The following is a 107946-nucleotide window of genomic DNA, read 5'->3' as shown; positions in this document are numbered from 1 at the left end:
GTCGAACAGGTGTCGCGGCCACAGGATCGTGGTGTGGGTGATGGTGCGCGGACCATTGGGATCGAGGAACTGGATCAGCGTGTCGGTGTCGGAGCGATCCGCCGCCGTCCACACCGGGGCGCCGAGAACCACTTCGTCGCCGACGACCGCGAAGTCGCGCGAGCGGCCGGCGACCAGCGAGTTCGGTGGTGCCGCAAGCGTCGCGGCAAGCAGATCGGCGAGGTGTGACGGGTGCATCAGGTCGTCGTCGTCGTGGAAGAAGATCCAGTCCCCGGTCGCGGCGGCAACGCCGGAATTGCGCGCGGCGCTCGCTCCCCGCGAGAACCTGTGGTGCACCACCTTCACATGCGGAAATTCGTTCGCGAGCATGGCAATCGTTCCGTCAGTCGAGGCGTCATCGACGACGACGATTTCCTTGTCCCAAACCGTCTGGGCCTGCACCCCCGCGAGCGCACGCCGCAGCAGCGACACGCGATTGCGCGTCGGCATAACGATGCTGATTCTGTTTCCCACGACAGTCCCAACCCCAGCACGACACTACCATGACGGTTTGGAGTTGTAGGGATGAATGTGGCTACCAGATGCCCGTCAGCAGCGTTGTCGGTGCATATTCCCTGAAAAGCGTGAGGTAGGGGAAAGCGGAACGGGTGCTCCACGCCCGCTCGACCCGGACGCGCCACAGGCGCTCGGTCCCGGCCGGCCCGACCTCGCCGGGATGCCAGTCGATGGTCACCGTGCCCTGGAGCTGCAGCGCGTCCCCGGTGCCGAAGTTCACGAACAGCAGGCCGGCCCGTGGGTCACCCAGCAGGTTGCCCAGCGTGTTGAAGAAGCGATTGCCGCGGAAGTCGGGAATGACGAGCGTATCGCCGTGCACGCCGACGAAGCCCGGCCTGCCCCCGCGATGGGACATATCGAACCCTCCCTCGGCGCCCAGCTCTGCCCGGCCCCGGCTGGCAACGAAGAACGTGTCGGCTGATTCGATGAGATCGCGCGCCGATTCGTCCAGCCCCGCCAACGTCTCGACCGGACCGGCCTTCCTGTCGCGTCCGACTACGTTGCGCGTCTGGATGTATTGCGGGCAGTTGCCGAAGCTCTGTGTAACGTGAATTGTGAGCCCCGCGTCGCGCGTCAAGATGCGGCCATTGGCGCGGTTACGCCGCCGCGTCGAGAGCTCGATCCCCAGCAGGCCGACTTCGCTGCCGGCTGCGAATCCCGGCGCGGCGGGATCATCGTCACGCGGCAGCGCGTCGACGCGCAGCGTCGCCGGATCGGGCGAGGTGACGAACCCCGGGGAGCCTGTCAGCACCGAAGCCATGGGCCAGCCCCGTGCATCCGGCGTGGCGGCGAACAGATAGGGCAGCAGGGGGAAGAAGGCGCGATGCTGTTCCGGTAGCAAGGGGCGGATCGGCGCTCGTCCCATCCGGTAGCCAGCCAGCCTCTGCGCCGCCTGCTCGTCGGCATTGAACGGCAGGAAGGCCGGCGTGTCTGCGGTCATCGCAGGCCCTCCTGCTTCTCGGGGAACTGGATCTTGGGATCGTACCAGGGCGCGGCGTCCGATCGCCAGATATGGACCTGGGGCCGGTTACCGACTTCGGTGTCGAGACAGCCCAGCCGCAGCAGAACGACCGGTTGCGCGACGCGCTCGGCCATCACGTGCGAGCCGCACGTGCCGCAGAAGCGGCGGAATTTGCCCGGCGACGATTCGATGGCGCCGAGGACATCCTCGCCGCGCGTCCAGCGGAACTTTTCGCGGGGTACTGCCGTGACGGACGCGAAGGCGGTTCCGTGCGTCTTGCGGCAGGTGTGGCAATGGCAGTGCACGATCCGCTCGACAGGCGCATCGGCCTCGTAGGCGACGGCGCCGCAGAGGCAGCTTCCGTTCAACATCTCCGCATCCTCCTGGTTGCCACCAAGATAGGTCCAGTCGATTGCCGCGATAATTGGATGAGTGATAAAGTTAGAATTGCATAAGCTGGAAGAATAATATGGATCGGCTGGACGAGTTCGATGTCTTCGTGCGCATCGTGGAGGAGGGAAGCCTGGTGCGAGCGGCGCAGCGTCTGCGCCGCTCGGCCCCGGCGGTGACGCGCGCCTTGGCGGCGCTCGAGGATCGTATCGGCGTGCGCCTCATCGATCGCACGACACGGCGCCTCGCACCGACGGAAGCGGGCCGCGCGCTCTACGAGCGGGCCCGGGCTGTCGTTGCGGAATACGAGGCGGCGGCGGCGGGGGCTCGTGAGGCGCCGGTGCGCGGGCTGCTGCGCATCGCCGCGCCGGTGCAGTTCGGCCGGCGCCATGTCGCGGCGCTTGCGACCCGTTTCCTCGACAGTCACGCCGGCGTCGAGATCGAACTCATGCTGAACGATCGCAACGTCGACCTCATCGAGGAAGGCATCGACGTGGCGGTCCGCATCGGCGCCCTTCGCGATTCAAGTCTCGTCGCCCGGCCGGTGGGGCATGTTCGGCGGCGGTGGGTGGCGAGTCCCGCCTATCTCGCGAAGCATGGCACGCCGAAGGAACCGGCGGATCTCGCGCGGCACGAGGCGGTGCTGGGCACGTCCCGCGGGGCAATGGAATGGACCTTCCGCGGCCGCCGTCGCGGCGCCCCCACCCATCTCGCGGGCCGGCTGCGCGTCGACGATATCGAGACCCGCCTGCGCCTCGCGCGCGAGGGCCGCGGCGTCGCCCAGTTCCTCTCCTATCAGGTCGCCGAGGATCTCGCCGCCGGACGTCTCGTGCGCCTGTTGCGCAGCTTCGAGCCGCCGCCGCTGCCGGTGCAGCTCCTCACCAAGGGCCGCGCCCATCGTGCACCGAAGATCGATGCGTTCCTCGAATTCGCGGCACGGAAACTGTCAGCGCTTCCCGTTCTTAAGCTCGATTGATGCAGCGCCGCCGGACCAGGCGCTGCGAGTCCCGCCCCGGTCCCGCTTCGCCTCAGTCGGGCGTGATGCCGAAGCGGCGCTGCCAGAAATCGCGCGACCGGCGTTCGCCAACGTCGCAGCCCAGTTCGTACTCCGGCCGCACGAAGCGGGTGTAGTCATCGTCCGCCTTGACCGCACGGCGGCCGGCGCCGCCGCTTCCCAATTGCGCGAGCTGCAGCCCGTCGCGCGTTGTGCCGAGTTCACCGACGTCGAAGTCGTTCAGTGGGCCGATATCGGCCACTTCCTGCAGGAGCTTCTTGCGCACGGCGCGGGGGAAATCCTCGAAGCTGCGCGCGACCTCGACGAAGGAGCGCGGCCCGCCGGTGACGCAGTGCAGGTAGTATTTGTCGAGATCGTCCTCGGCCGGAAAGCCGAACGGGTTGGGGCGGCCGTTCATGATCGGCAGGCCGTTGATGACGATGCGCTCCTTCAGCGCGTCGTGGCGGATCTCGGTGACCAAGCCGCCATCGTTGTTCGATCCATCGCCCGATATGTCGAGCACCTTGCGCTCGGGTTCGTAGGGGCTGCGGCTGTACATGGGGATGGCGTAGCGGATCGCGCCGCTGATCGAGGTGCGGCGCGAGATCGAGATCGGGGCGTCGGCCAGTCGCTGGCGGAAGTCCGCGATGGCGGCCTCCGAATCGAGCAGGGTCCAGTCGATCAGCAGCTTCTGGATCCACGAGTCGGACCATTCGAAGTAGGCAACGGCGATGCGGCCGTGATTGCCGCCCAGGATGGCCCGGATGATCACGGGGTCGTTGAAGGCCTCGACATAGCCCTGGCGCTGCAGCCTGGCTTCGTCTGGGTCGATGCTGCCGGAAATATCGATCGCCAGCACCAGCGCAAGATCGACTTCCTTGCGCTCCTGCGCCGCCGCCGGCAGCGCCAGGAAGAGAAGGGCGATCAGACCAACCAGTCGGGCCACGGCGACCTCCGCGTTCGTTACGCTTCAGAGGCAAGAACCATACCGCCCGCCGGGAGCCCATGTCATCGCGCACTGGACGGAGAGTGGCGGCGGTCGCTAGCCTCTCCGGAACACGAATCGGAGGAAACCATGGATCTGGCGCTCAGCAGGGAAGACGAGGACTTCCGCCACGAGGTTCGGCGTTTCCTCGAGGAGAACCTGACCGAGGATCTTCGAGAAGCCGGGCGCAAGACCGCCGGCGTGTTTGCCGATTTTGCGGCCGGGATGCGATGGCACAAGATCCTGGCCAGCCGGGGCTGGTCGGCGCCGAGCTGGCCGAAGGAGCATGGCGGCACCGGGTGGAGCGCGACCCAGCGCTACATCTTCAGCCGCGAGTGCATCGCCGCCGACGCGCCCCGCATCTTCTCCATGGGCCTGCGCATGGTCGGGCCGGTGATCATGAAGTTCGGCACGCCGGAGCAGAAGGCCAAATACCTGCCGCGCATCGTGGCCGGCGACATCACCTTCTGCCAGGGCTATTCCGAGCCGGGCTCGGGCTCCGACCTCGCCAGCCTCAAGACCCGCGCCGAGCGGGACGGCGACGACTATGTCATCAACGGCACCAAGATCTGGACCACCGGCGCCCATGTCGCCGATCACATGTTTTGCCTGGTGCGGACCTCGACCGAGGGCAAACCGCAGGATGGCATCTCCTTCGTGCTGATCGATTCGATGGCGACGACGGGCCTGAGCGTCACCCCTATCCTGACCCTGGCCGGGGACCATGAGGTCAATCAGGTGTTCTTCGACAATGTCCGCACGCCGGTCGCCAACCGCATCGGGCCTGAGAATGCCGGCTGGACGGTCGCCAAGTACCTGCTCGAATTCGAGCGCGGCGGCGATGCCTACACGCCCAATCTCTACGCCCGCCTCGACGACGTGAAGCGCATTGCCCGAGAGGAGGCGGCCGACGGGTCGGGCCGGCTGATCGCGGAGCGCGGCTTCGTCGAGCGGCTGGCAGAGGCCGAGATGGACATCCAGGCGCTGGAGATGATCGAGATGCAGGTCCTGTCCGACCTCAGCCGCGGCCGCAATCCCGGTGCCGTCTCCTCCTCGATGAAGATCAGGGGCAGCGAGACCCTGCAGAAACTCGATCATCTCGGCGTCGAGGCGCTGGCTTGGTATGCCGCGCCTTTCGAACTGGAGGCCCGCGAACTCGGGCACAACGAACCCACGGTGACGCCCGACTGGGGCACCACCGCCATGCCGCTCTACCTCAACAACCGGGCCTCGACGATCTATGCGGGCTCCAACGAGATCCAACGCAACATCATCGCCAAAGCGGTGCTTGGCCTGTGAGCGACTGTCACAAAGCTCTTGTAAGCTCCCAATACACGTCACATCTGTAGGGCTATGACAGATCCTTATTCCGTTCTGGGCGTGCCGAGGACTGCCTCCGAGGACGATATCCGGAAGGCGTTCCGCAAGCTCGCCAAGAAGCACCACCCCGACCTCAATCCCGGCGACAAGGCAGCCGAAGCCAAATTCAAGGAGATCGGCCAGGCCAACGACATTCTCTCCGACCCGGAGAAGCGCCGGCGTTTCGACGCGGGCGAGATCGACGGGACCGGCCAGGAAATGCCGCCGCGCGGCTTCTATCGCGACCAGGCAGGCGGCCGCGGCGGCAAGTACGAACATGCCGGCGGCCACGAATCGTTCGTCGACATGGGCGGTATCTTCTCCGAGATGTTCGGCCAGCGCCGGGGCGGCGGTCCCGGCTTTGCCGGCGACGGCTTCGACATGGGCGGGATGCCCGTCACCTACAGTCTGCGCGTGCCGTTCCTGGTGGCGGCGCGCGGCGGCAAGCAGCGGGTCACGCTGCCCGATGGCAAGACGCTCGACATCGACGTGCCGGAGGGCACGACCGATGGCCAGACCCTGCGCCTGAAGGGGCAGGGCATGCCGGGATCGCAGGGCCGTCCGCCGGGCGACGCCTATGTCGAGATCCACGTCGATCCCCACGCCTTCTTCCAGCCGCGCGACAACGACATCCATGTCGAGCTGCCGGTGACCGTCACCGAAGCGACGCTTGGCGGCAAGGTGAAGGTACCGACGGTGGGAGGTGCGGTCATGCTGAACGTCCCGGCCGGCTCCAATACCGGCACTTCGCTGCGGCTCAAGGGCCGGGGCCTGCTCGACCGCAAGTCGGGCCAGCGCGGCGACCAGTACGTGAAGCTGAAGGTCGTGCTGCCCGAGGTGCCGGACGCCAAGCTCAAGGAATTTCTCGAGGGCTGGGAAGCCGGTCGCGCCTACGATCCACGCAAGGAGATGGAGTCGTTCACATGACGACGTTGGACGAACTTCTGCGCCAGCACGGTCAGCTGACGGAAGTGCATGTAGAGCGATGGGTCTCCCGTGGCCTGCTGCGGCCGGCCGGCAGCGGCGACACGTGGCGCTTCGAGCAGATCGACGTGGCGCGCGCGCGGCTGCTGGGCGAACTGGTCGACGAGCTGGGCTTCGACGACGAATCGGTGGAGACGGTCGTCGACCTGGTGGACCAGGTCCACACGTTGCGTCGCCAGCTCGACCTGCTTGGCCGTGCGATCGCCGAACAGCCTGCCGCGACGCGCGAAGCGATTGCGGTGGCGCTCGACCGCCTGTCGCGACGCTAGCTCAGCGCGCGGCCCGGCCGAGGGCGCGCATGGTCTCGAAGTGGCGGGCCATGGCGGCGGGCTTGGCCGTGGCGATGCCACCCACGATCGTGTCGCGTACCGGCCCGTAGCCCACGAAGCCCAGGATGTTGCGCTTCAGATTCTTCACCGCGTGCGCGCGGAAGTACCAGCGGTACAGGATTTCCGGCATGCCCATCGTGACGACGATCCGGGCACTGCGTCCGACGAGATGCTTCTCCGGAAAGCCGCTGGGACGATAGGCGAAAGCGAAGCCCGGCCGCAGGGCCTGCTCGAAGAAGCCCTTGAGCAGGGCGGGCATGTCACCCAGCCACAGCGGGAAGACGACCACCAGGTGTTCGGCGCGGCGGATCGCCTCCTGCGCCGCCACGATGTCGGGCGGCGCCGTGCCGTTCTCGAATTCGCTCTGGGAGCGCAACAGGTCGAACTGCAGCGCCGCGATGTCGAGTCTTTCGACCGTATGGCCGCCTGGGGCGGCACCTTCAGCATAGGCGTCGGCCAAGGCGCCGCACAGGCCCTTGCGGGTGGCGTCGGGATGGCCGTTCAGGATCAGGATGCGCTTTCCCATGCGTGCAAGGCTCGCACGGGGAGGCCTCCCGGTCCTTGATGTGGATCAGGCCCGTTCGTTCATTCAGGCTCGACGCCGGCACGCTTCACGGCGTCGCCCCAGGCGGCGCAACCGGTCTTCATGATCTCGGTCATCTCCGCCGGCGTCGTGCCGGTGGCGATCAGGCCCATGTCGAGCAGCTTCTCCTTGCCTTCCGGCGTCTGCACCAGCTTGCGGATTTCGGCGCTCAGCCGCTCGACGATCTCCTTGGGCGTGCCGGCCGGGGCCATGACGCCGTTCCAGCCCGTCAGGTTGATCTTGTAGCCGGCCTCCTCGAAGGTTGGCACGTTGGGCAGGCGCGGCCAGCGCTGGGCGGAGGTGACCGCGAGCGGCGTCAGCTTGCCGCCGTTGATCGCGCCGCCGGTGGCGGCGAGGTCCTGGATGGTCATCGGGATGTGGCCGGCGATGACGTCCTGCACGGCCGGCCCGGCGCCCTTGTAGGGCACGTGTGTCATGTCGAGCTTCTCGGCCTGGTTCAGCATCTCGCCCCAGATGTGCGAGGACGAGCCGTTGCCGAACGAGGCGAAGTTCACCTTGCCCTTGCGCTCGTTGGCCCAGGCGACGAATTCCTTCACCGACTTGACGCCCAGCGAGGGCGGCACGACCATCGCGAGGGGTGCCAGCCCGTGCTGCGTCACCGGCATGAAGTCCTTGAACCCGTCATAGGGGATCTTCTTGTAGACGTACGGGTTGATGCACATCATCGACGAGTTCACGTAGACGAACGTGTAGCCGTCGCCCGGCAGGTTCTTGACGATCTCCATGCCGACCATGCCGTTCGCGCCCGGCTTGTTGTCGACGATCACCTGCTGGCCCAGCACGCCCGACAGCTTCTCGGCGAAGTACCGCGATACGACATCTGTCTGGCCGCCCGGCGGATAGGGTGCGACCAGCTTGATGGGCTTGTTCGGCCATGCCGCCTGGGCAAAGGCCGACGAGGCAAGCAGGATCAGCGCGCCCGCGAGCGCGAAGACGTATTTCTTGGACATGCGTTTCTTCTCCCTTGGGCGCGAAGCCTAGCGGGAGGGAAACGCTCTGCCAATCGTCACGCTTCGACGAGTTTCACGGGGATCTTGAGGTAGCTCTGGCCGTTGTCATCCGGTGGCGGCAGACGACCGGCCCGGATGTTCACCTGCACCGATGGCAGCAACAGTACGGGCGCCGCCAGCGTGGCGTCGCGCTTCATGCGCATCGCGACGAACTCGGCCTCGGCCACGCCGTCATGAACATGGATGTTGCGGGCCCGCTCCTCGGCGACGGTCGTCTCCCACGCATAGCGATCGCGGCCGGGCGCCTTGTAGTCGTGGCACATGAACAGGCGTGTCTCCGGCGGCAGAGAGAGCAAGCGCCGGATCGAGCGGTAGAGCGTCGGGGCGTCTCCCCCCGGGAAGTCGGTGCGGGCCGTGCCGTAGTCGGGCATGAAGATCGTGTCGCCGACGAACACGGCATCGGCGATCCGGTAGGCGACGTCGGCCGGCGTGTGGCCGGGCAGGTGCATCACCTCGATGCTGAGGTTGCCGAGCGCAAGGACTTCGCCGTCCTTGACCAGCCGGTCGAACTCACGTCCGTCCTCGCTCACGTCCGCCGCGTTGAAGACCTTCTTGAAGATCCTCTGCACTTCGCGGATGTGCTCGCCGATGGCGACCTCCGCGCCCGTCCGCGCCTTCAACAGCGGCGCCGCCGTCAGATGATCGGCATGGGCATGTGTCTCCAGGATCCAGTCGACCGAGGCCTGCCGTTCCTTGGCCTTGGCGAGGACGCGGTCGGCTGATCTGGTCGAGGCTTTCCCGGACTTGGGGTCGTAGTCGAGCACCGGGTCGACGATCGCGGCGCGGTGGGTTTCGGGGTCGGTCACCAGATAGGTCACCGTGTAAGTCGCCTCGTCGAAAAAGGCGTCGATGGCGGGGGCATGTACCATGGTTTTCTCCGTTACCTGATTGACGGATATATTAGGAATGTCTAAATTAGCAACACTGAAATGAAGACAGCAAAGCAAACCATCGATCTGGAGACTCTCCGGGCGAAAGCCGGCGAAGTCGCGGACACCCTCTCGGCGCTCGCAAATGACCGTCGCCTTCTCATTCTCTGCAAGCTGGTGGAGGTGGGGGAAGCGACCGTCGGCACGCTCGCGGCCGAAGTGGGCCTGTCGCAGTCGGCGCTGTCCCAGCATCTCGCCCGCATGCGCGAGGAGGGGATCGTCGCCTTCCGGCGAGAGGCCCAGACCATCTGGTACCGGATCGGGGACGCCCGGATCGAGACGCTGCTCTCGACGCTTCACCGACTCTATTGCGCGGACTGAAGAGCCGCCTCGAAAGGATTTCATCATGTCTCTTCCCGTCATCGATGTCGCCAGGGCGTGGCAACTAATCGCCGAAGGCGCCGTCCTGGTCGACGTGCGCGAGGCCGACGAAAGGGCGCGCGAGCACATCCCCGGCGCGCAGCACGCGCCCCTTTCGACGCTGCAGAGCGTGCAAGCGCCCGGCGCCAAGGCCGTCATCTTCCATTGCCGCTCCGGTGCCCGCACCGGCGCCAACGCCGCGCCCCTGGGCGAGGCGGCGGGATGTGAGGCCTATCTGCTGGAGGGCGGGCTCGAAGCCTGGAAGCGTGCGGGGCTGCCCGTGGCGACCGACAGGAAGCAGCCCATCGAGATCATGCGTCAGGTCCAGATCGTGGCGGGCAGCTTGGTCGTGCTGGGGGTCGTCCTCGGCCTCTGGGTCGCGCCTCCGTTCTTCGCCATCTCGGCGTTCGTCGGCGCCGGGCTGGTCTTCGCCGGCAGCACCGGCTGGTGCGGCATGGCCAAGCTGCTGGCCCTGATGCCGTGGAACCGGGCCGTGCGGAAGGCGCTGGCCTGATGTTCGCCCCGGTCGCCGCGCTCGCCTCGGGCGGTGTGGTCGGCCTCGTCCTCGGACTCATCGGGGGCGGTGGCTCGATCCTTGCCGTGCCGCTGCTCCTCTACGCCGTCGGTATGCCATCGGCCCATGTCGCGATCGGCACCGCTGCCTTCGCCGTCGCCGTCAATGCCGCGGCTGGACTGGCGATGCATGCGCGCAAGGCGCCGATCCGCTGGCCCTGCGCCATCGTGTTCAGCCTCGCGGGCGTCGGCGGCGCCTTCGCCGGTGCCGCGCTCGGCAAGGCGATGGACGGGCAGAAGCTCGTCGCGCTGTTCGGCGTCCTGATGATCGTCGTCGGCCTGCTGATGCTGCGTCCCAAGGACAAGGGCGGCAGCCAGTCGGCCTGGCTGACTCGCGAGAACGCAAGGCAGCTCCTGCCGCGTCTCATTGTGCTGGGCGCGGGCGTCGGTCTCCTGTCGGGCTTCTTCGGCATCGGCGGCGGGTTCCTGATCGTGCCGGGCCTGATCCTCGCCGCCGACATGAAGCTGGAGGAGGCGGCCAGTGCGTCGCTCGTCGCGGTGACCGCTTTCGGTATCACGTCGGCCGGCAGCTACGCCTGGTCCGGGTTGGTGGACTGGCAGGTGGCCGCCCTTCTGATCGCGGGCGGCGTCGCCGGTGCGCTGGCCGGCACGAAGGGCAATGCCGTGCTGGCGCAGCGCAAGGGCGCTCTGACGAAGTTGTTCGCGCTCTTCGTGATCGTGGCCGGCCTCTATGTCGGCGGCCGCGGCCTGTTCGACCTGCTGCAGGCCTGATCAGCCCGTCTGCAGCGCCGCCCAGACCTTGGCGGCAGTCAACGGCATGTCGATGTGACGGACGCCGAGCGGCCGCAGCGCGTCGAGGACGGCGTTGGCCAGCGCCGCCGGCGCGCCGTTGGTCGGCAGTTCGCCGACACCCTTGAAACCCAGCATGTTGTTGGGCGAGGGCGTCGCGATCGTCTCGATCCCGAACGAGGGCACGTCGTCGGCGCGCGGCAGGGCATAGTCCATCAGGGTTCCGGTCAGCAGCTGCCCGCTTTCCTCGTCGTAGAGAGCCTCTTCCATCAGCGCATTGCCGATGCCGTGGACGATGCCGCCATGCATCTGGCCGGCGAGCAGACGCGGGTTCACGACGGGGCCGCAATCGGCAACGGCGAGGAGACGGTCGATCCGCGTCTCGCCGGTCTCAGGATCGACCTCGACCTCGCAGACCATGACCCCGGTCGGGAAGGACTCGACCTTGTCGGCGAACACCGCATCGCCGTCGAACGGCTTCCAGGCCGCCAGATCGAACAGGCCGACCCGGCGGTCGGTACCCACCACCTCGAAGGCGCCGTCGCGATAGGCGATGTCGGCGGGCGAGGTCTCCAGCCGTTCGGCGGCGAGATCGCGGCCGCGCTCCACCAGCACGTCGGCCGCGCGCTTCAGCGTCGTGCCGCTGATGATCGTGGAGGAGGAGCCGCCGGTGCCGCCGCCGCGCGGGATGCTGCGCGTGTCTCCCTGCCGGATCTCGATGCGCTCGACCGGAACGCCGAGTGCGGCCGCCAGGATCTGCGCGAACACCGTTTCGTGGCCCTGTCCCTGGCTCTGCGTGCCGACCCGCGCGACCAGCCTGCCGGCCTCGGCATTCACCACGACATGCTCGTCGGCGATGCCGCCGGTGCCGTGCAGGTGGCAGGACAGACCGAGACCACGGAGCTTGCCCACGGCCTCGCTCGACGCGCGCCTCTTGTCGAAGCCCGCTTCGTCGGCGGCCGAGAGCGCTGTCTCGAACAGCCGTATGCAATCGGCGGCATCGTAAGTGTAGCCGCTCGCCGCCGCGTACGGCATCTCGTCGGCGCGCAGCAGGTTGAGCCGCCGCAGCTCGACCGGCGTGCGGCCGGTTTCGTGCGCGGCGAGGTCGACCAGGCGCTCGAGCAGGAACAGCGCCTCGGGCTTGCCGGCGCCGCGAATGGCATCGACCGGCACGGTGTTGGTGAAGACGCAGTCGAAGTCGATGCGGAGCGCGGGAATGCGGTAGAGGCCCGAGATCACCTTGGCTAGACCCGTGGTCGGGATGGTCGGGGCGAACATCGAGACATAGGCGCCGTAATTGGCTTCCGCCTTCACGCGCAGGCCGAGGAAGCCGCCCTCGGCGTCGAGCGCGAGATCCGCGGTCGCGACGAGGTCGCGGGCGTGGCTGTCGGCCAGCGCGAGCTCGCCGCGCTCGCAGGTCCAGCGCAGGCCGCGGCCGAGCTTGCGCGTGGCCCAGGCGATCAGCGTCGATTCGGCGTAGATCGGATATTTCGGCCCGAATCCGCCACCGACATCCTCGGTGACGAGACGCAGTTTGTCTTTCGGCACGTGGAGCACGCGCTCGCACATCAGCCGGTGCGGGATCTGCACGCCCTGCGAGGAGAAGGTGACGGTGACGAGATCATCGCCGGCCTCGTAGGTCGACCAGGCTGCACGGGTCTCCATGTAGTGCACGATCTGGCGCGGCGAGCGGATCGAGAGCGTCGTCACATGCGCGGCACGCGCGAAGGCGGCGTCGGTCGCCGCGCGGTCGCCCTTGCCCCAGCGGCACATCAGGTTGCCGGGCACGTCATCGTGCACCAAGGGCGCATCGGGTGCCAGCGCCTGCGCCGCCGTCACCACGGTGGGTAGCTCCTCGTAGTCGACCTGCAGCAACTCGGCGGCATCACGCGCCTGGTCAACCGTGCCGGCCACGATCATCGCCACGATGTCGCCGACATGGCGCACCTTGCCGGCCGGCATCGGCAAATGCTCCGGCTCGCGATGGCGATTCCCGGCCTCGTCCTTGATCTCGCTGATCGCCGGGAGGTGACCGACCTTGTCGGCCACGAGATCCTGCGCCGTATAGATTGCGGCGACGCCGGGCGAGGCGAGGGCGGCTTCCATGTCGATGCTCACGATCCGTGCATGCGCATGCGGCGAGCGCACGAACAGCACGGAGAGTGCATCGGCCGGCGCGGTATTGTCGGCATAGCGGCCGCGGCCGGTCAGGAAGCGCTGGTCTTCACGCCGCGTGATCGAACGACCGAGCTGGAGGGGGGCGTTCATCGGGGCCCGTCGATCCGGGAAGGAGTGGGGCGCCGAGAGGGCCAGTCTGCTGTAATCTTTGCCACCAAATGCACTCAGTCGTTCGTTACCAGACATCATACACCGGTTCCGGCGACCAGCAGCGACGATGAAAATTCGGGTTTGGATCAAGTCTGCCTTGGCTGCGGCCGTGGGAGTGCACTGCTTCGCTTCCCTCGGCCAGGCGCAATCCCCTGTCGAGCGCACGACGCTCCCGCGCGCGACCGAACTGGTCGAGGCGCATCTCGCCAGGGCGCAGGCCGAGACCAATGCGGACCTGAAGCGGCGGATGCAGATCGAAGCCTATCTGGCGCTGCTGTCCCTGCCGTCGACCCATCGCCCGTACGAGGCTGCCGACCGGCTGAGGGTGATCGACGAGGCGCTGGCGCAGAAACCCGTGTCGAGCGATCGCGAACTCATCGAGGTCGGCCTGGCCGCCGCCAGGACCCTGGCCGAGAAGCGTGAAGACCTGCAGCGTATCTTCCTGCTCGACCGGCAATATTCCGGCCTGTCGTCGGGCGAGGGGGTGAACCAGCAATATTTCTGGCAGCTCGCGCGCGCAAACGACGCCGAAGCCATGAGCTGGTTCTTCCAGTCGATGCAGCCCGGCGTCGGCGAGGTGGCGGGAATCGTCAATCGCAGTGTGGCGGTGGACTGGCTGTGCCAGCGCGGCCACCGGTCGCTGGCGCGGCAGGTGGCGACGCGCCTGACGGCGCCCGAGCTCGACGCCGCGATGGGGCTGCGGCTGGCCGATCTCGGCGCCTCGGCGGAGGCCGAGCAGCGCGCGGCCGGCAGCATGACGCAGACCACGCGCCGCGCCCCGGCGGGGCCGGAGATCCTGGCGCGCCTCGCCGTCATGGCCAGCCGCCGCGGCGACAGTGCCGAAGTCGAGCGCCTCGTGCGCAAGGTCGTCGAGGCCGTCGAACCGCGGCAACTGTCACCGGACCGCCGCGTGTCGGTCGACTATGGCGACTGCGACTGGACGCTGGATCGCGGCTTCGCGCGGCGCTGGCAGGCGCGCAGCATCTACTGGCAGTCGGCCTTCAAGCTGACCGCGCAACCCGGTGGCACGCCGCTCGGGCAGCCCTATCTCGTCGCGCTGGCGGACTCGGTGGCCGGGGCGACCGCGGGGCCTGTTTCCGTTGGCCTGATCGAACAGCTGATTGCCGTCTTCGACAGGAGCGCGCGCGAGAACGGCATCGATCTCACCAATGCCGCGATCCTGGCGGCCGATGCCCAGACCGATCTCGCGCGTCGCAACAATGCACCGGCACTCGCCTGGTACGGCGCCCGCCAGTCGCTGATTCTCGCGCGCGTAGCGGCGGGTGCTCCGATCGACGACGCGGCAGCCAAGGCGCTGGGCGTGGACTGGGCCACCTCCTTCCTGGCGATCTATCCGCGCTCACCACTGGCGCGGCGATTGGCCGGGCTCACCGAGGCGGACCGGGAGACCCTGGACCGGATCAATCCCAGGCTGCGCGCACAACTCCAGTTGATCGGCCTCGTGCTCGAAGGCAATGCGGTCGATGCCCGGGCCCTCATGGAAGCGGAACCGGCCGCGGTCGATCTCGACGCCGGTCCCGTCCTCCACGTCATCGAGGCACAGCAGAATGCAGGCCTGACCGAGCGTGCCGCGGCCGCGCTCGATGCCTACCTGTACGCTTTTCCGGGCAAGGACCTTCCGGCGCTGCGGCTCCTGCTGCTGCAGGGGCGGAACGACCGGGCGAAGGTGGTGCTGCGCGAATTCGTGGCCGGCAGCGCCGGCGCCTTCGGAGTCTCCGACATCTTCGTGGGCGTCATGCTGCTACGCGAGCTGGGTGACCGGACCGATGTCGAGACGCTCGTAGGCCTGCGCACGGGCGCCGACGTCCCGGAAGCCAGCCGCCGTCTGGTCGAGGTGGCGGATGCGCTGGCCTGGGACGGCGCCGCGGACGAGATCGAAGCGGCCAGCCGCCAGCTTCCGCGCGAATTGGCGCAACTGCCCGCCAAGGACGCCGCCTGCCTGCGCGACACGTTGCAGGGCCTGCAGGCCGTCGCCCTGGCCCGGCGCGGCGACCTCGAGGCCGGCCTTCGCCTGGTCGAGGGTCGCAGCCTCGACCAGCGCCAGTTCTGCTGGGTCGGCAAAGGCTATGACAGCAAGCCGATCTTCGACATCCGTTTCCTGGTCCAGGAGTGGGTCCGCCGCGGCCACGCCGCGCGGTAACTTGTGATGATACTCATGGGAGCGCGCAACTCCAGTTGCGCTCTTGTCTTCCTGCTCGAAGATGCATGAGCGCCACTGGAGTGGCGCGCTCCGATGAGAGACTCATTTCACTCTACGCCGCCAGCGCGTCGCTGATCACCTTGAGGGCGCTGTCGATGTCGGCGCGGTTGACGTCGAGATGGGTGACGGCGCGGATGCGGTTGCCGGCGGCGGTGCCCATGCCGACGCCGCGCTCCTTGCAGGCCTCGACCAGCCGGGCCGGCGTCCAGCCGGGCTTCGTCACCTCGAAGAAGACCAGGTTGGTTTCCATCCGCGGCGCGTCGATCTTCAGCCCCTTGATGTTGGCGATGCCCTCGGAGAGGTGACGGGCATTGTCGTGGTCCTCGGCGAGGCGGTCCCAATTGTGTTCGAGGGCGTAGAGAGCGGCGGCGGCGATGATGCCGGACTGGCGCATCGAGCCGCCCAGCATCTGCTTCTGGCGCCAGGCCTCGTGGATGAATTCCTTGGAGCCAGCGAGGCTGGCGCCAACCGGCGCGCCCAGGCCCTTGGTGTAGTCGAGCCACAGCGAGTCGACGCAGGCGGCATAGTCGCTGGCCTTCGTGCCTGACTTCACGACCGCATTGCAGAGCCGGGCGCCGTCCATGTGCAGGCTGAGGCCGGCCTCGCGCGCGACCTTGGTCACGCCCTGCATGGTGGCGAGCGGCCACACGGTGCCGCAGCCGCCGTTCGAGGTGTTCTCGATCGACACGAGGCGCGAGCGTGGCGCGTTGCGGCTGTTCGGATCGCGGATGGCTTCCTTGACCTGCTCGCCAGTGAACACGCCGTAGGGACCGTCGAGCATGCGGATCATCACGCCGGCATTGGCAGCGGTGCCGCCCGATTCGGCATTGATGATGTGGGCCGTACGGTCCGCGATCACCTCGTCGCCCAGCCGGCAATGCACCCGGATGGCGATCTGGTTGCCCATGGTGCCGCTCGGCAGGAACACCGCATCTTCCTTACCGAGAAGCTCGCACACCTTGTCGCGCAGGCGGTTGACGGTGGGATCTTCCATCTTCTGCTCGTCGCCGACCTCGGCATCGGCCATCGCCTTCCGCATGCCGGGGGAGGGCTTGGTCTTGGTGTCGCTGTAAAGGTCGATGAAACGGTTTTGCATGGCGTGTCCTGATCTCCTGCGCCACCATACCGGCAATCGCCAGGAGGAGGAAACATGAGCCAGTTTGCGGCCGGACCCACAGCTTCGGCAATGCCGGAGGAGTTGCTCTACGCCGTCGATGGCGCGATCGCGACGGTGACGCTCAACGCGCCGCAGCGCATGAACACGATCTCCGGTCCCATGCTGAAGCAGCTCACCGATGCGCTGGTGAAGGCGAACGAGGATCGCGCCGTGCGCGTGGTGATCCTGACCGGTACGGGCCGCGCCTTCTGCGCCGGCCTTAACCTTGAGGCGCAGAACAAGGGCACCGACAATCTGAGCGTCGGCTCGGGCGCGACGCCGACCAATATCGACCTGCGCAACACGCCGCCGCCCGTCCTGCACGCGATGGACAAGCCGGTGATCTGCGCCCTCAACGGCTCTGCGGCGGGGTATGGCCTCGACCTCGCGCTCGGCGCCGACATCAGGGTGATGGCGCAATCGGCCAAGCTCGCGGCCTCCTATGCCAAGCGCGGCGTTCTGCCGGAGTCGGGCGGCACCTGGTACCTGCCGCGCATGCTGGGCTGGGCGAAGGCCGCCGAACTGATCTTCACCGGCCGGACGCTGAACGCGGCCCAGTCGCTTGAGATCGGCCTGGTGAACAAGGTCGTGGCGGATGCCGACGTCATGGGCGCCGCCCGCGAACTCGCGCTCGAGATCGCCGCGAACGCGCCGCTCGCCATCCAGGCAGCCAAGCGCATGATGCGCATGGCCTGGAACGAGCCGTTCAACGAGCACGTCCATCACGTCTTCCTGCAGCTCCTGCCGCTGATGCAGACGGAGGACATGAAGGAGGGCATCAAGGCCTTCCTGGAAAAGCGAGAGCCGCAATTCAAGGGCAGGTAGCCGATTCCACGGCACTGGCGAAGCATGCCCGTGCCGGGCGACGGCGTGGACATCTCTGCTACTTTTCAGTGATTGACAGCAAGCAGGTCGATGGTCTCCATTGGTTGAATAATGGGGGGAGAGACTATCGATGGTGGTTGCGCGTGTTTTCGCGGTTGCGAGTCTTGTCTGCGTTTTCGTTTCGGCCTGTGCCCAGCCCCCTGTAACCCCGATACCGGACAGCACGCGACGGACCATCACGTCGATTTCCGGTGACGTCTCGGGGATCAAGAACTCCGACACCTCGCAGATCGGCGCCCGGGGCAGCACCGAAGGCGGTCAGCGCGGCGCCGCTCAGGGCGTCGCCACGATGACGAGCAGCGGCAACCTGCTTGGCCTGCTCCTGGCGCCGGTGGGCGCCGCCGTCGGTGGCGCGAAGGGTGCCGCCGAGGCGCAGTCGGAGGATGTGGTCGACGCGACGCGCGCCGACCTGCGGCTCGCCATGCAGGACACCGACTTCGCGGAGGATCTGCGGGCGCGTCTGGCGGCCTCCACGATCGCCGGCGACATCGTGGTCTCCAGCATGACGTCGGGCGCCTCGACGGCGGCCCAGCAAAGCGTGACCAACGTGTCGGCGGGCAGCGCGCCGTCGCACATCATCGCTCTCGAATACAGGCTCGCGATCTTCCATCAGGCGCACGTCAACCCGAAGATCGCGCTGATCGCCCAGGTCACGGCCCAGGTTCAGTCGCCCGACCGCAAGCAGATGCTGCACAAGGCGACCTGGACCTATTGCGGCCAGCCCTACGATTTCGTGCAGATGGGCGCCAACAACGCCGCCCTCCTGCGCGGGCAGATCAACACCGCGGCTGCGGTGCTGGCGGAGGCCATTCCCTACGACCTGTTCGTCAGTAGGGTACCGCGGCCCCTGAAGGGCTATTGCATGGACTTCAGCGACCTGCCGAGCGGCACCGGAACCAAGGCGCCGGGCCTGATCTAGCCAGCCGGACCGTCCATCACGATGGCCACGCGGCCGGTGACGCTGCGCTCGAGCAGCGCGCGCATCGCCTGCGGGGCCTCGGGAAGGGCGAAGGTCCGGTCCACGTGCGGGCGGCACAGCCCCTGTTCGCACCAGCCACGGATGCGCTCCATCAGGGCGAAGGTGCGCTTCGCTTCCTCGAAGCGCGCATCGTGCGGACTCCAGCCGACATAGTAGCCGTAGTTGAAGCCCATGACGGCCAGGGTCTTCACCAGCAGGATGTTGGCCGGGATCTGGGGAATGGTGCCGCTGGCGAAGCCGATGGGACAGATGCGCCCGCCCACCGCCATGCAGCGCAGCGACTGGGTGAACACGTCGCCGCCGACCGGATCGTAGACCCGGTCGACGCCGCGGCCGCCGGTGAGCTTCAGCACTTCCTCGCGGAAATCCGTCGCGTTGTAGTCGATCACGTGATCGGCGCCGTGCGCCTTGGCGAACGCGGTCTTGCGCGCGCCGCCCGCGGTGGCGATCACGGTCGCGCCGAGGATCTTGCCGATCTCGACGGCCGCCATGCCCACGCCACCGGCCGCGGCATGGACCAGCAGCGTGTGTCCGGCCTGCACGTCGAGCGCTTCGGGCCAGGTGAGCGCGCCGGCCGAGGTCGGATAGGAGATGGCGAGCTGGATCGCCTCGACAAACCCAACGTTGCGCGGCTTGGGGAAGACATTGACCTCGTGGGCCACGACCTCCTCGGCCAGCCCGCCCCAGTCGAGCACGGCCACGACCTCGTCGCCGACCCTGACGCGCGTGCAGGCCGGATCGACTTCGGTGACGATGCCGGACGCTTCGGTGCCGGGCGCGAAGGGGAAGGGCGGGCGACGCTGGTACTTGCCCGCGATGACCAGGGTCGTGGCGAAGCTGACACCGGCCGCGCGGATGCGGATGCGCACCTGGCCGGCCTTGAGCGGCGACGACGCGACCTCCTCCAGTCGCAGGTCTTCGGGGCCGCCCCACTGGCGGCAGATCATCGCGCGCATGTCTCTCCTCGGCTCCATTCGACCGGCGGGACCATACGATCTGCAGTCGTCATTCGCAAAAGAGGCGCCCCGCCCAGCCTCTTGAAATGCCACGCCGACCGGTCATATCGAATCCCATGGCCCAGAAGACCAACGTCCGCGAACGGCTGCTCACGGCCGCCTTCGAGACCCTGCACAAGAACGGCTTCAACGCGACCGGCGTCCAGGACATCACCGATGCCGCCAAGGTCCCCAAGGGTTCCTTCTACAATCACTTCGCGAGCAAGGACGCGCTCGGTGTCGAGGTGGTCGAGCGCTATGCCGTCATGGGTGCGGAACGCCGGCGGGCGCTCGTCGACGGGTCGGGCGCGCCGCTCGCCCGGCTGAAGGCCTACTTCCGGTCGCTCAACCAGTTGGGGCCGGCCAGCGGTTTCAGCCGGGGCTGCCTGCTGGGCAATTTCAGCGCCGAGCTCGCGAGCCAGAGCCCCGATATCCGGCAGGCGCTGGCCGGTGCGCTGGCCGATTGGACGAAGGACATCGCGCGCGTGCTGGCCGAGGCACAGGCGGCAGGCGATGTCGCTCGCGACGTGCCGGCCGCGACGCTGGCGGCCTTCCTGCTCAACGCCTGGGAAGGCGCCGTCCTTCGCTCCCGGGTCGACCGGAGCGCGGCGCCTCTCGACGCCTTCATGAAGGTCGCCTTCAACAAAATTCTGACCTGACGCAGGAAAACTCGCTCGAAGAGTCGATCCGGCACACCCATTTTGAGACGACCGGTCATCTTGACCAATCGGAGACGTGTCGTGAAAATCCAGAACTCAGTTGCCCTCGTGACCGGCGCCAATCGCGGCCTCGGCCTTGCCTTCACCCAGGCGCTGCTCGCCGGCGGTGCCCGCAAGGTCTATGCGGCTGCCCGCGACCCGGCCTCCGTGAAGCAGGCGGGCGTGGTGCCGGTGCGCCTCGACGTGACCAATGCCGAACAGGTCGCGGCGACCGCGGCCGAACTGGGCGACGTCACGCTCGTGATCAACAATGCCGGCATCATCCGCGGATCGGGCTTTCTCGGCGAGAAGGGCGTCGAGGCGGTGCGGGCGGAACTCGAAACCAACTTCTTCGGGCCGGTGAACGTCAGCCGTGCCTTCGCGCCCATCCTGGCCCGCAATGGCGGCGGCGCGATCGTGAACGTGCTGTCGGCGCTGAGCTGGGTCGCGTTCCCGTCCTCCTCGACCTATTCCGCCTCGAAGGCGGCGGCCTGGGCGTTCAGCAACGGGCTTCGCAACGAGCTGCGCGGCCAGGGCACGCAGGTCCTCGCCCTACATGTAGGCTACATGGATACCGATATGGTGAGGGGCATCGCGGCGCCGAAGTCGAAGCCGGAGGATGTGGCGCGGCAGGTGCTCGAGGCCCTGGAGGCTGGCCAGTCGGAGATCCTCGCCGACGAGGTCAGCCGCCGCATCAAGCAGAACCTCTCGGCCGAACCCGGCGTCTACCTGCTGCCGCCGGCGGGCTGAGCCCAGGGGCCGAAGGGCGGCATGTCCCTGGAGGGCCTCAGGGGGAAGACGGGAGACCGCTTCTCGAAGAACGACTTGATGCCCTCCTGCGCAACGGCGCCGGCCGCGAGATGGCCGACGCATTGCAGGTCGAGCGTCACGGCGTCGAGCGGATCTTGCGCGCCCCACATGCTCCACATCAGCCGCCGGTTGACCGCCGCCGCGACAGCGGACGAAGTCGAGGCGGCGAACCTGGCGGCCAGCGCCTGCGCCGCCGGCAGCAGTTCGTTGGGCGCGTGGACGGACCGGACGAGCCCGCCCTTCAGCGCTTCGTCCGCGCCGAACAGCTCGGCGGTCATGACCCATTCCTGCGCCTGCTGCATGCCGACCAGGCGGGGCAGGAACCAGCAGCTTCCGGCCTCCATCGCCATGCCGCGCTTGTTGAAGACGAAGCCGATGCGGGCCGTGCTCGATATCATGCGGATGTCCATGGGCAGACACATGGTGATGCCGACGCCGACGGCGGCGCCGTTGATCGCCGCCACGATCGGCTTCAGGCAGTTGAAAATCGCCAGCGTGATCGAATCGCTGGCCTCGCGCTTCTCGGGCTTGTTGCCGTCGTTCCAGACCTGGAAGGCAGCCGTTCCGCCGGAAATGTCGGCGCCGGCGCAGAAGGCGCGGCCGGCCCCGGTGACCACGATGGCGCGCACCTCGTCCATCGTGTTGACGCGCTGGAAGAAGTCGATCAGCTCGCGGCTCATCGTGGTCGAGAAGGCGTTGAGCTTGTCGGGCCGGTTGAGCGTGACGGTCATCACGCCACCGGCCAGGTCCGTCAGCAAAGTCTCGTACTTCATGGTCCGAATGCCCTCCCGGCATGTTCCGCCCAGCAAGACGGAATGTCGTTGCGCGACTCATTGGTTTGGGAAACATTCGCCGCAACACCCGCCAACCGCAATCCCGGAGGAAGCCGATGTCCCACCTGATCAAGACCGTCGAAGACGGCGTCATGAAGATCGTCCTGAATCGTCCCGACGCCATGAACGCGCTGAGCCGCGACATGATGCAGGCGCTTTCCGATTCGCTCGAGGAAGCGGCGGGCAGCCGCGCGATCGGCTGCGTCGTGGTGCGCGGCGCCGGCGACAAGGCGTTCTGCGCCGGCGGCGACGTGAAGTCGATGGCGGCGGGCCGCGACCAGGACAAGACCTACGAAGACAAGGTCCATGACATCCGCGAGCGCATGAAGGTCTCCGAGCTGCTGCACGAAATGGGCAAGCCCACCATCGCCATGGTGAACGGCGTCGCCGCCGGCGCCGGCCTGTCGCTGGCCCTCGCCGCCGACATGCGCTTCGCCGGCAAGAGCGCGCGCATGACGACCGCCTTCGCAAAGGTGGGCTTCTCGGGCGACTTCGGCTCGCACTTCTTCCTGCACAAGCTGGTGGGCACGGCCAAGGCGCGTGAGCTCTACTTCACCGCCGAGATCCTGAACGCCGAGCAGATCGAGAAGCTCGGCCTCGCCAACCGGGTGGTCGACGACGCCAACCTCGACGCCGAGACGATGGCCTTCGCCAAGAAGTTGGCCGCCGGCCCGCGCGTCGCCTGGTGGCACGTGAAGAAGAACATGAAGATCGCGGAAGAGGGCACGCTGTCCGAGGCGCTCGACAGCGAGGCCGCGCGCATGATCCGCACCGGCGAGACCGAGGACCACAAGGAAGCGGCCCGCGCCTTCGTCGAGAAGCGCGCTCCGAACTTCAAGGGCCTCTGAGCTTCAGCCAGGCGGCGAGGCGGGGCAGCGCGCCCGCCACGCCGTTCGGCATGGCGACCATCGCGGCGATCAGCAGCACGCCGTAGAGCAGGGCAGAGAAGCCCCTGCCCAGCCCCGCCGTCACGTCGGGGAAGAATTGCAGGAACAGGCCGCCCAGGATCGCACCGGCCAGCGAATGCATGCCGCCGATCACCAGGCCGAACAGCATCTGGACCGACAGCGCGAAATTGTAGCTGCCCGGTCCCACGAACCCGAACTGCCAGGCCGAGAGGCAGCCGGCGACGGCGAGATAGGCGCCGGCGATACCCGACGCTGCTGCACGCGCCTGCGGCACGCGAATGCCCTGCGCGGCCGCGGCGAAATCCTGGTCGCGTGCGGCCTTCAGCGCGCGGCCGGACCGACTGTCGATCAGGTTGCGCGCCAGCCAGATGCCGGCGGCCAGCAGCGATAGCGCCAGCAGGAAAGCCCAGCGATCGTTGCTCAGCAGGTGAGTCGGCGGCGTCGGGAAGTCGAGATAGAGCCCCTGGACACCGCCGGTCCAATGTTCGATCGGCCGCCAGCGCAACAGTTGCGGAAAGGCGATGACGACGGCGTAGGTGACGAGCGCCTGCGTCCAGAGCGTATGCGAACCCGCCACCCGGCCGATGCCATAGCCTGCAGCGAAGCCCAGCAGCGGCGCCAGGGCGAGGCCGGCATAGGCGGAAAGCGGCGTGTGGGTCGCCAGCAGCGCCGCGCCGTAGCCGCCGAGGCCGAACAGGGCGGCCTGGGCGAGCGAGAACTGGCCGCTCACGCCGCACAGGATCACGAGGCCCGTCAGTGCGATCGACCAGATCGCCGCCTGCGTGAAGCGAAAGACGACGAAATCCGGGAAGCAGAACGAGAGGGCGGCCGCCGCCACGAAGCCCATGGTCCATACGGTCCGCATGGCGTTACGATAGACCATACGATCAAGGAACGGGAGCGAAGCGATGAGACTGAGGCAATGCGTCTTCGTCTGTAAAGACCTGGAAAGCTCCGCCGAGGAGCTGTGCGACATTCTCGGCATCGAGGTCGCCTATCGCGATCCCGGCGTCGCCAAATGGGGGCTGGCCAACGTCGTCTGCCCGACCGGCAACGACTTCCTCGAGATCGTCTCTCCGTTCAAGGAGGGCACGTCGGCCGGCCGCTACATCGACCGTCGCCACGGCGACGGCGGCTACATGGTGATCCTGCAGGTGCCCGATGCGGTGGCGGAACGCCAGAGGGTCACGGCGCTCGGCGTCCGGGCCGTCGCCGAGAAGGACCTGCCCGAGTACCAATACACCCACTTCCATCCCTCGGACACGAACGGCGTGCTGCTGTCGCTCGACACGACCTTCGCGCCGCCGGGCGTCGATCCCGCTCTGTGGTGGCCGCCGGCCGAGAAGGATTGGACGAAGCATGCGCGCTCCGACGTGACCAATGGCCTGGCTGGCGTCGAGATCCAGCACGACGATCCCGACGGCGCCGCGGCCGCCTGGTCGCGGATCCTGAACCGGCCCGCCGTCGACAACATCATCCGGCTCGACGGCTCGCAGATCCGCTTCGTGCCGATCGTCGACGGGCGTGGCCCGGGCGTCTCGGCCTACGACGTGAATGTCGTCGATCGCGAGCGCGTGCTGGCCGCCGCCGAGAAGCGCGGCCGCCGGCATGGGGTCGGTCAGGTCGAGGTCTGCGGCTGCCGCATCAACCTCGTGTAGCTTCCGGCGTTTGAAAACAGGCAATGGGCTCATGCTGCGCATCACCCCCTTCGTCATGGGCCACCTCGTCGCCGCCGTTCTCGTCGGCGCCGGGGCGGGCGCCTTCATCGACATGCGGGCGTCGCTCTATTTCGCGCTGGCCCTGCTGGCGGGCGCGGTCGTGAGTTCGTTCGTCTGCCAGTGGACGCCCGGGGTCGAGGCGCCGGCCTGGCGGCTCTATCTGGTGGCGCTGCTCGCCAATCCGATCCTGCTGATCTCGCTGGTGGTCATGGCCCTCGACTGGGACTGCGTCGTGGGCCTGCGCCGGGGCTGGAACTGCATCGCGGCAGCGATGGCGATCGCTGCCGCGGGTCTCTGTCTCCTGCCGCCGATCGGCGGCGTGGCGTGGCGCGGATGGAAGCGTCATCGTGCCCGCCCGCGCTAGGGCAATACAGGAACCACCAAGGTCGTCACATTGGAGCGCGCCACTCCTGTGGCGCTCAGGCTTGCCTTGAGCCAGCAAGGAAAGAGCGCCACTGGAGTGGCGCGCTCCCTTGATTGCGGTGCCGACCCTAGGCCGCGAGTGCCTTGGCGAGGCGGCCGCGGATCATCTCCTCGGCTTCGCGGACGATGCGCTCCACCAGCTCCTTGCAGGACGGGATGTCGTTGATCAGGCCCATGCAGGTGCCCGCCGACCAGATGCCGTGTTCCATGTCGCCGGTTTCGTAGACGACCTTGCCCTTGGCGCCGGCGACGATCGGGCCGATCTCCTGGATGGTCTTGCCCTCGCCTTCCATCTCGATCGTCTTCTTGGCGATGCTGTTGCCGTAGACGCGGCTGGTGTTGCGCATGGTGCGCAGGATCAGCGCGGTGCTGCGCTCGTCGGAGGAGACGATCTTCTCCTTCACGTTCTGGTGGATCGGCGCTTCCTTGGTGGCCATGAACCGCGTGCCCATGTTGACGCCCTCGCAGCCCAGCGCCAGCGCGGCCACCAGGCCGCGCGCATCGGCGAAGCCGCCCGAGGCGATCATCGGGATCTTGATGACGTTGGCGGCGGCCGGCAGCAGCACCAGGTTCGGCACGTCGTCTTCGCCCGGATGGCCCGCGCACTCGAAACCGTCCATCGAGATCGCATCGACGCCGGCCTTCTCGGCCGAGAGACCGTGGCGGACCGCGGTGCATTTGTGGATGACCTTCACGCCGGCTTCCTTGAGCTTGGGCAGGAAGGGCTTGGGATTGTTGCCCGCCGTCTCGACGATCTTCACGCCGGAATCGATGATGGCGTCGATGTACTCGCCATAGGGGCGCGGCACGAGCGTCGGCAGGATGGTGAGGTTCACGCCGAACGGCTGGTCCGTCATCTCGCGGCAGCGCTTGATCTCCTTGCGCAGATCCTCGGGCGTCGGCTGCGTGAGGCCGGTGAGGATGCCCAGCGCGCCGGCGTTGGAGACGGCCGAGGCGAGTTCGGCGCGGCCGACCCACTGCATGCCACCCTGCACGATCGGGTGCTTGATGCCGAACATCTCGGTGAAGCGCGTCTTGATCATATGGACTTTTCCCCCTGGGTAAGTTCCCCAAGCATTAGCGAACCGGAACGCCGGGGGCCAGCCCACGGATCGCACCGTGGATATCCTGTCCGCGATGCGGATCAGCTGCGGTCGATGAAGGAAATCGTGTCGTCGAGGGTCGGTGCGCGTTTGCGCAGCAGCGCCGAGAAGGAGCCGACGATGTCGACATGGTCGACCTCGGGATAGAGCTTCAGCTCGGCTCGTCCGCCGGCCTTGCGCCAGGCGGCGGCCAGGCGTTCGCTGTTGAAGGGCTTCACCGTCGTATCCGCGGTGCCGTGCAGCAGAAGGAGCGGCGGCAGCGGTGCGCGGGCATATTCGATCGGCTGCGTCTCGCGACGGTTCGGCCCGCCGAAGATCTCCTGCAGACGCCTGGAGGTGAGGGGCAGGAAATCGTAGGGGCCGGCGATTCCGATGCCACCCGGTAGCTTCATGCGGTCGACGCCCGCGGCCGCGAGATAGGGTGTGTTGGCGACCATCATGATCGCGATGTAGGCGCCCGCCGAGTGCCCCGCGACGAACAGCTTCTCGACGCCGACCTTGCCCGCCGCCCAGGCGGTCGCGGCGGCACCGTCGTCTAGGAACGCCGGATAGCGCACCTCGGGATAGACGCGATAATCGGGGATGATCGTGGTGATGCCCAGGGCCGCCAGCGCCTGGCCCACGAAGAGATAGTCACCCTTGGCGCCTGAATCCCACGAGCCACCGTAGAAGAAGATCACCGACTTCCCGTCGGCGCGTGGTTGCTCGGGCGTGTAGACGTCGAGCTTCTGGCGCGAAAGGCTGCCGTAGGGAATGTCGGCGTCGAGCCTGTAGCCCGAGCGCGCGACGGTCGTGTTGAGGAGCGCTGCGGGAGAGCAGCCGCCAAGCAGGCCGAGGACGCTGGCGACGAGGCCTCGGCGCGCCAGCGTCATGCCGTCGAGGCGAGGTCGCGCACCTGCTCGGCCAGCGCCAGCGAGGCGGTGAGGCCAGGCGATTCGATGCCGAACAGATGGATGAGACCGGGCACGCCGTGATCGGCCGGCCCCGTGATGGTGAAGTCCTGCGCAGGTGCGCCCTGCGGCACGATCTTCGGACGGATGCCGGCGTAGCCGGGCTGGAGCGAGCCGTCCCTGATGCCCGGCCAGTACTTGCGCACGGCGGCATAGAACTTGTCGGCGCGATGCGGATCGACCGTGTATTCGATGCCGTCGATCCATTCGACGTCGGGCCCGAACTTCGCCTGGCCGCCCATGTCGACGGTGATGTGCACGCCGAGGCCGCCCGGCACGGGAACCGGGTAGATCAGGCGGGAGAAGGGGGAGCGGCCGGTCAAGGTGAAGTAGTTTCCTTTGGCGTAGTACGCGGTCGGAATGTGCCCGGATGGCATGCCGACGATCTTTTTCGCGAGCGTCGGCGCATGCAGGCCCGCCGCGTTGATCAGCAGCCGGCAACGCAGGTTCATCGGCTCGGTTCCGCCGACCTCGATCTCGACGCCGCCCTCGACGACGCGGCCGCCCGTCACCGGACTGTTGAAGGCGAACATCGCGCCCTGACCCTCGGCGTCGCCCTGCAAGGCCAGCATGTAGGAATGGCTGTCGACGATGCCGGTGCTGGGCGAGAACAGCGCCGCTGTGCATTGCAGGTTCGGCTCCATCGCCATCGCCTCGGCGGCGCTCAGGAAGCGCATGCCCTCAACGCCGTTCGCTTCCGCACGGCCCTTGATCTCGGCGAGCTTCTCGGCCTCGGCTGCGTTGGTCGCCACGATCAGCTTGCCGCAATTGAGGTGCGGCACGCCGTGGTCCTTGCAATAGGCATAGAGCATGCGCCGGCCAGCGACGCAGGAGCGCGCCATCAGGCTGCCCTTGGGGTAGTAGATGCCAGCGTGGATGACCTCGGAGTTGCGCGAGCTGGTCTCGGTGCCGATCGCGTCGGCAGCCTCCACGACGATGACCTCACGGCCTGCAAGGGCAAGCGCACGGGCGACGGCCAAGCCTACGACACCTGCGCCAATGACAACGCAGTCGACGGTTTCGAACGGGGACGAATTCATGGTCGCATGCTAGAACCGCCGCCTCTTTCAGTCACCAAGGGCGGGTGTCGCAGCATGAAAGGCGCGTTGGTCACGGGGGCGGGATTGCGGATCGGCCGTGCCCTGGCGCTCGCGCTGGCGGCCGACGGTTTCTTCGTCTTCGTGCACTACAAGGACTCGGCGGCGGGCGCGCGGGAGACCGTAGCGACGATCAAGGATGCTGGCGGCAAGGCCATGGCGGTGCGCGCCGATCTGGCCTCGGCGCGGCAGGCCGAGGCACTGGTGGGCAAGTGCCGGGCGCGCGGCGTGCGGCTCACCTGCCTGGTGAACAGCGCGTCCCTGTTCAAGCTCGACCGGGCACCGACCGCGACGGCCGCCGACTTCGACCTGCACATGGCCATCAACCTCAGGGCGCCGCTGCTGCTCGCCCAGGCGCTGGCGCGGCAACTGCCGGCGGGCGAGACGGGCCTCGTCGTGAACGTGCTCGACCAGAAGCTCTACAACCTCAATCCCGATTTTCTGACCTACACGCTCTCGAAGATCGGGCTGCAGGGGCTGACGACCCTGCTCGCGCAATCCTTCGCGCCGCGCCTGCGGGTGGCGGGCATCGCGCCGGGCCTGACCCTGCGCAGCGGCAGCCAGACGGACGCGCGCTTCGCCGAGCAGCACGCCGCCAATCCGCTCGGAGTGGGCGTGACGGTCGACGACCTCGTCCGCGCGCTCCGCTTCATCGTCGCGACGCCGAGCTATACCGGCGACACGATCATCGTCGACAGCGGCGAGCACCTGACCGGCCGGCCGCGCGACATCGCCTTCGACAAGAAGAAGAAATGACCATGGTCACGTCCCAGCGCCGCATCTTCATCCGCGACATGCGGCTCCCGGTGTCGATCGGCATCTACGACTTCGAACTGGCCAAGCCGCAGGCCGTGGTGATCAACGTCGAGCTGCTCCTCGCGGATCCCGACCGCGCGCACGACGACAGCATCGCCAACGTGCTGAATTACGACCTGATCCACGATGGCATCACCGGGCTTGCGGCGAGCCGTCACTTCAACCTGCAGGAGACGCTGGTCGAGGGCATCCTCGATCTCTGCCTGGCACAGCCCCAGGTCGTCGAGGCGCGCGTCTCGACCGAGAAACCCGATGTCTACGGGGATTGCCGCGTCGGCTACGAGGCGGTCCGCCGTCGCGTCACGGGCTGAGCGGCACGCCCGATGTCGCCCTCCGTCGGCGCGCTGCGGCGCGCCAGCCTGGTCCTGCTGGCCGCCGCCCTGATCTGGGGATCGATGATCCCGGTGCTCGCGGCGCTGGCCGAGCACTACGACAACTGGCTGCTGTCCTGGTCGCGCTACATCCTGGGCTTGCCGGTCCTGTGGCTGGCCGTGCTGCTGAGCACGAAGCCGGCGGCGCGGCCGAGGCCGCTGAACTGGGAGCGTCTGCTGCGCCTCGGTGCGGCGATGACGGCGTTCTCGGTGCTCTACACGTTCGGTGTGGCCCACGCCCATCCCGCGACCTCGGCAATCGTGCTGATGTGCGGCCCGCTCTGGGCGACCTTGTTGTCGCGCGTGATGCTGGGATCGACCACGCCACCCGGCTTCTTCTTCACGCTGGTGCTCGTGGTGGCGGGCGGTATCGTCGTGGTGCTCGGAACGCCGGGCCGCGCGCCGGGGTCCTTCGGTCTCGAGGGCGGCGAGGGGTTGCTGGTGATCGCCCAGCTCTGCTGGTCCTGGTATTCGATCCGCGCCCAGCAATGGCTGTCGGATCGCGGCCAGATCGCCCTGTCGGCGCTCACCTCGACGGTGGCCAGCGTGCTGCTGGGACTGGTCTGCGCGGTCGTCTGGGCGATGGGTGGCCTCACCTGGCCGACGCGGGCACCGACGGCGGGCGAATGGGGCATGGTCGCCTGGATCGGCGTGCTGGGCGTCGCGGTGGCGGTGCTCCTGTGGAATACCGGCGTGTCGCTGGTCGGCGTGCCCGTCGCCTCGCTGTTCGCCAACTCCGCGCCGGTCTTCGCCATCGGTCTTGCCGCCCTGATGGGGCGCGAGCCGAGCTGGCTCCAGGTCGCCGGCGGCTTCATCGTGCTGGCGGGCATCGCCCAGCTCCAGATCCGCCAGATGCGGGCGGCGCGGCGATGACGCCCGCGTCCGGCCGCGGCCGCCATCACATGCTCGGAGCCTTCGCGGCGATGCTGTTCGTGGGCGTGAGCTGGGGCGCCAACGTGCCCGTTTCCAAGGTGATGCTCCAGCACTTCGACATCGTGCCGATGCTGGCCGTCCGCACCCTCGCGGCCGTGGGGACGCTGGGCGTGCTGCTGCTCCTGGTCGAAGGGATCGGCAACCTGCGGATCGAAATCGGGCTGAAGCGGTTCCTGCTGATCGGCCTGATGATGAGCGGGTTCTTCATCATCTTCACCCTGGGGATCCGGTTCAGCAATCCGATCTCGGCGGCCGCGGTGCAGGTGGCGGGCCCGCTGGTGGCCGCGGTGACGGTGCGGCTGGCGACCGGGATGCGCTTCGACCCGGGCTTCGGCGTCGCCCTGGCGCTCACCCTGGCGGGCGGGGCCATCCTGGCGGCCGGCAGCCTGTTCGGCAGGGGCGCGCTGACCCTGGGAGGCGGCGAGATCGTCGTGCTGCTCTCCAACGCGCTCTGGACGGTCTACAGCCTGAAGGCGCAGGCCTGGTTCGACAAAGCGAGCCAGCTCCACCGCGCCTACGTTGCGTCGTTGTCGGCCTTCGGCTGGATGGCGTTCCTCAGTGCCGGGCTGGTCGCCCTCGGCTGGTCGCACTCGCCGTTTGCGGTGACCGACGCCTGGATATGGAGCCAGCTCCTGCTCGTCGCCGTCTTCGCGAGCGGCATGGGCGCCTTTCTCTGGAACGTCGGCGCGAGCCGGCTCGGGGTTGCAATTGCGTCGCTCTGGGTCAATCTCGTTCCGTTTTTCGCCGTATTATGGTCAATGACCTATGGCTTCATGCCCAACGCCTACCAGATCGCCGGTGGGCTCGTCGCCCTGAGTGGCGTCGTCTACATGCAATGGCGAAAGCTACAAACGACAAAGCGATAAGACAGGCTCTGCCATGCCCGACATGTCTCTTCCTCAGCTCAAAGTCTCCAATTGCCGCTGGCTCTCTGTCCCCGGACGGGGCGATATCCGCGGCAAGATCAACTTCCTGGAGTTCGATCACCAGCTGGGCTTCACGGTGAGGCGCCTGTTCTGGTTGCACGACATCGCGCCCGACCAGTGGCGCGGCCGGCACGGGCACCGCGAGTCGCACCTGGTGACCCTGGTGATGAACGGGTCGTGCCAGGTGCATCTGGACGACGGCAAGGCAAAGGAGACGGTCGTCCTGAACGATCCGGGGCGCGCGCTGCACATCGGGCCGATGGTCTGGCACGAGCTGGACCACTTCGCGCCGCAGACGGTCATCCTGGTCATCGCCTCGACCCTGTACGACGAGAGCGAGTACCTGCGCGACTACGAGGCTTTCAAGCGCGAAGCCGCAGCGGCGAGGGGCGCATGATCCCCTTCCTCGACATGAAGTCGGTCTACACCGAGCTGAAGCCCGAGCTCGATGCCGCCTACCTGCGCGTCATGGAGTCCGGCTGGTTCGTGCTCGGCAAGGAAGTCGAGGCCTTCGAGAACGAGTACGCCGCCTTCTGCGGCACGAAGCACTGCGTCGGTCTCGGCAACGGTCTCGAGGCGCTCGAGCTTGCCTTGCGCGCCTGGGACATCGGCGCCGGCGACGAAGTGATCGTGCCGTCCAACACCTATATCGCGACCTGGCTGGCGGTGACGGCGGTCGGGGCCAAGGTGGTGCCGGTCGAGCCGACGCCCGGCGGGCCGAACATCGATCCCGATCGTATTGCCGCCGCGCTCACGCCGCGCACCCGGGCGATCATGCCGGTCCATCTTTACGGCCAGCCGGCCGACATGGACGCCATCATGGCGCTTGCCGCCAAGCACGGGCTGAAGGTGGTCGAGGACGTGGCGCAGGCGCAGGGCGCCAGGGTTCGCGGCCGCAGGACCGGCTCGCTCGGCGATGCCGGCGCCCACAGCTTCTTCCCGAGCAAGAACATTGGCGCCTTTGGCGACGGCGGTGCCGTCACGACCGACGATCCGAAGCTCGCCGAACGGCTTCGCGTGCTGCGCAACTACGGCAGCCGGGTCAAGTACGTGAACCTGGAGAAGGGCCTGAACTCACGCCTCGATGAATTGCAGGCGGCCTTCCTGCGGGTGAAGCTCGCGAAGCTCGACGAATGGAACGATCGCCGCAGGGCCGTTGCGGCACGTTATGATGACAGGCTGGCCGACGTCGCCAACCTCGCCCTGCCCAACGTGCCGCAATGGGCCGACCCGGTCTGGCACCTGTATGTGGTCCGGACGAACCGCCGTACCGACGTGATCAAGGCGCTGGAGGCGGCCGGAATCGGCTCGCTCATCCACTATCCCATTCCGCCGCACCTCCAGGAGGCCTATGCCGAACTCGGCCAGGCCAAGGGCACCTATCCGCTCGCCGAAAAGCTGGCCGAAACCGTGCTCAGCCTGCCGATGGGGCCACACATCCCGCTCGAGTCGGTCGATCAGGTCTGTGCCGCGATCCGGGACACGTTCGAGGCCAAGTGAAGCTCCGGGGCGCCTGTAGGGCGGCCCTGGATCGTTTGGAATCTTTCCGCTTCAGGTCAACCCCCATGACCTCATCCTGAGGAGCGGCCGCAGGCCGCGTCTCGAAGGATCGGCAACAGACGGGGTGCTCGTGCGCATGCTTCGAGACGCGCTCCAGAGGAGCGCTCCTCAGCATGAGGTTGGTGTTGCTGCTCCGATCGTACTCCGCAAGATCCTAATGATTGTGCAGGATCTGGCCGAGGAAGAGTTTGGTGCGCTCGTTCCGGGGATTGGCGAAGAAGGCCTCCGGCTCGTTCTGTTCGACGATCTCGCCGCGATCCATGAAGATCACGCGGTCGGCAACGGCGCGGGCAAAACCCATCTCGTGGGTGACACAGATCATGGTCATGCCCTCGCGCGCCAGCTCGATCATGACGTCGAGAACTTCCTTCACCATCTCAGGGTCGAGCGCCGAGGTCGGCTCGTCGAACAGCATGATCTTGGGGCGCATGCACAGCGCCCGGGCGATCGCCACGCGCTGCTGCTGGCCGCCCGAGAGCTGGCCGGGATACTTCAGCGCCTGCTCGGGGATGCGCACCCGGGTCAGCAGGCTCATGGCGATCTCCTCGGCCTCCTTCTTCGGCATCTTCTTCACCCAGATCGGCGCCAGGGTGAGGTTGTCGAGGATGGTGAGGTGCGGGAAGAGGTTGAACGACTGGAACACCATGCCGACTTCGCGGCGGATCGCCTCGATGTTCTTGACGTCGTTGGAGAGCGTGACGCCGTGCACCACGATGTCGCCGCGCTGATGCTCCTCGAGGCGGTTGATGCAGCGGATCAAGGTCGACTTGCCCGAACCCGACGGTCCGCAGATGACGATCTTCTCGCCTTCCTTCACGTCGAGATTGATGTCGGACAGCACGTGGAACTGTCCGTACCACTTGTTGACGCCCTTGAGCTGGATCACCGATTCGACCTTCGAGAGATCGCGGGCGGTTGCGGCCATGTGTTGCTCCCTGACGGCGCCTAGCGGCGCGTACCCTTGTTGAGTTCGAACTCGAGGTACTTGCTGTACCGCGACATCGAGAAACAGAAGATGAAGTAGACGAAGGCGGCAAACAGGTAGACCTCGCCGGGGAAGCCGGCCCAGTTGGGATCGACCAGCGCCTGGTTGGCGGTATTGAGGAAGTCGAAGATGCCGATGATCAGCACCAGCGACGTGTCCTTGAAGAAGCCGATGAAGGTGTTGATGAGCGGCGGGATCACGACCCTCAGGGCCTGCGGCAGGATGATCAGCAGCGTCTTCTGCGGGTAGTTGAGGCCCATCGCGTCGGCGGCCTCGAACTGGCCCTTGGGCAGAGACTGCAGGCCGCCGCGAATGACCTCGGCGATGTAGGCACCGGCGAACAGGATGACGGCGACCTGGGCGCGCAGGAACTTGTCGATCGTCGTGCCGGACGGCAGGAACAGCGGCAGCATCACCGAGGCCATGATCAGCAAGCTGATCAGCGGCACGCCGCGGATCAGCTCGATGAAGCCGACGCACAGGCCCTTGATCAGCGGCAGGTTGGACCGCCGCCCCAGAGCCAGCAGGATGCCGTAGGGGAATGCAAAGGCGAGGCCGTAGGTCGCCAGGATCAGCGTCACCGGCAGGCCGCCCCACAGGCTGGTCTCGACGTAGCTGAGCGGGGCGATGGCGATGCTCCACGCCGGCAGAGCGCCCACCATGCGCAGGACGAGGCCGACGGCGCCGATGCCCACCAGCGCGTAGTAGGCCATCCGCTCCGACGGCGCCGCGAGGGCACTGCGTAGTGTCAGGCCGATGCCGCCGCAGACCAGCGCCACGAACAGGATAAGGCTCAGCGGAATGTGGATTTGGCCGAACATCAGCAGGAATGTGATGAAAGAGCCGACGCCCCAGATCACGAGCAGGCGCCAGTTCCACATGCGGCGGTCGGCGCTCAGCACCAGCATCGCCAGCATGGTGATGACGGCGAAGAGCGGCCGCCAGTGCTGCTCGTAGGGGAAGGAGCCGAAGAAGATGTAGCGGAACTTCTCGCGGATCAGCGCCCAGCAGGCGCCGCCGCCGCGGCATTCGGCGCCGGTCGCGGCCGTGAAGTTGGCGGTGAACAGCGCCCATTCGAGGAACCAGGAGGCGACCCAGAGGACGGCTGCGATCAGCACGACCGTGGTGATGCCGTTGCCCCAGCTCGAGAACAGATTCTTGCGGACCCAGCCGAGGGCGCCGGTTTCGTCGACGGGAGGGGCGAGCGGCTTGCGGTCGCCGACGGGCATTGCGTCGGTCATGCTCAGCGCTCCCTCAGGGCGATACGTTTGTTATACCAGTTCATGAACGCCGAGATCGACAGGCTGACCGACAGGTAGGCAGCCATGATGATCAGGATGTTCTCGATCGCCTGGCCGGTCTGGTTGATGGTCACGTTGACCGAGGCGACAAGGTCCGGATAGCCGATCGCGATGGCCAGCGAGCTGTTCTTGGTGATGTTGAGATACTGGCTGGTCATCGGCGGGACGATGACCCGCAGCGCCTGGGGCAGCAGCACCAGACGCATCGACTGGCCGCGCGACAGGCCGAGCGCCGCCGCGGCCTCGCTCTGGCCCTTGTGCAGCGCCAGGATGCCCGAGCGCACGATCTCGGCCACGAAGGCCGAGGTGTAGAGAACGAGGCCGACGAGCAGGGCGGTGAATTCCGGCTGGATGACGGTACCGCCCGCGAAGTTGAAGCCCTTGAGCTCGGGCCAGCTCATATGATGCGGCGCGCCGCCGGCCAGCCAGACGAGGGCGGGGAGACCGATGATGATGCCAAGGCCCGCGGAGATGGCGGGGAAGGGCTGACCGGTGGCTTCCTGGCGCTTCTTGCCCCAGCGGTTCACGAACCAGGCGCCGGCGATGCCGACGAGGAAGGCCACGCCCATCCATTTATGGATCGGGTCGGCCATCGGCACCGGGAAATAGACGCCGCGATTGCTGAGGAACACGCTGTTCCAGAACAGCGAGATCGCCTGCCGCGGACCAGGAAAGGCCTCGCTGATCAGCTTGTAGAAGAGGAAGAGCCACAGCAGGAGCGGCACGTTGCGGAAGGCCTCGACGTACCAGGCGCAGATCCGGCTCAGCAGCCAGTTGGGTGAGAGCCGGCCGACGCCGACCAGGGTGCCGAGGAGGGTGCTCAGCAGGATGCCGAGGACCGCGACGCGCAGCGTGTTGAGGATGCCGACCCAGATCGCGCGGGCGTAGGTGCTCGCCGGCGAGTATTCGATCATCGTGTCGCCGATCTCGAAGCCCGCTTCCCGTTCGAGGTAGTGGAAGCCGCTGGCGATCTTCTGGCGCTGCAGATTGTCGATCGTGTTGCTGACGAGATACCAGGCAAGGAAGCCGACGAGACCGACCACGACGATCTGGAACACCCAGCCGCGGATGACCGGGTCGTTCCATGGAGCCACCTTCACACGTGGCGCAGAGCCGAGAGTCTCGACTGCCATACGCTATTCCCCCTGCCCGTTGCGGACTGTCCGCGCGGGCCTTGTTTGCCCGATATTGCCCTCAGTGTAGGTGGGAATTACCCGGGTGCAACCGGCCAAATCCCACCCCCTCTGTCTCCAACCGTACCCACTAACGGATCGGTGGGGAGTATTGCAGGCCGCCCTTCGTCCACAGCGCATTCTGGCCGCGCTCGATCTTGAGCGGCGAGCCCATGCCGACGTTGCGGTCGAAGCTCTCGCCGTAGTTACCGACCTGCTTGACGATGTTGTAGACCCACTTCTCGTCGACCCCGAGCGCCTTGCCCATGCCCGGCGTGACGCCGAGGATGCGCTTGATCGAGGGATTGTCGCTCTTCAGCATCTCGTCGACGTTCTTCGAGGAGATGCCGTGCTCCTCGGCCTCGACCATCGCGTAGAAGGCCCAGCGCACGATGTCGGCGAACTGGTTGTCGCCGTGGCGCACCACCGGCCCCAGCGGCTCCTTCGAGATGATCTCCGGCAGGATGACATAGTCGTCGATGGTCTGCGGCGGCGGCACGTTGGCGGCGCGCGTGGCGGCCAGGCTCGACGCATCGGTCGTATAGACGTCGCAGCGGCCGGAGAAGAAGGCCGAGCGGATCTCGTCGACCTTCTCGATGACGACCGGCTTGAAGGTCATCTTGTTGGCGCGGAAGTAGTCGGCGAGGTTGAGTTCGGTCGTGGTGCCGGGGGCCACGCAAACGGTGGCGCCGTTCAGCTCCTTGGCGCTCTTCACGCCGAGCTTCTTCGGCACCAGGAAGCCCTGGCCGTCATAGTAGAAGATGCTCGTGAAATCGAGGCCGAGCGCGGTGTCGCGGGTCAGCGTGTAGGTCGCATTGCCCATCACGATGTCGACTTCGCTCGACTGGACGGCGGTGAAGCGCTGCTGGGAGGTGAGGGGGACGTACCGGACCTTCTCCGAATCGCCGAAGATCGCAGCCGCGACGGCGCGGCAGACGTCGACGGAGAGACCCTTCCACTTGCCCTGGCTGTCGGCCAGCATGAAACCCGCGGTTCCGATGCCGACCCCGCAATTCACCATGCCCCGCGCCCTGACGGCATCGAGGTCCTTGCCCGCCTGGGCGGTCCCGGCGAAGCCGAGGACGGCTGCGGCCAAGCCGGCGGCTGCCGCCACGATCCTGTTTGTCATTACACCTCCCATTATAGTTGCCCCGAGAATGCCGCCTTCTTGCGGAGGCTTGCAAGCCGCAGGCCAAAATGCGGCAGGATCACCGGATCGGCGGGGCGTACAGCATGCCGCCGTCGCGCCACGGACCGTTCAGGCCGCGCGGGATCTTGAGCACCGTGCTGGGCCCGAGATTGCGGTCGAACACCTCACCATAGTTTCCGACCTGCTTGACGATGTTGTAGGCCCATTTCTCGTCGACCCCGAGCGCCTTGCCCATGCCAGGCGTCACACCCAGGATGCGTTTCAGGGTGGGATTCTCGCTTTTCAGGGCGTCGTCGACGTTGCGCGACGTGATGCCGTATTCCTCGGCCTCGATCATGGCGTAGAGCGACCAGCGCACGATGTCGGCGAATTGATTGTCGCCGTGGCGGACCGCGAGGCCCAGCGGCTCCTTGGTGATGGTGCGGGGCAGGATCGAGTAATCGCTGGGATTGGGCGCGTAGGCGGCGCGGGTCGCATAGAGGTTCGACAGGTCCGCCGTGAGCACATCGCAGCGGCCGGCAAAAAAAGCGGCGCGCAGATCGTCGAGCGTGTCCAACAGGACCGCCTTGAAGGTCATTTTGTTCAGGCGAAAGTAGTCGGCGACGTTGGCCTCGGTCGTGGTGCCGGGCTGGACACAGACCGTGGCCCCGTTGAGATCGCTCACGACGCGCTTCCCGAGCTTGCGCGGTACCATGAAGCCCTGGCCATCGTAGTAGTAGATGCCGGCAAAATCGACGCCGCCGTCCCGGCCCAGCGTGACGGTGGAGTTGGAGGCGAGGAGATCGACCTCGCCGGATTCGAGGGCCGGGAAGCGCTTCAGCGGCTCGAGCGGGATGTACTTCACCTTGTTCGCGTCCCCGAACAGGGCGGCCGCCGTGGCGCGGCACATGTCGATCGAAAGCCCGCGCCAGACTCCCTGACTGTCGGCGTGCATGAAGCCCACGAGGCCAGCGTTCACGCCGCACAGGAGTTGTCCCCGTGCCTTGACCGCGTCGAGAACCGGCCCCGCCATGACCTGCGTTGCTGCGAAAGCCCAAACGCCGACAATCACCGATAGTATGAATTTTAGCATTGTGTCCCCCGACACTTCCCCCATCCCAGACTGCCCGCATCGCAGGGACGTTTGCAACGGCCAAACGAAAACCGCCGCCCTTTCGGGCGGCGGTTCGCAATGTTGTCGTATCCGGAAGGCCTAGCGGATCGGTGGGGAATACTGCAGGCCGCCCTTCGTCCACAGCGCGTTCAGGCCGCGCTCGATCTTGAGCGGCGAGCCCATGCCGACGTTGCGGTCGAAGCTCTCGCCGTAGTTACCGACCTGCTTGACGATGTTGTAGACCCACTTCTCGTCGACCCCGAGCGCCTTGCCCATGCCCGGCGTGACGCCGAGGATGCGCTTGATCGAGGGATTGTCGCTCTTCAGCATCTCGTCGACGTTCTTCGAGGTGATGCCGGCCTCCTCGGCCTCGACCATGGCGTAGAAGGCCCAGCGCACGATGTCGGCGAACTGATTGTCGCCCTGGCGCACCGCCGGTCCCAGCGGCTCCTTCGAGATGATCTCCGGCAGGATGATGAAGTCGTCCGGCTTGGCCGGGGCGGGGGTGTTCGCGGCGCGCGTCGAATAGAGGCCCGAGGCGTCGGTCGTGTAGACGTCGCAGCGGCCGGCATAGAAGGCGGCGCGGATTTCCTCGACCTTCTCGATGACGACTGGCTTGAAGGTCATCTTGTTGGCGCGGAAATAGTCGGCGAGGTTGAGTTCGGTCGTCGTGCCCGGCTGGACGCAAACGGTCGCGCCGTTCAGTTCCTTGGCGCTCTTCACGCCGAGCTTCTTCGGCACCATGAAGCCCTGACCGTCATAGTAGTTGATGCCGGTGAACTCGAGGCCGAGGGCGGTGTCGCGGGTCAGCGTGTAGGTGGTGTTGCGCGAGAGCACGTCGACCTCGCCCGACTGCAGGGCCGTGAAGCGCTGCTGGGCCGTGGTCGGTACATATTTCACCTTCTCGGAGTCGCCGAAGAGGGCGGCCGAGACCGCGCGGCAGACATCGACGTCCAGGCCGGTCCACTTGCCCTTGTCGTCCTGCTGGGCGAAGCCCGCGACGCCCGTATTGATGCCGCAGATCAGCTGGCCGCGCGCCTTCACCGCATCGAGATCCTTGCCGGCATGCGCCGTACCGGCGACACCGACCAGACCGACGGCGACGACGCCGGCCATCATTTTCTTGAGCATTTTGTTATCCCTCGTGGTTGCCTCTGACGTTCCCGTCGGCCGCCTGCTGCGTCCGTTCAGGATCGATGACTCAATTCCTAGGCGAACGAGTAGGCGCGCGCAACGGCACCGCACATCAGGCCGTGGCCGCTCAGAGGCGGTCGGCCGCGCGTGAGGAGAAGGGGCTGGAAGACCACGGCTCGGCGCCCTGCAGGCCCTGGAAACGATTGTCGCTGCTGCCGCGGGAGCGGTCCGAGGCGCGCTTGATCTCCTGCTGCCACTGCCGATAGGAGACGAGCTGCTCGCCCACGAGCGTGCTGTTGCCGCCATGCTCGGAGATGTACGGCTGGGGGTCGACGAACTGGCCGTTCACGATCACCGAGAAGTGAAGGTGAGCGCCGGTCGACCGGCCGGTCGACCCGACATAGCCGATCAGGTCGCCCTTTCGGACGCGCGTGCCGGGGCCCATGCCGTCGGCGAAGCGCGACATGTGGGCGTACAGCGTCTCGAAATTGTCGGCGTGGCTGATCTTCACCGTGCGGCCGTAGTTGAAGTACCAGCCCTGGTGATTGATGAAGCCGTCGGCCGCCGCATAGATCGGCTCGCCGGTCTTGCCTTCGAAATCGATGCCGTTGTGGAAGCCCCCGCCGCTCTTGCGGCCGTAGTAGCGGCGCGTGCCGAACGGCGAGGACTGGCGTGCCTCCGGCCGCGGATTGGAGAGCGCCGTGCCGCCGAGCCGGCGGCCCTGGTCGTCGAACCAGCCTTCGGGCTGGTTCTGGGGAGCGAACCACCAGAAGGACTGCTTCGCCGCGCCGTCGCCGAGGCTCGCGACGAGGATCCGCGGCGTGCCGTCCATGGTACGTCCCTGGACGACGTCGATCCGGGCGGCGGCCGGTGCGAAGCCGGAGAGCGCCTGGGTCAGTTCCTTGAGCGCGGCCGGATTGGCACCGGTCGGGGCGAGGCTGGTCGCCAGGGTGGCGCTGCTCGCCTTCACGGTCTTGACCGAATCGGCCACCACGGTGCGGGCGCCCGGGCCGGCATTCGGCGGCGCCGAGCCGGGCAGGCTCGAGACGCGCTCATCGTCGTCCTCGGTCGCGCCGGGCGCGAGCCTGAAGCCGAACGAACCGTCGGCGCCGCGGGAGAGATCGACGGCCAGCGACTTGTTCGAATAGAGCTGGAGGGAAACCAGCCGCTTGGGCTGGCCGGCGCCCTGCGGCGCGAGCACCGCGCGGCCGGAACTGGCGGCCTTGACCTCGGGCTGGCTCAGCGCCTTGCCGACGGCGTCGGCAGCTGCCTGGGCGTCGGTGGGATCGACGCGGAGGCTGACGAGCTGCTGGGCAACCGAGCTGTCGGCCCCGATGGAAAAGGACTGGACGTCTTCGCTGGGAACCGGGGCGGGGGCGGACCTGGCTGCGGGCTTCTTGAGCTGGTTCTTGGGCGGGGCCTTCACCTGGGCCATCGCGCCGACGGCGCAAAACATCGAGGATACTGCAAGGGTCGCTGCCATGAGGCTGCGGACGGTTCGCCAGCTATGGGCGCGTTGGAAACGCGTCATGTTGGACGTCATCGATCGGCCGCTCCCGTTCCATTGAACGCTACGAATTGACAGTTGGGGCGACTAGCGATCCATCGACCTCCCCCGGTCGATGCCCCCCGCGTGCCCCGCTCGGCGGCACTTTGGCCACGGAGTATCCACAAGTCCAACAAAAAGTTGCAAAAATGCAACACCCGTGAAAGACACCCAACATGTTGAAATTGCTAGGATTTCAGCCTCAAGGCGTCTTGCGGTCTTTAAAAGTCACAGGGGGCAACCTTTCCGATTTTGCTGCAGTGCGAAGAATCGGATAGCGCGCAAGCAGGCCGGCGGCCTCGGCCATTTCCTCGACGTCGTTGAACATCGGCACGCCGGCTCGCTCCATGGTGGCGAACCATTCCGCCCGGCCCGGGAGGGTTCCCATCATGCTGTGCATCACGGGAACAGGCGCCGTCGTCGCCAGTTCCGCCAGCCGGGCGATCACGGGTTGGGCGTCGACCATGAACGGCACGACATGGATCATCAGGAGCATGTCGTAGGTTTGCGCCGCGTGGGTCATCGCGGCCTCGAAGGCGAGCCCGAAACGGTCCTCCCGTGCGTCCGCCAGCAGATCGATCGGGTTGGCCACCGACGCCTCGGCCGGCAGTTGCTGGCGCAGCACATCGGCCATCGCGTGCGGCAGGGCGGCCAGGTCGAGCCCCTCCAGCGCGGCCTGGTCGGCGCAGAGCACGCCGGGGCCGCCGGAGTTCGACAGGATCAGCGCCCGCGACCCGAGGCCCTGCGGGAAGCGCCCGAATGCCTTGGCGGCGACCAGCAGCCGGCGCAGGGTCTTCACCCGGACGATGCCGCAGGAGGTGCAGAAGGCGTCGATCGCGGCATCGTCGTTGGCGACCGCCCCGGTATGGGCATTGGCCGCCTGGCCGCCGATTTCGGTGCGACCGCCGAACAGGGCGATCACCGGCTTGCGGGCCACGACCTTCCGCGCGACCTCGCGGAAGCGCTCGTGGTCGTCGATCGACTCGACGTAGAGCAGCGCCGCCCCGATCTCCGGCCGTTCGCCCAGCCAGCCCAGGTAGTCCTCCACGCCGAGATGGACGGCGTTGCCGACCGACACGACCGAGGTAAGCGGCAGCTCCCGCGCGTTGGCCTTGTCGATGAACTCCTCCGCCAGCGCGCCGGATTGCGAGATGAAGGCGAGGCCGTTTGTTGCTCCGGCCGTCGTGCCGGGCGGCAGGTCGCGCAGGAAAGTGGCGGCGAAGCGCCGGGCCGGATCGAGATGGACGATGCCGGCGCAGTTCGGTCCGGCGATGGTCAGTCCGCGCTCGGCCGCGAGTTTCAGCAGCGCGTCGTTGCGCGCCATGCCGGCGGGGCCCGCTTCGGCAAAGCCGCCGGGCAGGATCAGCAGGTTGCGGATGCCGCGGTCGGCCGCCTGCCCGACTGCCTCGAGGATGGCATCGGGGCGGATCACGATCACCGCGAGGTCGACCGCGGGGTCGATGCCGGCGATCGAGGTCACCGATTCGTAACCGAAGATCGTTCCGCCCTTGGGATTGACCGGCACGACCCTTCCGCCATAACCGGCCTGACGAAGCATCTGCATGACCGCGCCACCGGAGGAGGTGGCCCGTTCACCGGCCCCCACGATGGCGATGCTGTCGGGGGCGAAGAACGGCGTGAGGTCGCGGGCGGGTGCTGGCATGTCGCGTTGGTTGCAGCACAGGCGTGAAGGGAGAACAAGATGGCCGATCCGATCGAGATCCTTGTCCAGGGCCGGGCCCACGATCTGGGCGGCGGCTTCGCGGTCCGCCGCGTCCTCCCCAGCGTGAAGCGGCGCATGGTGGGCCCGTTCATCTTCCTCGACCATTTCGGGCCGATGGACGTGCCGCCGGGCGGCGGCATGGAAGTGCGACCGCATCCGCATATCGGTCTGGCCACGGTCACGTACCTGTTCGATGGCGGCATCTACCATCGCGACAGCCTGGGCTATTCGCAGGCGATCCGGCCGGGCGACGTCAACTGGATGACGGCCGGCAGCGGCATCGTCCACAGCGAGCGGACCGAACCCGAGATGCGGGCGACCGGCTTCCGCATGCACGGCGTCCAGACCTGGGTGGCGCTGCCCAGGACGCACGAGGAGACCGCACCCGCCTTCGAGCATGTCGAGAAGGCCCGGCTGCCGGCCTGGACGGAAGGGGGCGCCTCGCTGCGTCTCATCGTCGGCACCTATGCCGGCCGCACGGCGCCCACCACCCACTTCTCGCCGATCTTCTATGTCGGCGTGGAGATGACCGCCGGCGCCGCGTTGGCCATCACCCCCGACCACGAGGAGCGCGCGATCTACGTCGCCGAAGGCATGATCGTCGTCGGCGAGAGCCAGTTCGGCGTGGGTGACCTCGCGGTCCTGGCGCCCGGCCAGACAGTCGAGATGCTGGCCGGCCCGGACGGCGCCAAGGTGATGCTGCTGGGCGGTGCCACGATCGATGGCCCGCGCCACATCTGGTGGAACTTCGTCTCGTCGAGCAAGGAGCGCATCGAGAAGGCCAAGGAAGACTGGCGCGAGAAGCGCTTCGCCATGGTGGCAGGAGACCCCGAGTTCATCCCGCTGCCGGACCGGTAAGTCACTCCGTCGTCTCGACCGAAGCGCCGAAGGCGCGAAGCGGAGAGACCTTCGCCCCACCAAAAGCTGACAGATCGTGGAGAGAAGATCTCTCCACTCCGCGCTGCGCGCTCCGGTCGAGATGTCGGAGCTTGTGAAGCTACTTCTTCTCGACGTTCCAGAACACCGTGACGGGCGACTCGATGTTGCCCGTCACGCTCTTGCGCCGGGCCATGGGCTGCAGGAACTGGCCGAGCGGCACCGTGACGCCGCCTTCCAGGATGCGCTTCTGCACCTGCTCGGCGATCTCGAACTGCTTCTTTGGATCTCCCTCGCCGACGAAGGCCAGGCGCAGCCTCTCGATCTCCTCGTCGAGCGGCCAGCCGAACTGGGCGCGGTCGCCGCTCGCCTCGGCATAGTGGTTGTTGACCGGGTCGATCAGCAGCACCGCGGCCGCGGCCGTCATGGCGATGTTCCAGCCGCCATCGGCCACCGGCACCTTCTTGGCCCGCCGGGCGACCAGGGTCTGCCAGTCCATCGACTGCATGTCGACCTTGAAGCCGCCGCGCTCCAGCAGCGTCTTGGCGACCGGCGCGAGGTTGGTCAGGACGGCGAGGTCGGTCGACTGCAGCAGCACGATCGGCGTGCCGTCATAGCCGGCCTCCTTCAGGATCTTCTTCGACTCCTCGAAGCGCGATTCGAGAATCCCGTCGGTGCCGGCCGCGTTCTCGAGCGGCGTGCCGCAGCCGAACATGGCCTTGCAGACCTTGTAGTACCGCGGATCGCCGATGACGGCCTGCAGGAAGTCCTTCTGGTTCAGCGCGACCATCGCGGCGCGACGGTAGCGCACGTCGTTGAAGGGCGGCTGCTTCCAGTTGAAGCGCAGGATGTAGGTCGAACCCAGCTGGTCGGGAATGACGATCTCGACGTTCTTGTCCTTCTCGATGACCGGCAGCAGGTCGTGCGAGGGCTGTTCGATCATGTCGATCTCGCCCTGCTGCAATGCGTTGATCGCGGTCTGCGTATCGGGGATCGAGACCCATTCGACCCGGTCGACCTTGGCCACCTTGCCGCCGGCGAGGCCCGAGGGCGGCTCGGCGCGCGGCTTGTAGTCGGGATTGCGCAGATACACGACCTTCTCGCCGGGCTTCCATTCGTCCTTCTTGAAGATGAAGGGGCCCGAGCCCGTCGTGTCGGAGATCTGCTGGGTGACCGGCGTCTCGGCGACCCGCCTGGGCATGATGAAGGGCGGAATGGAAGAGGTCTTGGCCAGCGTCTTCAGCATCATGCCATAGGGCTTGTTCAGCACGATCTGGAAGGTCCGGTCGTCGAGCGCCTTCATTTCCCGGGTCTGCTTGGCCAGCAGGCCACCCAGCGTGTCCTTGTCGGTGAAGCGCTTGATCGATGGCAGCACGTCCGCCGTCGTCACCGGCTGCCCGTCATGCCACTTCAGCCCGTCGCGCAGCTTGAACGTCCAGGTGAGCTGGTCGTCGCTCACCGTCCAGCTCTCGACCATCTGCGGCCGCGCTTCGAGCTTGGCGTCGAGCGCGAACAGCGTGTCGTAGATCAGATAGCCGTGATTGCGGACGATGTAGGCCGTCGTCCAGACCGGATCGATGATCTTGAGATCCGACTGCATGACGACTTTCAGCGTCTTGCTCGGTTGAGCCTGGGTTTGGGCATTGGCGGGCGCTGCAGCGAGCAGCGCGACGGCGGCGAACAAGGCACGACGCAGCATGAAGGACTCCCTCAATTGGATGCCGGGGGACTCCAGCTCGCTTCCTCGTCGAGCGGATAGACGGGCCTCGGCAGCTTGGTCCAGGTGAAGTTCGCCAGCACCGGCGACGTCAGGCCCGGACAATCGACTTCGTAGATCTGCTCCGGCTTGAAGAACTCGTCGAAGCCGCCGCGGAAGTGGCCGCGGCTCTTCACGACCACCGTGCGGGCCTGTGCAATGTCCAGGCCGAACATCTCGAACTGGCGCGGATCCATGCACTGGCAGCGGATGCTGATGACGACGATGAGGATGCCGCCAAGGTCGAGCAGCGCCGACGGCCCCATGTCGGCGGAGACGTTCCGAAGGACGCCGCGTCGGCCGACGAACTGGCCGTCCGACAGCTTCACCACCTTCGCTTCGCAATCGAAGGGCAGGGAAAATTCCTGGTGCTCCGCGGTGTTGAAGGAGGCGTTGAAGATCGCCCCTTCGCCCAGCTCGTGCGCCCGGGCCGCGAGCGCCGCGTCGTTGAACACGCCGAAATAGACGCCCTGGGCTCTTGCCGCCTTGAGTGCGCGCAACAGGTAGGTGGTGTTGCCGCGCCCGCCGCCGCCGGGGTTGTCGGCGACGTCGGCCAGGATGATCGGCTTGCGGCGCTTGTCGCGGCCGATGGCGGTGGCGAGCTGCACCGCATCGGCGAGCGTCATCATCTCCCGCTTGAAGCGCTCCCGCGTCTTCCAGGCGCGCTGGGCGATGTCGAGCGCCAGGTCGGCCGCCGCCTGTCGATTGCCGTTGCGCGCCGTGACGACGGCGGTGAGGCCGTTCTTGGGACTGTCGCTGTAGGCGAAGCCCGCCATCACCGAGACGTTGAGGATGTCGCCACCGACCTTCGTCTGGCCGTACTTGATCAGGTCGGCATAGGGGCCCTTTGCGGTCAGCAGCGCGATCTGCGGCGGCACCAGCGGGATCTTGACCATCTCGACCGCGGTGCGCGTGCCGGCCAGCAGTTCGCGCATGTGCTTCGCGGCCTCGACGCCGCGTTCGTAGATGTCGATGTGCGGGTTCTCGAGATAGCCGACGAAGACGCTGAGATTGTCGGTCATGCGGCGCGAGACGTTGGCGTGCAGGTCGAACACCGAGACGATCGGCACGTCGGGCCCCGCGACGCGGCGCAGCACCTCGAACAGGTCGCCGTCGGGATCGTCCGTGCCCTCGGCCAGCGCCGCCCCGTGGCAGGAGACGAAGATCGCATCGACCGGCAGGACGGATTTCAGGCCGGCCTCGATCTCCGCGAGAAAGGCCTTGAAGAACTGCTCCTCAACCGGTCCGCCGGGCTGCGCCAGCGACACGCGCAGCGGCACCGGAGTCCAGTTGCCGGTACGATCCATCTCGTCGAAGAAGCCCGGCAGGTCGGGCATGGTGATCGACTTGCCCGAGCGCGCCTCGCTCACGATGCGATTGCCGCGGATGTCGACATCGTGCTCGAAGTCCTCCGCCGTCGTCACCGGCGCGAACCGGTTGCACTCGATGGCGAAGCCGAGCACGGCGATACGCGGATTGTCCTGGGACACAAAAACCTCCTACCGCTGTCGCGCGAGGAACGCGCCGACCAGCGCGTTGAACCTAGCGGCCTGCTCGAAATAGGGCGAGTGCCCGGCATCGGCAATCGTCTGCGATTCGCCGCAAGGCAGGCTTGTCGCGATGGCGCTTGCCAGGAAGGGCGGGAAGACCACGTCCTCAGCCCCGGCGATCAACAAGGTCGGCACGCGGAACGCCTTCAATCCGGCGAGCGTGCGCGTCGCGGTGCGGCGCAGGCCGGCGCGCAGCTTCTCCTTGTCGAGCGTACCCGCCATCTCGTCGATGCTGCGATAGAGGAGATGCAGCGCGGGGAAGCGTTCGGCGGCGCGTTCGCCCATCGCGGGATGAATGCCGCGCGCCAGGCCGGTCGCGATCGCGGCCTCGGCCGCCGCGAGCCAGGCGTCGTACGCCGTTCCGCCGGATGGATCGCAGCCGCGCCGGTCGAGCGTGCCCGAGGTTGAACTCAGCACCAGCGCCTTCACGCGGTCCGGGTGGGCCAGCGCGTATTCCAGCATCGTCCAGCCGCCCATCGACTGGGCGACGAGGCGCACGTCGGCGAGCCCGAGATGATCGATCAGGGCGGCGAGGTCATCGGGATAATCCGCAGGATCGACTCCGTTTGCGACCGGATCGGAAGGCGCGAAGCCGCGATGGGCGAAGGTCACGCAGGTATAGCGGGGCGCGAAGTGCGCCACCTGCTGCCACCAGCTCAGGTGATTGCCGCCCAGCCCGTGTGCGAACACCAGCGCAGGTCCGCTGCCGCAGACTTCGTAGTAGAGATTGCCGAACGGGCGCTTCAACCGACCGACGGTGCGGGACGGCGCGGCGTAGGAACTCATGCGAAGCCTCTCCTCTCAGAAGAGGATCAACCTAGAGCCCACGATGCCGAGCGGCCAGCGTCCCGCCGCGAACAGACGAAACTTGCTTTCGAAGAGCGAGCCTTCCTCGCCGGCGAGCCGCGCGACGGCGAGCTGATAGACCGCCTGCGACGCCGCACCGGCCGCGACATGGATCGACGCCCGGGCCGCGTCGCCCATGCGCCCGGCCGCGGTGGCCGCCTTGCCATGGACCAGCTCGCCGGCCTCGGTGGTGAGTTCGGTGAGCGCCGTCCATAGTGCGTGCTTCGGATAGCGCGCTTCCGCGCGACCGAGCAGCTCCCGCCGCACCGCCTCCTCGCGATCCCACCAGACCGGCGACCAGTCCGGCGCCTTCAGCAACGTCTCGGCTTCCGGCCAGTCGTGCGCGACATCGGTGCCGGGATCGGCCAGCCCAAGTGCCGTGGCATAGGACGCGGCATCGGCACGATCGCCGTCGGTCAACGGTTCGCCGAGTGCCGCGAACCACGAGGCCGCACGGACCTCCGCCTTCACCCGATCCAGAACCGTCCGGGGCAGGGCGACGATCTCTGTCACTAGAGTTTTCCCAGTTTGAGTTGAACGATCCACCTCATCCTGAGGAGGCGCGAAGGGCCGTCTCGAAGGATGGGCCCCAGACGTGGTGCGCGTGCCCACCCTTCGAGACGCGCTCCTTGCGGAGCGCTCCTCAGGGTGAGGTCGTTGTTTGGATGTTCGGCTTGATTCAAGCTCGCCCGGAAAGACCGCAACCCCGCATGTCGTCCGTCAACCGAAGGGTGAGAGCGCTCACTGCGCATTCTCCTTTAGCTATCGACGACCTCGCGATCACGCCGCCTGCCGCACCTCCGGCAAGGTGAGGCCGTACTTGGCGGTGACCTCGGAGGCGCGCTTCATGAAATCGGCGCGCATCTCGTCGTTGGTCCGCTGCTTGATGTTCCACTTGCGGAAGATCTCGTTGTTGCGCGACTTCGAGCCGCCGAAGAAGGAAGGTAGGTAAGGGAAGTACTCGTCGATGGCAGCCTGCAGCGAGGCCTTGCCCTCGGGCGTCCTGATCAGCTCGGCGGTGAAGTCCTCGCCGAACTGCGCGTGGAAGCGTTCCTCCGGCATGGTCGCGCGGGCGAGGTTGCGCAGCGGATGGAAGGTGCAGTGGAGCAGGTCCTCGACCTGCAGGATCTCGGCCAGGTCGGCCAGCAGCTTGATGGCGACGAACTCCTGCCAGTTCTTCAGCGGGAACTCGAAGATCGAGAGCGGACGCTTGCCGGTGCCGGGGATCATGCGCTCCTCCGGGATGCCCATCTGCACGCCGAGCTGCTTGAAGCGGACATGATGGCCATACTCCTCCATGGCGACCCGGCAGGTCAGCCACTTGGCGTAGGGCGTCGGCGCATAGGCGATGGCGGGTTCGTCGAACACCTGGGCGCCATAGAGTTCGTTGATGGCATGGCTGATGACGAGCTTAGCCACGGCCTCGCGATATTCCTCCGGCGCGTCCTTCAGTTCGTCGACGGTCTTGACGATGATGCTCTCGGTCATGGTCGCTCTCCTCAGACCAGGGGTTCGGTATTGAACGCTTCGAGATCGGTCGTGAGATCGGTGAACTGGCCGCCGAGCTTGCCGACGATGTCCTGTGCGAGCGTGCCCGGCGCACCGGCTTCGAGGCGCGCGACCGGCCGCGGTTGGCCGAACAGGAAGACCTCGCGGCCGCGGACGCCCAGCAGCTGGCCGGTGATGGGCTTGCCGGCCGGCGAGCAGAGCGCCGTCACAAGATCGGCGACGTGGTGCGCGCCGATCTTCAGCGCGCGCTCCTTGTAGGTCTTCTGCGCCTCGTTGGCGGGCTGGATGATGTCGGTGACGCGCGTGCGCGCGAACGGCGCCACCGCATTGGCCGTGATCTGCGCCCGCGCGAGATCCATCGCCGTGACCCTCGTCAGGCCGAACAGGCCCGCCTTGGCGCTGGCATAGGCCGCCTGGCCGAGATTGCCGTAGAGCCCGGCCGAGGAGACGATGTTGACGATGCGGCCCCAGTCGTAGCCGTCTTTTCCGCCGCGGCCCGACTTGCCCTGGTCGCGCATGACGCCCGAGGCGGCGTTGATCAGGTAGAAGGCCGAGGAGAGGTTGGTACGGATCACCGCGTCCCAGTCGGCGGGATCGGCGCGGAACACGAAGGCGTCGCGCAGGATGGCGGCATTGTTCACCACGATGTCGATGCCGCCGAAGGTCTTCACCGCCAGGTCGACGAGCTGCTTCGCCACGCCGGGCGAGGCGACGCTTTCGGTGAAGGCCAGCGCGTTCTTCGCACCTGCCTTGCCGTTCAGCTCCTCGACCGCCGTGCGCGCCACCTCGGGATCTCCGCCATCGCCCGAGATCGAGGCACCGTTGTCGGCCACGATGACCTTGGCGCCCTCGGCCACCAGCTGCTCGGCGATGGCGCGGCCGATGCCGCGGCCGGCGCCGGTGACGATGGCCACCCGTCCCTGCAGAAGACCGCTCATTGTTCCGCTCCCGTTTTCTTTCCTGCGTTTGCCATTTCCGCCGCCGTGTAGAAGGCGTCGGCATGGATATCGACGCGCCGCATGCCGCGTTGTTCCAGCAGCAGGGTCGCGGCTTCGACCATGACGGGCGGGCCGGCGAGATAGGCCTTGCAGCCATCGACCTCGTCGAAGTCCTGCGCGACGGCCTCGTGCACCAGACCCTGCCGCCGGCTCGAATCGCCGCCTTCGCTCAGCACCGGAATGAAGTGCAGGTTCTTGTGCTTTTCGGCCAGCGCCGCGAAGTGGTCGTGCAGGTAGAGATCGCGTTCGCTGCGGACGCCGAAATAGAAGTAGATGTGCTGCGGCAGTGCCTTCTGCAGCGCGCGCTCGACGACGGACTTGATCGGCGCCATGCCGGAGCCGCCGGCCACGGCGATGATCGGACCGCGATGACTCTCGCGCAGGTAGGAGGGGCCGAACGGTCCCTCGACCCTCACGCTGTCGCCGACCTTGAGTTTCTCGGCGACATGGGCCGAGGTCGCGCCGCCCGCGGTGCGGCGGATATGGAATTCGAGGATCGGGTCGCCGGGCACGTTGGCCATCGAATAGTCGCGCGGCGGGCAGCCCTCGAAGGTCACCGAGGCGAACTGGCCGGCCGAGAAGTCGAAGGGCCCGCCGGAGACGATCTCCAGTCGCACGCGCTTGATGTCGTGCGTGGCGTCATCGAGGGAAACGACTCTGCAGGAGAGGAGGCGGCGCGGATGGACGATCAGGTCGTCCTCCTCCAGCCAGGCGACCTCGCTTTCGTCCCACGGCACGGCGCGGCAGGCGAGGATAAGCCCGCGTTCCTTCTCCTCGTCGGAGAGCGCGAACTCGGAATAGCCTTCCATCGTCACCTCGCCCTTCTCGAGATGCGACTTGCAGGCGCCGCAGTTCCCCGACTGGCAGCCGAACGGATAGGAGATGCCGGCATCGAGCGCGGCTTCCAGGATGGTGGCACCGGTCGGCACGTCGATGGTGCGGTCGGCGGAGGCGATGCGAACCTTGAAGCTCATCTGCTGCTGCGGCAAATTTGTTTGCTCCCCAAACAATCTGCGTCTACCACTCCGGCGATGGGCCGTCCACCTGCCAAGCCCCCGTCCACGGCGCGATCCCCTTCGCTCGACCGCGGCCTGCTGCCGTCGCTGATGGGCTATGCGCTGCGCCGCGCCCAGTCCGCCGTCTTCGCCGATTTTGCCGCGACCTTCGCCAAGGCGGGCGAGGCGCTGACGCCGGGTGAGTTCGGCCTGCTGGTGCTGGTCGACCGCAACGAGGGGCTGAGCCAGATGGCACTGGCGCGCGCGCTGGGCATTGATCGCTCGACCCTGGTGCCGATCCTCGACCGGCTGCAGGCGCGCGATCTTCTGGTGCGCCGGCCCTCGCCGACAGACGGGCGCACCCACGCGTTGGCGCTGACGTCCGCCGGCGCGAAGGCGCTGGCCCGGTTCGGCAGACTGGTGCGCGCCCATGAGAAGCGGATTGCCTCGGGCCTTTCGGCCTCCGAAACGCGGACTCTGATCGAGCTCCTGGGAAAGGTGCGGGCGTCGGCGCGTTCGCTATAGTCCGCCACCATGAGCTCAGCCCATCCAGACTTCCAGAACGCCGCCAAGGATTTCGTCCACGATTCGGAGATGCTCGAGATCCTGCGCGCCAATCCGCCCGAGGCGTTGAAGACGCTGAACGGCGAACTGCTCGATATCGACTCGACGCGCGGCTATGCGCGGTTCCGTTTCGAGGTCGTGCCGGCCTTCTGCCATTCGCAGGGTCGCATCTGCCAGGGCGGGTTCCTGACCGGCATGGTCGATACCGCGATGGCCAATGCCGCCATCGTGAAGGGCAAGTTGGGCGTCGCCGTGCCGACGCTCGAACTCAAGATCAGCTTCTTCGAGGCGATGGGGCCGGGCATCGTCTATGCCGAGGGCCGCGTGATGCGCTGGGGCGGCTCGGTCGGGTTCCTCGACGGCGACCTAAAGGACGAGAAGGGCCGCCTGATCGTCCACTCGACCTCGACGATCAAGATCGTGCGCCCGAAGGCGAAGGCTTAATTTAGGACCCGTCGTCTCGACCGTAGCGCGCAGCGCGGAGTGGAGAGACCTTCTCTCCGCAATTTGCCGGCCTATTGTAGAAAGAAGGTCTCTCCGCTCCGCACCTTCGGTGCTCCGGTCGAGACGACGGCTCTTTTGAACTACCCGAACCGCTCGTTCCAGTGCTCGGCGATCTGGCGGCGGGTGGCGAACCAGGCGCCGCCCTTCTGCTTCATGTGGCTGACGATGCGATCCAGAGCAGCGATGCGGCCGGGGCGGCCGATCATGCGCAGGTGCAGGCCGATCGACATCATCTTCGGGAAGCGCTCACCCTCGGCCCACAGCGTGTCGAAGGCGTCGGTCGTGTAGTCGGCAAAGTCGCGCGCCGAGACGAAGCGATGGAAGCCCTGGTGATAGTGCATGTCGTTGGTGTCGAAGCTGTAGGGCAGCACCAGGTGCCGCTTGCCCGCGACCTCGACGTGGAAGGGCAGGTCGTCGGAATAGTCGTCGCTGTCGTAGAGGAAGCCGCCTTCCTCGACGAGCAGACGCCGCGTGTTGGGCGAGGGCGTGGAGCGGGTGTGCCAGCCGACGGGGCGCGTGCCGGCGATCTCGGTCAGCGCCTTGACGGTGCGGGCGATGATCTCGCGCTCCTTCGCCTCCTCCATGTGGGCGTGCTTCTCCCAGCGCCAGCCATGGCAGGAGATCTCGTGGCCGCGCGCCACCGCGTCGTGGATCAGCCAGGGCGACAGTTCGGCCGCGAGGCCACAGGTGCTGACGGTGGCCGGAACGCCCAGCCGCTCAAGCGAATCGGCGATGCGCCACCAGGCGGCCTTGGTGCCGTACTCGAAGTGCGATTCCATGCACCGGTCGGGAACGCCCACGACCTCGTCGGTGACCTCGTAGACCTTCTCGTTGTGGGCGTCGCCCGCCGACAACGACATCTCCGCGCCTTCCTCGAAGTTGATGACGAAGGAGACGGCGACCCGTGCCCCGCCGGGCCATTGCGGATCGGGCGGCGTGCGGCCGTAGCCCTTGAGGTCGCGCATCGCGGTCACGAGTCCCGGTGGCCGATCACGTCGGCGAGGGGACCTGCGAGGCCCTTGGAATCCTTGGCGGCGGGACGGCGGTAGGTTCCCTGCGTCGCCTTGCGCGGATTGAGGCGCACCAGCCCCTCGGCCATCGTCACCGCGGCCTGGATGCCGTCGACCAGGGGCACCGGCACCCTGTCGCGGATCGTGTTGGCGAGGCCCGCCAGCGGCGCGCCGGCCAAGATGACGACGTCGGCGCCGTCGTTCTTCACCGTGGCCAGCGCGAGGTCGATCAGGACCTGTTCCTTCTCGTGCTGGACGTCGTCGATCGAGCGGAAGCCTTCGTCGGGCGTGCGGATGGCGGCGCAGCGGCCGGACATGCCGTGCCACTCCACGATCTCGGCGAACCACGGTTCGAGCGCCTTGGCAAAGCTCACGATCGCGAATTTGCGCCCGAGCGTGCAGGCGACCAGCATCGCCGCTTCCGCCATGCCGACGACCGGAAAGTCGAACAGCTCGCGCGCGCCGCCGAGGCCCGGGTCGCCGAAGGCCGCGACGATGGCGGCATCGAAGGTGCCGCGCCGCTCGGCCAGCATCTCCAGCATCATGGCGCTGCCGATGGCCGCCTCGGCGCGCGTGGCGATGTAGGGCACGCCGCGGGGCGCGGTCATGGGCAGCAGCTCGGTGCCGGGACTGGCGACGAGTTTGCCGGAAGCCACGAGACGGTCGGTCACGCCGGTCGAGGTGTTGGGATTGGCGACGAGGATCTTCATTGGGGCTTTCTCAGAAGTCGGCGAGCTTGCGCAGGCCCACGAGACGGTCGCCGATCACCAGCGCCACGATGGCCAGCAGCACGAGGCCGGCGGAGATGGCGGCGATGGTCGGATCGGGCCGCTCCTCGACATACTGCAACATCTGGATGGGCAGCGTCTTGGTCCAGGCATCGGTGAAGAACATCGAGATCGGATAGTTGTCCATCGAGGCCAGGAACGCGAACATGCCCGAGGTCAGGAAGGCCGGTGCGAGCGTCGGCACCAGCACCCGCATGAGCGCCGCCGGGTACGAGCATCCCAGGGTGCGGGCGGCGTCGATCAGCGAGAAGTCGAACAGCGAGAGGGCGCCAACGACCGTGCGCACGATGTAGGGGAGCGTGATGACGACATGCGCGACCAGCAGGCTGGCATAGACGTCGCGCAGCCCCATCGCCTTGAAGCCCTGCAGCATGGCGATGCCGATCACGAGGCCCGGCAGCATCAGCGGCGAGACGAGGAAGGTCGAGATCGTCTCCCGGCCGGGAAAGCGCCCGCGCACGAGGGCGATGGCGCACAGGGTGCCCAGCACCATGGCGACGGCGGTGGAGACGGCGGCGATCTGCAGCGAGACCACAAGCGCGGGCAGCAGGCCGCGCATGCCGGCCAGGCGTTCGTACCAGCGCAGCGACCAGTCCGGCGGCGGCAGGGTGAAGACCGTCGAGGAGCCGAACGAAACGGCGATGGTGACCACGAGCGGGGTCATCAGGAAGACGACGGTGAAGCCCGCGATGGCCCAGACGAAATACTGCGTGGCGCGCTCGATCGCGGTCATGCCTGGCTGCCTCCGATGCGGCGCGCCAGCCAGGTCGAGCCCACGACGATCGACACGGCCAGCACCAGCAGGATGACGGCGGTGGTCGAGCCGAGCTGTTCGTTGCGCATCAGCAGGAAGGAGCGGCCCGTCAGGGTGGCGAGCGTCTGGAAGCGGTCGCCGATCAGCAACGAGGGGATGACGAACATCGACACGCTCATCGAGAAGACGAAGGCCACGCCCGAGACGATGCCCGGCAGGGTGAGCGGCAGGGTGACGTGGGTGAAGCGGTAGAGCGGCGTGGCGCCCAGCGTCGCGCCGGCCTCGCTGAGGCGCGGATCGATCAGCTTCACCACCGAGTAGATCGGCAGGATCATGAAGGGCAGGAAGATGTTGGCGGCGCCCAGCACCAGCCCGGTCTCGGTGAAGAGTAGCCGCTGCGGCTCGTCCCAGAGGCCGAGCCCGACGAGAGTCTGAGAGACGATGCCGTCGCGGCGCAGCACGATCTGCCAAGCGAAGGCCTTGACGACGGCGCCGACCGAGAGCGGCAGGATGATCGAGACCAGCATCACGATCTGCAGGACCGCGCCGGCCCGCGCCAGGGCGAAAGCGGCGGGATAGCCGATCGCGAAGCAGACGACCGTCACCCAGGCGGCGACCCGCAAGGTGTTGCCGACGACCCGCCAGTTGAAGGGATCGCCCAGGAAGGAAACGTAGGGCTGGAGCGTGAGTCCGCCTGGTCCCGTCAGGCTCTTCATGAAGAGCCAGAGGAGAGGGAAAGCGTAGACGACGAGCAGATAAAGGACCGCCGGCGCCGCGAGCAGGGCGACGGGATCCCGCCAGGGCGAGGGTGCGCTCTTGGTCGTCATGGCGCCGGGTAGATCAGCGTGTCGGCGACGGCCCAGCCCAACCGCATCTCGGTGCCGGGGGGCGGCAATCCATCGGAGAGATCCGCCGTCTCGACCATGAGGTGATCGCCGTCCTTTGCCTCGAAATGAAGCTGGATCTTCGAGCCCTGGAAGACCGCGTCGCGCAGGCGGGCGACCAGCGCGTAGTCACCGGGCGCGTTCACCTTGATGCGTTCGGGCCGCACCGCGAGCACGACGGAGGCGCCGACCACGAAGCTGCCGGGCGCGCGCAGCGGGCCGAAGGCGGTATCGACGGTGACGTGGCCGTACTCCTGGCTCACGACCGTGCCGGTGAGGCGCGAGGAGAGGCCCACGAACTCGAGCACGAAGGCGGTCGCGGGCGAGCGGTAGATCGCGGCCGGCACGGCAAGCTGCTCGATCGCGCCCTTGTTCATCACCGCGATGCGGTCGGACATGGTGAGCGCCTCGTCCTGGTCGTGCGTCACGAAGACGGCGGTGATGCCGAGCTCGCGCAGCAGGCGCCGCAGCTCGATCTGCATGTTTTCGCGCAGCTTGCGGTCGAGGGCGGAGAAGGGCTCGTCGAGCAGCAGCAGCTTGGGCTTCACCGCGAGCGCACGCGCCACCGCGACCCGCTGCTGCTGGCCGCCCGACAAAGCGCGCACGGAGCGGTCCGCGAAGTCGGTCAGATGGACCAGCGACAGGAAGCGCCGCACCGTCGGGCCAATCTCGCCCGCGGGGTGCTTCCGCGCCTTCAGGCCGAAGGCGATGTTCTCGGCGACGGTCAGGTGGGGGAAGAGCGCGTAGTTCTGGAAGACGACACCGACGTCGCGCCGGTGCGGCGGCCGCGATCCGATCTCCTCGCCGTCGAGCCGGATGGCGCCGCGGTCGGCCGCCAGCAGGCCGGCGACGATGCGCAGCAGGGTGGTCTTGCCGCAGCCCGAGGGGCCCAGCAGAGAGATGAACTCGCCGGCGGCGACTTTTAGGTCGACGCCGCCCAGCACGGTGACGCCGCCGAAGGCCTTTGCGGCACCGGCGACGTCCAGGAAGGAATCGGAGGTCACGGGCGGCTGCGCGACTACATCGCCATGTCGCGGTCCCAGCGCTTCACCCAGTCGGCGCGATTGTCGGCCACGAACTTCCAGTCGATACCGAACATGGTCGCATTGGTCGGCGCACCGGCCGGCACGGGTGTGTCCTTGTTGGTCGGCAGCGAATAGGTGGCGGCCGAGAGCTTGGCCTGGACCTCCGGCCCGATCATCTCGTTGATGTAGCCGGCGGCCAGTTCGGGCTGCGGCCCGCCCTTCACCAGGGCGACGCCCGACGGCATGGCGAAGATGCCTTCCTTCGGCACGGCGATCTCGACCGGCGCGCCGGCCGCTTTGCGCTCCAGCGCCACCTGCGAGATCGCGCTGGAGATCATGAAGCCCTCGCCCTGTTCCAGCAGATTGTAGGCCTGCGGCATCTGCGTGTAGGCCGTCAGCAGGTTGGGCTTGATGGTCACCAGCTTCTTGAAGCCGGCATCGATGTCCTTCTGCGCCTCGGGCATCGGCTTCCCGGTGGCGAGGAAGGCCGCCATGAAGAGATTGGCGAGGCCTTCCGTGTTCTGCAGCGACGGCAGGATCACGCGACCCTTGTACTTCGGGTCGTAGGCGTCGGCCCACGAGGTCGGCGCCGTCTTCATGGCCTTGGGATTGTAGGCGATGCCCAGCCAGGGCTGGAGGTAATTGCACCACATCCCGTCCATGTGGACGGTGCCCGGCTTCAGCATGGCGATGTTGGGGACCTTGGCGGCGGTCAGCGGATCGAGCAGTCCCTCGGCGACGGCCGGGATCATGACTGGATCGTCCATCATGACGACCGACAGATACTGCTTGTCCTTGTTCTTCTGCATCTTCTCGAGGTTGACCAGGGAGCGCGAGCCCTCGAACACGACCTTGCAGGAGAACTTCTTCTCGACCACGGGCGCGATGATGGTCTCGACGAAGCCCTTGTGGCTGGCGGCGCCGCCGACGACCAGTTCCTTTCCCTGGGCGCGCAGGATGCGCGGCGCGGCGAGCGCCGCGGTGGCGGCGCCTGCGGCAGCGAGCACGGTGCGGCGGTTGAGGACGGCGATCTTTGACTTGTTCATAGGCAATTCCCCCTGATCGAGGACGGGGGACGCAAGGACCGTGCCGATGGACGGGTCTGGCATGCGGCGTTTCGCCATTCGCCCCTCCGTACGGGAACTAACCGAGTCGTTCGGTCGTTCTGGACCCGTGTCGGGAAGCCGGCGGCATCCGGAAGCCGGAGCGCGGGCCATGGGGGTATGTTGTGGAAAAGACAGCGGTGCTTGTGCTGATCGCCGAGGATCAGGCGGAGATCGGCGACGTGTTGAAGGAGTCCTTCGAGGAGGGCGGCTACGAGGTGCTGCTGGCCGCGACGGGGGAGGAGGCGATGGCCGCGCTCGACGCGCAGGGCGACGAGGTGCGTGCCCTCGTCACCGACATCAAGCTCGGGTCGAGTACCACCGGCTGGGACGTGGCGCGGCATGCGCGGGAGCTGAAGCCCGAGATGCCGGTGGTCTACATGACCGGCTCCGAAAGCAACGACTGGGCCTCGCTCGGGGTGCCCAACAGCATCCTGGTGCCGAAGCCCTTCGCGCCCGCGCAGGTCATCACCGCGGTCTCGCAACTCCTGAACGCGAGCAGCACGCCCGGCGCGTGAATCCCGCGATCAAGCCCGAGAGACCCAGCCTCTGAAAGAGAACCCGGCATAGAAGAGGGCCACGCCGGAGAATCCCGCCTCGCGCAGGACCGCCCCCTCTTCGCCGTCGGACAGGAGCGGCAGGCCATCCGCCATCTTCGCTGCCGCGAGGCGCGACCGGGCGAAGCCGGCGCCGGCCCGGTCGGCGAAGGCCGCCGATCGTGCAAGCCACGCGACGGCATCGTCGCCGTCCGCGATGCTGTGATGGGCGACGACCAGCGGTGCGCCGGGCTTCAGGCGCCGGTGGATTTCCCGCAGCGTGTGCAGGCGCTCCTGCCGTTGCAGGAAGTGCAGCGTGAGCAGACAGGTCGCGCCGTCGAACGGCCCCGGCTGCACGGTGTCGATGAAGCCCTGCCGGAGATCGACGCGCGCGCCCAGCGATCCCAGGACTCGGCCCGCCAGGTCGAGCATCCCGGCCGACGGATCGACGCCGACGAAACGCCAGCGGGGCTGCGCCTCGGCGAACGCTTTCAGTTCGAGGCCGCCGCCGGCCCCCACGACGAGAATGTCCGCCGCCGCGGGCGCATGCTCCGCCAGCAACAGCATCGCCATGCGGTGCAGGTCGGCGTAGCCCGGCACCTTGTGTGGCGTGGCCGCGACATAGTCCGCGATCGTCGCGGGCGCGGCGAAGGGCTGCGCCGCGTTCATCCGCCGAACACGAGGGCGCGGTGGAGCGACGTGCCCGCGGTGACGCCGTCGGCCACCGCCCAGCTGACGCTGTGTGGCGCGCGGGCAATGTCGCCCGCGGCGTAGAGGCCGGGCACGCTCGTCATCTTGTCGGCATCGGTGCGGATGATCGGGCCGGCCGGGCCGTCGTCGATCGCGACGCCGAGCCGTTCGGCGATCGGGCTGGCGAGGCACGATTGCGGCGCGACATAGAGCGCGGCGAGCTCGGCCACGCGCCCATCTTCGAATTCGGCGCCGGACAGGGCGCTGCCTTCGCCGAGCAGACGCGCGACCCGGCCGGGCTCGACCGTCACGCCATGCCGCGCGAGCCTTTCCGCATCGCCGGGCGCGAGCGCGGCGCCGTTAAGGAACAGGGTCGTCGGTCCCCATTCGGCAACGAGGCAGGCCTGGTGGACCGACAGGGGCGTGCGAAAGAGCACGCCGAGCCGACGGTCGCTGAATTCGAACCCATGGCAGTAGGGGCAATGCAGCACCGTGCGGCCCCAGCGTTCCTGCAGGCCGGGGATCGGCTGCAGTTCGTCGCGCAGGCCGAAGGCCAGGATCGCCTTGCGGGCCGCGATCTCCTCGCCGCCCGCCAACGAGACGGCGAAGCCGTCGCCGCGCACTGTCGCCTCCGAGGCTTCGCCCTCGATGAAGGTGACGCCGGGATAGCCCGCGAGCTGCGCCCGCGCCCGCGCCAGGATCGACGAGGGTTCGCTGCCGTCCGACCCCAGGAAACCGTGCGAGGCGGGGGCGAAGCGGTTGCGCGGCTGGCCGGCATCGATGACGCACACGCGGCGGCGGGCGCGCGCGAGGTAGGTGGCGGCGGCGAGGCCGGCGAAGGCGCCTCCGACGATGACGACATCATGCTGCATGGTTGGTCTCCAGGTCGGTCGACCCGCCGCGCCGGGCGAGGCGTTCGTGAAAGTCGGCGCTCAGCGCCGCGAGGGTGAGGGCGCCGAAGCGGCGGAGCAGCAGGGCCTCGGCCTCGTCGAAGGCGTCGCCGAGGGCGGCGTTCACCGCCTGCTCGACCAGACAGCCGGGCGCCTCAGTGCGGTTGCCCATGGCCAGCAGCCCGGGCTGCCCGAGCGCCTCGTAGATGTCGAGCAGGGTCACGGCGCGGAGATCGCACGCGATCGTCCAGCCGCCGCCATGGCCCTTTTCCGATTGGACGAACCCGCGCTCCCGCAGGCCCCCCATCAGCCGGCGGATCACCACCGGATTGGTATCCATGGCGCGCGCCAGCATCTCCGACGTCATCGGATCCGGGTGCTCCGCCATGTGCAACAGGACGTGCAGTACGCCCGAAAGTCGGCTGTCTCTTCTCATGAAACTTCATATGTTACGTATGCTGGCTGATTTCAAGCCCTCCCCGTCGACCTTTGCCCACAAGTGGTTGAAAAAGCGCGAAAATCGACGCGAATAAACGAAACATTCGAAATGAGTGTCACGGGTCCTGCGCAGGTATCATGATACCGCACCGGCAACCGGCGCTCGCCTGGAAGCGTTCCCGCGGTTCGGGAGGGAGCGGACGGATGACGCGGAAGCTCAAGGTCTTTACGACGTCGGCGGGCTTCTTCGATCTCGCGGTGTCGGCGCCGTCGATGAGGGCCGCGCTCGACGCCTGGGGCGCGGGGGCCAATCTGTTCCACCAGGGCTTCGCGCAACAGACCGACGATCCGGCCATCGTGAAGGCCACCCTGGCGCGGCCGGGGGTCGTGCTGCGGCGGCCAGTCGGTACCGACCAGCCCTTCAGGGAGGAAGCCGAGGCGTCGGAGGCGGCATTCGACGGCCAGGCTGCAAAGGAGCCCAAAGCCACCCGCCGGCGGCGAAAGCCTGTTCTGGCGGAAGCGACCGATCGCAAGGAAGAACGCGAAGCCGCGCGTGCCTTCGAAAAGGAGCGGGCGCGCCGCGAACGCCGGGAGCGGCAGGAGGCGGCCGAACGGCGCAAGGAAGCGGCGCGGCGGGATCGCGCCATCGCCATCGCGACGGCGGCGATGGAGAAGGCCGAGGCGCGCCATGAGGCGACCATCGCGGAGATCGAACAGGCCCGCGCGGCGCTGGACACGAGGGCCGACCGCGAGGAGAGCCGCTGGCGTCGCGAGAGGGAGACGCTCGAAGAGAGGCTGCGCCAGGCACGGGTGCCGCGTCACCTGCGGCCAGTCTGACGTCGGAGTCTAATGCCGTCTCGACGCGCCGCTACCGGCCCTTCAGCCGGGCCACTTCTTCTTCGAGTTCCTTGATGCGCCGGGCGAGGTTGTCGACGGCGGGCGCGATCTCGGCCTCGCTGTAGCGCGGGACGATGTACTGGCGGCAGTTGATGTCCCAGGCCTCGATGGTGAAGGCGATCGCCCGTTGGGGCCGCGCGCGATAGGCCGGGTCGACCAGGCGCTCCATCAGTTCGAGGTCGCCTTCGACGATCCGCGCCCGGCCCCACAGTTTCAGCCGCTGCTGGGTGGCGAAGTGCAGCACGAAGATGTGGGCGCGGTCGTTCTCGCGGAGATGGCCGAGCGAGATGTACTGCTGGTTGCCCGCGAAGTCGGCGAAGGCCAGCGTGTGGCTGCCGATGGGCTTCAGGAACCCCGGCGGTCCGCCGCGATGCTGTATATAAGGTCGGCCGTCGGCGCTGGCCGTCGCAAAGAAGAACGTGTCGATGACGCCGAGGAACTTGCGGAGATCGTCGGTGATCTCCGTGTTCCAGGTCCGGCCCTCGAACCGGGTGCGTGATCCGAGACGCGTCTGCTCCGCCTTTACCGCGGCGGAGAACATCACGTCTTCGGGATCGCTCATCCCAGCCGCTCCATCGTTACCCCAGTTTCTTGCCGAGCCGGCCGGCGGTCTCCTGGATGAACTGCCAGGCGACGCGGCCCGAGCGCGAACCGCGCGTGATCGCCCATTCGACCGCCTGCTTGCGCAGCTCGTCCTTCGGCACGTCGAGCCCGTAGAACTCGCAATAGCCTTCGATCATCGCAAAGAACGTGTCCTGGTCGGCATTGTGGAAGCCGAGCCACAGGCCGAAGCGATCCGAGAGCGACACCTTCTCTTCGACGGCTTCCGACGGGTTGATCGCCGTCGAGCGCTCGTTCTCGATCATGTCGCGCGGCATCAGGTGGCGCCGGTTCGACGTCGCATAGAAGAGGACGTTGTCCGGCCGGCCCTCGATGCCGCCGTCGAGCACGGCCTTCAGCGACTTGTAGGCGGCGTCCTGTCCGTCGAAGGAGAGGTCGTCGCAGAAGACGATGAAGCGACGGCTCGAATCGCGGATCATGGTGAGCAGCGCGGGCAGGGACGGGATGTCCTCGCGATGGATCTCGACCAGCGCCAGCGGGCCGGGCGGTCCGCCCATCTCGCGGTTCACATGCGCATGGACCGCCTTCACGATCGAGCTCTTGCCCGCACCGCGCGAGCCCCAGAGCAGCGCGTTGTTGGCCGGCAGCCCCTTGGCGAAGCGCCTCGTGTTCTCGACCAGGGTCTCCTTCTGGCGGTCGATTCCGACCAGCAGATCGAGGTTCACACGGTTGACCCGCGGGACCGCCTCGAGCCTGTGCCCGGTCGCGTGCCAGACATAGGCTTCGGCCGCATTGATGTCGGCGCCGGGAGGAAGGGGAGGCGCCAGACGGTCGAGCGCTGCCGCAATGCGTGAAATAGTGGCTTTAAGGTCTTGATCCATCGTCGCCGGCCGCAGAAAAGGGGGGCGACCATATCGCCCCCCGCTTACATTGCAAAGCGGGGCGAGACCGGTATAGTCCGCGCGCTTTTTCGACGGCCGGAAGATTCGGGAGCAGAAGATGTTCATTTCGCAGGCGTGGGCGCAGGGCGCTGGTGGTGGCGGCGGGGATTTCCTCGTCCAGCTCTTCCCGCTGGTCCTCATCTTCGTCGTCTTCTACTTCCTGCTGATCCGTCCCCAGCAGGCCAAGGTGCGCGCCCAGCGCGAGATGCTGGCCGGTGTGAAGCGCGGCGATCGCGTCGTCACCGGCGGCGGCATCATCGGCCTCGTCACCAAGGTGATCTCCGACAACGAGGTCCAGGTGGAACTTGCCGAGGGCGTGCGGGTTCGCATCATCAAGCAGACCATCACGGATATCCTGACGCGCGGTGAATCGGTGCGCGGCCCGAAGGACAGCAGTGAAGAAGACGACAAGCCCATGCTGCCGCCGCCGGCGGCCGCGCCGGAGCGCAAGAGCCTGCTGGGCAGCCTTTTCGGCGGCGGCCCCAAGAAGTAACGGGGCGGAGAGGATCTAGGTCGGAATGCTCAACCTTCCGCGCTGGCAGACCATCGTCATCGCCGGCATCACGTTGTTGTCGGCGCTGTTCGCGCTGCCCAATCTGCTGCCGGCCAGCGTGCTCGATCACATGCCGCACTGGTATGCGAACAGCCGCATCAATCTGGGCCTCGACCTTCGCGGCGGTGCGCACTTCCTGCTGGAAGCCGACCTGCGCTCGGTCATCAACGAGCGCCTGAACAACCTGTCCGATTCGGTGCGCGGCGAGCTGCGCAAGCAGCAGGTGCCGTTCAAGGACGTCACCATCGAGCCCGGCCGCGCGCTGGTCGTCAACCTGCGGGACGAAGCGAACCGCGCCAAGGCGATCGAGGCGATCCGCGCGGTCGATCCGACCCTTGCGCTCTCCGGCAGCGGCGACGCGATCCGCGTCGCCTATTCCGACCAGGAGATGGCAAAGAAGAAGAAGGAAGTGATCGACCAGTCGATCGAGATCCTTCGCCGCCGCGTCGACGAGACCGGCACGCTCGAGCCCACCATCACGCGCCAGGGCGACGAGCGTATCCTGCTGCAGGTGCCGGGCATCAAGGACACGACCGACCTCAAGCGCAAGATCAACCAGACCGCCAAGCTCACCTTCCATCTGGTGAACGAGGACGTGGCGGCGACCGGGCAGAACATCCCGCAGACGGTGCCGCCCACCACCTTCCTCGTGCCGACGCGCGAGGGCATGCAGGAGCTGCGCCGCACCAATCCCAAGGCCTGGGAAGACATCCAGGCCGCCAATCCGCGCCTGTCGCCGGAGCAGATCTGCCGCCGCTACCAGCCGCAGTGCCTGCCCGTGCTGAAGCGCGTGGTGGTCGGCGGCGAGGACCTCGACGATTCGAAGGCCACCTTCGAGCAGCAGCAGGGTGGCCGGCCGATCATCAGCTTCACCTTCAATTCGGCCGGCGGCCGCGCCTTCTGCGCCGCCACCCGCGCCAACATCGGCAAGCGGCTGGCCATCCAGCTCGACGGCGAGATCATCAGCGCCCCGGTCGTGCAGAGCGCGATCTGTGGCGGCAGCGGCATCATCACCGGCAGCTTCACGACCCAGCAGACGCAGGAGCAGTCGCTGCTGCTGCGCTCCGGCGCGCTGCCCGCGACCCTCAGCATCATCCAGGAGAGCACCGTCGGTGCCGACCTGGGCGCGGACGCCATCCAGGCCGGCACGCTGGCGGCGCTGGTCGGCACCTTGCTGGTGGCTGTCTTCATGTTCGTGGCCTACGGGCCCGTGTTCGGTGGTTTCGCCAACCTCGCCATGCTGGTGAACCTGCTGATGGTGTTTGCCGGCATGTCGATCCTCGGCGCTTCGCTGACCCTGCCCGGCATCGCGGGCCTCGTGCTGACGGCGGGCCTCGCGGTCGACGCCAACGTGCTGATCTATGAGCGTGTGCGGGAGGAGAAGGCCCTGGGCCGCTCTCCGTTCAGCGCGCTCGCAACGGGCTACGAGAAGGCGATGTCGGCGATCATCGACGCCAATCTCACGACCCTCATCGCCGGCGTTCTGCTGTTCGGCTTCGGCTCCGGCCCGATCCGCGGCTTCGCGACGACGCTGACGCTCGGCATCATCACCTCGATGTTCAGCTCGACGATCTTCACGCGCATGCTGCTGGCGGTGTGGGTCCGTTGGCGCCGCCCCGCTGAACTCGTGATCTGAGGCGAAGCCATGTGGAAGCCCGTCCGCCTTTTCGCCTTCAAGAAGAAGTTCGATTTCCTCGGCCAGCGCCGCGCCGCGCTGGTCATCTCGACCCTGATCAACATCGTGTCCATCGTCGGCGTCCTGACGTTCGGCCTGAACTTCGGCATCGACTTCAAGGGCGGCATCGCCATCCAGGCCAAGGCCAAGGACGGCAAGGCCGAGCTCGACCAGCTGCGCAACACCGTGGGTGCGCTGGGCGTGGGCGAGGTGTCGCTGCAGGAATTCGGCGATCCCAGCACCGTTCTGATCCGTGTCCAGCGCCAGGAAGGCGACAACCAGTGCGTGGCCGGCGCCCAGCGGGTGATGCTGAAGCGCGCCGGCCAGGGCTGGCAGGTGAAGCCGGGTCCCGCCGGGACCGGCGACGTCGAGTTCACGTCGCCGACCGCGCTCGATGCCGCCAACTGGCGTGACGCCGTGAGCCGTGCCGGTCTCACCCTGCAGGAGCGCCAGCTGCCGCGCGGCTCGACCAATACGGCCAAGATCGACATGTCGGTCGAGCAGCGCGCCGAATGGTGCCAGCAGGTGGCCATCAAGCTGGTCGAGGACGCGATCGGCAGCAATTACGAGCTGCGCGGCACCGAGTCGGTCGGTCCGAAGATCGGCGACGAGCTGATGCGGAGCGGCATCTATGCCGTGCTGGCCACCATGATCGCGATCGCCATCTACGTCTGGGTGCGCTTCGAATGGCAGTTCGCGATCGGCGCGCTGATCGCGATGCTGCACGACGTCATCTCGACGGTCGGCATCTTCGTGCTGTTCCAGCTCGATTTCAGCCTCACGGCGCTGGCCGCGGTCCTGACCATCGCCGGCTACTCCATCAACGACACCGTCGTGATCTTCGACCGCGTGCGCGAGAACATGCGCCGCTACAAGAAGATGCCGCTGGTAGACCTGCTGAACCACAGCATCAACGAGACCCTGTCGCGCACGTTGATGACCTCGGCCACGGTGTTCGTCGCGGTCCTCGCCCTCGTGCTGTTCGGCGGGCCGGTGCTGCACAGCTTCTCCGTCGCCATGCTTTGGGGAGTCATCGTCGGCACCTATTCGTCGGTCTGGGTCGCTTGCGCGGGCCTCGTCTGGCTCGGCCTGCGTGCCGACCAGCTTCGCCCGGCCGAGGACAAGGCGGACAAGGGCGACAAGACGGAGCAGGCCGGGGCGTGAAGCCGCCGCGCCCGGGACCCGCCGACAAGACCCTGCCGACGCCGGATCCGGCGCAGGTCCAGTACATCCGCAGCTACGGTCCCGGCCGCTTCATGATCAGCGAGCGCGAATGGCGGTCGCCGGTGCTGGTGACGCCGACCGTCACACATCCCTGGACGATCGCGCGAGCCGAGGATCTCTCTCTCGAAAGCCTGGCACCGCTGCGCGAGGCGGCGATGCCGACGGAGATTCTCGTGCTGGGCTGCGGCGCGCGCGCCGTGTTCGTGCCGCCCGACCTGCGGGCGGCCCTGAAGGCGGCCGGCATGGGCCTCGAGGTGGTCGACACGGGCTCGGCCTGCCGCATCTACAACGTGCTGCTGGCCGAAAGCCGGCGGGTGGCGGCGGCCCTCATTCCGCTGTAGGGAACGGGCATGCCGCTCGACCTCTACCTGGCCTTCGTGGCCGCCTGCGTCGTCCTGATTGTCATTCCGGGTCCCAACGTCGCGTTGATCGTCGCCAACAGCGTGGCGCATGGCGCGCGGTACGGGCTCATGACGGTGGCCGGGACGGCGAGCGCCATGGTGCTCCAGCTCGCCCTCGTGGTGCTGGGCGCGTCGGCCCTGCTCGGGCTGCTGGCCAGCCTGTTCGACTGGCTGCGCTGGCTGGGCGTCGCCTACCTCCTGTGGCTGGGGGTGCGCACCTGGCGCGCGGCCTCAGCCGATCTCTCGGGCATTGCGGCCGAGCCGCGTTCGGCCGCCGCGATCTTCGCGCGCGGTTTCCTCGTATCGCTCACCAATCCCAAGACGCTGCTGTTCTACGCGGCCTTCCTGCCGCCGTTCGTGTCGGCGGAGCGAGGCGCGACAACCGACCAGCTCCTGCTGCTCTCGGGGACGTTCCTGGCGGTCGCCGTGCTGCTGGATGGCGCCTGGGCCCTGCTGGCCAGCCGGCTGCGCTTTCTGTTGCAGGCCCGTGCCCGCCTGCGCAATCGCCTCACCGGCGGCCTGTTGATGGGCGCCGGCGTCGGTCTCGCGCTCGCGCGGCGCCCCTGAAGTCCAGATGCCGCGGCTCAGATCGGGGCGTTCTGTTGCGCCACCATGCAATAGAGCATGCCGATCGAGAACATGGTGTTGAAGCGGCTGGCATAGAGCGCCTTCGTGGCCGCTGCGGCCTTCTCCTCCGCCGTGGCCTCGACGAGGCCCAGGACCTTCTGCTGGTTCGGCCAGATGATGAACCAGACGTTGAAGGCCATGGTCAACGCCATCCACATGCCGACTCCGATCATGACGAAACCGGGCCGCAGGGTCAGCGCCTCGACGATGTACTTGTTCATCGCGGCCAGCAGCAGGCCGGTGATGACGGTGGCCAGGGCGGCGTAGCGGAACCACCAGAGCACGGTGGGGGCGATGAACTTGGTGATGGCGGTGCGGCTCTCGGCCGGCTGGATCTTCGGCATGGTGGGCACCTGCACGAAGTTCAGGTACCAGAGCAGGCCGACCCACATCACACCGCAAATGACGTGCAGCCACCGCATGATGACGGCCGCATAGGCATGGTCGACCTTGATCGACTGTCCGGTCGCGGCGCCGGCGACCACCACGATCAGGACGAGGAGCACGATGCCTGCGGAGACGGTTCGTCCAAGCGAGGTAAACAAGGCACCCATGTTGAACATCCCCCTTTATCTTATTGAAGGGACTGACAAATCCCCGATGGCTATACTGTAAACTCAAGCTCGCCTGCGTTCAACGGTCGCACCCTGGCCTTTAATCCCTGATGTCCGAATCCCAGCCGAACAGCTACCGCGCCGCCGAGGCGTCGCACCGCTACGTGCTCGACCTCGTGCGCGACGCCGACCGGGACCGCTTCCTCGGCGCCCTGTTCGCGCCGGAGCCGCGGCGCCGCGGTCTGCTGACCTTACTGGCCTTCGATTACGAATTGGCGCGCACCCGCAGCGTGACCCGGGAGCCGATGCTGGCGCGCATCCGCCTCGAATGGTGGCGCGAGGCGATGGCGGAGGCCGCCGGCGGCGGCAAGCCGCGCGCGCAGCCCATCGTCGAAGCGCTCGGCGAGACCATACGTCGCCACGGGCTCTCTCTCGAAAGCCTGGTCGAGTTGATCGATGCGCGCGAGGAGGAGATCGAGGGGCCGCTCGACGTCATGCGCGCGGGACATGCCCTGGCCGATCTCGAACTCGCCGTCCTGGGTGTCGAGGATGCGCCGTCGCGGCAGGCCGCCCACGCCGTCGGCGCGGCCTGGCTGATGGGAGAGGGGCTCGAACGGGACCAGCTGGTGGGCGATGCGCGGGCGCTGCGCCGCAAGGTCGATCCGGCCGCGCTGCCGATCCTGTTGCCCGCGATTTCGCTCGGCAAGCCGATGGGACCGTTGAGGCGGCCGCTGGCCTATTGGTGGGCGGCCAGACGCGGGCGATACTGACCGGTGAACCCCCGGGAGGAAGCGTGGCGCGCACCAAGGCCAATGGCATCGAGATCGAATACGAGACCTTCGGCAACCGGAAGGATCCGGCCCTGCTGCTCATCATGGGGCTCGGCGCCCAACTGACCCTGTGGCCGGAATCGCTGTGCGAGGGGTTGGCCGGGCAGGGCCTCTTCGTCGTGCGCTACGACAACCGCGACGTCGGCCTGTCGACGGACTTCGACCAATGGGGCCTGCCCAACCTGATGGACGCCATGGCCAGGCTGATGAAGGGCCAGAAGGTCGATGCGCCCTATCTGCTTTCCGACATGGCGGCCGATGCGATCGGGTTGCTAGACGCGCTGGGCATCGACCGTGCGCACATGGTCGGCGGTTCGATGGGCGGCATGATCGCCCAGGTCATCGCCGCGACCCATCCGACGCGCACGCGTTCGCTGGTGTCGATCATGTCGACCAGCGGCCGCTACGGCCTGCCGGCCGGCAAGCCCGAAGCCGTGGCGATGTTGTCGGCGCAGCCCGAGGGGACGGCGCGTGAGCAGCTGATCGCCCATGGCATGAAGCTGCGGACCGTCATCAGTGGCCCGGGCTATCCCACGGACCCCGCCACGATGCGGGCCCTGGTCGAGCGCAACATCGACCGGCGCTACTATCCGCCGGGCGCTGCGCGCCAATACCTCGCGATCATGGCGTCGGGCCCGCGCGTCGATCTCCTGAAGACGGTGAGGGTGCCCACGCTGGTGCTGCACGGCGAGGACGATCCGCTGCTGCCGGTCGAGTGCGGCCGGGACGTGGCGGCGCTCGTGCCCGGCGCGAAGATCGAGACCTTTCCCGGCTGGGGCCACGACGTGCCCGAGCAGATGGTGCCCAAGCTGGTCTCGAGCATCTCCGGTTTCTGCAAAGCCGCCTGAAGGAAACGCCCCATGAAGTTCGGCATCTTCTACGAGCATCAGCTGCCCCGGCCGTGGAGCGAGAAGAGCGAGTACCAGCTGCTGCAGGATTCGCTCACCCAGATCGAGCTCGCCGACCGGCTGGGCTACGACTATGCGTGGGAGGTCGAACATCATTTCCTCGAGGAGTATTCGCACTCCTCGGCGCCGGAGGTGTTCCTCGGGGCGGCCAGCCAGCGCACCAAGCGCATCCGGCTGGGCCATGGCGTGATCCAGCTCACGACCAACAACCCGCATCGCGTTGCCGAGAAGGTCTCGACGCTCGACCTGCTGTCGGGCGGCCGTGTCGAACTGGGCATGGGGGAGGCGGCGGGACCGGCCGAGCTGCATCCGTTCAATATCCGCGTGCGCGACAAGCGCGAGCGCTGGGAGGAAGCCGTGAAGGCCATCGTCCCGATGTTCACGCGGGACAGCTGGGAGTTCCACGGTCAGTACTACGACTTCCCGGCGCGCAACGTGATCCCCAAGCCGTTCCAGAAGCCGCATCCGCCGCTGTGGGTCGCCTGCTCGAACATTGCCACAATCGGCAAGGCCGGCGAGTGGGGCATGGGGGCGCTGGGCTTCACCTTCGTCACGCCCGAAGCGGCGCGCGCGTGGGTGCACAAGTACTACAACAACCTGCTCAACAATTCGCACAAGCTCGCCGACTATCCCAGCAATCCCAACGTGGCGATGGTGTCGGGCTTCATGTGTGCGCCCACCGACGAGGAGGCCGAGGCAAAGGCCGCCGGCTGGACCTTCTTCATCTTCGCGCTCTCCTACTATGGCCGCAAAGGCGTCGATGCGCCGGGCACTTCGAACCTGTGGGACGAGTACCAGGCCTGGCGCGGCGGACCGGAGGAGAAGAAGGCCCTCGAATCAGGCCTCATCGGCTCGCCGGAAACGATCCGCAGGAAGCTGCGCCAGTTCCAGACCAGCAGGGTCGACCAGGTGATCCTGCTGAACCAGGCCGGCAAGACCAGTCACCAGGACATCTGCGACTCGCTCGATCTCTTCGCCCGCGAGGTGATGCCGGAGTTCCATGCCGCCGAGGCCGAGCATGCGGCGTGGAAGCAGAAGGTGCTCAACCGCGAGATCGTGCTCGAGGACCTCGACGTGGCGAAGTACGACATCTTCAGCCACCAGAACGAACACATCGTCCGCCTCACGCCCGAGCAGCTGAAGCAGAAGATGGCCGAGAAGGAAGCCGCCGCGAAGCGCGCCTGAGCGCGCTTCGGTCGGCTACCGCGCCGGTGGCACCTGCGTGCGGTACCAGTCGAGGATCTCCGCGCCGGTCCACATGACGACGCCCTCGTGGCCGAGGATGTAATCGTAGAGCATCTCGAGATACTTGATCCGGTGCGGCACGCCGGTGAGATAGGGATGGATCGAGATGGCCATCACGCGCGGGGCGGTCCTGCCGTCGAGATAGAGCCGGTCGAACTGGTCGCGGCCGCGGCGGAAGATCTCGTCCGACGGCTGCTGCTGCACGGCGCTCATGACGACGTCGTTGATCTCGACTGTGTAGGGCACCGAGACGATCTCGCCGTGCCTGGTCTTCAAGGGCAGCGGCTGCTCGTCCATCACCCAGTCGGCGACGTATTCGATGCCGGCCTCGGCGAGCAGATCGAGCGTCTCGTCGGTCTCGGTGAGGCCGGGGCTTTCCCAGCCGCGCGGCGCCTTGCCGGTGAGGTCCCTGATGGCGCGGATCGTGTCGGCGATCGCGCTCTTCTGGTCCTCGACCTTGTGCATCGGCTTCTGCACCCAGCCATGGCCCATGAAATCCCAGCCGGCCTCGTGCGCGGCCTGGCAGGCCTCGCGGTAGAGTTCGCAGGCCGTGCCGTTCACGGCGAAGGTCGCCTTGAGCTTGCGCGCGTTCAGCGTCTCGAGGAAGCGCCAGAAGCCCACGCGCATGCCGTACTCGTGCCATGCCCAGTTGGGCACGTCGGGCAGAAGCGGCACGCCCATCGGCGGCGGCAGGACGGTACGCGGCATTGCCCCGGCCGGACTCCAGTTCTCGACATTCACGATCGTCCAGACGGCGACGCGCGCATTGCCTGGCAGGGTGAGCTTCGGCCGCTTGTGGATCGGCAGGTACGGCGTGCGCCCGCGGACGCTACGACCAACTTCTGAAGACATCGACTTGAGCTTTCCGCTGCAGGGTTGCGCAATTCACGTAACCCTGCAGCAAAATTCACGCCGGGATGACCTACTTGTTCGGGTTGATCAGGAACTTCTCGCCCGTCGCACGCTTGGCGTAGGCGGTGAGGTTCTTGAGGTCGAGCGCTTCCTGGAGCGAGATGGTCCTGGTGTAGTGGCTGGCGAAGGTCGTCTTCAGCGAGTTCACGACCCGCTCGCGCAGGCGCAGCTGGTCGGGGCGACCGATCTTCTGCAGGAACGGCGTGAGCAGCCAGCCGCCGACGCCCCAGGCCATGCCGTAGTTGCGGGTCAGTTCGACCGGGCCGGTGTTCAGGCTGCCATAGACATAGACCTGCTTGTGAACCGACGAGCCGTAGCGGTTGTAGGTCGTCGCCGTCTTGTTGATGGCGATTTCCATCGCGGTGAGGATCTGGCTGGCGAGCTTGCCGCCGCCGATCGCATCGAAGGCGATGGTGGCGCCGGTCTCGACCAGCGCCTGCACGAGATCGTCCTGGAAGCTCGCGGCGCTCGAATCGACGACATGCTTCGCGCCGATGCCCTTCAGCAGCTTGGCCTGCTCGGCGCTGCGCACGATGTTCACGAGGCCGATCCCATCCTCGTTGCAGATCTTGACCAGCATCTGGCCGAGGTTTGAGGCCGCCGCCGTGTGGACCAGCGCCTTGTGGCCCTCGCGCTTCATGGTCTCGGTCATGCCCAGCGCCGTCAGCGGATTGACGAACCACGAGGCGCCTTCGGCCGCCGTCGTGCCGGCGGGCAGGGGCTGGCAATCGCGGGCATTCAGCACCCGGTACTGGGCGTACATCGAGCCGCCCACCATCGAGACGAGCTTGCCCTTGAGCGCCTGCGCGGCGTCGGACGAGCCCGCCTTGACGACGGTACCGGCGCCTTCGTTGCCGACCGGGAGAGATTCGCCCAAGCGCGTCGCCAGGAACGGCAGGGCAGAGGCCGGCACGGGCGCCGTCACCTTCACCGCGTCGCCGCTGCCGGTGGAGGTGGCCTTCGAGAGATCGGCGGGTCCGGTCAGCAGGCCGAGATCGGAAGGGTTGATCGGCGTCGCCTCAACCTTCACCACGACCTGGTCGGGGCCCGGCTCGGGCACATCGACCCGGAGGAGCGACAGCTCGAGCTGGCCTTCGGTGGAGATCAGGGAGCGAAGCTGCAGTCCCGATAGTTTGTTGGCGTCGCTCATTTCAATCTCCGCATTGTTTGAAGGCGCGCACGATGCCAAGTGCCACCGGGGCGAACAAGCTTCAATCCGCCGCTCTTTCGCAAGCGGCGGAAGGTCAGCCGGTCCAGGCCCGCCGCGTGGTCGAGAAGGCCAGCACGCCCGAGAAAGCCACGATGCCCAGTGCCACGCAGGTGTAGAGGCCCGAGACGCCCCAGCCGAATTGGTCGAGCGCCAGCAGGCTGCCGCCGCCCGCGATGGTGATGCGCGTGAGGTTGGCGGCGACCGGCCAGATCATCTCGCCGGTACCCTGCGAGGCGAAGTAGAGCGCCATGGCGAGGCCGAAGAAGCCGTAGGCCGGGCCGACGATGCTGAGATAGTGGCGGCCCGAGGCCAGCGCGCCGGGATTGCTGGTGAAGAGGCCGAGCCACAGGTCGGGCCAGACCGCGACGATGATGCCGATGGTGGCGGCGACCGCACCGGCCATGAAGGCGCCGGTCCAGGCCATGCGCTGGGCGCGGGCATATTGCCTGGCGCCGATGTTGGTGCCGACCAGGGCCGTCAGCGTCGCGCCTATGCCGAAGCTGATCGGGATCAGCATGTATTCAAGGCGCGAGCCGATGCCGTAGCCAGCGATGGCCGCATCGCCTTCGCGGCCGATCAGTCCGGTGACGACCAGCACCGTGCCGTTGGTCAGGATGACCACGAGGCAGGCGATCAGGCCGACTTTCAGGATGTCGCGGAAGGCGCGCCAGCGGAACCCGTCGACTGGCCAGCGCAGGCGCAATGGCGCCTTCGGGCCGGTCAGCTTCGAGAGCATCCAGACGGCGGCAAGGGCGAAGGCGATCACCGCGGCGATCGCGGGGCCGCGGATGCCGAAGGCGGGGAGGCCGAACCATCCCAGGGTCAGAGCCCCGGTGAGCGGGATCTGGATCGCCGCCGTCACGACCAGCGCCAGGCCGGGCGTCTTCATGTCGCCGGTGCCGCGCAGGACGGAGGCCATCGAGTTGGCGACCCAGTGGGCGACGCAGCCCGAGAACAGAATGGTGGCGAAAGCCTCGGCCCGGTCGAGCGCCGCACCGCTGCCGCCCAGCGCGCCGTAGATCTGACGGCCGAACCCCACGAACACGATGCCGAACAGCACGGCCATGCCGACGGCGATGGCCAGCGCATGCGCCGCCGCCGCCTCGGCCGCGGCCTTGTTCCCCGAGCCCAGGGCACGGGCCACGGAGGAGGAGATACCGCCGCCCATGGCGCCGGCCGACATCATGCCGAGCGTCATCTGCGTCGGGAACACCAGCGCCAGCGCCGCGAGATCGATGACGCCGAGCTGGCCGATGAAATAGCCGTCGGTGATGCTGACGAGGCTCTGCATGGCCACGTTCAGCACGTTGGGGGTCGCGAGGGTGAGGATGGTGGGCACGATCGGCCCGGCCAGCATCATCTGCCGGCGTTCAGCGGGGGTCATTGCGGGCGATTTAGCACGCGCCGCGCCACCCGCTCGCGAACTTATCTCATGGGGTAGGGAGTTTTCTCAGCGCCTCGCGCGCTGCGAAACGACGGCCTCGGCGAGCTGGTCGATGGTCACGATGTCGGCGGCGACGTTCATCGGGATTGTGACGTCGAACCGGTCCTCCAGCTCCATGATTACATCCATGATCGTGAGCGAGTCGACGGTCAGTCCCTTCGAGATGACGGTCTGCGGCGTGATCGGCTTGCCGCCGGCATTGTACGGCGCCAGAAGGGTGAAAATCTCCCGCATCACCTCGTACTGCAATGAAGGCGCGCCGGTGGTGGAAGTACGGGGGGCGACCAGTTCCTGAACGGCCTGCATTGACTCACTCCGTCGAAGGGGGGCGTGAGCGCATTTCATCCCGACGCGGCCGGGATGTGAAATAACGTTTGGTTACCCACTGTTGCGGGACGTTACGGAATGTTTCCGCCTTTCAGACGGCGTGAACGATGTTGAGCTGCCGCCGTACTTCGTCGATCGGCTGCTCGACCAGGGGCCAGTAGTCCCACTTGTCGGACAGGTCGGTATTCACGAGCGCGCCGCGTTCGATGGCGGCGAACATCCGCTCGGCAGCGCCCGGCTCGCCCAGCACGCCGATGGTGGTATAGCCATCGGCGGTCGGCCGGGCATTCACGCCGGCGCTGAAGATCAGCACCGCGAACAGGATCAGGTAGAAGGGCCGCGTCTGCTTGAAGCCTGCGGTGAAGGAGGCAACCTGCAACTCGCCCTGAGGATCGGTGCCGTAGCCGCCCAGCACGTGGCAGAAATCGTGATACAGACCGGCCTCCGGGAATCCGAACCGCTCGCCCGGCATGCCGAACTTGTTGCGCTGGAAGTATTCGAACATCGACCGCCCCAAAGTGCCGTCCGGCAGCCTCGCCCAGGCGCGATACCGGGCGGCCAGTTCCGGATCCTCGATCAGTCCGCGCATGCCCAGGATGCTTTTCGCGAGCGCCACCACGCCGTGCTGCTTGAGCTGGTCTTTCATGATGTCGCCGACCTGGCTACGGCGCAGCAGGTCGAGCTTGAACAAGGTCATGTGCTGCTCGGCCAGCCGCCGCAGGTTCGTGAGTTCCGGCGTGGTGATGCCCAGCGCCTCGGCGAATGCCTCGACCCTGGCAACGGTTTCGCGCGAGGGCACGCCGTCGGCCAGCGCCAGGATCAGGAGGCCGTTGACGAACTGAAGGCGGAGGTCGGCCGACGGAAATCCCGCAGCGAGTTCCGCGGGCGTCACCGGCGGCAAGGTAGCGATGTCGGCGTCGATGTGGAGAAGCACGCGCCGCGCCGCCTCCATCAAAGCGAGCTGCGACTTGCCGGGCGTACCGGAGACTGACGCCACCGTTTTCATGGCGCGCAACCCAAGCAGGGCGGCGGCGGGCTCCGGCTGCATCAGGCGCATGGTTTTCTCCATCTTACTCCGCCGCGAGCGGCCTCGGCCTAAGCCATTCGTCGAAGTCGCGCAGCGCCCGCACGGCCATCGCCTGCTTTCGCTCCTTGCCCTTGAAGCTGCCGGCGATGGGCGGGAACAGGCCGAAATTGATGTTCATCGGCTGGAAGGTGGTGGCGTCGGCGCCGCCGGTGATGTGGCCCAGCAGCGCGCCCATCGCGGTGGTCGGCGGCGGCGGTGTCTGCGTGCGACCCAGTCTCTCGGCCGCCGCAAACCGCCCGGTCATCAGGCCGACGGCGGCGCTCTCGACATAGCCTTCGCAGCCGGTGATCTGGCCGGCGAACCTGAGCCGCGGCATCGCCTTGAGGCGCAGGGTGCCGTCGAGCAGGCGCGGGCTGTTGAGGAAGGTGTTGCGATGAAGGCCGCCCAGCCGCGCGAACTCGGCGTTCTGCAGGCCGGGGATGGTGCGGAAGATACGTGTCTGCTCGCCGTGCTTCAGCTTGGTCTGGAAGCCCACGATGTTCCACAGCGTGCCCAGCGCATTGTCCTGTCGGAGCTGGACCACGGCCCAGGGACGATGGCCGGTGCGCGGATCGCGCAGGCCCACCGGCTTCATCGGCCCGAAGCGCAGGCTCTGCGGCCCGGTCGAGGCGATCACCTCAATCGGCTGGCAGCCCTGGAAGTAGGGCGTGTTGTGCTCCCACTGCTTGAATTCGGTCTTCTCACCGGCCAGCAACGCGGCGACGAAGGCCTCATATTGCGGCTTGTCCATCGGGCAGTTGAAGTAGTCGGCCCCGTCGCCGCCGGGCCCGCCCTTGTCGTAGCGCGATTGCTTCCAGGCGATCGACTGGTCGATGCTCTCATAGTGGACGATGGGGGCGATCGCATCGAAGAAGGCAAGCGAGTCCTCGCCGGTCAGTTTGGCGATCGCCTCGGCCAGCGCCGGCGACGTGAGGGGACCGGTCGCCACGATGACACTGTCCCAGACCTCAGGCGGCAGGCCGGCAACTTCCTCGCGCTCGAGCGTCACCAGCGGGTGGGAGAGCAGCGTCTCCTGCACGGCGGCGGAGAAGCCGTGGCGATCGACCGCCAGGGCGCCACCGGCCGGCAGCTTGTGGGCATCGGCCGAACGCATGATGAGGGAGCCCGCGCGGCGCATCTCCTCGTGGATCACGCCGACGGCGTTGTTGGCGGCATCGTCGGAGCGGAAGGAGTTGGAGCAGACCAGTTCGGCAAGATTGTCGGTGAGATGGGCCTCCGTCCCGCGCACCGGCCGCATCTCGTGCAGCACCACGGGCACGCCCGCCTGCGCGAGCTGCCACGCCGCCTCGCTGCCCGCGAGGCCGCCGCCGATTATGTGAACGGGCTTGGTGCTTGACGTCATGCGCTCCGACCTGAAACCTGCGCCTCCTTACAATGGAGGGTCCGCCATGGCCATCAAGTTCCATAATCCGAAGTCCGTGTCCGTCGCCGGCAAATACAGCCTTGGCGTCGAGGTCCCGCCGGAGGCGCGCGTGCTCTACGTGTCGGGCCAGGTCGGCGTGGATTCTGCGGGCAAGCTGCAGGACGGCATCGAGGCGCAGAGCGAACAGGTCTGGAAGAACATCGGCGAGGTTCTGAAGGCCGGCGGCATGGATTTCCGCGATATCGTCAAGCTCACCGTCTTTTTGACCGACAGCCGCTTCATCCCGGCCTTCCGCGAGGTGCGCGGCAAGTATGTCGGACAGGAGCCCTATCCTGCATCCACCCTGCTGGTCGTGGCCGGTCTCGCCGATCCCTCGATGCTGGTCGAGGTCGAAGTGGTGGCGGCAAAGTAGCAGGCCGAGGGGAGGAAGCATTGCTTCGCCTCGAAGCCGTCGCGCGGGACGCCTTTCATGCGAGCGTGAATGCGGCATCGGAAGCGATTACGCACGCGGGTGGCTGGGTCTCCGGCCATTCGCTGCTCTCCGACGCGATGGCCGTCCTCCAGTTCGAGGTTCCCGGCGACCGGTTGCAGGAGCTGGTGGCGGAACTCGGCGCACGCGGCTTGAAAACAGAACTTCCTGGTGATGTGTCGGCTCGCGGCAAGGATCTCACTGGGCGCCTGACCCTCTATTTCAGTGGGGCCAGCGGACACCTGCGGCGCGATGTGCCGCCGTTTCAGTGAATCGGATTGGGAAGCTGAAGGAACGTCGGGAGCGGCCGAATTGGGGTCATGCCCAACTGATGCGACCCGCAGGGACCGCTCCCGCCGTGCCGTTCGCGTCTGCCGCTATGCCGATGCCCGAACGATTGCCTCGACAATCACCGCGGCACGTTGCTTGGGTGGATTCATCAAAACCTCCCTGCTGAACGTGACGCTTGAATTCACGCACCGGCGGGCCCGGCTGTCAACGGCGATTCGCGACGGCGGACTCGCCGGCCGGTGGATGCGGTGCCATTATCGCGCCTTCGCAGTCGAGGCAGGCGTAGCTTGGTTCCCAGCAAGAAAAAGCCCGTGGTCGGGGTGATCGGCAATTCGGGTGTGATCAACGACCGCCACAACGTCCAGCTCGTGGGTCAGCGCAACATGCGGGCGGTCGCGGACGTCGCCGGGGCGCTGCCGCTGATGTTCGCCGGCACTCCTGACATCACCGACATCGAGGCGCTGCTGGGCGCTGTCGACGGGATCCTGCTCACCGGCGCCCGCGCCAACGTCCATCCGACGCGCTTCGGGGCCGAGCCGCATCCCGCCCACGAACCCTACGACCAGGAGCGCGACGCGATGGCCTTGTCGCTGATCGATGCCTGCGTCGAGCGCGGCGTGCCGATCTTCGGCATCTGCCGCGGCTTCCAGGAAATGAACGTCGCCTTCGGTGGCTCGCTGCATCCCGAGATCCGCGAGATTCCAGGGCGCATGAACCATCGCATGCCGCGACTCGAGAATGGCGAGGTCCATCCCGATCCCACCGTTGTGTTCGCCGACAGGCACGAGGTGCAGCTGGTCAAGGATGGCTATTTCGCCCGGTTGCTCGGCTGCGAGTGCATTCGCGTGAATTCGCTGCATGGCCAGGGTATCCTCGACCCCGGCAAGCGGATCGCCATCGAAGGCGTAGCGGAGGATGGCACGATCGAAGCCATCTGCATCAGCGACGCGCCCGCCTTCGCGGTCGGCGTCCAATGGCACGCGGAGTACGACCCGCAGACCAACCCGATCAACCGCGCCTTGTTCCGGGCTTTCGGCGAGGCACTTCGCTCACGTGCGGCGCGTTAGACGCTGACCGACGTTCCGGGTTGCGACATGCGTGAATTTGTGTAGCGTTCTCAACAAGAGCGGACTGAATATTCCGCCATACCCCGAGAGGCAGGGGTGGAGGTGTTGGATATCTGGGAGGCGATGATGAGCGGAATGGATGAGCTGTGCGCAAACGGGTGTGTCTCGTCACGATCCTCTAGATCAGTTGAAGCCGCTCGGCGGCGGGCTAGGGCCCGCCGCAGGTGAGGGCGCCCACTCAGCCTTGGAGCAGCGTCGTCGAGCTGGCGCTGCGCCGTGCCCAGCAGGCTTGTTCCCTGGTGGCGCTGCAGTGTCGCCGGCTCAAGCTCTGTCAATCAACCGAACCCTGCTTCGCCCTGCGCGTCTGGGCCGATGTTCAGATGCTCGTGATTGCCTTGCGGCAACTGCGGCGGAGTGTCGAACTCGCTGCACTCGTCCCCGCGTTGCAGGACGGCTTCATCCGGGCGCTTTCCGAGTTCGATGGCCCGTTGCCCGATCTGTGGAGCATGCACAGCGTCGAGGAGCATTTCGAGACCGTCCCTGTGCCGGATGTCGAAGCCTGGGATGGTCGTGTGTTCTCCTGGGCGGGCGGCTCCTTGAATGTCGATGAGGCTTTGCAGGCAGCGGAGCGTCTGCTTGCGGCAATGATCGGCCTCGGGGCGGCGAATTCCGAGGCGCTTGCGTCGCCGGGATAGAACCCCGCTGAGAATCGCGGCACACTCTCCGCGACATGACGGACAAACTCAGAGTGGGATTGGCGCAGCTCAATCCCAAGGTTGGCGACGTGGCGGGCAATCTCGCCAAGGTGCGTGCCGCCCGTGCGGAAGCGGCGCGGCAGGGCGCCGATATGGTGCTGTTCCCGGAGATGGTGCTGTCGGGTTATTTCCCCGAGGACCTCGTCCTCAAGCCGGCCTTCCAGCAAGCCTGCCAGGAAGCGGTCGAGGCGTTGCGTGCCGACACGCTGGATGGCGGTCCCGCCCTGTTCGTTACCACGCCGTGGCGCGAGGACGGCAAGCTCTACAATGCGATCGTCGCGCTCGACAAAGGCGAGATCGTCGGCAAACGCTACAAGGTCGACCTGCCGAACTACGGCGTATTCGATGACAAGCGCGTCTTCGCGCCGGGCCCGATGCCCGGCCCGCTCGTCTTCCGGGGCGTGCGGATCGGAGTTCCGATCTGCGAGGATGTCTGGACGCCCGACGTCGTCGAATGCATTGCCGAGACCGGCGGCGAGATCCTGCTGGTACCGAACGGCTCGCCCTACGAGGCCGGCAAGACCGACGTGCGTGTACAGCTCGGCGTCAAGCGCGTGATCGAGAGCGGCCTGCCTTTCGTCTATCTCAACCAGGTCGGCGGCCAGGACGAGGTCGTCTACGACGGCGCTTCCTTCGTGCTGGGGGCCGACCGGTCGTTGAAGGTCAAGCTCGCCTCCTTCGCCGAGGAAGTCACGACGATCGAGTTCCGCCGCGGCGCCGGCGGCTGGGAATGCCAGCCCGGCCCGATCGCGCGCGAGATGGATCGGCTGGAATCGATCTATCAGGCGATGGTGCTCGGGCTGCGCGACTATGTGAACAAGACCGGCTTCCCCTCGGTGATCATAGGTCTGTCGGGGGGCGTCGATTCGGCGATCACCGCGGCGGTGGCGGCCGACGCGCTGGGCCCCGATCGTGTGCACGCGATCATGATGCCGTCGCCCTATACGAGTCGCGACTCGCTGGAAGACGCCGAGGCCTGCGCGCGATCGATCGGCGTGCGCTACGACATCGTCGATATCGGGCCGGCCATGGAGGCGTTCCGGGGCATGCTGACGCCGCTGTTCGGTAACAGGGCGGAGGACGTGACCGAGGAGAACATCCAGAGCCGCGCCCGCGGCGTCACCCTGATGGCGGTGTCGAACAAGCTGGGCGGCATGGTGGTGACGACCGGCAACAAGTCGGAGATGGCGGTGGGCTACGCCACACTCTACGGCGACATGTGCGGCGGCTTCAACGTGCTGAAGGACGTCTACAAGACGACCGTCTTCGAGCTCTGCCGCTGGCGCAACGCGCATCTGCCGGCGGGTGCGCTGGGCCGTCCGGGCGCGGTGATCCCGCCGCGCATCATTGAAAAGCCGCCCTCGGCCGAACTGCGGCCCGACCAGAAGGACTCCGATTCGCTGCCGCCGTATCCGGTGCTCGACGCCATCCTGAAGGGCCTGATCGAGCGCGATCTCGATACGACGGCATTGGCAAAGGAAGGCCACGACCCCGCGATCGTGGATCGCGTGTGGCGACTGCTCGAAGGCGCCGAATACAAGCGCCGCCAGGCGCCGCCCGGCGTCAAAATCACCTCTCGCAATATCAGCCGCGAGCGGCGATATCCGATCGTGAACGGGTTCCGGGGATAGGCGCGGGAGTTTCGATGTGAACGACGATCTCGGACGCCTGGCGACGCGCGAATATGACGTGACGCTGCCCGACGGCACGCAGGGCAGGCTGGCCTTCGCCCTGTGCGATCTCACGAAGGACAACGCGCTGGCCCACCATGCGCGACGCCGGCAGGCGGTCGCCTTCGGCCTGCTGAGCTTCGCGGAGCTGCCGGATGCACCTCGGAACGCACTCCTGTGGGTTCGCACGAAGGACGGCATGGAGATGACGACGGCCGATGGCGACGACCAGCCGGGTGGCGACCTGCAACGCCTCGTCGCGCGCCACTTCATCGTGTTCTTCGACGAGGTCAAGGATCTCGCGCCCGAGCTGGCGACGTTACCTTTCCATCTCAAGGATGCTTCGTGATGCTGATCGTCCAGATCTCGGACCCGCACTTGAAGGCGGAGGGCGAGCTGCTCTACGGCCGCATCGATACGCAAGGCTTCCTCGAGCGGGCGGTGGCGCATGTGAACGGGCTCGATCCGCGGCCCGACATCGCCCTCGTGACGGGCGATCTGGTCGACAAGGGCGCGCCCGCCGAATACGCCAACCTGAAGCGCCTGCTGTCGAGACTGCAGATCCCTTTCCACCTGATTCCCGGCAATCACGATGCGCGGGACGCGCTGCGCGAGGCATTTCCAGAGCATGACTACCTGCCGCAGACCGGCTTCCTGCAATACGTCCTGGACGACCAGCCACTGCGCCTGATCGCCCTCGATACACTGGTCGAGGGCAAGGGCCACGGCGCGCTGTGCGGCGAGCGGCTGGACTGGCTCGAGGCCCGGCTGGGCGAGAGCGACCGTACGACGCTGCTCTTCATGCACCATCCGCCCTTCGATGTGGGAATAGCGGCGCTCGATGCCGCCCGCCTGCTCGAAGGTGGGGACCGGCTGGAGGCCCTGGTCAGGGCGCACGGCAACATCGAACGCGTGCTGTGCGGCCACGTCCACCGGCCGATCCAGGTTCGCTGGGCCGGTACGATGGCATCGATTGCGCCCAGCACGGCGCATCAGGCGACACTGGATCTGCGCGACGGCGCCGGCCTATCGATGACCATGGATCCGCCGGGCGTGGCCTTGCATCTCTGGCGGCCCGGCACCGGCGTCGTCACCCATCTGAGCTATGTCGGCTCCTACGAAGGGCCGCGTCCGTTCCGGTGACGGTCAGGCCCGCAGGTCATCGGGTGTTGGAACTCGGGCCACGTTTATCCGTTTCGGGGACAAGATGGTTGCGACCAACACACAGGGACTGATCAAGAGGCTCGGTCCCGGCGTGATCACCGGTGCCGCCGACGACGATCCGAGTGGCATCGCGACCTACTCTCAGGCGGGTGCTCAAGCGGGCTTCGGTCTTCTGTGGACGGTCGTTCTGACCTGGCCGCTGATGGTCGCGGTCCAGTCGGTCAGTGCACGCATCGGCCGCGTCACGGGCAGGGGCCTGGCGGCCAATATGTGCCGAGCCTTTCCCCGGCCCGTGGTACTGGGCATCGTCCTTCTGCTTTTCGTCGCGAACACCATCAATATCGGCGCCGATCTCGCGGCCATGGGTGCGGCGGTGGCGATGCTCGCGGGCGGTGGCCAGGTGATCTTCACCTTCCTGTTCGCGGTCGCCTCGGCCCTGGCGATCGTGTTCATTCCGTACAGCCGCTATGTCGGCTTCCTGAAGTACCTGACCTTCTCGCTGTTCGCCTATGTCGGCGTCGTCTTCACCGCACACATCGACTGGCGCGCCGTCGGGTTCGGCGCCCTGGTGCCGAAATTGGCCCTCGACAAGGACACGTTGATGCTGGTCGTCGCGGTGTTGGGCACCACGATCAGCCCCTACCTCTTCTTCTGGCAGAGCTCGCAGGAAGTCGAGGATGAAGAGGGCGATGCCGAGGCGGGGCCGCTCACGGAGCATCCGGAGCAGGCGTCGCGCGAACTCACGCGCATCGGCTGGGAGACCGGCATCGGTATGGCGGTGTCGAACCTGGTTGCCTTCTTCATCATCCTGACGACGGCGGCTACCCTTCACGCCAACGGCAAGACGGATATCGAGAGCACGCAGCAGGCCGCCGAAGCGTTGAGGCCGATCGCGGGCGACGGGGCGTTTCTGCTGTTCAGCCTTGGCATAATCGGTACCGGCCTGCTGGCGGTTCCGGTCCTCGCCGGGTCGGCGGCCTATGCATTGGGGGAGGTGCGGGGCTGGCGGATCGGACTCGAGCACGGGTTTGGCGAGGCGCGGCCCTTCTACATCACCATTGCGGTGGCGATCCTGGCGGGTCTCGGCGTGGTGCTGCTGCCGATCGATCCCATCAAGGCGCTGATCTGGAGCGCGGTCCTGAACGGCGTGATCGTAGTGCCGATCATCGGGGCGATGATGATCGTGGCGTCCCGCCGCGAGATCATGGGCAAGTTCACGGCGACGCCCTGGCAGCGCGCGCTGGGTTGGCTGACGCTGGCACTGATGGCAGCCGCCGCCGTCGGGATGTTCGTGTTGATGTAGAAATCACCGCGCCGTAAAGGGGGGACATGAAGCTCTATTCCGGTCCGCTCAGCATGTTCGGCGCCAAGGCCGAGATCGCCCTTCGCGAGAAAGGCTTCGCGTTCGACCTCGAAATGGTGCCCTTCGAGATGAAGACGCTCTACGAGCCGAAGCATCCCGAGGTCGTGCGCATCAATCCCAAGCGCCAGGTGCCGGTGTTGATCGACGGCGACCTCGAGCTCTTCGATTCGACGCAGATCTTCGAATACCTGGAATCGCTGAAGCGCGATCCCGCCCTGTGGCCGTCGGAGCCGATGGCGCGTGCCCGGGCGCGGCTGCTGGAGCACAAGTCCGATGAGGTCTATTTCCCGCACGTCGTCCGGCTGATGAGCGATGCCCGGGCGCCGGGCGCCCACGATGCGGCGGCACGCTTTTACGAAGAGATGGAGCGCACGATCGGCGGGCAGGAGTGGATCGCCGGCGCCTACAGTTATGCCGACATCGCTTTCTACATGGCGCAGCTCTTCGGCGAGCGGATGGGTGCGCCGGTCCCGGCGGGTCTGACCCGGCTTCATGCCTGGCGGGACCGCATGAGCGCGCGGCCGGCGGTGCGGCAGGTTGCGGGCGCGATGGGACGCTACCTCCTGTCGATCGGGCGCACCCTGCCCCCCTTCATGAGCAAGCTGGGGCTCTGATCATGACGACGACCAGGATCCTGTTCCTGCCCGGCGCCGGCGGATCGCCACACTTCTGGAAGGCGGTCGATGCGGCCCTGCCGGCGGACTGGCCCAAGCAGCATTTCGGCTGGCCCGGCCTCGGCGACCAGCCGCACGATCCGGCGATCCGTGGCCTCGACGACCTGAAGCGGCTGGTCACGGCCAAGATGGACGGTCCGGTCGACCTCGTTGCGCAGTCGATGGGCGGCGTGCTGGCGGCGCAGATCGCGCTGGAGCATCCTGGGCTCGTGCGCCGGCTGGTCCTCTGCGTGACGTCAGGCGGCGTGGACATGGAAGGGTTGGGCGCCTCGGAGTGGCGGGCGGACTATCGCAGGTCGTTCCCGAAGGCGGCGGCGTGGATCACCGATGTCCGCAGTTCGGCGCCGCTCCCGGTCGAGAAGATCGCGGCGCCAACGCTGCTGATCTGGGGCGACAGGGATGCGATCAGTCCTGTGGCGGTCGGCCAGCATCTCGCGTCCCGCCTGCCGAACGCGCATCTGGAAATTGTCCCGGGCGGCGACCACGACGTGGCCAGCACCCATGCCGACCACGTTGCGCGCCTGATTGCGAAGCATCTCTCCTAGAGCGCCCGTCGTCTCGACCGGAGTTAGCTACGGCTTCACGGTCTTCTTCAGCACCGACTCGTAGACCTGCAGGATCGCCGAACTGTCGTTGTTGCCGAGGCCCATGCGCCGGGCCATGCGTTGCAGGTTGTGCGTCGCAGAACCCTGCGGCAGAGGCACGTCCAGTTCGTCGGCCAGTTCCATCGCGAGGTGCAGGTCCTTGTGCGCCAGGTTGAGGGCGAAGGACGGCGGCGAGAACTGGCCCGAAAGGGCGCGCTCCGAGAACGACTTGAACACCGACGAATTGCCGCTCGAGCTCGCGATCACCTGGACGAGCTTCTGTGGGTCGAGTCCTGCCGTGACGCCCAGCATCAGCCCTTCGGCGGCGGCCGCGGCGTTGCAGAAGGCCATCATGTTGTTCACGAGCTTGGCGACCGTACCGGTGCCGAGTTCGCCCATGTGGATCACATTGGCGCTGAACGACTGCAGCACCGGCAGGGCGTCGTCGAACACCTTCTTGTCGCCACCCACCATGATGGCGATGGTCGCAGCCTCGGCGCCGACCGTGCCGCCGCTCACCGGCGCGTCGAGCATGGCGATGCCCTTGGCTGCCATGGCGGCACCGATCTTCTTCACCATCGAGGGCGCATTGGTGCTGAGGTCGATATAGGTCTGGCCCTTGGCGGCATTCGCCAGAATGCCGTCCTCGCCCAGGGTGACGGCCTCGACGTCGCGCGGCATGGGGAGCGACGTCATGACGATGTCGGCGCCCCGGGTCACCTCGGCGACGGACTTGGCCGCGCTCGCGCCGAGATCGGTGCAGGTTTTCACCGCGTCAGGGTTCAGGTCGAACACCGTGACCGAATGATTGCTGCGCTTGATGAGGTTGCGGCACATGGGGCCGCCCATGTTTCCGACACCGATATAACCGACCTTCATGGCTTCTTCCTCCCGGGACAACGGTGATGGGAGTATAGGACAGAAACTTCGGCCTCTCGCCACAGGGACGGGGGCACGGGCACGAGCGACGTGTCATGGCGCGAAACGGCCCGCTGCCAGTTGCGTTTGCCCGTCGTGATACCGGATGGATGGCATGGTGAAGGAGGGCGTGTGGGCGAGCCTTTGAACCGCGACGCGGCGCGTGCCCGTTCGCTGCGGCGGGTCAAGCTCGCGGCGACGCTGCTACTGGTGGCGACCGCTGCGCTGTTCGTCGTAGCGCGGCACTACGAGCCTCTTCACTGGGCCTGGGGGTATGTCGCGGCCTTCGCGGCGGCAGCTACGGTGGGCGGGCTGGCCGACTGGTATGCCGTCGTTGCCCTGTTTCGCCGACCGCTGGGTCTGCCGATCCCGCACACCGCGATCGTGCCGCGCAATCGCCACCGCATCGCGGAGAACCTCGGCGAATTCATCGAGACGAATTTCCTCGCGCCCCAGCCGGTCGAGGCGCGGCTGCGCGAGGTTGATTTCGCCGCCCTGGTGGCCGACTGGCTGAGCGACCGCAGCCGCAGCGCCGCGCTTGCGGGCTTTATCCTGCGCCTCGTGCCGCAGACCTTGTCCGCGGTCGATCAATCCGGTCTGAAGGCTTTCCTCGGCCAGCGGGCGATGGCGGAGCTGCAGCGGCTGGAACTCGCCCCCTTGGCAGCCGGGCTGTTGAGCGCGGTCACCGAGAAGGGCCGTCATCAGCGCCTGCTCGACGAGCTGCTGGTGGCGCTGGAGAAGGTGCTTGCCAACGAAGAGACGCTGGCGGCGATGCGCGAGAAAATCCGGCAGGAGTTGCCGGCGCTGTTCAATCTATATCGCGCCGATGCCTACCTGCTGCGCAAGATCGTCGCTTCGACCACGGCCTTCATCAGGGATGCGCGCGCCGACGGGAGCCATCCCCTGCGACAGGAATTCGACAGTTTCGTTACGGGCTTCATCGAGCGCCTGAGAACATCCGTCTCCTTTGCGCGACGCGCCGAGAGTCTGAAGCGCGATCTGTTGGCGCGACCGGAGATTGTGGCCCTGGCCGAGGGTGCCTGGGAAAGTGTGCGGTCCTTCCTCGAGCAGGATGCGCGTGCCGAGGACAGTCATGTTCGTCGGCAGCTCGAGGGAATGCTGGTCGATGTCGGCAGCCAGCTGGCGCGCGATCCCGCGATCCGCGCCGAGATCAACCGCGGCATGGTGCGGCTCCTCGCGGATTTCGTGCAGGGCCAGAAGAGCGGGGTCGGCCGCTTCATTGCCGATCAGGTGAAGTCCTGGGACATCGATGTGCTGATCGGCCGCATCGAGCTGACGGTTGGACGCGACCTGCAATACATCCGGTTCAACGGGGCGATGATCGGCGGGTTGGCCGGATTGGCCTTGCACGCGCTGGAGCAGGGGTTGAAGCTGCACCTGTAACCACAGGAGGTTCGGATGGCCGATCAAGCGCAAGCCTTCACCGACATGTTCAAGAAGTTCGGCGAGCAGCTCAAGGTGGCGCCCTTCGACATGACGAAGTTCATGGAGCACCACCAGAAGAACCTGGAAGCCATGAACAAGTCGTGGCAGGCGATGGCCGAAGGTGCGAGCGGGATCGCGCACAAGCAGAAGGAGATCTTCGAGGCCGCCATGAAGGACATGGCCGAGATGGCGCAGTCCTACAAGCCGGGTGGCAATCCTCAGGACGTACTGGCCAAGCAGGCCGAGTTCGCCAAGAAGGCGATGGAAGCGGCGATCGCCAACACCCGCGACATTGCCGAACTGGTTCAGAAGTCGAGCACCGAGGCCTTCAAGATCGTTCAGGACCGGATGAAGGAATCCTACGAGGAAATCCGCGCTTCGGTCGAGAAGAAGTCGTAGCGGGAGCGAGGGCAACCTGGGGTGGCGCGCAGGCGAGCGCACCACCTTGCGGATGCCGGAGAGACTCCGGGAGAGACGGTGTGGACCGCTTCTGGCTCAAGAACTATCCGCCGGGCGTGCCGGCGGACATCGATCCGACGGCCTATGCCAGCGTGGTCGCCCTGTTCGAGGAAAGCTTCTCGAAGTATCGCGAAAAGCACGCCTATGTCTGCATGGGCAAGGCGCTCACCTTCGGCGAAATCGACTCCCTGTCGAGCGCCTTGGCGGCATGGCTGCAGGGCAGGGGCCTGAAGCGCGGCGCGCGCGTCGCCATCATGATGCCGAACGTGCTTCAGTATCCGGTAGCGGTTGCCGCCGTGCTGCGGGCAGGCTTCATCGCCGTCAACGTCAACCCGCTCTATACCGCCCGCGAACTCGAGCATCAGCTGAAGGACTCCGGCGCCGAGGCCGTCATTCTCCTCGAGAACTTCGCGACCACCCTGCAGCAGGCCGTCGCCCACACCGACATCAAGCACGTCGTTGTCGCGTCCATGGGCGATCTCCTTGGTTTTCCGAAAGGCCTGATCGTCAACTTCGTCGTCCGCACGATGCGCAGGATGGTGCCGGCGTGGTCGCTGCCCGGCCATGTGACGTTCAACGACGCCGTGAGCGCCGGCCGCAGCATGATGCTGCAGAAGCCGCAACTCGGTCCCGAGGATGTCGCCGTCCTCCAGTACACGGGCGGCACGACCGGCGTGTCGAAGGGCGCGACCCTGCTGCATCGCACGCTGGTCGCCAACCTGCTGGCCTCGGAAGCCTGGATGCAGCCCGGCCTGCATCGCCGGAAGATCAGCGGCCAGACCACCATCGTCTGCGCCCTGCCGCTTTATCACGTGTTCGCGTTCGTGACCTGCGGTCTGCTCGGCATGCGCACCGGCGCGCTCAACATCCTGATTCCCAATCCGCGCGATCTGGCCGGCACGATCAAGGATCTGGCAAAGTACAAGATCAACATCTTCCCGGCCGTGAACACGCTCTTCAACGGGCTCGCCAACAATGCGGAGTTCGCGAAGCTCGACTTCTCCGAGCTGGTCATTTCGAACGGCGGCGGTACAGCGGTACAGGAGGCCGTGGCGAAGAAGTGGCTCGCCGTCACCGGCTGTCCGATCTGCGAGGGCTACGGCCTCAGCGAGACTTCGGCCGGCGTCACCTGCAATCCCACGGACTCCGAGGTCTATACCGGCACGATCGGACTGCCATTGCCCAACGTCGAGATCCGCATCCTCGACGATGCCGGCAAGGACGTGCCGCTGGGAGAGCGCGGCGAGATCGCGATCCGTGGGCCGCAGGTCATGCGGGACTACTGGCAGCAACCGGAGGAGACCGCGAAGGTCATGACGCCGGACGGCTTCTTCAAGTCAGGCGACGTCGGCATCATGGACGAACGCGGCTACACGAAGATCGTGGATCGCAAGAAGGACATGATCCTGGTCTCGGGCTTCAACGTCTATCCCAACGAGGTCGAGGAGGTCGTCGCGGCCCATCCCGGCGTGCTCGAATGCGCGGTGGTCGGCGTCCCCGACGCGAATTCCGGCGAAGCGGTGATGCTTTTCGTGGTGAAGAAGGACCCCAACCTCACCAGGGAGGCACTGGCCGCCTACTGTCACGACGAGCTGACCGGCTACAAGCGGCCGAAGTACATCGAGTTCCGGTCCGAGCTGCCAAAGACCAATGTCGGCAAGATCCTGCGGCGTGAACTGAGGGACGGAGCGGTCGGGAAGACTGCGTGAGCCGGGCAGGAACCTGCAACCCGCCGCCAGATTCCACGTTCTGAGGCCAGGAATTTTTCCTGGAGGAGGAACCCTCGATGAACGCCCCGAAGCTTTTGGCCGCCGCATCACTGGGTCTGCTGGCCGCCGCCTGCAGCAGCACGACCTACGAAACCCGCACGGCCAGCACCCCCTATGCGGTGAGCAGTTCCGAACAGGCCTGTATGGACTATGGGTTCCGTCCGGGCAGCGACAGCTACAATCGCTGCGTCTCGCGCGAGGCCGCTGCCCGTGCGCAGGGCCGAGTCCCGGTCGGCTATACGGTCGCCAGCCTCGACGCCGATGCCCGCAATGCCTGCTATTCCTACGGCCTGACACCCGGCAGCCCGGCATACGATCGTTGCGTGGGGCGTGAAATCGAGGCCCGCCGCTACCGCGACCAGGCCTACGTGACGGCGGTTCCCGCACCGTCCGCCCCTTACTCGACAACCACTTACTACATGACGGCTCCGGCCGCCCCGACCTATTACGGCCCGGCTACGACGGTCTCGACCACTACCTACAGCACCCCGCCGGTCGCCTACCAGCCAACCCCGCCCGCCGGCGTTGAGGCCTTCCGCGACGAGTATGGTTTCCGCTATGATGGTCAGGGAAACAGGCTCGACCGCAACGGCAACATCATCAGCCCGCAGTCGACCGTACGATGAGGGGGCTTGATGGCTGCGAGACGTTTACTGGCCGCGACGTTCGGTGTGTCGCTGCTCGCAGCCTGCGATCCGCTGCCTCAGCCCCTCTATGGCGAGACGACGCCACCCCCGGCCTATCGCGTCCAGCCCGGCGGCCTGCGTGTCGACAACGAAGGCTTTCCGATGGATCCGGAAGGCTACCGGATCGACAAGAGCGGCGCCCGCGTCGGCATCATCGACGTCCCCGCCAAGACGGCGGGCGACAATTCGAATGCCGTGGCCGGTTACTACATCAGCAACATTGGGGCGGATGCTCCGGGCCGCGTTGCCTCCCCCAGCGAGGGGGCGGGCTCGGGCGTAGGGACAGGCCCCGGCGCCGCGAACGTGCCGACGCCTGCCCAGATGCCGCAGCAGGCGCCGATCGCGCCGGCGCCCGGCAACGTGCCGCCGCCGGCCGGCTACCGCTAAGGGCGCTCCCTACTCGATCTTGACGCCGGCCTCGCGGATCACCGGGGCCCATTTGGCGATCTCGTCCTTGATGAACTTCGCCGTGACTTCGGGCGAGGTATCGGTCGTCGGGACGGCGGCGATATTCTCCAGGAACTTGATGGTGGCGGGGTCCTTCATCATCTGCCGCGACGCCTGATCCAGCACGTCGACCACGGGCTTCGGCACGTTGGCAGGGCCCAGGATCAGGTTGAACGTGTAGGCTTCGTAGCCCTTCACACCGGCCTCGATCATCGTCGGGATTTCCGGGGCGATCGGTGCCCGCTTGGAATAGGCATAGGCAAGGATGCGGACCTTGCCGGCCTTGTGGAGCTGCAGCGTCGTGCTGAAGGTCTCGAACATCCAGGCGGTCTGGCCGCTCATCATGTCCTGCAGCGCCGGCATCGAGCCCTTGTAGGGGATGTGCTCGACATCCATGCCGCCGACCTCGCGCTTGAAGTACTCGCCGGCGAGATTGATGATCGAGCCGGCGCCCGAGGAACCGTAGGAGTATTTGCTGGGGTTCTTCTTCATCAGCTCGACCAGGCCCATCACCGTGTCGGGCATGTCGGGCCGGGCCACCAGAACCAGCGGGTTGACGCAGATCGAGGCGATCGGCGTGAAGTCCTTCACCGCGTCATAGGCTGGCTTCACGAAGGCCGTCGGATTGATCGCATGGGTGGAGGAGGGCGCGCAGAGCAGCGTGTAGCCATCAGGCTTGGCATTCTTCACGTCGACCGCGCCGATGGAGCCGGCCGCCCCCGCCTTGTTGTCGACGATCACCTGCTGGCCGAGGATCGCGGTGAGCTTGTCGGCGACCATGCGGCCGATGATGTCCGTGGGTCCACCCGGCGCGAAGGGAATGACGAAACGGATCGTCCGCTCGGGAAACCTGCCTTGCGCTCGGGCGACCGACGGGGCCGCAAGCGCTACCGCACCCGCCACGATCAGTTGGCGACGTTTCATCTCGAGTCCTCCTTTGTTTCTGCGCTTCTAGTTCAGCGTCTCGCCGAACAGCTCGATCATGGCGTTCCATGAGCGGCGGTCGGTGGCCTCATGATAGAAGAAGCCCTTCATGCCGCGCGAATCGGCAGCCGGGTTGGTGAAGCTGTGACCGGCACCGCCGTAGACCTGGAGTCGCCAGTCGATGGCGGCCGACTTCATTTCCTTCTCGAAGGCCAGGCGCTGCTCCGGTGGAATGATCGGATCGTCGGCGCCGATGCAGACCAGCACCTTTGCCTTGATGTTCGCCGCATCCTGCGGCCGGGCGGTCGCGAGGCCGGAATGGAAGCCCACGACGGCCTTCACGTCGGCGCCGCTGCGCGCGATCTCGAGCGCGGTGGTGCCACCGAAGCAGTAGCCGATGGCCGCGAGGTGCGCCGGATCCACTTCATTCTGCGCTCTCAGCACGTCGAGGGCCGCCAGCGCACGGGTGCGGATGCCCGTCGGGTCGGCCATCCAGGGCTGCAGTCGCGCCATCGTCTGGCTGGGATCGGGAAGCGGCTTGCCGTCGCCATGATAGTCCATCGCGAAGGCGGCATAGCCCAGGCCGGCGAGGCGCGCGGCGATCTTCTTCGTATGGTCTGCGAGGCCCGGCCCCTCGTGGCAGACCAGCACCCCGGCACGGCGGCCGGGCTTGCCGTCATCCACCACATACTGCCCGACCATGCGGACGCCGTCGGCGTGGTACTCGATATCCTCGGTGCGCATGTTGGTTGGTTTCCTCCGATGGAAACCGAGACTAGCGGAGCCGGCTTGACCCGCCAACGACCTCGGGTCTCGGGCGCAAGGCCTGAAAAGGCCTGTCCCGGGCGTTCAATTGCGCGGCAGGAACCGGTCGTATAGATTGCCCACATGACGCAGTTCTTTCTTCCCGGCGCGCGCCAGGCGCGATGTATCGAGGCCTGAGGCCCAGCGGGCCGCATCAGGGTTTCGTTCGTTTTTGAATCGGGAGAAGGGGCGATGTCCCTGGTCGTTTACAACACGCTGTCGCGCGAAAAAGAGCCGTTCGTGCCGCTCGATCCGTCGCACGTGCGCCTCTATGTCTGCGGCCCCACGGTCTACGACTATGTCCATATCGGCAATGCGCGGCCGGTCGTCGTCTTCGACGTTCTCTATCGGCTGCTGAAGCGGCGCTATGCGCGCGTGACCTATGTCCGGAATATCACGGACATCGACGACAAGATCATGGTGCGCGCCGCCGAGAACAGGGAGTCGATCGACGCGCTGACGGAGCGCACGGCCGCCGCCTACCAGAGCGACATGAGCCGCCTCGGAGCTCTCCCACCCGACGTCGAGCCGCGGGCCACCAAATACGTGGGCGAGATGATCGCGCTGATCGAGCGCCTGGTCGCGCGCGGCCATGCCTATGCAGCCGAGGGCCATGTTCTGTTCGACGTGCCCAGCATGGAAGACTATGGCCGCCTGTCGCGCCGCTCGCATGACGAGCTGATCGCGGGCGCCCGGGTCGAGGTCGCGCCCTACAAGAAGGACCCGGCCGACTTCGTGCTGTGGAAGCCTTCGACCGATGCGCAGGCGGGCTGGCCGAGCCCGTGGGGCCGCGGCCGTCCGGGCTGGCACATCGAGTGCTCCGCGATGAGCGGCGCGCTGCTCGGCGAGACCTTCGACATCCACGCCGGCGGCCTCGACCTCATCTTCCCGCACCACGAGAACGAGATCGCGCAGAGCCGCTCGGCCTTCGGTCACGCCATCATGGCGAAGTACTGGATGCACAACGGCTTCCTGAACATTTCCGGCGAGAAGATGAGCAAGTCGCTCGGCAACTTCTTCACCGTGCACGAGCTGCTCGACCAGTATCCGGGCGAGGTGATCCGGCTGCTGCTGCTGTCGGCGCAGTACCGCCAGCCGCTCGACTTCACGCCCGAGGGGCTGGCCCAGGCCAAGGGTACGCTCGACCGCTGGTACGGGCTGTTGCGCGGCAAGGCGCTGGAAGACAGGCCGATTCCGGCCGCAGTTGAAGAAGCGCTGTCGGACGATCTGAACACGCCGTTGGCCATCAGCGCGCTGCACCAGCTGCGCGATCCGTCGGAGCTGAAGGCAGGCGCCTCGGCGCTCGGTCTGCTGCAGCAGGACCCTGAAGCCTGGTTCCGCTGGGCGCCGGCCGGCGCAGCCGATGCGGGTCCTTCCGACACCGAGATCGAAGCGGCCATTGCGGCCCGTCAGGCGGCGCGCAAGGCCAAGGACTTCAAGGAGTCCGATCGCATCCGCGACGACCTGAAGGCCAAGGGCGTCATCCTCGAGGACGGCCCGAAGGGCACGACCTGGAAGCGCGGTTAATCAATGGAGCGAGCCACTCCAGTGGCGCAATCATGAGCGCCACTGGAGTGGCGCGCTCCATTGAGCGTCAGCGCTTCTCGAAGATGATGCTCTGCACGGCGCGGCCGAAATAGCCTTGCTGGTCGGCGAGCCGTGCGGCGGCGATGCCGACCGAGTCCGGGCCGACCCAGGTCTCGGCGTCGAGCAGCACCCACTCGCCGACCGGCTCGCGACCGAGGCTGACGCTCAGGTCGGCGTTGATGAACGTCCAGTCGCTCATGTCGAAGACCGACGAGGTGCCGTTGCAGAAGTCGGCGGCGATGACCGCCCGCATCAGCGGCGAGTTATCGGCACCCTCCACGATGGGCCGCGTCGCGCGATACCAGACGGCGGCGGGACCGGGGATGCGGAAGCCGCCCTTGGCCGTGCGCATCTCGATGCTCTTGAGGAACGGCGTTTCGGTCGCAAAGAAGTCGGGCGGGCTGCATTGCTCCGGCATCGGAAGGTCGACCGGCGGCCCGCTGGCGATCACAGGCATCACTTTGGGGTCGATGCGGATGCGCAGCGCGCTCGCCCGCACGACCTCGGCGCCGTCGGCCAGTAGCCTTACCGACACGAGCTGGATCTTGCGGCCTTCGCGAACGATGTCGGTCTCGATCGTGAGCGGTGCCACGGGCACGGGCCGCATCAGGTCCACGGTGAGACGTGCGACGCGCATGGGCACGGGCGAGGGCAGCCCTTCGACCGCCCAGCAGATCAGCGACGAGGGCGCCGCGCCATGCTGCAGCTTCGGGCTCCACGGACCGCCGGCGAAGGCGCTGGTTTCGACGGTGGCGCCTTCGACGCGATAGATCGCTTCCATACGCTTCAGCTCCGGATGAACCGGAGCAGGTCGTCGTTGAAGCGCTCGCGGTCGGTGATGAAAAGCCCGTGGGGCGCGCCTTCATAGGCTTCGACGCGACTCCCGGCAATTGCCGCCGCGGTACGGCGTGCGTTACCGGGCATCGACGGCATATCGCCCGATCCGTAGACGACCAGTGTCGGCACCCGGACTGCCCGCAGGTCCGAGCGGAAGTCGGTTTCCGTGAAGGCGCGCAGGCATTTCTCGAGGGCGCCGGGATCGGCCTGATAGGCCATATCGAGCGCACACTTCACAGTCTCGGGTGCCGCATCGTGACCGAGCAGGCCGGGCGCACCCGCCGCCAGATAGGCCTTCGGGTCGGCTTTCAGCGCGGCGACGAGCTGGTCGAATATCTGTCGATCGGTGCCTTCGGGATTGTCGTCGGTCTTCACGGCAAAGGGCGTGGTCGGCGCCACGAACAGGGCGCGCACCAGTCGTTCGCCGCCATGCCGTGCGAAGTAGCGGGCGATCTCGCCGCTGCCCATCGAGTGTCCGACCAGCGTGGCATTCGTGACGTCGGTTTGCGCGAGAACCGCGGCGAGATCGTCGGCCAGCGTATCGTAGTCGTAACCGGTGGCCGGCTTGGACGAGCGTCCATGGCCGCGACGATCGTAGGTGATGGCCCGATATCCCTGGGCGGCGAGAAACTCGACCTGCTCCCGCCAGATCTCGCCCGACAGCGACCAGCCGTGGATGAATACGACTGGCACGCCGCTGCCGATATCGTGAAAGGCGAGCGTCTGCCCGTCGCGCGTGCCTACAAATCCGTCAGCCATGATTGTCCTCCTTCGATGCATGGGAGATGGGCCCGAAGGCCCCAGCGGTCGATGATGCGGCAGGTAATGACTTGACGGTCTTCCATATTTAACATATTTGTTAAATATGGATGCTCTCTCCCAGACCTTCTCGGCACTCGCGGATCCCACACGCCGCGCCATCCTCGCGCGGCTCGCGAGCGGCGGCGCAACGGTCGGCGAGCTGGCCGAACCGTTCGACATGTCGCTGCCGGCGGTGTCGCGTCATCTCAAGGTGCTGACCGAGGCCGGACTGATCGAACGCCACACCGAGGCGCAGTGGCGCCGCTGCGAACTGCGTGGCGAGGGGCTGCGCGTAGCGGCCGACTGGATCGACCACTACCGCAAGTTCTGGGAGGCGAGCTTCGACCGGCTCGACGCGTTCCTGAAGAGTACCGAAACCGATCCCAAGCCGACGAAAGGAAAGTCAGATGCCCGACGCAAGGCTCGATAACAACACGCTGCACATCAGCCGGATCTTCGATGCCCCGCGCGAACGTGTGTTCGACGCCTGGGTGAACCGCGACCAGTTCGTGCGCTGGATGTGCCCGCCCGGCGTGGAGATCACGCTGTGCGAAGTCGATGCGCGACGCGGTGGCGCCTGGCGCATTGATGGCCGTAACGAGCGTGGCGTCTTCGCCTCGTCCGGCGTCTATCTCGAGGTCGTCCGGCCTGAGCGGCTGGTCTTCACCTGGGCCCATCATGCCGACGGCGACTACACCCGCGTACGGGGACATGAGACGACGGTCCGCGTCGAGCTGCGCGCCCTGGGGGACCGCACCGAGCTCATCCTGGTCCACGGCTCGTTCTTCGATGCCGATGACTTCGCCTGCCACAATGAAGGCTGGGCCGGCAGCTTCGACAAGCTCGTCGCCTTTCTCGGGAGGACGGCATGACCGCTCACCCCGTCGTCTCCCACCAGGAGTGGCTCGCGGCCAGCCGCGACTTCCTCGCGAAAGAGAAGGAATTCACCCGGCTGCGGGACGAGCTGTCGCGCCAGCGCCGCGAACTGCCCTGGGAGCGGGTCGAGAAGGAATATTCCTTCGAGACGCCAGCCGGCCCGGAAACGCTCGCGGATCTGTTCGACGGCCGCGGTCAGTTGCTGGTCTATCACCTGATGTTCGGGCCGGACTGGGAGGAGGCCTGCAAGAGCTGCTCCTTCTGGGCCGACAACTTCAACGGCATCGACGTGCACCTCGCGCATCGCGACACGACGCTGGTGGCCGTCTCACGCGCGCCGCTCGCCAAGCTCGACGCCTACCGGAGGCGCATGGGCTGGAGCTTTCGCTGGGTCTCGTCGGGGCCGGGCGACTTCAACTTCGATTACGGCGCGAGTTCGCGGCCCGGTGAGGCCGACATGGACTACAATTTCGGGACAATGAAGGTCGGCCCGGGCGAGATGCCCGGTTTCAGCGCCTTCCGCCGCGGCGACGACGGCGCGATCTATCATACCTATTCGACCTACGCCCGCGGCGTTGACATGCTGAACGGCGCTTACCACTTGCTGGACCTGACCTCCAAAGGCAGGGACGAGTCGGCGCTTCCCTTCACCATGGATTGGGTGAGACGCCGCGACCAGTATTGAGAAAGGCAAGGTCGCCATGAAGGCAGTGTGGCAGGGCAAGGTGATCGCCGAGAGCGACCGCACGCTCGAGATCGACGGCTATCGCTACTTTCCTCGCGATTCGGTGCGGATGGACCTGCTCGAAATTGCACCGAAGACCGAGGGCGACCTGAAGTGTCCGCACGGCGTCCAGTTCTACGACGCCGTGGACGGGGCGGCGCGCAGTCCGCGGGCCGCCTGGTCCTATGAAGCGCCGCAGGAGAAAATGAAGCCGGTCGATCACTGGATCGGCTTCTGGGAAGACGTCGGCGTCAGCTGACCCTCCGCCCAAAAGAAAACGGCCGGCGAATGCCGGCCGTTCGACGTTCAGCGGCAGCGCTTCAGCGTGCCGGCGAGATCGCGGTGATCATCAGCGGAGTCGTCATACCGATCACGACGTCGCCGACCTTGATCTTCTTCAGCATGTCCTGCTTGGCGATCGAGTTGGCCGTATAGGTACGGACCGGGCCGCCGCGCCCGTCGATCACCGAAACCAAGTTCTTGCCGAGGTCGACGCCGACGACCGTCAGGGTGAAACGGCCGGCCTCGACGTCGGTCTGGTTCGCGGTCTGGCCCATCTGGTCCTTGCGGGCGAGCTGGGAGCCCGGGCCCTTCTGGCGCAGGTTCAGCATCGTCACCACTTCGGAATAGGTGACGTTGGCCATCGACCCGTCATCGATTGCATCGAGGTTCTTGACGCTGTCGGCCACCGGGAGGATCAGCAGCTGGCCGTTCGGCAGGGTGAAGGCCACGGTCCGGCTCTCGGTATCGGCCGACTCGATCTTGACCCGCTGGTTGACCACGTCGTTGAAGGCCACGCCTTCGCGCGGCACAGGCCTCACCTGGGCCGATGCCTGCCGCTCGGGCAGGCTCGCGCCGATCGCCAGAACCGCCGCGAACAGGGAAGCGCCTGCGGTCATCTTCATCGAACGGATCGTCATTGCCGTTTACCTCGCAAAACCCCTAACGCGCCGGACAATAGCGATCCGAACCGGCGAAGCAACCACCAAGGGCGTGAGACTCTCAGCCAAAGTGGGCCAATATCGCCCGCGCGACGGCGTCGGGCTGGTCGAGATAGGCCAGATGGCCGGCATCGGCCACGGTTTCGACCCGGGTCGCGCCCTTGATGCCTTTGGCGAATTTGCCGGCATAGCTCGGCGGGAGGATCGAATCGCGGTCGCCCCAGAGGATCAGGGTCGGCGCCGAAATCAGCCCCAGTCGCTTTTCCAGCCGGGTGTTGCCGAGCGGCCAGAAGGCCCGCGCGGCTGCCTCGGACGCCCGGGTCATCTCGATTGGCCATTCCACGGAATTCGCACCCTCCGGCGCGGCGACCAGCCCGGTCCAGTTGGCCGGGTCGGCGCACAGGAGGCCCGGCAGCACGTCCTTGCGCTGCGCCCAGGGGTCGGCTGCCGGCTCCCGGTCGTCGAACAGGCCGAACGGGGAGATCAGGGCGAGCTTGCCGACATGGCCGGGGAAGATCGCCGCCATTTCCGCGGCAAAGGCGCCGCCGACCGAGGCTCCCACGAGATCGGCGCCGGCAAGTCCCGCCTTGTCGACGATCTGGCGCACGGCCAGCACCCAGTCGAGGTGCGTGTCGAGCTCGGTGTGACCGGTGGCACCGGGATAGCCGGGCAGGGAGGGGACGATCACCGTCCGGCTTTCGGCGAGTCTGTCGAGGAAGGGCAGCCAGCGTGGCAGGCCGCCGAGACCCGCGAGAAAGCCCAGCTTCGGGCCCTTGCCCTTGGTCCAGATGCGGCAGGGATGGCCGTTGACCTCAACGGTCGTCGTAGCGGGCTGGGACACGCGACTACTCCGCGGCGACGGTCTGCGGGCGGAAGGCCGGAACGGCGGCGCGCTGGCCCATGGCCATCGGCTTGGGCCACCACTTGTCCTCCCAGTCGCCGAACAGGTCCTTGACCCTGGGCATCACCTTCTCGGCAAACAGGCGCGTGTTGTACTTGGTCGTGTCCTTGCTCATGTTGCCGTACTGCAGCAACAGCATGAGATGGCCGACATTGAGGCTGGTGGCCACGTGGCGGATCTGCTCCACCACCTCGTCGGGCGAGCCGACGATGACGTAGCCGCCGTCGACGATGTCCTTCATGTTGGTGGCCTTCATGCTGAGCTTGCTCGAATACCTCGCGGTGTTGGCCGCCTTGCTCACCATGCTCTGGATGCCGGCGCGCTGCGTGGCCTCGGTCGTGTAGCCGGGCGGGGTCGCGAAGCGGGCATCGACGTGCAGGCAGCGGCCGTAGAAATACTCCGCGGGCTCCGTATAGAGGTCGAGCGCCTGCTGGCGACTCTCGGCCACGCCGACGAACTGCAGGAAGCCCGCGCGGTAGGGATTGCGGTCCTTGCCGAGCTTCTCCATCTCGTTCCAGAAGCCCTGCATCGTCGCGAGGCCGGCCTTGTAGCCGTAGTAAGAGAGATAGCAGTAGACGTAGTCCATCTCGGCGCACCAGCGCCACGTCTCGACCGAGCCACCGCCCGGGATCCAGATCGGCGGATGCGGCTCGTTCTGGATGGGGCGCGGCCAAATGTTGACGTAGCGCTGCTGGTTGTAGCGGCCGTTGAAAGCGAACGTGTCCTTCTCGGTCCAGGCCCGTTTCACGAGGTCATGTGCTTCGAGGTAGCGCTCGCGCAGCAGGCTCGGGTTCTGGCCATAGGCGTAGCAGGTATCCATCGGCGAGCCGACCGGGAAACCCGCGATCAGCCGGCCGCCCGAGATGCAGTCGATCATCGCGAACTCTTCGGCGACGCGGGTCGGCGGATTGTAGAGGGCGAGCGAATTGCCCATGACGCAGAGCGCGGTGTCGGTGGTGCGGCGCGCCAGCGACGAGGCGATCAGGTTGGGCGAGGGCATCAGCCCGTAGCCGTTGGAATGGTGTTCGTTGACGCAGATTGCGTCGTAACCGAGCTCGGCGGCGTATTCGAGCTCGTCCATGAAGTCGTTGTACATGTGATGCGCGCGGCGGGGATCGAACAACGAGGAGTGGATGTCGACCCAGACCGAGGGGTGCTTCCGGTTGAAGTCCTCCGGAAGCTCCGTATAGGGCATCAGGTGGAACCACATGAGTTTCATGGTGCGCTCTCCCTAAACTCGAGCTGCTTGGTAAACGACCGTTTACCTCCCAAAAGTGCCGCGACTTCGGGTTGCCGGCAATGCGGAATTTCCGCAGGGAGTGGGTAATTTTATTGTTTTTCCCCCGTGCCAACCGTTCCGAATAGTATTTGTGCGTTGCACTCTCGCGAATGCAGCAATAGTTTCGCTGCAACGCAGGAGGATTTGCCATGTCCGTCGTCGCTTTCGCGGCTCGCCCCCATCCCACGGCCAACCAGCCGAAGAAGGATCTCTATGAAGTCGGGGAGATTCCGCCGCTCGGGCATGTGCCGAAGAACATGTATGCCTGGGTGATCCGGCGCGACCGCCACGGCCCGCCGGAACAGTCCATGCAGCTCGAGGTCGTGCCGACCCACACGATCGGCGAGGACGAGGTGCTGGTCCTCGTGATGGCCGCCGGCGTGAACTACAATGGTGTGTGGGCGGGTCTCGGCCTGCCGATCTCGCCGTTCGACGTCCACAAGCAGCCGTTCCATATCGCCGGCTCCGACGCCTCGGGCATCGTCTGGGCGGTCGGCGCCAAGGTGAAGCGCTGGAAGGTTGGTGACGAGGTCGTCATCCACTGTAACCAGGACGATGGCGACGACGAGGAGTGCAACGGCGGCGATCCGATGTTCTCCACCAGCCAGCGCATCTGGGGCTACGAGACGCCGGACGGCTCGTTCGCGCAGTTCTGCAAGGTGCAGGCGCGCCAGCTCATGAAGCGCCCGCAGCATCTCACCTGGGAGGAGAGCGCATCCTACACGCTGACGCTCGCCACCGCCTATCGCATGCTGTTCGGCCATCGCCCGCACATCCTGCGCCCCGGCCACAACGTGCTGGTTTGGGGCGCCGCGGGCGGCCTCGGCTCGATGGCGATCCAGCTCATCGCCACGGCCGGCGCCAATGCGATCGGCGTGATCTCCGATCCGTCGAAGACGGACTTCGTGATGTCGCTCGGCGCGCGCGGCGTCATCAACCGCAACGACTTCGACTGCTGGGGCCAGCTGCCCGACGTCGACGACCAGGCAGGCTATGCCGAGTACATGAAGAAGTGCCGCAAGTTCGGCGCCGCGATCTGGGAGCACACCGGCAAGGGCAACGACGTCGACTTCGTGTTCGAGCACCCCGGCGAGCAGACCTTCCCGGTTTCCTGCTTCATCGTGAAGCGTGGCGGCATGGTGGTCTTCTGCGCCGGCACTACGGGCTACAACCTGACGATGGACGCGCGTTTCGTCTGGATGCGCCAGAAGCGCATCCAGGGCAGCCACTTCGCCAACCTGCTGCAGGCCAGCCAGGCCAACCAGCTGGTGATCGAGCGCCGCATCGACCCGTGCATGAGCGAAGTCTTCGAATGGGCCGACATTCCCAAGGCCCACACCAAGATGTGGAAGAACCAGCACAAGCCCGGAAACATGGCCGTGCTGGTCTCTGCCAAGCGCCCCGGCTTGCGCACCCTCGAGGACGCGCTGGACGACTGAGGCCTCTTGCCTCCCCCGTCACACGGGGGAGGTGGCCGAAGGCCGGAGGGGGAAAACCCCAGTCCGGCTTGTTGCATTCCCCCTCCGCCCCTCCAGGGCACCTCCCCCGTGTGACGGGGGAGGAGATGATGTCGAGTCCGCCATGTCCCTGATCCTCCCAGACCTTCTTTCCCTGTGCGCCGAAGCCGAGGGTGCCGCCGAACGCCATGAGACCGCTGCCCGCGAAGCGGTTCGCAAGCTCGTAGCGCCGCAGGGCAAGGTCGATCCGAAGCTGCTGGAGCGCGAGCAGTTCGCCGCGCATGGCTTTGCCTGGATCGCGACCTACGTGGCGGCACTGCGCCAGATGCGGCGCTGGGCCGAAGCCGGCGCGGGCGGCGAACTCGAGAGCCTCATCCTGCAGTCGGCCTACGGCGAGTATCTCGCGCAGCTCAAGGGCGGCATCGCCATCAGCCAGGTCGAGATCGTGCGGCCGGGCGACTTCGGGCTCGACGGTTCGGGGCTCGACACGCCGGCCGTGGCGAAGCTGATCGCCGGCAACACGCCGGCGGTGCGCGGCCGCATCGCCGAACTCATTTCGGATGGTCTCGACACTGGCGGCTTCGGGGCGCTGGGTCTCGACGACGAGGCGCTGGAAGAAGTGCGCCGCCAGTTCCGCCGGTTCGTCGACACCGAGGTGGCGCCGCATGCGCATGGCTGGCACCTGCGTGACGAGCTGATCCCGCTGCCGGTGGTGCAGCAGATGGCCGATCTCGGCGTCTTCGGCCTCACCGTCCCCGAGGAGTGGGGCGGTCTCGGCATGGGCAAGCTCGCCATGTGCGTCGTCACCGAGGAACTGTCGCGCGGTTATATCGGGGTGGGCTCGCTGGGCACGCGCTCGGAGATCGCGGCCGAGCTGATCCGCTCCGGCGGCACCGAAGCGCAGAAGCAGAAGTACCTGTCGCGAATCGCGTCGGGCGAGCTGCTACCGACGGCGGTCTTCACCGAGCCCAATACCGGTTCGGATCTGGCGAGCCTGCGCACGCGCGCCGTGCTCGAGGGCGACACGTACAAGATCAATGGCAACAAGACCTGGATCACCCACGCGGCGCGTGCCGACATCATGACCGTGCTGGCGCGCAGCGATGCCTCCAAGCCCGGATATCAGGGCCTGTCGATGTTCCTCGCCGAGAAGCCGCGCGGTACCGACGCCGAGCCGTTCCCGGCCAAGGGCATGAGCGGCGGGGAGATCAGGGTGCTCGGCTATCGCGGCATGAAGGAATACGAGATCGGCTTCGACGGGTTCGAGGTGCCGGCTGCCAACCTGCTGGGCGAGAAGGAAGGGCAGGGCTTCAAGCAGCTCATGGCGACCTTCGAGAGCGCCCGCATCCAGACCGCGGCCCGCGCCGTCGGCGTGGCCCAGAACGCGCTCGAACTCGGCCTGCGCTATGCGAAGGACCGCATCCAGTTCGCCAAGCCGCTCTATTCGTTCCCGCGCGTCGCCGGGAAGATCGCCTGGATGGCGGTGGAAACCATGATCGCCCGCCAGCTCACCTACTTCGCGGCGCGCGAGAAGGATTCCGACCGGCGCTGCGACATCGAGGCGGGCATGGCCAAGCTGCTGGCCGCGCGCGTCGCCTGGAGCAATGCCGACAATGCGCTGCAGATCCACGGCGGCAACGGCTATGCGATGGAGTATCCCGTCAGCCGTGTCCTCTGCGACGCCCGCATCCTCAACATCTTCGAGGGCGCGGCCGAGATTCAGGCCCAGGTGGTCTGCCGCGGCCTGATCGAGGGACGCAACTAGCTTCGGGAGAGATCATGAAGTCGTTCGTTGCCGCCGGTGTTGTCGCTGTTGTCGCTGTTGTCGCCGTGATGGGACTCCCTCCTGCATGGGCGCAAGGCATGGTGCAGAGCGTTTGCCAGCAGAACTTCGTGGTCGAAGGAACGGCTCGCGTTACGGCGATGAACTTCCGCACCTGGCGCGAGTTCCCCAACCTGCCGCAGCCAACGGCGCTGAAAAACCTGCGTGCGGCCATGATGGCGGAAGGTTTCAGCAATATCGGCGTCGATGCCGAGGCGGGCGCGCTGACGACCGTGCAGGAGACGAGCGGCTCCGGCCGCCCGCAGACCCTGCGTGTCACGGCCCGGAAATCCGGCAGCGGCACCCGAGTCGATGCCGTGTTCATGATCCAGCCCGGCCAGACTGCGGACTCGAACTATGTTCGCGGTGCCCTCTGCCGGGTGATCGACGCCGCCAATCTCTGAACTTCAGGGCCTCGTCGGCCGTCAGTCGCGCTTGTCGGCGACCTTGATGCCCATGATCTTCTTGGCGGGGTACTTCTTGAACGTGCCCAGGTGGTTGCGCATGCCGAGCTGGAAGGCCTCGATATAGGCCAGCTTGCGCGTCAGGTAGTTGTGCTGTTCCTTCGGGTCGAGATAGAGGTTGAACAGCTTCGGATAGGTGTAGCGTTCCAGCACGCCGGTGAAGCCGCCGGTGCCGAAGGCGTCCGTCGCATTGTCGCTCGTGGCCGAGAGCACCATCTTGTATTCGCCGCAGCGCATGCCCGAGAAGGTCTGGCTGAGCCAATAGTAGTGATACTTGCGGTTGGAGAGACCGTCGGGCGCCAGCAGGAACGAACTCTGGTCGACGCCGTCGATGTAGCGGTCGGATGGAAGCAGGTCGGAGGCACCGGCGAGGCCGAGTGCGGTCGGCAGGATGTCGTTGAAGTCGAACAGCCCGTCGCTCTGGCGGCCGGCCTCGATCGCGCCCGGCCAGTACATCAGCCCGGGGACGCGCACGCCGCCTTCCCAGGTCGAGCCCTTGGCGCAGCGGAACGGCGTGAAGGCGGCGTCCGGCCAGGTCTCCATGTGCGGGCCGTTGTCGGACGAGATGAAGATCAGCGTGTCCTCGAGCTGACCCGACCTGCGCAGCGCCTCGACGAGGCGGCCCATGATCTCGTCCAGTTCGAGCAGCGTGTCCTTGTAGGGATGCTTCGCCGGCGACTTGCCGAGGAACTTCTCGCCCGGATAGTTGTCGAAGTGGGCGCCGCGCGTGCAGTGATAGAGCAGCCACGGCTTGTCCGACTTCGCCTGCTTCTCGATGAACGCCTCGGAATACTTGCACCACTTCTCGTCGAGTTCGGAGAGGACGGGGATCGTCACTTCCTCGACATTGGTCAGTTCCCTGCCCTTGGTCGCGTGCACGAAGCAGCGGTTGAAGGGCATGTTCTTGATCCACTCGGTGCGCGCGTCCGAATAGACGATCTCCGGGAAGAAATGCGGGTCGCGCCATTCCGTGTACATGTCCGAAACGGAAAGGAAGCCGTAGAAATCGTCGTAGCCGACATGCTGCGGCTGGCTCTCCACGTTCTCGCCGAGATGCCACTTGCCGACCGCCTGCGTCGTGTAGCCGGCCTGGCCCAGCAGCATCGGCAGGGTGATCTCGCCCTGCAGGCCGCCGGGTTCGCCGTACATCGGCGGACGATGCAGTCCATGGCGATTGGGCACGCGCCCGGTGTGGAGCGTCGCGCGTGAGGGCGAACAGGAAGGCTCGGAATAGCACGAGGTGAGCTGCAGGCCGCCGCGCGCGATCCTGTCGAAGTTGGGCGTCGGTGCGCCCACGGCCACGCCGCCGCCGTAGCAGCCGAGGTCCCCCCAGCCGACATCATCCATCAGGTAGATGAGGATGTTGGGCTTCTTCTTTCGGGCGGCGAGTTTTCGCGCTGCGGCTTCGACGTCTTCCCTGTGCACGAAAGCGGGTTCGAGATGGTTTGCCTTGCGCACGGTCTGAGTTGCGATGGCGTCGAATGCCGGCATGTTTCCTCCGTTGAATTGCCCGCAAGCTACTCGTTTGCCACGTCGAAGGCGATGGCCCGTGCGAGCGCCGTGAGCGGCGCGCCATAGCGCTCGCCGGCCGCGGCCTCCGTCATCGCGGAGCGGGTGAAGCGCATCGAGATGCATCCCAGGACGCGTTCGTTCCGGTGAATGGCGACGGCAATGCCCTGCAGCCGGGCGGTGCGCGTCACGACCGAGAAGGCATGGCCGTCCCGGCGAATCCGCGCAAAGGCGGTCGCCAGTTTCGCATCGTAGCGGACGCCGAGGTCGCGCAGGATCGCGCGGCGCTCTTCGTCGGTCGAGAAGGCGAGCCAGGCGCGCCCGAGCGCGCCCGAGAGGAGCGGGCTGCGGCGCTGCAGGGCGGTCCGCTCGAAGGACAGCGGACTCTCGGCTGCGGTGGAATAGCGGATCGTGATGGCGCGGTGGCTGATCGAGCCGAGATAGAGCGGCCAGCCGTGGTCCTGCGTGAAGTGCTGCATATGCGGCGCGGCGATGTCGACCAGATGATCGATGAAGCGGATGCCCTGTGCGAGCGCGAGCACGCGGTTGGTGAGGCGATACCCCAGCGATCGCGAGACCTGGGTCACGTATCCCAGTTCGACCAATGTGCCGAGCAGACGCACGACCGTAGGGCGGGGCAAACTCGTCTCGCCCGCCAGTACGGCGATCGTTGCATGCGGGCGCTGGCTCAGCGCCTCGAGGATCGCGAAACTGCGGCGAACGGGCTCGATGGCCATGGTGCGAGGCTATTCCGTAATACGGACTCTGTCGACTTGGGCGAGGCGGAACCGCTCGCGGGGCGTTAACTTTGGCGCAACAAAGAAACGACGAGGAAACATGATCGGCAGACGGCAGTTCGGGATGGGGCTGGGCGCGGCGGCCTTTGCAGCGCCGGCGATCGCGCGGGCGCAGAAATTTCCCTCGGGGCGGGTGACGATGGTCGTGCCGTTTCCGGCCGGTGCGGCAACCGACATCAGTGCGCGCGTCTATGCCGAGCGCCTCTCGGCGTTGTGGGGCCAGCCCGTGGTGATCGACAACAAGGGTGGGGGCAACGGCATTCCGGCGGCCGAATCGGTCGCACGCGCCAAGCCGGACGGCCTGACCCTCTTCGCCACCTCGGCCATGACACAGGTCGTCAACCCCGCGATCTACGACAAGCTTCCCTACGATCCGATCGCCGACTTCGCGCCGATCTCGCGCATGGGCACCTCGCCCTTCGTGCTGCTGGTTGACCGGAACAGCCCGATCAACACGGCAGCTGAACTGACGGCAAAGCTGAAGGCCGAGCCCGGCAGGCACAATTACGGTGCTGGCGCCTTGCCGGCGCGCGTCGCCTCCGAACTCTACAAAATGGCGGCGGGCGTCGACGCGGTCTATGTCGGCTACAAGAGCAATCCGCAGGCCATCCCCGACGTGCAGAGCGGCCTGCTCACCTTCATGATGATCGACACGGTCAACGCCAAGATCGCGATGGACCGCGGCGCGCTGAAGGGTCTCTTCGTCACCGACAGCGAACGCTACGCTGCCGTGCCGGCGATGCCGACGGCGGCGGAAGCGGGCCTTCCCGAGGTCCTGCTGACGACCTGGACAGGTTTCTATGCACCGAAGGGAACGCCGGCGGAGATCGTGAACCGGATCAACGCGGACCTCTACACCGTGTCGGCGATGCCCGAGGTCATCGAGCGACTGGCGGCGCTGGGCGGCACGCCGAAGCTCATGCGTCCGGCCGAGTTCGGAGCCTTCGCCAGCGCCGAGAAGGAACGCTGGGGACAGATCATCCGTCGAGCCAACATCAAGGTGGAGTAGGAGAGACCCATGACAGGATCGCTGAACGCCAATGCGGGCCCGCGCTATCGGCACAATGCCGACGAAAGCGCTCCGTACGAGACCATCACCCTCGACAAGCTGACGCCGATCCTCGGTGCGGAAATCAGCGGGATCGACCTCAGCCAGCCGCTGTCGAACCGGCAACAGGACGAGATCCACCGAGCGCTGGCCGAGAACCTGGTCATCTTCTTCCGCGACCAGCATATCAGCCAGGATCAGCACCTGGCCTTCGGCCGCCTGTTCGGCGAGCTGCACACCCATCCCGCGGCGCCGAGCGAACCGGGCAAGCCCGAGCTCATGATCATCCACGCCGACAAGGATTCGCCGCGCGCCAACGGCGAGGGCTGGCACACCGATGT

Annotated in this window: 117 protein-coding genes (2 of these 117 cut by a window edge); 59 read left to right on the top strand and 58 right to left on the bottom strand. The window is 66.9% G+C overall.

What is annotated here, in order from left to right; translation table 11 throughout:
* From Q0Q48_RS17630 to Q0Q48_RS17620, 3 genes are all read right to left on the bottom strand, one after another.
* A protein-coding gene (locus Q0Q48_RS17630; RefSeq protein ID WP_295140203.1) for a glycosyltransferase crosses the window boundary here: on the bottom strand, positions 1-513 show its beginning. Its footprint begins 624 nt before the window's first position; the window shows 513 of its 1137 coding nt (coding positions 1-513); it begins with the start codon at positions 511-513; its stop codon lies off the left edge, out of view.
* A gap of 61 nt (positions 514-574) precedes the next feature.
* Complete coding sequence (locus Q0Q48_RS17625) at positions 575-1495, bottom strand: pyridoxamine 5'-phosphate oxidase family protein (protein ID WP_295140200.1); 921 nt, start codon at positions 1493-1495, stop codon at positions 575-577.
* Positions 1492-1887 carry a GFA family protein gene (locus tag Q0Q48_RS17620; RefSeq protein WP_295140198.1) on the bottom strand — a complete coding sequence of 132 codons (396 nt, stop codon included), beginning with the start codon at positions 1885-1887 and terminating at the stop codon, positions 1492-1494. The genes Q0Q48_RS17625 and Q0Q48_RS17620 overlap by 4 nt, the downstream gene beginning before the upstream one ends.
* A gap of 98 nt (positions 1888-1985) precedes the next feature.
* Here Q0Q48_RS17620 and Q0Q48_RS17615 point away from each other — a divergent pair, with 98 nt between their 5' ends.
* Positions 1986-2882 carry a LysR family transcriptional regulator gene (locus Q0Q48_RS17615; protein WP_295140196.1) on the top strand — a complete coding sequence of 299 codons (897 nt, stop codon included), beginning with the start codon at positions 1986-1988 and terminating at the stop codon, positions 2880-2882.
* A 52-nt stretch (positions 2883-2934) separates the two neighbouring features.
* Here Q0Q48_RS17615 and Q0Q48_RS17610 read toward each other — a convergent pair whose 3' ends face one another.
* Positions 2935-3846 carry a DUF1194 domain-containing protein gene (locus Q0Q48_RS17610; protein WP_295140194.1) on the bottom strand — a complete coding sequence of 304 codons (912 nt, stop codon included), beginning with the start codon at positions 3844-3846 and terminating at the stop codon, positions 2935-2937.
* Positions 3847-3975: 129 nt separating this feature from the next.
* Here Q0Q48_RS17610 and Q0Q48_RS17605 point away from each other — a divergent pair, with 129 nt between their 5' ends.
* From Q0Q48_RS17605 to Q0Q48_RS17595, 3 genes are read left to right on the top strand one after another with little or no spacing between them, the layout of a single operon-like run.
* Positions 3976-5184, top strand: a complete 1209-nt coding sequence (locus tag Q0Q48_RS17605) for an acyl-CoA dehydrogenase family protein (protein WP_295140192.1) — start codon at positions 3976-3978, stop codon at positions 5182-5184.
* 54 nt (positions 5185-5238) lie between these two features.
* Positions 5239-6171 carry a J domain-containing protein gene (locus tag Q0Q48_RS17600; protein WP_295140189.1) on the top strand — a complete coding sequence of 311 codons (933 nt, stop codon included), beginning with the start codon at positions 5239-5241 and terminating at the stop codon, positions 6169-6171.
* A complete protein-coding gene (locus Q0Q48_RS17595; RefSeq protein WP_295140187.1) occupies positions 6168-6497 on the top strand; it encodes a chaperone modulator CbpM in 330 nt (109 codons plus the stop codon). Before Q0Q48_RS17600 ends, Q0Q48_RS17595 begins: the two co-directional genes overlap by 4 nt.
* 1 nt (position 6498) lies before the next feature.
* Here the strand turns inward: Q0Q48_RS17595 and Q0Q48_RS17590 are convergent, their stop codons facing one another.
* Genes Q0Q48_RS17590 through Q0Q48_RS17580 form a run of 3 tightly spaced genes read right to left on the bottom strand, consistent with a single transcriptional unit; the run spans position 6499 to position 9040 of the window.
* Positions 6499-7083, bottom strand: coding sequence for an NAD(P)H-dependent oxidoreductase (locus Q0Q48_RS17590; RefSeq protein WP_295140185.1), 585 nt, complete (start codon positions 7081-7083; stop codon positions 6499-6501).
* Between the two features lie 59 nt (positions 7084-7142).
* Positions 7143-8111 (bottom strand): tripartite tricarboxylate transporter substrate binding protein, encoded by a 969-nt coding sequence (locus Q0Q48_RS17585; protein WP_295140183.1) that lies wholly within the window; start codon positions 8109-8111, stop codon positions 7143-7145.
* Between the two features lie 56 nt (positions 8112-8167).
* On the bottom strand, positions 8168-9040 hold the full coding sequence (locus tag Q0Q48_RS17580; RefSeq protein WP_295140182.1) for an MBL fold metallo-hydrolase: 873 nt from the start codon (positions 9038-9040) through the stop codon (positions 8168-8170).
* Between the two features lie 60 nt (positions 9041-9100).
* Here Q0Q48_RS17580 and Q0Q48_RS17575 point away from each other — a divergent pair, with 60 nt between their 5' ends.
* The 3 genes from Q0Q48_RS17575 to Q0Q48_RS17565 are packed head-to-tail and all read left to right on the top strand — an operon-like array spanning position 9101 to position 10765.
* The gene (locus tag Q0Q48_RS17575) at positions 9101-9421 is read left to right on the top strand and encodes a metalloregulator ArsR/SmtB family transcription factor (protein WP_295140180.1); all 321 of its coding nucleotides are present in this window, start codon (positions 9101-9103) and stop codon (positions 9419-9421) included.
* A gap of 25 nt (positions 9422-9446) precedes the next feature.
* A complete protein-coding gene (locus tag Q0Q48_RS17570) occupies positions 9447-9974 on the top strand; it encodes a rhodanese family protein (RefSeq protein WP_295140178.1) in 528 nt (175 codons plus the stop codon).
* A complete protein-coding gene (locus tag Q0Q48_RS17565; RefSeq protein ID WP_295140175.1) occupies positions 9974-10765 on the top strand; it encodes a sulfite exporter TauE/SafE family protein in 792 nt (263 codons plus the stop codon). Before Q0Q48_RS17570 ends, Q0Q48_RS17565 begins: the two co-directional genes overlap by 1 nt.
* Here the strand turns inward: Q0Q48_RS17565 and Q0Q48_RS17560 are convergent, their stop codons facing one another.
* Positions 10766-13051: a xanthine dehydrogenase family protein molybdopterin-binding subunit gene (locus Q0Q48_RS17560; RefSeq protein WP_295140172.1), complete on the bottom strand. Its 2286-nt coding sequence runs from the start codon at positions 13049-13051 to the stop codon at positions 10766-10768. It abuts the gene before it with no gap.
* Between the two features lie 127 nt (positions 13052-13178).
* Between Q0Q48_RS17560 and Q0Q48_RS17555 the strand changes: the two genes are divergently transcribed.
* Positions 13179-15272 carry a hypothetical protein gene (locus tag Q0Q48_RS17555; protein WP_295140170.1) on the top strand — a complete coding sequence of 698 codons (2094 nt, stop codon included), beginning with the start codon at positions 13179-13181 and terminating at the stop codon, positions 15270-15272.
* Between the two features lie 112 nt (positions 15273-15384).
* Here Q0Q48_RS17555 and Q0Q48_RS17550 read toward each other — a convergent pair whose 3' ends face one another.
* Positions 15385-16428, bottom strand: coding sequence for a GntG family PLP-dependent aldolase (locus Q0Q48_RS17550; RefSeq protein WP_295140167.1), 1044 nt, complete (start codon positions 16426-16428; stop codon positions 15385-15387).
* A 54-nt stretch (positions 16429-16482) separates the two neighbouring features.
* Between Q0Q48_RS17550 and Q0Q48_RS17545 the strand changes: the two genes are divergently transcribed.
* On the top strand, positions 16483-17313 hold the full coding sequence (locus Q0Q48_RS17545; RefSeq protein ID WP_295140164.1) for an enoyl-CoA hydratase-related protein: 831 nt from the start codon (positions 16483-16485) through the stop codon (positions 17311-17313).
* Positions 17314-17443: 130 nt separating this feature from the next.
* Positions 17444-18292 (top strand): hypothetical protein, encoded by an 849-nt coding sequence (locus Q0Q48_RS17540; protein WP_295140161.1) that lies wholly within the window; start codon positions 17444-17446, stop codon positions 18290-18292.
* Here the strand turns inward: Q0Q48_RS17540 and Q0Q48_RS17535 are convergent.
* The gene (locus tag Q0Q48_RS17535; RefSeq protein WP_295140158.1) at positions 18289-19308 is read right to left on the bottom strand and encodes an NADPH:quinone oxidoreductase family protein; all 1020 of its coding nucleotides are present in this window, start codon (positions 19306-19308) and stop codon (positions 18289-18291) included. The genes Q0Q48_RS17540 and Q0Q48_RS17535 overlap by 4 nt on opposite strands.
* 116 nt (positions 19309-19424) lie before the next feature.
* Between Q0Q48_RS17535 and Q0Q48_RS17530 the strand changes: the two genes are divergently transcribed.
* Together Q0Q48_RS17530 and Q0Q48_RS17525 are read left to right on the top strand one after the other, a co-directional pair.
* The gene (locus Q0Q48_RS17530) at positions 19425-20006 is read left to right on the top strand and encodes a TetR/AcrR family transcriptional regulator (protein WP_295140155.1); all 582 of its coding nucleotides are present in this window, start codon (positions 19425-19427) and stop codon (positions 20004-20006) included.
* Between the two features lie 81 nt (positions 20007-20087).
* Complete coding sequence (locus Q0Q48_RS17525) at positions 20088-20795, top strand: SDR family oxidoreductase (protein WP_295140152.1); 708 nt, start codon at positions 20088-20090, stop codon at positions 20793-20795.
* On the opposite strand, the gene Q0Q48_RS17520 is transcribed toward Q0Q48_RS17525, so the two are convergent.
* A complete protein-coding gene (locus Q0Q48_RS17520; RefSeq protein ID WP_295140149.1) occupies positions 20771-21628 on the bottom strand; it encodes an enoyl-CoA hydratase-related protein in 858 nt (285 codons plus the stop codon). The two genes, Q0Q48_RS17525 and Q0Q48_RS17520, sit on opposite strands and share 25 nt — an antisense overlap.
* Before the next feature lie 116 nt (positions 21629-21744).
* On the opposite strand from Q0Q48_RS17520, the gene Q0Q48_RS17515 reads away from it, so the two are divergent.
* Positions 21745-22536, top strand: coding sequence for an enoyl-CoA hydratase (locus Q0Q48_RS17515; RefSeq protein ID WP_295140146.1), 792 nt, complete (start codon positions 21745-21747; stop codon positions 22534-22536).
* Here Q0Q48_RS17515 and Q0Q48_RS17510 read toward each other — a convergent pair.
* Complete coding sequence (locus tag Q0Q48_RS17510) at positions 22523-23461, bottom strand: branched-chain amino acid ABC transporter permease (protein WP_295140142.1); 939 nt, start codon at positions 23459-23461, stop codon at positions 22523-22525. The two genes, Q0Q48_RS17515 and Q0Q48_RS17510, sit on opposite strands and share 14 nt — an antisense overlap.
* Before the next feature lie 43 nt (positions 23462-23504).
* Here Q0Q48_RS17510 and Q0Q48_RS17505 point away from each other — a divergent pair, with 43 nt between their 5' ends.
* Both Q0Q48_RS17505 and Q0Q48_RS17500 read left to right on the top strand, forming a co-directional pair.
* Positions 23505-24254 (top strand): VOC family protein, encoded by a 750-nt coding sequence (locus tag Q0Q48_RS17505; RefSeq protein ID WP_295140139.1) that lies wholly within the window; start codon positions 23505-23507, stop codon positions 24252-24254.
* A 31-nt stretch (positions 24255-24285) separates the two neighbouring features.
* On the top strand, positions 24286-24678 hold the full coding sequence (locus Q0Q48_RS17500) for a hypothetical protein (protein ID WP_295140136.1): 393 nt from the start codon (positions 24286-24288) through the stop codon (positions 24676-24678).
* 127 nt (positions 24679-24805) lie between these two features.
* Here Q0Q48_RS17500 and Q0Q48_RS17495 read toward each other — a convergent pair whose 3' ends face one another.
* The 3 genes from Q0Q48_RS17495 to Q0Q48_RS17485 form a co-directional block, all read right to left on the bottom strand.
* Entirely contained in the window at positions 24806-25780 is a 975-nt protein-coding gene (locus Q0Q48_RS17495; protein ID WP_295140133.1) for a nitronate monooxygenase, read from the bottom strand.
* Between the two features lie 101 nt (positions 25781-25881).
* Positions 25882-26712, bottom strand: coding sequence for an alpha/beta hydrolase (locus Q0Q48_RS17490; RefSeq protein WP_295140131.1), 831 nt, complete (start codon positions 26710-26712; stop codon positions 25882-25884).
* Positions 26709-27830 (bottom strand): NAD(P)/FAD-dependent oxidoreductase, encoded by a 1122-nt coding sequence (locus tag Q0Q48_RS17485; protein WP_295140129.1) that lies wholly within the window; start codon positions 27828-27830, stop codon positions 26709-26711. Before Q0Q48_RS17485 ends, Q0Q48_RS17490 begins: the two co-directional genes overlap by 4 nt.
* Before the next feature lie 54 nt (positions 27831-27884).
* On the opposite strand from Q0Q48_RS17485, the gene Q0Q48_RS17480 reads away from it, so the two are divergent.
* The 6 genes from Q0Q48_RS17480 to Q0Q48_RS17455 are packed head-to-tail and all read left to right on the top strand — an operon-like array spanning position 27885 to position 32433.
* Positions 27885-28643 (top strand): SDR family oxidoreductase, encoded by a 759-nt coding sequence (locus Q0Q48_RS17480; RefSeq protein WP_295140127.1) that lies wholly within the window; start codon positions 27885-27887, stop codon positions 28641-28643.
* Positions 28640-29014: a dihydroneopterin aldolase gene (locus Q0Q48_RS17475; protein ID WP_295140125.1), complete on the top strand. Its 375-nt coding sequence runs from the start codon at positions 28640-28642 to the stop codon at positions 29012-29014. The genes Q0Q48_RS17480 and Q0Q48_RS17475 overlap by 4 nt, the downstream gene beginning before the upstream one ends.
* Before the next feature lie 12 nt (positions 29015-29026).
* A complete protein-coding gene (locus Q0Q48_RS17470) occupies positions 29027-29947 on the top strand; it encodes a DMT family transporter (RefSeq protein ID WP_295140123.1) in 921 nt (306 codons plus the stop codon).
* On the top strand, positions 29944-30873 hold the full coding sequence (locus tag Q0Q48_RS17465) for a DMT family transporter (RefSeq protein ID WP_295140121.1): 930 nt from the start codon (positions 29944-29946) through the stop codon (positions 30871-30873). Before Q0Q48_RS17470 ends, Q0Q48_RS17465 begins: the two co-directional genes overlap by 4 nt.
* A gap of 13 nt (positions 30874-30886) precedes the next feature.
* Complete coding sequence (locus Q0Q48_RS17460) at positions 30887-31330, top strand: FdtA/QdtA family cupin domain-containing protein (RefSeq protein WP_295140119.1); 444 nt, start codon at positions 30887-30889, stop codon at positions 31328-31330.
* Complete coding sequence (locus Q0Q48_RS17455; RefSeq protein WP_295140117.1) at positions 31327-32433, top strand: DegT/DnrJ/EryC1/StrS family aminotransferase; 1107 nt, start codon at positions 31327-31329, stop codon at positions 32431-32433. The genes Q0Q48_RS17460 and Q0Q48_RS17455 overlap by 4 nt, the downstream gene beginning before the upstream one ends.
* A gap of 214 nt (positions 32434-32647) precedes the next feature.
* Here Q0Q48_RS17455 and Q0Q48_RS17450 read toward each other — a convergent pair whose 3' ends face one another.
* From Q0Q48_RS17450 to Q0Q48_RS17415, 8 genes are all read right to left on the bottom strand, one after another.
* The gene (locus Q0Q48_RS17450) at positions 32648-33418 is read right to left on the bottom strand and encodes an amino acid ABC transporter ATP-binding protein (RefSeq protein WP_295140115.1); all 771 of its coding nucleotides are present in this window, start codon (positions 33416-33418) and stop codon (positions 32648-32650) included.
* Positions 33419-33438: 20 nt separating this feature from the next.
* Complete coding sequence (locus Q0Q48_RS17445) at positions 33439-34719, bottom strand: amino acid ABC transporter permease (RefSeq protein ID WP_295140114.1); 1281 nt, start codon at positions 34717-34719, stop codon at positions 33439-33441.
* Positions 34720-34721: 2 nt separating this feature from the next.
* On the bottom strand, positions 34722-35912 hold the full coding sequence (locus tag Q0Q48_RS17440) for an amino acid ABC transporter permease (RefSeq protein ID WP_295140112.1): 1191 nt from the start codon (positions 35910-35912) through the stop codon (positions 34722-34724).
* 130 nt (positions 35913-36042) lie between these two features.
* Complete coding sequence (locus tag Q0Q48_RS17435; protein ID WP_295140111.1) at positions 36043-37080, bottom strand: amino acid ABC transporter substrate-binding protein; 1038 nt, start codon at positions 37078-37080, stop codon at positions 36043-36045.
* Positions 37081-37159: 79 nt separating this feature from the next.
* The gene (locus Q0Q48_RS17430; protein ID WP_295140110.1) at positions 37160-38113 is read right to left on the bottom strand and encodes an amino acid ABC transporter substrate-binding protein; all 954 of its coding nucleotides are present in this window, start codon (positions 38111-38113) and stop codon (positions 37160-37162) included.
* Positions 38114-38293: 180 nt separating this feature from the next.
* Entirely contained in the window at positions 38294-39325 is a 1032-nt protein-coding gene (locus Q0Q48_RS17425) for an amino acid ABC transporter substrate-binding protein (RefSeq protein ID WP_295140109.1), read from the bottom strand.
* 130 nt (positions 39326-39455) lie between these two features.
* Entirely contained in the window at positions 39456-40784 is a 1329-nt protein-coding gene (locus Q0Q48_RS17420) for a M23 family metallopeptidase (protein ID WP_295140107.1), read from the bottom strand.
* A gap of 292 nt (positions 40785-41076) precedes the next feature.
* Positions 41077-42537, bottom strand: coding sequence for a CoA-binding protein (locus Q0Q48_RS17415; RefSeq protein WP_295140106.1), 1461 nt, complete (start codon positions 42535-42537; stop codon positions 41077-41079).
* Between the two features lie 39 nt (positions 42538-42576).
* Between Q0Q48_RS17415 and Q0Q48_RS17410 the strand changes: the two genes are divergently transcribed.
* Entirely contained in the window at positions 42577-43455 is an 879-nt protein-coding gene (locus tag Q0Q48_RS17410) for a pirin family protein (protein WP_295140104.1), read from the top strand.
* 139 nt (positions 43456-43594) lie between these two features.
* On the opposite strand, the gene Q0Q48_RS17405 is transcribed toward Q0Q48_RS17410, so the two are convergent.
* The 7 genes from Q0Q48_RS17405 to Q0Q48_RS17375 all read right to left on the bottom strand — a co-directional run bounded on the left by Q0Q48_RS17405 (position 43595) and on the right by Q0Q48_RS17375 (position 51106).
* Entirely contained in the window at positions 43595-45172 is a 1578-nt protein-coding gene (locus Q0Q48_RS17405) for an ABC transporter substrate-binding protein (RefSeq protein ID WP_295140102.1), read from the bottom strand.
* An 11-nt stretch (positions 45173-45183) separates the two neighbouring features.
* Positions 45184-46719 (bottom strand): M81 family metallopeptidase, encoded by a 1536-nt coding sequence (locus Q0Q48_RS17400; RefSeq protein ID WP_295140101.1) that lies wholly within the window; start codon positions 46717-46719, stop codon positions 45184-45186.
* A 9-nt stretch (positions 46720-46728) separates the two neighbouring features.
* Positions 46729-47565, bottom strand: coding sequence for an alpha/beta hydrolase (locus Q0Q48_RS17395; RefSeq protein WP_295140100.1), 837 nt, complete (start codon positions 47563-47565; stop codon positions 46729-46731).
* 15 nt (positions 47566-47580) lie between these two features.
* Positions 47581-48138 (bottom strand): hypothetical protein, encoded by a 558-nt coding sequence (locus tag Q0Q48_RS17390; protein ID WP_295140099.1) that lies wholly within the window; start codon positions 48136-48138, stop codon positions 47581-47583.
* A gap of 267 nt (positions 48139-48405) precedes the next feature.
* Positions 48406-49113 carry a Phenylacetic acid catabolic protein gene (locus tag Q0Q48_RS17385; RefSeq protein WP_295140098.1) on the bottom strand — a complete coding sequence of 236 codons (708 nt, stop codon included), beginning with the start codon at positions 49111-49113 and terminating at the stop codon, positions 48406-48408.
* 11 nt (positions 49114-49124) lie between these two features.
* A complete protein-coding gene (locus tag Q0Q48_RS17380; protein ID WP_295140097.1) occupies positions 49125-50072 on the bottom strand; it encodes an SDR family NAD(P)-dependent oxidoreductase in 948 nt (315 codons plus the stop codon).
* Positions 50069-51106 (bottom strand): 2Fe-2S iron-sulfur cluster-binding protein, encoded by a 1038-nt coding sequence (locus tag Q0Q48_RS17375; protein WP_295140096.1) that lies wholly within the window; start codon positions 51104-51106, stop codon positions 50069-50071. Before Q0Q48_RS17375 ends, Q0Q48_RS17380 begins: the two co-directional genes overlap by 4 nt.
* Before the next feature lie 57 nt (positions 51107-51163).
* Between Q0Q48_RS17375 and Q0Q48_RS17370 the strand changes: the two genes are divergently transcribed.
* Positions 51164-51652: a MarR family transcriptional regulator gene (locus Q0Q48_RS17370; RefSeq protein ID WP_295140095.1), complete on the top strand. Its 489-nt coding sequence runs from the start codon at positions 51164-51166 to the stop codon at positions 51650-51652.
* Positions 51653-51661: 9 nt separating this feature from the next.
* Positions 51662-52135, top strand: a complete 474-nt coding sequence (locus tag Q0Q48_RS17365; protein ID WP_295140094.1) for a PaaI family thioesterase — start codon at positions 51662-51664, stop codon at positions 52133-52135.
* 140 nt (positions 52136-52275) lie between these two features.
* On the opposite strand, the gene Q0Q48_RS17360 is transcribed toward Q0Q48_RS17365, so the two are convergent.
* The 6 genes from Q0Q48_RS17360 to Q0Q48_RS17335 are packed head-to-tail and all read right to left on the bottom strand — an operon-like array spanning position 52276 to position 57702.
* Positions 52276-53160, bottom strand: a complete 885-nt coding sequence (locus tag Q0Q48_RS17360) for a polysaccharide deacetylase family protein (protein ID WP_295140093.1) — start codon at positions 53158-53160, stop codon at positions 52276-52278.
* 5 nt (positions 53161-53165) lie between these two features.
* Positions 53166-53915, bottom strand: a complete 750-nt coding sequence (locus tag Q0Q48_RS17355; protein ID WP_295140092.1) for an aspartate/glutamate racemase family protein — start codon at positions 53913-53915, stop codon at positions 53166-53168.
* Between the two features lie 10 nt (positions 53916-53925).
* Complete coding sequence (locus Q0Q48_RS17350; protein ID WP_295140090.1) at positions 53926-54726, bottom strand: ABC transporter permease; 801 nt, start codon at positions 54724-54726, stop codon at positions 53926-53928.
* A complete protein-coding gene (locus tag Q0Q48_RS17345) occupies positions 54723-55574 on the bottom strand; it encodes an ABC transporter permease (protein WP_295140089.1) in 852 nt (283 codons plus the stop codon). Before Q0Q48_RS17345 ends, Q0Q48_RS17350 begins: the two co-directional genes overlap by 4 nt.
* The gene (locus tag Q0Q48_RS17340) at positions 55571-56635 is read right to left on the bottom strand and encodes an ABC transporter ATP-binding protein (protein ID WP_295140087.1); all 1065 of its coding nucleotides are present in this window, start codon (positions 56633-56635) and stop codon (positions 55571-55573) included. The genes Q0Q48_RS17345 and Q0Q48_RS17340 overlap by 4 nt, the downstream gene beginning before the upstream one ends.
* 14 nt (positions 56636-56649) lie before the next feature.
* Complete coding sequence (locus tag Q0Q48_RS17335) at positions 56650-57702, bottom strand: ABC transporter substrate-binding protein (protein ID WP_295140085.1); 1053 nt, start codon at positions 57700-57702, stop codon at positions 56650-56652.
* A 182-nt stretch (positions 57703-57884) separates the two neighbouring features.
* Here Q0Q48_RS17335 and Q0Q48_RS17330 point away from each other — a divergent pair, with 182 nt between their 5' ends.
* Entirely contained in the window at positions 57885-58277 is a 393-nt protein-coding gene (locus Q0Q48_RS17330; protein WP_295140082.1) for a response regulator, read from the top strand.
* A gap of 9 nt (positions 58278-58286) precedes the next feature.
* Here Q0Q48_RS17330 and Q0Q48_RS17325 read toward each other — a convergent pair whose 3' ends face one another.
* The 3 genes from Q0Q48_RS17325 to Q0Q48_RS17315 are packed head-to-tail and all read right to left on the bottom strand — an operon-like array spanning position 58287 to position 60311.
* A complete protein-coding gene (locus Q0Q48_RS17325) occupies positions 58287-58964 on the bottom strand; it encodes a class I SAM-dependent methyltransferase (RefSeq protein WP_293869044.1) in 678 nt (225 codons plus the stop codon).
* A complete protein-coding gene (locus Q0Q48_RS17320; protein ID WP_293869042.1) occupies positions 58961-59857 on the bottom strand; it encodes an NAD(P)/FAD-dependent oxidoreductase in 897 nt (298 codons plus the stop codon). The genes Q0Q48_RS17325 and Q0Q48_RS17320 overlap by 4 nt, the downstream gene beginning before the upstream one ends.
* On the bottom strand, positions 59847-60311 hold the full coding sequence (locus tag Q0Q48_RS17315) for an Rrf2 family transcriptional regulator (RefSeq protein WP_293869040.1): 465 nt from the start codon (positions 60309-60311) through the stop codon (positions 59847-59849). Before Q0Q48_RS17315 ends, Q0Q48_RS17320 begins: the two co-directional genes overlap by 11 nt.
* A 206-nt stretch (positions 60312-60517) precedes the next feature.
* Between Q0Q48_RS17315 and Q0Q48_RS17310 the strand changes: the two genes are divergently transcribed.
* The gene (locus tag Q0Q48_RS17310) at positions 60518-61150 is read left to right on the top strand and encodes a cell envelope biogenesis protein TolA (RefSeq protein WP_295140081.1); all 633 of its coding nucleotides are present in this window, start codon (positions 60518-60520) and stop codon (positions 61148-61150) included.
* A 31-nt stretch (positions 61151-61181) separates the two neighbouring features.
* On the opposite strand, the gene Q0Q48_RS17305 is transcribed toward Q0Q48_RS17310, so the two are convergent.
* Together Q0Q48_RS17305 and Q0Q48_RS17300 are read right to left on the bottom strand one after the other, a co-directional pair.
* Positions 61182-61772, bottom strand: a complete 591-nt coding sequence (locus tag Q0Q48_RS17305) for a pyridoxamine 5'-phosphate oxidase family protein (RefSeq protein ID WP_295140079.1) — start codon at positions 61770-61772, stop codon at positions 61182-61184.
* A gap of 16 nt (positions 61773-61788) precedes the next feature.
* Positions 61789-62652 (bottom strand): ATP-binding protein, encoded by an 864-nt coding sequence (locus Q0Q48_RS17300; RefSeq protein WP_295140078.1) that lies wholly within the window; start codon positions 62650-62652, stop codon positions 61789-61791.
* A gap of 118 nt (positions 62653-62770) precedes the next feature.
* On the opposite strand from Q0Q48_RS17300, the gene yajC reads away from it, so the two are divergent.
* The 5 genes from yajC to Q0Q48_RS17275 are packed head-to-tail and all read left to right on the top strand — an operon-like array spanning position 62771 to position 67132.
* Positions 62771-63205, top strand: coding sequence for a preprotein translocase subunit YajC (gene yajC / locus Q0Q48_RS17295; protein ID WP_295140077.1), 435 nt, complete (start codon positions 62771-62773; stop codon positions 63203-63205).
* A 25-nt stretch (positions 63206-63230) separates the two neighbouring features.
* Positions 63231-64901, top strand: a complete 1671-nt coding sequence (gene secD, locus Q0Q48_RS17290) for a protein translocase subunit SecD (protein WP_295140074.1) — start codon at positions 63231-63233, stop codon at positions 64899-64901.
* Between the two features lie 9 nt (positions 64902-64910).
* Positions 64911-66104 (top strand): protein translocase subunit SecF, encoded by a 1194-nt coding sequence (gene secF / locus Q0Q48_RS17285; protein ID WP_295140072.1) that lies wholly within the window; start codon positions 64911-64913, stop codon positions 66102-66104.
* Entirely contained in the window at positions 66101-66505 is a 405-nt protein-coding gene (locus Q0Q48_RS17280; RefSeq protein ID WP_295140070.1) for an Mth938-like domain-containing protein, read from the top strand. Before secF ends, Q0Q48_RS17280 begins: the two co-directional genes overlap by 4 nt.
* 9 nt (positions 66506-66514) lie before the next feature.
* Entirely contained in the window at positions 66515-67132 is a 618-nt protein-coding gene (locus tag Q0Q48_RS17275; RefSeq protein ID WP_295140069.1) for a LysE family translocator, read from the top strand.
* Positions 67133-67149: 17 nt separating this feature from the next.
* Here the strand turns inward: Q0Q48_RS17275 and Q0Q48_RS17270 are convergent, their stop codons facing one another.
* Positions 67150-67746 (bottom strand): urate hydroxylase PuuD, encoded by a 597-nt coding sequence (locus Q0Q48_RS17270; RefSeq protein ID WP_295140067.1) that lies wholly within the window; start codon positions 67744-67746, stop codon positions 67150-67152.
* 110 nt (positions 67747-67856) lie between these two features.
* Between Q0Q48_RS17270 and Q0Q48_RS17265 the strand changes: the two genes are divergently transcribed.
* From Q0Q48_RS17265 to Q0Q48_RS17255, 3 genes are read left to right on the top strand one after another with little or no spacing between them, the layout of a single operon-like run.
* Positions 67857-68516, top strand: coding sequence for a squalene/phytoene synthase family protein (locus tag Q0Q48_RS17265; protein ID WP_295140066.1), 660 nt, complete (start codon positions 67857-67859; stop codon positions 68514-68516).
* A gap of 23 nt (positions 68517-68539) precedes the next feature.
* A complete protein-coding gene (locus Q0Q48_RS17260; RefSeq protein WP_295140064.1) occupies positions 68540-69424 on the top strand; it encodes an alpha/beta fold hydrolase in 885 nt (294 codons plus the stop codon).
* 12 nt (positions 69425-69436) lie between these two features.
* Positions 69437-70669 carry an LLM class flavin-dependent oxidoreductase gene (locus Q0Q48_RS17255; RefSeq protein WP_295140062.1) on the top strand — a complete coding sequence of 411 codons (1233 nt, stop codon included), beginning with the start codon at positions 69437-69439 and terminating at the stop codon, positions 70667-70669.
* Positions 70670-70684: 15 nt separating this feature from the next.
* On the opposite strand, the gene Q0Q48_RS17250 is transcribed toward Q0Q48_RS17255, so the two are convergent.
* The 6 genes from Q0Q48_RS17250 to trmFO form a co-directional block, all read right to left on the bottom strand.
* Complete coding sequence (locus tag Q0Q48_RS17250; protein ID WP_295140060.1) at positions 70685-71581, bottom strand: polysaccharide deacetylase family protein; 897 nt, start codon at positions 71579-71581, stop codon at positions 70685-70687.
* A gap of 70 nt (positions 71582-71651) precedes the next feature.
* Positions 71652-72791 (bottom strand): zinc-binding dehydrogenase, encoded by a 1140-nt coding sequence (locus Q0Q48_RS17245; protein WP_295140059.1) that lies wholly within the window; start codon positions 72789-72791, stop codon positions 71652-71654.
* Between the two features lie 94 nt (positions 72792-72885).
* Positions 72886-74235 carry an MATE family efflux transporter gene (locus Q0Q48_RS17240; protein ID WP_295140057.1) on the bottom strand — a complete coding sequence of 450 codons (1350 nt, stop codon included), beginning with the start codon at positions 74233-74235 and terminating at the stop codon, positions 72886-72888.
* 66 nt (positions 74236-74301) lie between these two features.
* The gene (locus Q0Q48_RS17235) at positions 74302-74601 is read right to left on the bottom strand and encodes an acyl carrier protein (protein WP_295140055.1); all 300 of its coding nucleotides are present in this window, start codon (positions 74599-74601) and stop codon (positions 74302-74304) included.
* A 112-nt stretch (positions 74602-74713) separates the two neighbouring features.
* Positions 74714-75679 (bottom strand): hypothetical protein, encoded by a 966-nt coding sequence (locus Q0Q48_RS17230; RefSeq protein ID WP_295140053.1) that lies wholly within the window; start codon positions 75677-75679, stop codon positions 74714-74716.
* Between the two features lie 13 nt (positions 75680-75692).
* The gene (trmFO, locus tag Q0Q48_RS17225) at positions 75693-77051 is read right to left on the bottom strand and encodes a methylenetetrahydrofolate--tRNA-(uracil(54)-C(5))-methyltransferase (FADH(2)-oxidizing) TrmFO (protein ID WP_295140051.1); all 1359 of its coding nucleotides are present in this window, start codon (positions 77049-77051) and stop codon (positions 75693-75695) included.
* A 46-nt stretch (positions 77052-77097) separates the two neighbouring features.
* On the opposite strand from trmFO, the gene Q0Q48_RS17220 reads away from it, so the two are divergent.
* From Q0Q48_RS17220 to Q0Q48_RS17175, 10 genes are all read left to right on the top strand, one after another.
* Complete coding sequence (locus Q0Q48_RS17220; protein ID WP_295140050.1) at positions 77098-77484, top strand: RidA family protein; 387 nt, start codon at positions 77098-77100, stop codon at positions 77482-77484.
* A gap of 20 nt (positions 77485-77504) precedes the next feature.
* Entirely contained in the window at positions 77505-77813 is a 309-nt protein-coding gene (locus Q0Q48_RS17215; RefSeq protein ID WP_295140049.1) for a hypothetical protein, read from the top strand.
* 306 nt (positions 77814-78119) lie between these two features.
* Positions 78120-78899 carry a gamma-glutamyl-gamma-aminobutyrate hydrolase family protein gene (locus Q0Q48_RS17210; RefSeq protein ID WP_295140047.1) on the top strand — a complete coding sequence of 260 codons (780 nt, stop codon included), beginning with the start codon at positions 78120-78122 and terminating at the stop codon, positions 78897-78899.
* A gap of 224 nt (positions 78900-79123) precedes the next feature.
* Positions 79124-79594, top strand: a complete 471-nt coding sequence (locus tag Q0Q48_RS17205) for a hypothetical protein (protein WP_295140045.1) — start codon at positions 79124-79126, stop codon at positions 79592-79594.
* Positions 79595-79629: 35 nt separating this feature from the next.
* On the top strand, positions 79630-81285 hold the full coding sequence (locus Q0Q48_RS17200; RefSeq protein ID WP_295140042.1) for an NAD+ synthase: 1656 nt from the start codon (positions 79630-79632) through the stop codon (positions 81283-81285).
* Positions 81286-81301: 16 nt separating this feature from the next.
* A complete protein-coding gene (locus Q0Q48_RS17195) occupies positions 81302-81673 on the top strand; it encodes a hypothetical protein (RefSeq protein WP_295140041.1) in 372 nt (123 codons plus the stop codon).
* On the top strand, positions 81673-82467 hold the full coding sequence (locus Q0Q48_RS17190; protein ID WP_295140327.1) for a phosphodiesterase: 795 nt from the start codon (positions 81673-81675) through the stop codon (positions 82465-82467). Before Q0Q48_RS17195 ends, Q0Q48_RS17190 begins: the two co-directional genes overlap by 1 nt.
* Before the next feature lie 64 nt (positions 82468-82531).
* Positions 82532-83791 carry an Nramp family divalent metal transporter gene (locus tag Q0Q48_RS17185; protein ID WP_295140039.1) on the top strand — a complete coding sequence of 420 codons (1260 nt, stop codon included), beginning with the start codon at positions 82532-82534 and terminating at the stop codon, positions 83789-83791.
* A gap of 26 nt (positions 83792-83817) precedes the next feature.
* Entirely contained in the window at positions 83818-84465 is a 648-nt protein-coding gene (locus tag Q0Q48_RS17180; protein WP_295140037.1) for a glutathione S-transferase family protein, read from the top strand.
* Between the two features lie 2 nt (positions 84466-84467).
* Positions 84468-85070: an alpha/beta hydrolase gene (locus Q0Q48_RS17175; RefSeq protein WP_295140036.1), complete on the top strand. Its 603-nt coding sequence runs from the start codon at positions 84468-84470 to the stop codon at positions 85068-85070.
* Positions 85071-85097: 27 nt separating this feature from the next.
* Here Q0Q48_RS17175 and Q0Q48_RS17170 read toward each other — a convergent pair whose 3' ends face one another.
* A complete protein-coding gene (locus Q0Q48_RS17170) occupies positions 85098-85988 on the bottom strand; it encodes an NAD(P)-dependent oxidoreductase (RefSeq protein WP_295140034.1) in 891 nt (296 codons plus the stop codon).
* 171 nt (positions 85989-86159) lie between these two features.
* Here Q0Q48_RS17170 and Q0Q48_RS17165 point away from each other — a divergent pair, with 171 nt between their 5' ends.
* The 5 genes from Q0Q48_RS17165 to Q0Q48_RS17145 all read left to right on the top strand — a co-directional run bounded on the left by Q0Q48_RS17165 (position 86160) and on the right by Q0Q48_RS17145 (position 90774).
* A complete protein-coding gene (locus Q0Q48_RS17165; protein WP_295140033.1) occupies positions 86160-87431 on the top strand; it encodes a DUF445 family protein in 1272 nt (423 codons plus the stop codon).
* A gap of 15 nt (positions 87432-87446) precedes the next feature.
* Positions 87447-87872, top strand: coding sequence for a phasin family protein (gene phaP / locus Q0Q48_RS17160; RefSeq protein WP_295140032.1), 426 nt, complete (start codon positions 87447-87449; stop codon positions 87870-87872).
* An 80-nt stretch (positions 87873-87952) separates the two neighbouring features.
* Positions 87953-89641 (top strand): long-chain-fatty-acid--CoA ligase, encoded by a 1689-nt coding sequence (locus Q0Q48_RS17155; RefSeq protein WP_295140030.1) that lies wholly within the window; start codon positions 87953-87955, stop codon positions 89639-89641.
* A gap of 77 nt (positions 89642-89718) precedes the next feature.
* Positions 89719-90327 (top strand): hypothetical protein, encoded by a 609-nt coding sequence (locus tag Q0Q48_RS17150; RefSeq protein ID WP_295140028.1) that lies wholly within the window; start codon positions 89719-89721, stop codon positions 90325-90327.
* A 9-nt stretch (positions 90328-90336) separates the two neighbouring features.
* The gene (locus Q0Q48_RS17145) at positions 90337-90774 is read left to right on the top strand and encodes a hypothetical protein (RefSeq protein ID WP_295140026.1); all 438 of its coding nucleotides are present in this window, start codon (positions 90337-90339) and stop codon (positions 90772-90774) included.
* A 9-nt stretch (positions 90775-90783) separates the two neighbouring features.
* Here Q0Q48_RS17145 and Q0Q48_RS17140 read toward each other — a convergent pair whose 3' ends face one another.
* Positions 90784-91758: a tripartite tricarboxylate transporter substrate binding protein gene (locus Q0Q48_RS17140; protein ID WP_295140024.1), complete on the bottom strand. Its 975-nt coding sequence runs from the start codon at positions 91756-91758 to the stop codon at positions 90784-90786.
* Positions 91759-91785: 27 nt separating this feature from the next.
* The gene (locus Q0Q48_RS17135) at positions 91786-92502 is read right to left on the bottom strand and encodes a dienelactone hydrolase family protein (protein WP_295140022.1); all 717 of its coding nucleotides are present in this window, start codon (positions 92500-92502) and stop codon (positions 91786-91788) included.
* A gap of 252 nt (positions 92503-92754) precedes the next feature.
* Between Q0Q48_RS17135 and cysS the strand changes: the two genes are divergently transcribed.
* Positions 92755-94089, top strand: coding sequence for a cysteine--tRNA ligase (gene cysS / locus Q0Q48_RS17130; protein WP_295140021.1), 1335 nt, complete (start codon positions 92755-92757; stop codon positions 94087-94089).
* Between the two features lie 67 nt (positions 94090-94156).
* Here the strand turns inward: cysS and Q0Q48_RS17125 are convergent, their stop codons facing one another.
* Positions 94157-94930 carry a thioesterase family protein gene (locus Q0Q48_RS17125; protein ID WP_295140019.1) on the bottom strand — a complete coding sequence of 258 codons (774 nt, stop codon included), beginning with the start codon at positions 94928-94930 and terminating at the stop codon, positions 94157-94159.
* Between the two features lie 5 nt (positions 94931-94935).
* Positions 94936-95745 (bottom strand): alpha/beta hydrolase, encoded by an 810-nt coding sequence (locus Q0Q48_RS17120; RefSeq protein WP_295140017.1) that lies wholly within the window; start codon positions 95743-95745, stop codon positions 94936-94938.
* Between the two features lie 106 nt (positions 95746-95851).
* On the opposite strand from Q0Q48_RS17120, the gene Q0Q48_RS17115 reads away from it, so the two are divergent.
* From Q0Q48_RS17115 to Q0Q48_RS17100, 4 genes are read left to right on the top strand one after another with little or no spacing between them, the layout of a single operon-like run.
* Positions 95852-96217 (top strand): metalloregulator ArsR/SmtB family transcription factor, encoded by a 366-nt coding sequence (locus Q0Q48_RS17115; protein ID WP_295140016.1) that lies wholly within the window; start codon positions 95852-95854, stop codon positions 96215-96217.
* Entirely contained in the window at positions 96195-96659 is a 465-nt protein-coding gene (locus Q0Q48_RS17110; protein WP_295140015.1) for an SRPBCC domain-containing protein, read from the top strand. Before Q0Q48_RS17115 ends, Q0Q48_RS17110 begins: the two co-directional genes overlap by 23 nt.
* Positions 96656-97348 carry a DUF899 domain-containing protein gene (locus Q0Q48_RS17105; protein ID WP_295140013.1) on the top strand — a complete coding sequence of 231 codons (693 nt, stop codon included), beginning with the start codon at positions 96656-96658 and terminating at the stop codon, positions 97346-97348. Before Q0Q48_RS17110 ends, Q0Q48_RS17105 begins: the two co-directional genes overlap by 4 nt.
* A 16-nt stretch (positions 97349-97364) precedes the next feature.
* On the top strand, positions 97365-97646 hold the full coding sequence (locus Q0Q48_RS17100; protein ID WP_295140010.1) for a DUF427 domain-containing protein: 282 nt from the start codon (positions 97365-97367) through the stop codon (positions 97644-97646).
* 61 nt (positions 97647-97707) lie between these two features.
* Here Q0Q48_RS17100 and Q0Q48_RS17095 read toward each other — a convergent pair whose 3' ends face one another.
* From Q0Q48_RS17095 to Q0Q48_RS17085, 3 genes are all read right to left on the bottom strand, one after another.
* Positions 97708-98307: a hypothetical protein gene (locus Q0Q48_RS17095; RefSeq protein ID WP_295140009.1), complete on the bottom strand. Its 600-nt coding sequence runs from the start codon at positions 98305-98307 to the stop codon at positions 97708-97710.
* An 82-nt stretch (positions 98308-98389) separates the two neighbouring features.
* On the bottom strand, positions 98390-99169 hold the full coding sequence (locus Q0Q48_RS17090) for an alpha/beta fold hydrolase (protein ID WP_295140008.1): 780 nt from the start codon (positions 99167-99169) through the stop codon (positions 98390-98392).
* A gap of 4 nt (positions 99170-99173) precedes the next feature.
* A complete protein-coding gene (locus Q0Q48_RS17085; protein ID WP_295140006.1) occupies positions 99174-100448 on the bottom strand; it encodes an LLM class flavin-dependent oxidoreductase in 1275 nt (424 codons plus the stop codon).
* 209 nt (positions 100449-100657) lie between these two features.
* Between Q0Q48_RS17085 and ccrA the strand changes: the two genes are divergently transcribed.
* From ccrA to Q0Q48_RS17070, 3 genes are all read left to right on the top strand, one after another.
* Positions 100658-101947, top strand: a complete 1290-nt coding sequence (ccrA, locus tag Q0Q48_RS17080; RefSeq protein WP_295140004.1) for a crotonyl-CoA carboxylase/reductase — start codon at positions 100658-100660, stop codon at positions 101945-101947.
* A 142-nt stretch (positions 101948-102089) separates the two neighbouring features.
* Positions 102090-103730 (top strand): acyl-CoA dehydrogenase family protein, encoded by a 1641-nt coding sequence (locus Q0Q48_RS17075; RefSeq protein ID WP_295140002.1) that lies wholly within the window; start codon positions 102090-102092, stop codon positions 103728-103730.
* A gap of 14 nt (positions 103731-103744) precedes the next feature.
* Positions 103745-104191: a hypothetical protein gene (locus Q0Q48_RS17070; RefSeq protein WP_295140000.1), complete on the top strand. Its 447-nt coding sequence runs from the start codon at positions 103745-103747 to the stop codon at positions 104189-104191.
* 21 nt (positions 104192-104212) lie between these two features.
* Here Q0Q48_RS17070 and Q0Q48_RS17065 read toward each other — a convergent pair whose 3' ends face one another.
* Together Q0Q48_RS17065 and Q0Q48_RS17060 are read right to left on the bottom strand one after the other, a co-directional pair.
* Complete coding sequence (locus Q0Q48_RS17065; RefSeq protein WP_295139998.1) at positions 104213-105742, bottom strand: arylsulfatase; 1530 nt, start codon at positions 105740-105742, stop codon at positions 104213-104215.
* A gap of 26 nt (positions 105743-105768) precedes the next feature.
* Positions 105769-106497, bottom strand: coding sequence for a helix-turn-helix domain-containing protein (locus tag Q0Q48_RS17060; protein ID WP_295139997.1), 729 nt, complete (start codon positions 106495-106497; stop codon positions 105769-105771).
* 100 nt (positions 106498-106597) lie between these two features.
* On the opposite strand from Q0Q48_RS17060, the gene Q0Q48_RS17055 reads away from it, so the two are divergent.
* Positions 106598-107566, top strand: a complete 969-nt coding sequence (locus Q0Q48_RS17055; RefSeq protein WP_295139995.1) for a tripartite tricarboxylate transporter substrate binding protein — start codon at positions 106598-106600, stop codon at positions 107564-107566.
* Positions 107567-107575: 9 nt separating this feature from the next.
* Positions 107576-107946: the 5' portion of a TauD/TfdA family dioxygenase gene (locus tag Q0Q48_RS17050; RefSeq protein WP_295139993.1), read on the top strand. The gene runs 514 nt beyond the window's last position; the window shows 371 of its 885 coding nt (coding positions 1-371); the start codon lies at positions 107576-107578; its stop codon lies beyond the right edge, outside the window.

The organism is uncultured Reyranella sp., assembly GCF_945957355.1.
Classification (GTDB): Bacteria; Pseudomonadota; Alphaproteobacteria; order Reyranellales; family Reyranellaceae; genus Reyranella.
This window is presented reverse-complemented; position numbering and strand designations above follow the sequence as displayed.

What these genes read in the sequence shown, in the direction of transcription:
- Q0Q48_RS17625 (WP_295140200.1), bottom strand. Translation starts at nt 1,495, where the DNA reads ATGACCGCAGACACGCCGGCCTTCCTGCCGTTCAATGCCGACGAGCAG.
- Q0Q48_RS17620 (WP_295140198.1), bottom strand. Translation starts at nt 1,887, where the DNA reads ATGTTGAACGGAAGCTGCCTCTGCGGCGCCGTCGCCTACGAGGCCGAT.
- Q0Q48_RS17615 (WP_295140196.1), top strand. Translation starts at nt 1,986, where the DNA reads ATGGATCGGCTGGACGAGTTCGATGTCTTCGTGCGCATCGTGGAGGAG.
- Q0Q48_RS17605 (WP_295140192.1), top strand. Translation starts at nt 3,976, where the DNA reads ATGGATCTGGCGCTCAGCAGGGAAGACGAGGACTTCCGCCACGAGGTT.
- Q0Q48_RS17600 (WP_295140189.1), top strand. Translation starts at nt 5,239, where the DNA reads ATGACAGATCCTTATTCCGTTCTGGGCGTGCCGAGGACTGCCTCCGAG.
- Q0Q48_RS17595 (WP_295140187.1), top strand. Translation starts at nt 6,168, where the DNA reads ATGACGACGTTGGACGAACTTCTGCGCCAGCACGGTCAGCTGACGGAA.
- Q0Q48_RS17590 (WP_295140185.1), bottom strand. Translation starts at nt 7,083, where the DNA reads ATGGGAAAGCGCATCCTGATCCTGAACGGCCATCCCGACGCCACCCGC.
- Q0Q48_RS17585 (WP_295140183.1), bottom strand. Translation starts at nt 8,111, where the DNA reads ATGTCCAAGAAATACGTCTTCGCGCTCGCGGGCGCGCTGATCCTGCTT.
- Q0Q48_RS17580 (WP_295140182.1), bottom strand. Translation starts at nt 9,040, where the DNA reads ATGGTACATGCCCCCGCCATCGACGCCTTTTTCGACGAGGCGACTTAC.
- Q0Q48_RS17575 (WP_295140180.1), top strand. Translation starts at nt 9,101, where the DNA reads ATGAAGACAGCAAAGCAAACCATCGATCTGGAGACTCTCCGGGCGAAA.
- Q0Q48_RS17570 (WP_295140178.1), top strand. Translation starts at nt 9,447, where the DNA reads ATGTCTCTTCCCGTCATCGATGTCGCCAGGGCGTGGCAACTAATCGCC.
- Q0Q48_RS17565 (WP_295140175.1), top strand. Translation starts at nt 9,974, where the DNA reads ATGTTCGCCCCGGTCGCCGCGCTCGCCTCGGGCGGTGTGGTCGGCCTC.
- Q0Q48_RS17560 (WP_295140172.1), bottom strand. Translation starts at nt 13,051, where the DNA reads ATGAACGCCCCCCTCCAGCTCGGTCGTTCGATCACGCGGCGTGAAGAC.
- Q0Q48_RS17555 (WP_295140170.1), top strand. Translation starts at nt 13,179, where the DNA reads ATGAAAATTCGGGTTTGGATCAAGTCTGCCTTGGCTGCGGCCGTGGGA.
- Q0Q48_RS17550 (WP_295140167.1), bottom strand. Translation starts at nt 16,428, where the DNA reads ATGCAAAACCGTTTCATCGACCTTTACAGCGACACCAAGACCAAGCCC.
- Q0Q48_RS17545 (WP_295140164.1), top strand. Translation starts at nt 16,483, where the DNA reads ATGAGCCAGTTTGCGGCCGGACCCACAGCTTCGGCAATGCCGGAGGAG.
- Q0Q48_RS17540 (WP_295140161.1), top strand. Translation starts at nt 17,444, where the DNA reads ATGGTGGTTGCGCGTGTTTTCGCGGTTGCGAGTCTTGTCTGCGTTTTC.
- Q0Q48_RS17535 (WP_295140158.1), bottom strand. Translation starts at nt 19,308, where the DNA reads ATGCGCGCGATGATCTGCCGCCAGTGGGGCGGCCCCGAAGACCTGCGA.
- Q0Q48_RS17530 (WP_295140155.1), top strand. Translation starts at nt 19,425, where the DNA reads ATGGCCCAGAAGACCAACGTCCGCGAACGGCTGCTCACGGCCGCCTTC.
- Q0Q48_RS17520 (WP_295140149.1), bottom strand. Translation starts at nt 21,628, where the DNA reads ATGAAGTACGAGACTTTGCTGACGGACCTGGCCGGTGGCGTGATGACC.
- Q0Q48_RS17515 (WP_295140146.1), top strand. Translation starts at nt 21,745, where the DNA reads ATGTCCCACCTGATCAAGACCGTCGAAGACGGCGTCATGAAGATCGTC.
- Q0Q48_RS17510 (WP_295140142.1), bottom strand. Translation starts at nt 23,461, where the DNA reads ATGCGGACCGTATGGACCATGGGCTTCGTGGCGGCGGCCGCCCTCTCG.
- Q0Q48_RS17505 (WP_295140139.1), top strand. Translation starts at nt 23,505, where the DNA reads ATGAGACTGAGGCAATGCGTCTTCGTCTGTAAAGACCTGGAAAGCTCC.
- Q0Q48_RS17500 (WP_295140136.1), top strand. Translation starts at nt 24,286, where the DNA reads ATGCTGCGCATCACCCCCTTCGTCATGGGCCACCTCGTCGCCGCCGTT.
- Q0Q48_RS17495 (WP_295140133.1), bottom strand. Translation starts at nt 25,780, where the DNA reads ATGATCAAGACGCGCTTCACCGAGATGTTCGGCATCAAGCACCCGATC.
- Q0Q48_RS17490 (WP_295140131.1), bottom strand. Translation starts at nt 26,712, where the DNA reads ATGACGCTGGCGCGCCGAGGCCTCGTCGCCAGCGTCCTCGGCCTGCTT.
- Q0Q48_RS17485 (WP_295140129.1), bottom strand. Translation starts at nt 27,830, where the DNA reads ATGAATTCGTCCCCGTTCGAAACCGTCGACTGCGTTGTCATTGGCGCA.
- Q0Q48_RS17480 (WP_295140127.1), top strand. Translation starts at nt 27,885, where the DNA reads ATGAAAGGCGCGTTGGTCACGGGGGCGGGATTGCGGATCGGCCGTGCC.
- Q0Q48_RS17475 (WP_295140125.1), top strand. Translation starts at nt 28,640, where the DNA reads ATGACCATGGTCACGTCCCAGCGCCGCATCTTCATCCGCGACATGCGG.
- Q0Q48_RS17470 (WP_295140123.1), top strand. Translation starts at nt 29,027, where the DNA reads ATGTCGCCCTCCGTCGGCGCGCTGCGGCGCGCCAGCCTGGTCCTGCTG.
- Q0Q48_RS17465 (WP_295140121.1), top strand. Translation starts at nt 29,944, where the DNA reads ATGACGCCCGCGTCCGGCCGCGGCCGCCATCACATGCTCGGAGCCTTC.
- Q0Q48_RS17460 (WP_295140119.1), top strand. Translation starts at nt 30,887, where the DNA reads ATGCCCGACATGTCTCTTCCTCAGCTCAAAGTCTCCAATTGCCGCTGG.
- Q0Q48_RS17455 (WP_295140117.1), top strand. Translation starts at nt 31,327, where the DNA reads ATGATCCCCTTCCTCGACATGAAGTCGGTCTACACCGAGCTGAAGCCC.
- Q0Q48_RS17450 (WP_295140115.1), bottom strand. Translation starts at nt 33,418, where the DNA reads ATGGCCGCAACCGCCCGCGATCTCTCGAAGGTCGAATCGGTGATCCAG.
- Q0Q48_RS17445 (WP_295140114.1), bottom strand. Translation starts at nt 34,719, where the DNA reads ATGACCGACGCAATGCCCGTCGGCGACCGCAAGCCGCTCGCCCCTCCC.
- Q0Q48_RS17440 (WP_295140112.1), bottom strand. Translation starts at nt 35,912, where the DNA reads ATGGCAGTCGAGACTCTCGGCTCTGCGCCACGTGTGAAGGTGGCTCCA.
- Q0Q48_RS17435 (WP_295140111.1), bottom strand. Translation starts at nt 37,080, where the DNA reads ATGACAAACAGGATCGTGGCGGCAGCCGCCGGCTTGGCCGCAGCCGTC.
- Q0Q48_RS17430 (WP_295140110.1), bottom strand. Translation starts at nt 38,113, where the DNA reads ATGGCGGGGCCGGTTCTCGACGCGGTCAAGGCACGGGGACAACTCCTG.
- Q0Q48_RS17425 (WP_295140109.1), bottom strand. Translation starts at nt 39,325, where the DNA reads ATGCTCAAGAAAATGATGGCCGGCGTCGTCGCCGTCGGTCTGGTCGGT.
- Q0Q48_RS17420 (WP_295140107.1), bottom strand. Translation starts at nt 40,784, where the DNA reads ATGTTTTGCGCCGTCGGCGCGATGGCCCAGGTGAAGGCCCCGCCCAAG.
- Q0Q48_RS17415 (WP_295140106.1), bottom strand. Translation starts at nt 42,537, where the DNA reads ATGCCAGCACCCGCCCGCGACCTCACGCCGTTCTTCGCCCCCGACAGC.
- Q0Q48_RS17410 (WP_295140104.1), top strand. Translation starts at nt 42,577, where the DNA reads ATGGCCGATCCGATCGAGATCCTTGTCCAGGGCCGGGCCCACGATCTG.
- Q0Q48_RS17405 (WP_295140102.1), bottom strand. Translation starts at nt 45,172, where the DNA reads ATGCTGCGTCGTGCCTTGTTCGCCGCCGTCGCGCTGCTCGCTGCAGCG.
- Q0Q48_RS17395 (WP_295140100.1), bottom strand. Translation starts at nt 47,565, where the DNA reads ATGAGTTCCTACGCCGCGCCGTCCCGCACCGTCGGTCGGTTGAAGCGC.
- Q0Q48_RS17385 (WP_295140098.1), bottom strand. Translation starts at nt 49,113, where the DNA reads ATGACCGAGAGCATCATCGTCAAGACCGTCGACGAACTGAAGGACGCG.
- Q0Q48_RS17380 (WP_295140097.1), bottom strand. Translation starts at nt 50,072, where the DNA reads ATGAGCGGTCTTCTGCAGGGACGGGTGGCCATCGTCACCGGCGCCGGC.
- Q0Q48_RS17375 (WP_295140096.1), bottom strand. Translation starts at nt 51,106, where the DNA reads ATGAGCTTCAAGGTTCGCATCGCCTCCGCCGACCGCACCATCGACGTG.
- Q0Q48_RS17370 (WP_295140095.1), top strand. Translation starts at nt 51,164, where the DNA reads ATGGGCCGTCCACCTGCCAAGCCCCCGTCCACGGCGCGATCCCCTTCG.
- Q0Q48_RS17365 (WP_295140094.1), top strand. Translation starts at nt 51,662, where the DNA reads ATGAGCTCAGCCCATCCAGACTTCCAGAACGCCGCCAAGGATTTCGTC.
- Q0Q48_RS17360 (WP_295140093.1), bottom strand. Translation starts at nt 53,160, where the DNA reads ATGCGCGACCTCAAGGGCTACGGCCGCACGCCGCCCGATCCGCAATGG.
- Q0Q48_RS17355 (WP_295140092.1), bottom strand. Translation starts at nt 53,915, where the DNA reads ATGAAGATCCTCGTCGCCAATCCCAACACCTCGACCGGCGTGACCGAC.
- Q0Q48_RS17350 (WP_295140090.1), bottom strand. Translation starts at nt 54,726, where the DNA reads ATGACCGCGATCGAGCGCGCCACGCAGTATTTCGTCTGGGCCATCGCG.
- Q0Q48_RS17345 (WP_295140089.1), bottom strand. Translation starts at nt 55,574, where the DNA reads ATGACGACCAAGAGCGCACCCTCGCCCTGGCGGGATCCCGTCGCCCTG.
- Q0Q48_RS17335 (WP_295140085.1), bottom strand. Translation starts at nt 57,702, where the DNA reads ATGAACAAGTCAAAGATCGCCGTCCTCAACCGCCGCACCGTGCTCGCT.
- Q0Q48_RS17325 (WP_293869044.1), bottom strand. Translation starts at nt 58,964, where the DNA reads ATGAACGCGGCGCAGCCCTTCGCCGCGCCCGCGACGATCGCGGACTAT.
- Q0Q48_RS17320 (WP_293869042.1), bottom strand. Translation starts at nt 59,857, where the DNA reads ATGCAGCATGATGTCGTCATCGTCGGAGGCGCCTTCGCCGGCCTCGCC.
- Q0Q48_RS17315 (WP_293869040.1), bottom strand. Translation starts at nt 60,311, where the DNA reads ATGAGAAGAGACAGCCGACTTTCGGGCGTACTGCACGTCCTGTTGCAC.
- Q0Q48_RS17310 (WP_295140081.1), top strand. Translation starts at nt 60,518, where the DNA reads ATGACGCGGAAGCTCAAGGTCTTTACGACGTCGGCGGGCTTCTTCGAT.
- Q0Q48_RS17305 (WP_295140079.1), bottom strand. Translation starts at nt 61,772, where the DNA reads ATGAGCGATCCCGAAGACGTGATGTTCTCCGCCGCGGTAAAGGCGGAG.
- Q0Q48_RS17300 (WP_295140078.1), bottom strand. Translation starts at nt 62,652, where the DNA reads ATGGATCAAGACCTTAAAGCCACTATTTCACGCATTGCGGCAGCGCTC.
- yajC (WP_295140077.1), top strand. Translation starts at nt 62,771, where the DNA reads ATGTTCATTTCGCAGGCGTGGGCGCAGGGCGCTGGTGGTGGCGGCGGG.
- secD (WP_295140074.1), top strand. Translation starts at nt 63,231, where the DNA reads ATGCTCAACCTTCCGCGCTGGCAGACCATCGTCATCGCCGGCATCACG.
- secF (WP_295140072.1), top strand. Translation starts at nt 64,911, where the DNA reads ATGTGGAAGCCCGTCCGCCTTTTCGCCTTCAAGAAGAAGTTCGATTTC.
- Q0Q48_RS17275 (WP_295140069.1), top strand. Translation starts at nt 66,515, where the DNA reads ATGCCGCTCGACCTCTACCTGGCCTTCGTGGCCGCCTGCGTCGTCCTG.
- Q0Q48_RS17270 (WP_295140067.1), bottom strand. Translation starts at nt 67,746, where the DNA reads ATGGGTGCCTTGTTTACCTCGCTTGGACGAACCGTCTCCGCAGGCATC.
- Q0Q48_RS17265 (WP_295140066.1), top strand. Translation starts at nt 67,857, where the DNA reads ATGTCCGAATCCCAGCCGAACAGCTACCGCGCCGCCGAGGCGTCGCAC.
- Q0Q48_RS17255 (WP_295140062.1), top strand. Translation starts at nt 69,437, where the DNA reads ATGAAGTTCGGCATCTTCTACGAGCATCAGCTGCCCCGGCCGTGGAGC.
- Q0Q48_RS17250 (WP_295140060.1), bottom strand. Translation starts at nt 71,581, where the DNA reads ATGTCTTCAGAAGTTGGTCGTAGCGTCCGCGGGCGCACGCCGTACCTG.
- Q0Q48_RS17245 (WP_295140059.1), bottom strand. Translation starts at nt 72,791, where the DNA reads ATGAGCGACGCCAACAAACTATCGGGACTGCAGCTTCGCTCCCTGATC.
- Q0Q48_RS17240 (WP_295140057.1), bottom strand. Translation starts at nt 74,235, where the DNA reads ATGACCCCCGCTGAACGCCGGCAGATGATGCTGGCCGGGCCGATCGTG.
- Q0Q48_RS17235 (WP_295140055.1), bottom strand. Translation starts at nt 74,601, where the DNA reads ATGCAGGCCGTTCAGGAACTGGTCGCCCCCCGTACTTCCACCACCGGC.
- Q0Q48_RS17230 (WP_295140053.1), bottom strand. Translation starts at nt 75,679, where the DNA reads ATGCGCCTGATGCAGCCGGAGCCCGCCGCCGCCCTGCTTGGGTTGCGC.
- trmFO (WP_295140051.1), bottom strand. Translation starts at nt 77,051, where the DNA reads ATGACGTCAAGCACCAAGCCCGTTCACATAATCGGCGGCGGCCTCGCG.
- Q0Q48_RS17220 (WP_295140050.1), top strand. Translation starts at nt 77,098, where the DNA reads ATGGCCATCAAGTTCCATAATCCGAAGTCCGTGTCCGTCGCCGGCAAA.
- Q0Q48_RS17200 (WP_295140042.1), top strand. Translation starts at nt 79,630, where the DNA reads ATGACGGACAAACTCAGAGTGGGATTGGCGCAGCTCAATCCCAAGGTT.
- Q0Q48_RS17190 (WP_295140327.1), top strand. Translation starts at nt 81,673, where the DNA reads ATGCTGATCGTCCAGATCTCGGACCCGCACTTGAAGGCGGAGGGCGAG.
- Q0Q48_RS17185 (WP_295140039.1), top strand. Translation starts at nt 82,532, where the DNA reads ATGGTTGCGACCAACACACAGGGACTGATCAAGAGGCTCGGTCCCGGC.
- Q0Q48_RS17180 (WP_295140037.1), top strand. Translation starts at nt 83,818, where the DNA reads ATGAAGCTCTATTCCGGTCCGCTCAGCATGTTCGGCGCCAAGGCCGAG.
- Q0Q48_RS17175 (WP_295140036.1), top strand. Translation starts at nt 84,468, where the DNA reads ATGACGACGACCAGGATCCTGTTCCTGCCCGGCGCCGGCGGATCGCCA.
- Q0Q48_RS17170 (WP_295140034.1), bottom strand. Translation starts at nt 85,988, where the DNA reads ATGAAGGTCGGTTATATCGGTGTCGGAAACATGGGCGGCCCCATGTGC.
- phaP (WP_295140032.1), top strand. Translation starts at nt 87,447, where the DNA reads ATGGCCGATCAAGCGCAAGCCTTCACCGACATGTTCAAGAAGTTCGGC.
- Q0Q48_RS17150 (WP_295140028.1), top strand. Translation starts at nt 89,719, where the DNA reads ATGAACGCCCCGAAGCTTTTGGCCGCCGCATCACTGGGTCTGCTGGCC.
- Q0Q48_RS17145 (WP_295140026.1), top strand. Translation starts at nt 90,337, where the DNA reads ATGGCTGCGAGACGTTTACTGGCCGCGACGTTCGGTGTGTCGCTGCTC.
- Q0Q48_RS17140 (WP_295140024.1), bottom strand. Translation starts at nt 91,758, where the DNA reads ATGAAACGTCGCCAACTGATCGTGGCGGGTGCGGTAGCGCTTGCGGCC.
- Q0Q48_RS17135 (WP_295140022.1), bottom strand. Translation starts at nt 92,502, where the DNA reads ATGCGCACCGAGGATATCGAGTACCACGCCGACGGCGTCCGCATGGTC.
- cysS (WP_295140021.1), top strand. Translation starts at nt 92,755, where the DNA reads ATGTCCCTGGTCGTTTACAACACGCTGTCGCGCGAAAAAGAGCCGTTC.
- Q0Q48_RS17125 (WP_295140019.1), bottom strand. Translation starts at nt 94,930, where the DNA reads ATGGAAGCGATCTATCGCGTCGAAGGCGCCACCGTCGAAACCAGCGCC.
- Q0Q48_RS17120 (WP_295140017.1), bottom strand. Translation starts at nt 95,745, where the DNA reads ATGGCTGACGGATTTGTAGGCACGCGCGACGGGCAGACGCTCGCCTTT.
- Q0Q48_RS17115 (WP_295140016.1), top strand. Translation starts at nt 95,852, where the DNA reads ATGGATGCTCTCTCCCAGACCTTCTCGGCACTCGCGGATCCCACACGC.
- Q0Q48_RS17110 (WP_295140015.1), top strand. Translation starts at nt 96,195, where the DNA reads ATGCCCGACGCAAGGCTCGATAACAACACGCTGCACATCAGCCGGATC.
- Q0Q48_RS17105 (WP_295140013.1), top strand. Translation starts at nt 96,656, where the DNA reads ATGACCGCTCACCCCGTCGTCTCCCACCAGGAGTGGCTCGCGGCCAGC.
- Q0Q48_RS17100 (WP_295140010.1), top strand. Translation starts at nt 97,365, where the DNA reads ATGAAGGCAGTGTGGCAGGGCAAGGTGATCGCCGAGAGCGACCGCACG.
- Q0Q48_RS17095 (WP_295140009.1), bottom strand. Translation starts at nt 98,307, where the DNA reads ATGACGATCCGTTCGATGAAGATGACCGCAGGCGCTTCCCTGTTCGCG.
- Q0Q48_RS17085 (WP_295140006.1), bottom strand. Translation starts at nt 100,448, where the DNA reads ATGAAACTCATGTGGTTCCACCTGATGCCCTATACGGAGCTTCCGGAG.
- ccrA (WP_295140004.1), top strand. Translation starts at nt 100,658, where the DNA reads ATGTCCGTCGTCGCTTTCGCGGCTCGCCCCCATCCCACGGCCAACCAG.
- Q0Q48_RS17075 (WP_295140002.1), top strand. Translation starts at nt 102,090, where the DNA reads ATGTCCCTGATCCTCCCAGACCTTCTTTCCCTGTGCGCCGAAGCCGAG.
- Q0Q48_RS17070 (WP_295140000.1), top strand. Translation starts at nt 103,745, where the DNA reads ATGAAGTCGTTCGTTGCCGCCGGTGTTGTCGCTGTTGTCGCTGTTGTC.
- Q0Q48_RS17065 (WP_295139998.1), bottom strand. Translation starts at nt 105,742, where the DNA reads ATGCCGGCATTCGACGCCATCGCAACTCAGACCGTGCGCAAGGCAAAC.
- Q0Q48_RS17060 (WP_295139997.1), bottom strand. Translation starts at nt 106,497, where the DNA reads ATGGCCATCGAGCCCGTTCGCCGCAGTTTCGCGATCCTCGAGGCGCTG.
- Q0Q48_RS17055 (WP_295139995.1), top strand. Translation starts at nt 106,598, where the DNA reads ATGATCGGCAGACGGCAGTTCGGGATGGGGCTGGGCGCGGCGGCCTTT.